The organism is Amycolatopsis sp. NBC_01307 (assembly GCF_035975215.1).
Classification (GTDB): Bacteria; Actinomycetota; Actinomycetes; order Mycobacteriales; family Pseudonocardiaceae; genus Amycolatopsis.
In genome coordinates this window covers 168,247-281,675 of the sequence record NZ_CP108403.1, presented here as the reverse complement: position 1 = coordinate 281,675, position 113,429 = coordinate 168,247, and the positions used below count along the sequence as shown (strand labels likewise).

Here is a 113,429-nt window from a genome sequence, read left to right as displayed (position 1 = left end):
ACCGGCACCGCCCGGTAGGCGCGGTCCCCCAGCAGCGTGCTGACCAGGCCGGACAGCCCGAACGACACGAGCGAGCCGAACGACGGGTCGTCCTGCAGCCCGATCACGCACGACAGGCCCTTCGGCGCCATCTGCTGCACGTACACGTCGTCTTCGCCGGAGATCTCGCGCAGCACCGCGTAGGCCGTGCGCACCGAGTCCTCCGACGCCAGGTCGAGCCGCACCCCGGCGAGGTCGGGCCGGCCGCGCAGCCGCTCGTCGACGGCCTTGAGCGTCACCGGGTAGCCTAGCTCGGCCGCCGCCGCGACCGCGTCGTCCACAGTGGACACCACGCGGAACGGGACGACGTCGATGCCGTAACACCCCAGCAGCCGCACGACATCGGGGTCCGTCAGGAGGATCGCCTTGCCGTCCTCCGCGGCCAGGAGCTCGCGCACGATCACCTGCGCCTGCTCGGTGTGGATCCCCGACGGCCGGACCAGTGTCCCTTGTGGACGTTGCCGCCAGGCCGCGTACCGCACGACCTTCGCCAGCGCGTTGACCGCGCGTTCCGGGCTCGGGTACGACGGGATCGAGCCGCGGCTGGCCACGCCGTCCTCGGAGAGCACAGCGAGCTCGTGCGGGACGCCTTCGGCGGCGAGGAACGTCGAGACGATCGGCTTGCGCTGCCCCAGTTCGACGACGGTCTCCCGCAGGGCGCGCGCGTACGCGGTGCCGGGGATCGCCACCGGCGGCGCGAAGACGACGACCAGCGCGTCGGTGTCCGGCGAGGTCAGCGCCTCCCCCACCGCCGCGGCGAACTCCTCCGGACCGGCCTGCGGGCCGACGTCCACCGGGTCCGACGCCAGCCGCAGCCCCTGCGCGCGGGCGGTGTCGGCGGCGAGCAGCCCGATCGCGCTGGAGTTGCCGACGATGGCGATCCGCGGCCCGGCGGGCAGCGGCTGGTGGGCGAACACGAGCGCGGTGTCGAACAGCTGCGCCAGCGACTCGACCCGCACGACGCCGGCCTGCTCGAACAGGGCCTGCACGCTGATCTCGTCGATCTCGGTGGACGTCGCGGCCAGCTGCGAGCGGACCGCGTGCCGCCCCGACTTCACCGCGACGATCGGCTTCGTCCGGCCCAGCCGCCGCGCCAGCCGCGCGAACTTGCGCGGGTTGCCGAAGGACTCCAGGTACAGCAGCACGAGATCGGTGTCCGGGTCGGTTTCCCAGTACTGCAGCAGGTCGTTGCCGGAGACGTCGGCGCGGTTGCCGGCCGAGACGAACGTCGACAGGCCGAGCCCGCGCGCCTCGGCGTCGGCCAGGATCGCCGTGCCCAGCGCGCCGGACTGGCAGAAGAAGCCGGTGCGGCCGCGGCCCGGCAGCCGCGGCGCGAGGGTGGCGTTGAGCCGGATGCCGGGCGCGGTGTTCAGCACGCCGAGCGCGTTCGGCCCGACGACGCGCATGCCGTGCGCCCGGGCCTCGCCGACCAGCCGCAGCTCGGCGTGCAGGCCGTGCGGGCCCGCCTCGCCGAACCCGCCGGACACGATCAGCAGCGTCTTCACGCCCTTGGCCAGGCAGGCGTCCAGCACGGACTCGACGGCCTCGGCCGGCACCGCGACGAGCGCCAGGTCGACGGAGTCCGGGATGTCGAGCACCGACGGGTAGGCCCGCACGCCGCGCACCGAGCGGTGCTCCGGGTTGACCGGGTAGACGGTGCCGGTGAACGCGGCGGCGAGGAGGTTCACGAAGGCGACGTGGCCGACCTTGCCCGGGTCGGTGGACGCGCCGATCACCGCGACGGATGCCGGGTGCAGCAGGTTGTGCACGCTGCGCGCCTCGGCGGCCTGCTCGCGGGACCGGGCGACGGCCAGCGACTCCTCGGTCGGGTCGATGTCGAACTCCAGGTGCAGCACGCCCTCCTCGATCTCGCGGCTGACCTGGTAACCGGCGTCGCGGAAGACGCGGACCATCGCGGCGTTCTCGGCGAGCACCTCGGCGACGAACCGGCGCAGCCCGCACTCGGACGCGGCCGCGGCGAGGTGTTCCAGCAGGATCGAGCCGAGGCCCCGGCCCTGGTGCACGTCGCTGACCACGAAGGCCACCTCGGCCGACGGCCCGCTGTCCAGCCGCTCGTACCGGCCGACCGCGACGATGTCGTCGCCGAGGAACGCGGCGAAGGCGACCCGGTCGTGGTGGTCGACGGTGGAGAACCGCTTCAGGTCCTTCTCCGGGATCCGCGGGTAGGCGCCGAAGTAGCGGAAGTACCGGGTGCGCTCGGAGAGCTTGCCGTGGAAGGAGACGAGGCCGTCGGCGTCGGTCGGGAGCACCGGGCGCAGGTGGACGGTGCCGCCGTCGGACAGCACGACGTCGGCCTCCCAGTCACGGGGGTAGTCGAAGGGATCCCGTCCGGCCATGGTCACTCAGTCCCTGGGGTCGTCGGGATCCAAGCCGTGCAAGGGGAAGACGGCGCGGCGCGTGTCCCGGACGGCGACGTCGACCGGGTCGTCCTCGCCGTCGCCCCACGGCTTGAACCCCGTGTCGCGATCGTCGGTCATGGCCCGCGGCAGCTCGGCGTTGGGCGCGGCCTTGGTGACGGTGGAAACCCACCCGGGCGGCAGCGGCGTCGCCGGGTCGACGTCCCGGTCGAGCACGGTGGCGATCAGGTGCGTCCAGGACCGCGGGACCACGCGGATCAGCTGGTAGCCGCCCCCACCGACGGCGATCCACTTGCCGCCCGCGTAGGTGTTGGCGAGGTCACGCAGGGTGGTGTAGATCGTGCGGTGCCCGTCAACGCTCAGCGAGAGATCCGCGAGCGGATCCTCTTCGTGGGAGTCGACGCCGCACTGGGTGAACAGCAGCTGCGGCTCGAAGTCGGCCAGCAGGGAGGGGACGACGGCGTTGAACGCCCGCAGCCACCCGGGATCCCGGGTACGCGGCGGCAGCGGCACGTTGACCGAGGTGCCGTCGGCCTTGCCCCGACCCGTCTCGGCCGAATAGCCGGTGCCCGGCCAGAGCGTGAACGGGTGCTGGTGCATCGAGATCGTCAGGACGCGGGGGTCGTCGTAGAACGCGGCCTGGACACCGTCGCCGTGGTGGACGTCGGTGTCGATGTAGGCGATCCGCTCGAAGCCGTGGTCGAGCAGCCACGAGATGGCGACCGCGCAGTCGTTGTAGACGCAGAACCCGGCCGCCTGGTCCCGCATCGCGTGGTGCAGCCCACCCGCGATGTTGACGGCGCGGGTGGCCTCGCCCTCGGCGATCTTGCGCGCGGCCAGCAGCGTCGAGCCGACCACCAGCGCGGAGGCGTCGTGCATGTCGCTGAACACGGGGTTGTCGGAGGTCCCGAGCCCATGCCCGACATCCCACCCGACGAGCGGCGCCTCCCGCACAGCGGCCAGGTACTCGGGCGCGTGCACCCGCAGGAGCTCCTCGTCCCCAGCGGCGGACGGGACGAGCAGCTCGACCCCGTCGAGCACGCCCAGTTCGGTGGCCAGCCGGACGGTCAGCTCCAGCCGGACGGGGTTGAACGGGTGATCCCCACCAAGGTCATAACCCAGCAGGGAGGAGTCCCACACGACAGCCGGCGCCATACGCCCGACTGTAGTGCCGATCGCAGCGGTCTGCGGCGCTGAAGAGCCGAGCTGGTTGTCTCCCCCGCTGGTCCGCGGCGTCGCGGACCCCGGCGGGGTTGGGGGCCGGCGCAGGTCGCGGACTCGCCACCACGCCTGGCGCGGCCGGTTCCCGCCGCCGGCCCCGACCTCACGAACCCCCGCCGCACGAACCCCGGTCGATCTACGGCCCGGCCGAGCCGTAGATCGAGGACACGAGCCGGTCGCGGTCGCAAAACCCGCTCGACCCGCGGCTGCCACAGATTCCAGACACGCGGAAGTTTCCGGCTCCGCCCGCCGGCCACCGCAGGTCGCGGACACTCGCAGGGCACAGCCGCGAAAGCCCACTTCGAGCGGCCGGCCGCTTCGGGTCGCGAACACGCGGAAGGACGCAGCCGCGAAAGCTCGGCCGGGCCGCTGCCGATGTGTGCCGGTAAAGCCGTGAAGGCCTCCTTACCGGCTCTTATGGCCGGTAAGGAGGCCTTCACGGCTTTTGGGGTGGGTCGCGGGGATCGGGGTCAGCCCGGGAGGTCGCCCGTTGCCGCGGGGCGGTTCGGGTTGCGGGACCAGTGGGACCACGAACCCGCGTACAGGCCCGCGCCCGGGTGGCCGGCGATCTCCAGGGCCAGCACGACCGAACTCGCCGTCACCCCCGAGCCGCAGTACGCGGCGACCGGTTCGCCGGGGCGCAGACCCAGGCCGGCGAAGCGGTCGGCCAGCTCCTCCGGCGTGCGCCAGCGGCCGTCGGCGGTCGTGTGGTCGCCGAACGGGGCGTTCACCGCGCCCGGGATGTGGCCCGCGCGCGGGTCGACCGGCTCCGTCTCGCCGCTGTAGCGCGCGGCGGCCCGGGCGTCGAGCAGCAGGCCGTCGCGGGCCAGCTCGGCCGCCTCGTCGGCGTCCAGAACCGGCATGCCGCCCGGCCGGACCTCGACATCACCCGGTTCCGGGTGCGCCGGCTCCGTGCTGACGGGGTGCCCGGCCGCGGTCCACGCCGCGTAACCGCCGTCGAGCACCGCGACCTCGTCGTGGCCCGCCCAGCGCAGCAGCCACCAGGCCCGCGCCGCCACCGAACCGTCGGCGTCGTCGTAGACCACCACCGGGCCGTCCGCCCGCACGCCGGCCGCGCGGAGGTCGCGCTGCAGGTCGGCGGGGTCGGGCAGCGGGTGCCGGCCGCCCTCGCCCGGCTCGCTCGCGAGCACGCGGTCGAGGTCGGTGAAGACCGCGCCGGGCAGGTGACCGTCCTGGTAGGACTCGGCCCCCGGCGGGCCGGCGAGCCGCCAGCGGACGTCGAGGACGACGGGCCGGCCGCCGGCCGGACCGGCCAGTGCGGCGGCGAGGTCGGTGGTGCTGATCAGCGAGCGCATACCCCCATCTTGCAGCGGTCCGCGGCCCGGATCCGCCCGGGCCGGACATTTCCACCGCCGGTGAGTTGTTATCCCCAGGCCCGCCGCCGCTGTCGGGGCCAACGACTACGATGAGCAACGCGGACGAAGGGGACAGCGTGAACGATCTCATCGACACCACCGAGATGTACTTGCGTACGATCTACGAGCTCGAAGAAGAGGGTGTCGTCCCGCTGCGCGCCCGGATCGCGGAGCGACTGCAGCAAAGCGGCCCGACCGTCAGCCAGACCGTCGCCCGGATGGAGCGCGACGGACTGGTCGTGGTCGCGGACGACCGGCACCTCCAGCTCACCGACCACGGCCGGGAACTGGCCATCGCCGTCATGCGCAAGCACCGCCTGGCCGAACGCCTCCTCGTCGACGTCATCGGGCTCGAGTGGGAGCACGTGCACAACGAGGCCTGCCGCTGGGAACACGTGATGAGCGAGGCCGTCGAGCGCAAGCTCGTCAAGCTCCTCGACCACCCGACCACCTCCCCCTACGGCAACCCGATCCCCGGTCTGGACAAGCTGGGCGACGGCGATCCCGCGCCGCCCGCGGAGGCCGACCTCGTCCGGCTCGACGAGTTCGCCCGCACCGGCGGCGGCCGGGTCGAGATCCGGCGCATCGCCGAGCACGTCCAGCTGGACGAGTCGCTGATGACCGAGCTCAAGTCCGTCGGGATCGTGCCGGGCGGCACGGTCGTCATCGGCAAGGCCAACGGCAGCACCATCGAGGTCACCGGCGGCGACAACACCGCGCAGGTCTCCACGTCCGCGTTGCACGCCGTCCTGGCGCAGGCCAGGTGAGCCCGGCCTCGGAGGCCGCGGCGGCGTTCCACACGGTGCACGGCTCCACGCCGGCCGGCGTGTGGTCGGCGCCCGGCCGGGTGAACCTGATCGGCGAGCACACCGACTACAACGACGGTTTCGTGCTGCCCTTCGCGTTGCCGCACCGCCTGGCCGCGGCGGCGTCGCCCCGGGAGGACGGCGTGGTGTCCGTGGCCACGCTCGGTGACGACGGGCAGCTCCAGCGTTCCGGCGAGCTCACGATCGCCGCTCTGGAGCCCGGCAGGGTCGACGGGTGGGCCGCGTACCCAGCGGGGGTCGCCTGGGTGCTGCGCGACCAAGGTTTCACGGCCGGGGCGAACCTGGTCATCGCCGGCGACGTGCCGTCGGGGGCCGGGCTGTCCTCCTCCCACGCGCTCGAGTGCGCGGTGTCGCTGGCGTTGCTGGGCCTGGCCGGCCTGGAGCTCGACGGAACCGACGAGCGCGTCCCGGCCCGGCCCGAGGTGGCCCGGTGGGTGCAGCGCTCGGAGAACGACTTCGTCGGCGCGCCGACCGGCCTGCTCGACCAGACGGCGTCGCTGTGCTGCACCGAGTCCCACGTGCTGTTCCTCGACGTGCGGTCCGGCGAGCAGGAGCAGGTGCCGTTCGGGCTGGCCGAGGCCGGTCTGCAGGTGCTGATCATGGACACCCGCACCAAGCACTCCCACGCCGAAGGCGGTTACGGCGAGCGGCGGCGGGGCACCGAACGGGCAGCTGAGCTGCTCGGGGTGAAGGCCCTGCGCGACGTCACCGCCGAAGGCCTCGCCGACGCGCTCGACCGGCTCCCGGCGGACCTGGCGCCGCTGGTGCGGCACGTGGTCACCGAGAACCAGCGGGTGCTCGACGTCGTCGCGCTGCTGCGCGAAGGCAAGATCGCCGAGATCGGCCCGTACCTGGACGCCTCGCACGTCAGCATGCGCGACGACTACCGGATCTCCACGGCCGAGCTGGACCTCGCGGTCGACTCGGCCCGCGCGGCCGGTGCGCTCGGCTCGCGGATGACCGGCGGTGGCTTCGGCGGTTCGGCGATCGCGCTGGTCCGCGACGCCGACCTGGCCGGGGTCAAGGCGGGCGTGGACGCGGCGTTCGAGAAGGCCGGCTACCGGCGGCCGCGGATGTTCACCGCGGTCCCGTCCCGCGGTGCCGGGCGCGACGAGGTCTGAGCCCGTGCGGGGACAACCCCCGCCCGGGCCCGCACGTCGGTGTGGGGGAAGACTGTGGCGCACAGTCACCCTCGGCAGGAAGGCTTGGACGTGTCGGAGCAGAGCAACGCCCTGAAACTGGTCGTGACGGGCGGAGCGGGGTACGTCGGCAGTGTCTGCGCCGCCCGGCTCGTCGAGGCCGGGCACCAGGTCACCGTCGTCGACGACCTGTCCACCGGGCACGCCGACGCCGTCCACCCGGACGCGCGGTTCATCGAGGGCGACGCCGCCGAGGTGGCGGGCAGCCTGCTTGGCGAGGGCTTCGACGGCGTGCTGCACTTCGCGGCGAAGTCGCTGGTGGGCGAGTCGATGACCGATCCGACGAAGTACTGGGAAGGCAACGTCGTCACGTCGTTGCGGCTGCTCGAGGCCATGCACGAGCACGGCACGCCGCGCCTGGTGTTCTCCTCGACCGCGGCGACCTACGGCGAGCCGGAGTCGTCGCCGATCGCGGAGTCCGCGCCGACCCGCCCGACCAACACCTACGGCGCCACCAAGCTGGCCATCGACCACGCGATCACCACCTTCGCCGGCGCGCACGGCCTGGCCGCGGTGAGCCTGCGGTACTTCAACGTCGCCGGCGCGTACGGCGCCCTCGGCGAGCGCCACGCCACGGAAACCCATCTCATCCCTCTCGTTCTGCAGGTCGCCACGGGCGACCGTGAGCGCATCCAGATCTTCGGCGACGACTACCCGACGCCGGACCACACCGCCGTCCGCGACTACATCCACGTCGTGGACCTCGCGGACGCCCACCTGCTGGCGCTGAAGCACGCGACGGCGGGTGAGCACCGCATCTACAACCTGGGCAACGGCACCGGTTTCTCCGTGCTCGAGGTGATCGAGGCCTGCCGCGAGGTCACCGGCCACCCGGTGCCGGCCGCGGTGGCGCCGCGCCGCGCGGGCGACCCGTCGGTGCTCGTCGCGGCCAGCGACCGCGCCCGCGAGGACCTCGGCTGGAAGCCGGAGCGCACCGACCTGACGGGCATCGTCCGCGACGCGTGGACGTTCACCCAGTCGCGACGCGCCAAGGCCTGAGTCGGCGACGCGGTGACCGGCCGGGATCCACTGTGGCTCAAGGTGAGTCGCGTCAGGACGGTGGTTCCAGGCCGAAGCCGGTGGCGTCTTCCGGGTCCGTGGCCATGGCCAGGCCCAGGAGGACGTCCGGGGGCGTTCCGTGGTCCAGGACCCTCCTCAGCAGGTTGGCCAGCACGTGGTCCGGGGCCGCCTCCAGGGCGTTGTCCAGGGCCATGCCCGCGAGGGTTCCGTCGCCGCGCATGAAGGCCGTGTAGCCCAGCAGGGCCGCCGCCTCGGCTCGTTCGGGGGCCGGGAGTTCCTGGACCAGCGTCAGCCAGAGGCGCTCGGCCTCGCGGGCCGCCGGGGCGCGGGGTGGGACCGCCATCGTCAGGCAGACGTCGCGGATGTCGGCGAGCGTCAGGGCGCAGGCCAGCCGGACCGCTTCGGCGTCCGTGGGTGGGCCTTCGCCGCGACGCTGGCGGTCGAACGCCGCGCGGACGTCCGCGGCCGCGTCGGCGACGCGGGTCGCTTCGGGCCACGGCAGTTCGGACAGCCGGGAAAGCTCCTCGGACCGGCGGGCCACCGCCTCCGGCGATCGCGGGGCGAGCAGCGCCAGCATTTCTTCGCGGCTGTCGAACACCACCGTGCCGCTCTCGGTGGCGGCCGCGGCCGCCACCGTCGAACGCGGGTCCGGGAGCTCGCCGACGCAGTCCTCGCCGGGGTAGCAGGACCACGGGGCGCCCGCCACGATGTCGGCGGCCCACAGCGCGTGCACCACCGGGAGGCCGTGCTCGGCGAAGGCGTCCGCCAGCTCGTCGACGAAGCCCGCGTGCGGCGGCGGGGCGCCGGGTCTTCGCTCACCGCCGATGATCGCCAGTGTCACGCCGATGTGCCGGGCGCCGGCGAACAGCGGCGCGAGCGCCTGGGCCTGGCGGGCGCGCTCGGCACCGGGCGGGAGGTCGGCGCGCATCACCAGGCCGACCTGGTGGCCGTCCGGTGGGCGGTGGCCGAGCAGGACGACGGAGGCGCCGGGCCGGAACCCAAGCAGGTACGGGAGCGCGGCCAGCAGCTGCGCGGGATCTCTGAGGCTGACCGGCGGCCGGCCGGCCGGAGTGGTGGTGGTCATGCCTCCACCGTGGGGCAGGACGGGGCCGGGTGGGGCGGTGGCGGCGAATCTGTGGATGGGCGGGACCGATGTGGACAACCGGGGGTCCGGGCCGGCCGGGGTGGCGGTTCCTGTCGGTGGGGCGGGCTAGAGTGCCCGGCCCCACCGACCGGGGCCGCTCAGCCGCAGTGTTCGAACGGGCTGGTGTAGGTGTTGCTGCCCACCGAACCGCCCCACTTCACGCAGGTGGCCGCCGCGGTCTTCTTCACCGGTCCGGCGTAGTAGGTGAAGCTGCCGGAGTCGGTGGTCCGCGCCGCCCCCTGGACCTCGAGGAACGCCGAGACCGGGCTGGCCGTGCCGAGCGACGTCGCCTTCAGCGTCGTCACGCAGTTCGCCTTGGTCGAGGAGTTGTACAGCAGGTACGTCGTGCCGGACGAGCCGGCGAGGGCCTGCTGGTCGACGACGGAGAAGCCGGAGCCGCAGACCTCTTCGGCGGAGTACGGGTTGCCGCCGCAGTTGTTCTTGCTGGTGAAGTTCGTGTGCCCGTAGTAGGGCACCGCGACGCCGTTCAGCTTGGCCTTCTGCACGACGCTGTCGAGCCGCTCTTCGAAGTGCAGGTGCGGCCCGGTGACGCCGCCGGTCGCGCCCGCCTTGCCGATCTCCTTGCCGCCGGCGACCGACTGCCCGACCGAGACCTCCTGGGCGGACAGGTGCGCGTAGCGCGTCCGCCAGCCGCCGCCGTGGTCGAGCTCGATCCACTTGCCGTAGCTGGTGTCGCCCTCGTTCGCCACCCGGGTCACGGTGCCCGACGCGGCCGCCAGCACCGGCATCCCGGTGATGCCCGACTTCTGGAAGTCGACCGAGTACTCCGGGCTGTGCCCGCTGAACGTCGCCGCGGTCACGGTGGTGCCGCACTTGAACGGCACCTGGAAGTTGGGCGCGGCCGACGCTGTCGCCTGGCCGGCGAGGGTGAGGCCGAGCGCGGGCAGCGCCGCGGCGGCGGCGAACACGGCGAGCCGTCGCAACCTGGACATGGGTGAACCTCCTGACAGGGGGGAGCTTGACACCGCACAGCGAAGCCCGCGTCGGTACATTTTCCGTACAAGCACCCCGCGGAGGACAGCGACGATGACCACCCGATGGGCCCGGTTCCACCGGATCCCCCAGGTCCAGGACTGGCTGCGCTGGGGGTTCATCGTGGTGCCGATGTTCGCCGCGATGCCGCAGGCGGACCTGCTCTCGTGGATCCTCATCGGGATCACCCTGGCCCTGTCGATCCCCCTGCTCTGGCTCTACACCGACGGCCGCCCGTTCCTGCCCGCGGCGCTGATGGTCACCGTGGTCGCCACGTCCGGCGCGCTCTGGGTGACCGTGCCGAACAGCTTCGCCTCGATCACGATGTTCAGCACCACGTTCTTCATCGTGCTCCGGCAGCCGGTCGTCCCGATCGTGGTGTCCCTCCTGTTCGACCTCGGTGCGATCACGGTCTGGGCCGCGGTGCACGACGCCTGGCGCGGCGCCCTGCCGACCTACACGATCGTGGCCGTGATCATCCTGCTCGGGCTGAACCGGCGGACCCGGCTCGCCAAGATCGAGCAGACCGAACTGGCCCTGGCCCGTGCGCAGACGGCGACCGAGGAGCACGCGCGCGCCGCCGCGCTCGCCGAACGCGCCCGCATCGCCCGTGAGCTGCACGACGTCCTGGCGCACTCGCTGGCCGGGCTCTCGCTGAACCTGCAGGGCGCCCGCCTGATGCTGGTGCGCGACAACGCGAGCCCGGACGCCGTCGCGCAGATCGAACGCGCCCAGAAACTGGCGTCCGAAGGCCTCGCCGAGGCCCGGAAGGCGGTCGCCGCGCTGCGCGAGGACGCCGTCCCGGTGGAGCGGACCATCGCGGACCTGCTCACCGCGTACCGGCTCGACAGCGGGGCCCGCGCGGACCTGCGCATCGACGGCGAACCGCGCGAACTGGACCCGGCGGTGGGCACCGCGCTGGTCCGCGCGGTGCAGGAAGCCCTGGCCAACACGCGCAAGCACGCGGCGAAGGCGGACGTCGACGTGCGCTTGGACTACTCGGGCGCCGAGGTGGCGCTGACCGTGGCCGACCGGCAGGGCAGGCGGCCGCCGGACGCGCCGGCGGCAGGTTACGGTTTGCGCGGGATGAGTGAACGGGTCGCGCTGCTCGACGGGCGGTTCGAGAGCGGGCCGGGGGAGGACGGATGGCGGATTCACCTGACGGTGCCGGCGTGAGCTTGCGCGTCGTGCTCGCCGACGACCAGGCGGTGGTGCGGGAAGGCCTGGTGACGCTGCTCGGGCTGCTGCCGGGCGTCGAGGTGGTCGGCGCGGCCGCCGACGGGCTCGCCGCGCTGGACCTGGTCGCGCAGCACAAACCGGACGTGCTGCTGGTGGACCTGCGGATGCCGCGCTGCGACGGCGTCGAGACCACCGAACGGGTCCGCGCCGAGCACCCGGGCACCGAGGTCGTCGTGCTCACGACGTACGCCGACGACGAGTCGCTGCTGGCCGCGTTGCGCGCCGGGGCCCGCGGGTTCCTCACCAAGGACGCCGACGCCGAGGCGATCGCCCGCGCCCTGCACTCGGCCGCCGACGGCCAGTCCACAGTGGACGGTGAGCTGCAGCGCCGGCTGGTCGAGGCGGCCACGCGCAGCGCGCCCCCGCGGGTGAAGGAGATCGAAGGGCTGACCGCCCGCGAGATCGAGGTGCTGCGGCTGATCGCGGCGGGCCTGTCGAACACGGAGATCGCGCGGACGCTCGTGGTGAGCGAAGCGACCGTGAAGACCCACGTGAACCACCTGTTCACCAAGGCGGGGTTGCGCGACCGCGCCCAGGCCGTGGCGTTCGCCTACCGCGCGGGCATCGCGGACTGATCCCCCGGCTTCAGCCGAACGCGGCTCGCAGTGCCGGCTTGCCGCCCGTGACCGGGAGTGTCACCGTCGTCTTCGTCAGGTCCAGCGCCAGGCCCGCGCCCGGCTTGGGCCGCAGCGTGTAGTCGTGGTCGCTGGAGGCCAGCAGGAACTCCAGCCGGTGCCCGGTGGCCAGGATGTAGTCCTTCGGCATCAGCTCGACACCGATGCGATAGCCCTGCCCCGGCGTGATCGGCTCGGTGACGGCCGGGTCGGTGCGGTTCTGCGGGTCGGTCCAGCCGCGGCTGATCACGTGGGACGTGCCGTCGGGGGCGCGGTCCAGCAGGATCGCCGAGACGTTCGCGGCGGGCCGGTCGAACGACAGCGCCAGGTCGGCCCGCGCCGTGCCGGAGAGGCGCACCGGCTGCTTCGCCGCGGAAGTCGCGTACAGCAGGCGGTTTCCGGACGACGTCGCGGCCGCCAGCTGCTCGATCGTCTTGCTCGCGTCGTCGGCGAGGGTTTCGACGGTCGCCTTGCCCGGCACCGGGGTGCGGGTGTCGATGGTGCCCTTCGACCGGCCGCCGGGCCACGGGTAGACGCGCACGTCGGAGGTCCCGGGCGCCGGCCAGTCGGCTTCGTCGGCCCACGACAGGTCTTCGCGCTGGATGGTCGCCTTCGGCTCGTTCTGGATGCCGTTGTCGACGCCGTAGAGGTAGTGCGACATCCACTTGTTGAGCGTCGCGAGCCAGACGTCGCGCCGGAGCGAGTACGGGTCGGCGTGGCCGGACTGGTGCAGCCAGATCTTGTGCTCGACGCCGTGCGCCTTCAGCGCTTCGTACCACTCGGCGACCTGGTCGGTCTTGACGTTCCAGTCGTTGAGGCCGTGCACCGCGAGCACCGACGCGTGCACCTTCGCGACGTCGTTGCGGTAGTTGCGGACGTCCCAGAACGGCGTGTAGTCGCCGGTCACCCGGTCCTGGTCGCGGGTCAGCCCGTCGATGACGGAACGGCAGACCTGCCGGTCGGCGCGGGTGTAGACGTACTCGGCGAGCACGTCGGCGTCCTCACCCTGGTAACCGCCGGCGGCGACGACCGCGCCGTCGTTGCGGTAGTACTGGTACCAGCTGGAGATCGCGGCGATCGGCACGATCGTCTCGAGGCCTGCGACGCCGGTGCTCGCGACGGCGTTGGGCAGCGTCCCGTTGTAGGACACGCCCATCATGCCGGTCTTGCCGGTGCTCCAGTCGGCCTTCGCCGCGACGCCGGCGGCGTCCTTGGCGGGCGTGCGGCCGTTGAGCCAGTCGACGACCGAGCGGGCGCCGATCGTCTCGTTGACGTCGCCGGTCGTCGGGCAACCGGTCGAGAGGCCGCTGCCGAGCGATTCGCCGTACACCACGGCGAAGCCGCGCGCGGTGAAGTAGTCCTGGTAGCGCCAGGTGATCGGGGCGGCCGGGCCGACGCCGTGCGCGGCGACGCGCGGGCCTTCGGCTTCGCGGGCGTACCCGGGCGCGGACAGCTCGACGTCGACGTCGTGGTTCGCGACGTCGTTGCCGCCCGCGTAGTACGGGCTGGCCTGGTAGACGACCGGGACCTTCAAACCCTGCAGCGTCGCGCGCGGGCGCACCACCTGGGCGTGCACGAGGTCGTCGGCGCCGTCGTGGTCGCTGTCGACCGGCGCGGTGACCCAGACGTCCTCGCGGATCACGTCGGCCGGGTCGAACACCGGCTGCGCCTGGCCGCCGGTGAACACCGGGGCGGGCGGTGCGGCGGCCTCGGCGGCGACCGCGGTCAACGGCAGCGCGAGCACGGCGGCGACCAGGATTGCGGCTTTCACTTAACCCCCCAAGCCGGGCGAAGCGGACGGTTCACCACACTTCCGTCCGGCCCGATCCGGCGTCAAGAGACTAACGTCGGAGGCATGCCGACCGTCGAAGCACCGATCGCCGCCGTGACCGTCTACCCGCAGCAGGCCCGGATCACCCGCCGGGGCAAGGCGCCCCTCGACGGCGGCTCGCGCCTGACGTTCGCCGGGCTGCCGCTGTCACTCGACCCGGGCTCGGTCCGCGTCACCGGCACCGGGCCGGCGCTGATCACCGGCGTCGACGTCCGCACCGAGCGGCACGCTTCGCCGGCCGACGCCGCGCTGCGGGCCCTGACCGAGCAGCGGCGCGCGGACCAGGCCACGCTCGACGGCGTCATCGACGACGAAGCGGCCGAAGCGATGAAGGTGGATCTGCTGACTTCGCTCGCGAAGCGCAGCGGCGGAAGCTTCGCGAAGGCGTTGGCCGCCGGCACGGCCGAGCCGTCCCGCGTCGGCGAAGTGACCGACGCGCTGAGCGAGCGGCTCGCCGCGGCGTTGAAGTCGCGGCGGCAGCTGTCCGACCGGATCACGAAGCTGCGCGACGACCTCGCCGCGCTCGACCGCCGGATCGGCGAGCACAGCGTCCAGTCCGAACAGGACAGTACGTCGGTGGTCGTGGAGCTGGAGATCTCGGACGCGGCGGGCTCGGCGGACCTGGAACTGTCCTATGTGGTCCCCGGCGCCAGCTGGGAACCGGGTTACGACATCCGCGTCCGCGGCGCCGAGGTCACCGTGACGTCGTACGGCTTGGTCAGCCAGTACACGGGCGAGGACTGGCCGGAGTGCGAGTTGGCGCTGTCGACCGCGCGGCCGGCGGTCTCGGTGGTCGTGCCGGAACTGCAGCCGTGGTACCTCGACCGCCGCGTCCTCCCGCCCCCGACCCCCGCGGCGGCGTACGGCGGCTCGGGCGGCGGCGTCCCGGAGGGCGCGCGGATGGCCCGCTTCGCGGCGTCGGCCCCGGCACCGGCGATGGCGCCGAAGTTCGCGGCGGTCGAGCAGGGCACGACGGCGGTCACCTACCGCCCGTCACGCCCGGTCGAGGTCCCTTCGGGCGCACAGGGTCACCGCACGACGCTGGCCCAGCTGGACCTCACGGCGTCGCTCGGCTACGTCACGGCGCCGGTGCTGGCGCAGGAGGCGTACCTGCGGGCGGTCGTCGTCAACACGTCGGAGCACGCGCTGCGCCCGGGCCGGGCATCGGTGTTCCACGATGCTGAGTTCGTCGGCACGACCCAGCTGGAGCCCTGGGCGCCGGGCGAGGAACTGGAGCTGGCCCTGGGCGTCGACGACCGGATCCGGGTGGAGCGCGAGCTGTCCCGCCGCACGGCGTCGAAGGCGACGCTGTCGGGCCAGAAGCGCCGGGAGGCGGAGTACCGCATTTCGGTGGCCAACCACGGTCCGCGCCCGGCGGAGGTGACGGTGCTGGACCAGGCGCCGGTGTCCCGGGACGACACGATCACAGTCCGGGACGTCAAGACGTCGCCGGAGCCGGTGGAGAGGTCGGAGCTGGGCGAGTTCACGTGGAAGCTGACGGTGGAGCCGGGGGCGACGCAGGTGGTGACGCTGTCGTACCGGGTGGACGTGGCGAAGGGCGTGGAACTGTCGGGCTGGCGGGAGTAGCAGCACATGGACGTCCGGGCCGATTGGGCACTCGAGCTACAGCTCGAGCAGACGGAAAAGCGAGCTGAGAGCGAAGACGTCAAAGCCGCCATCGCGGCGACACTGCGCTATCTGCGGAACGGCAAAGGCGGCCATCGCGGAGGTGGGCAGAAACTGGTCCATCACCTGGAAGTTGCGCGTCTTCGGGCCTCGGAGGACAACGAGTGGCACGTCGTCCGGCTGCTGCAGGACTCTGTGGACTACTGCGAAGGCCGCGCTCTCAAGCCGGAGTTCGAAGAACGGTTCCGCCTGTTCCAAGACGGCGAACGCAACGAAATCAACCTGCACTACATCAGGAGCATCCTCGGGACGTCGTCTCAGTACCTAGCAGAGCGAGGGCACGAGATCCTCGACAAGCAACCGGACATCAGCGCCACTGACCTCCTAGGCGAACTAGCCTCCCTGACCGCCGATGGCCAGTTCGCCGAGGCACCCGACGACCGGCCTGGTCGCTACCGGATCGTCCGAGGTCGAGCCGAGACAGCGCTCTGGCTCGAACGCGTTTTTCGCAACCGGATGGACATCGAAGACCCGGCCGAGGCCGCTCGGACGATCGTCACGTCCACAGATGCCCTTGCCGTACTCGCGGACGAGGATCACGCCCAGATGCTTCTTCGGGCCGCCGAGATGAAGCGACAGGCTGCCGGTCTCGTCGAGTTGAGGAAGACGGCTGAAGACTCCGCCGCGTCCGAGGCCGACCTGCAGCGCGTGCTCAAGGACAATATCTGGATCTTCGGTGGCCGCTACCTCGGTGCTGCGGCCGAGCGCCGCCTGACGGCGGGCAAGGAACTCGACATCCCTTTGATCAGGGCGGACGGGTCACTCCACGTCGTCGAGTTGAAGTGTTCGATGAGGGTGCGTTCTCTCGTCAAACGCCACCGCAACGCATGGGTGCCGACCGCGGAGGTGCACGACGCGGTCGGCCAGGCGATCAACTACTTGGTCGCGCTGGACGAAGACCGGAACTATATCCGGGACAAGTTCGGCATCGAAACCCGTCGCGCCGGCGCGACGGTCCTCATCGGGCATCCGAACGTGCAGCCCGAAGTCTCCGAAAACGAAATCAACGATGCACTCCGGACGTTGAACGCGCACACCGGCCGCGTCGAAGTGCTCACGTACAAGGACTTGATCGACAGCGCCGAGAGAACCCTCAGGGGATCCATCTGATCATGAAACGGTGTGGCTGGTCCGGTCCCGGACGAGCCACACCGTCCACGTCAGCCCTGGGAGATGTAGGCCTCCAGCTGCTCCTGGCTCTTCTCCAGCTCTTCCATCCGGTTCTTCACCACGTCGCCGATGGAGATGATTCCGGCCAGGCGGCCGTTGTCCAGGACCGGGACGTGGCGGATGCGGCGCTCGGTCATCAGGATCGACAGCTGGTCCACCGAGTCGTCCGGGCCGCAGCTGGCGACCAACGTCGTCATGATGTCGGCTACCGGGCCGTCCAGGAGGGTGGGGCCGTGGTCGTTGAGGCGGCGGACGACGTCGCGTTCGGAGACGATGCCGGCGATCGACCCGTCCGGTGCTACGACCACCATCGCACCGACGTTCTTGTCCGCCAGTCCGGCCAGCAGCGTGGTCACCGTGGTTTCCGGAGTGACCGTGGCCACGGCCGTCCCCTTCTTGCGCAGCAGATCCGCAATCCGCATGGCGATCCTTCCCGTCGGTGAACTGGGTCACAACAGGTTAGGGCCCGGCAGCACTGCGCGAAAGTCCGGCAAACGGGGCGTATCCGTGGTATTCGAACCGATTCAGCCGAGACGTTCGGCCAGGCCGTCCAGTGCGAGGCGGATTCCGGCGGCGTAGTCGTCGTCGCAGAGGGCGTCCAGGCGGGTTCGCGCGAGGTCCAGCTGCTCGCGGGCGGCCGTCAGATCACCCAGCTTGCGGTAGTCCTCACCCAGGTTGAGGTGTAGCGACGGATAGAACCCGCGCACGGCCAGCGACGAGTGGTACTCCTGCGCCCGCGAGTCGGTCAGCGAGTCCGCCGCGGCCAGCGCGCGCAGGTCCCACTCGAGCTCCTCGGCCGGGTCGTCGCAGACGTCGGCCATGTGGTGGGCGAGCGCGACGCGGTGCAGCGGGTCGCCGTCCGGGCCGACCGACGCCCACAACTGCGTGAAGGTCGCGTACGCGCCCGCGCGGTCGCCGCCCATGTGCTGCCGCAGACCGGCGTCGATCGCCACCATCACGTCGTCGGTCATGCCGTTCCTCCATCGGCGAGTGAGCGCAGCCGGGCCAGTCCCGGCTCGATCCGCTCGGCCGCGACCGCACCGTAACCGAACACGAGCCCGTGCCGCCGCTCGCCCACACCGAAGTCGCCCAGCGAATACAGCCGGACGCCGTGGTGCCGGGCGCGCCGGACCCACGAGCGCGTGTCGAAGACGGAAGCCGCGCTCAGGTGCAGGCCCGCGGTCGACGGCAGCGGCGTGAGGACGTCGGCGAAGTCCCGGACCAGCAGCCTCGACAGCAGCTCGTGCCGGTCGCGGTAGACCTTGCGCATCCGGCGGACGTGCCGGGCGAAGCCGCCTTCGGCCATGAACGCCGCCAGCGCGGCCTGCTCGACGTTCGGCGCGTGCCAGTCCGTCAGGTACCGGGCCTTCACGAGCGCGGGCACCAGCGCCGGCGGCGCGATCAGGAACCCGAGCCGCAGCGCCGGCGAAAGCACCTTCGAGAACGAGCCGACGTACACGACGCGGCCGCGGGAATCCAAGCTGTGCAACGGTTCCAGCGGCCGGCCGGTGTAGCGGAACTCGGTGTCGTAGTCGTCCTCGACGAGCACGGCGTCGTTGCGCTCGGCCCAGTCGAGCAGCTCGAGCCGGCGGTCCAGCGACATCGACAGGCCCAGCGGGTACTGGTGCGACGGCGTCACGTAGACCAGCCGCGTCCCGGCCGGGATGGCGGCCACGACGATGCCGGAATCGTCCACCGGCACCGGTGCGACGCGCACGCCGCGCGACTCGAGCACCAGCCGCGGCGGCGGGTACCCGGGGTCTTCGACGGCCGCCAGGTCGCCGGGCCGCAGCAGCACCCGCGCGACCAGGTCCGTCGTCTGCTGCGCGCCCGCGGTAACGACGACCTGCTCGGCGCTCGCCCGCACGTCCCGCGACACCCCGGCGTGCCGGGCGATCTCGGCGCGCAGCCCGGCGTGGCCCTGCGGGTCGCCGTAGGTCATCAGGTCCGCCTGGCCGGCGCGCAGCCGCTGCGTGACGAGCCTGCGCCAGGTGTCGAACGGGAACCGCGTCAGGTCCGGGACGCCCGGGCGGAAGTCGAACTCCGGCGCCGGGGCGAACGGCGCGGGCGGCGACGGCACGGCGTCCCACTCCGGCAGCGGTCGCACGCCGGAGACGTGGGACGGCTCGGGGCGCGCCGCCGGGGACGCCGTGACGAACGTGCCCGCGCCGACCCGCCCGGCCAGGAACCCCTCGGCGGTGAGCCGGTCGTAGGCCGCGCTGACCGTCGTACGGGAGACGGCGAGCCGCTGGGCCAGCTCCCGCGTCGGCGGCAGGGCTTCGCCGGGCCGGATCCGGCCGTCGAGGATCGCCGCGCGCAGCTGCCGGTAGATCGCGTCGCGGTGGCCGCGGGTCCCGGTCAGGTCGATGTGGACGTCCACCGGGCCGATCCTAGATCGGCCCACGAAGGTTGGGACGGATTTGGCACTGTGCGTGGTCCGCTTCCGCTCCTAGCGTCGGCCTCATGGACTTCCGCGAACTCGACCGCCGCACCCTGCTCGTCCTCGACAAGATCGTCGCCACGGCCACGCCCGCCGACCTGGCCCGGCCGACCCCGTGCGCGGGCTGGACGCTGGCCGACCTGCTCCGCCACCAGGTCGGCGAGAACCACGCCTTCGCGACGGCGGCCCGCGAGGGCTCGGCGCCGGACTGGGACGCCGGCGACCTCGGCGACGACCCGTACGCCGCGTACCGGGCGTCCGTCGACGACTACCTCGACGCCGTCGCCGACGACGCCGTGCTGACCCGCGAGCTCGCCGTCAACACCTTCGGCACGTTCCCGGGACCGATCGCCACGCTGATGCACCTGGTCGACACCGTCGCGCACGGCTGGGACCTCGCCCGCACGCTCGGCCTCCCCTACGAGCCGGACGCCGACGCCGTGTCGGCCGCGTTGAGGATGGCCGAGCGCATCCCCGACGAAGGCCGCGAGAAGAACGGTTCGTTCGCGCACAGCGTCGACGTCCCGGCGGACGCCAGCGACCTGGACCGGTTCTTGGCGCTGCTGGGCCGCGACCCCGCCTGGCGCGTCAGCTGACCTCGGTGACCGGCGCGCCCCACGTGTCGCACGACTTCGTGGTCTTGCCGTCGTACCCGGCCTTCGCCCAGGACAGCTGGTGCGCGCGCGAGCCGTGGGTGTCGCTGTCGTCGGCCCGGCCGTAGTCGGCGACGGCGGCGTTGGCCAGCGACCGGCTGATCGAGCCCGTGCCGGCGACCGCGGCGAGGAACAGCGAGCCGAAGCAGTTCGCCTGCAGCTCGATCCGGCGGACGACCTCCTTGTCGGCCGGGCTGTCCTCGTCCGGTGAGGTCATCTTGTCGGCCGCGGCGGACAGGATGCCGCTCTCACGCTGCACGTGGTGGCCGTACTCGTGGGCGATCGTCGCGATGTGGCGCGCCTTGTTGAGCCCGGCGTCCGACAGCATCCAGTCGGTCGGGGCGTAGATCGTGGTGTCGCCGCCGCAGTAGTACGCGACGGCTTCGTTCTCCGACGGCGCCGCGCCGCACGCGCTGTGCTCGGGCAGCACCACCGACACCTTCGCGGTCAGCGTCGGCTCGTTGGCCGTCGCCAGTGCCGGGCGCCACGACTGTTCGAGGCAGCCGGCCAGCGCGTCGTAGTACGCCTTGAGCTGCTCGGCGGCCCGGCCGAGGGCGGGCAGCGCGCATTGCGCCGGCCCGGGCGTGATGCCGGCGGCGAGCAGCGGGTTGGTGGACAGCTCCGGCACGGACTTCGGCGGCTTGCCGTCGGACGTGCCGCCGTACGCGCGACCGGTGTCGACACCCTCGGCGACGAGCGCGTGGCCGTCGACGCGGTGCGGGAAAGTGGCGGCGACCAGCGAGAAAGCGAGGACGATCACCAGGACCCCGCCGACGGCGCCCCACAGCCGGCTGCGCGGCGGCGCGATCGGGACGGGGGGTGCGGTCGCCCAGCCGGGTGACGCCCAGGGGTTGGGTTCCGGCGCCCACGCCGGTTCCGGAGGCCGCGCCGCCGGTGCCGGTGACGGCGGTGGCGGCCCGGGCGGACCGGCCCTTTCGGCCTCGTTCACGTTCTCCCCCTGCTCGGTGCGCCCAGCATATCGACCGCTGAAGAGGCCGGGATCACGAATCGAAAACGCCGTCCGGTGGCCAGCGGGCCCGTGATCGGGCGAGACTGTCGGCATGAGTGTCGAGGATCCCCACCTGTGGCTGGAAGACGTGACCGGCGAGGAAGCGCTGGACTGGGTGCGCGCCCGCAACGGCGAAACACTGGCCGAGCTGACCGAGGCCGCCCGGTTCGCCGAGCTGCGCGACGAGCTGCGCGAGGTGCTCGACGCCGACGACCGGATCCCGTACGTGCGCCGCCGCGGTGAGCTCCTCTACAACTTCTGGCAGGACGCGAGCCACCCCCGCGGCCTGTGGCGGCGGACGACGCTGGAGTCCTACCGGCGGGCCGAACCGGAGTGGGAGCTGCTGCTCGACGTCGACGCGCTGGCCGAGGCCGAGGGCGAGAACTGGGTCTGGCAGGGCGCGACCGTGCTGCGGCCGGGTTACCGCCGCGGCCTGGTCGAGCTGTCGCGCGGCGGCGCCGACGCCACGGTCGTGCGCGAGTTCGACCTCGACGCGCACGAGTTCGTCGACGGCGGCTTCACGCTGCCGGAGGCCAAGACGCGCATCGGCTGGATCGACGAGGACCGCGTCTACGTCGGCACCGACTTCGGCCCGGACTCGCTGACCAGCTCCGGCTACCCGCGGCTGAGCAAGGAGTGGCGGCGCGGCACGCCGATCGAGGCCGCGACGACGGTCTACGAGGGCAAGGCCGACGACGTCTCGATCGGCGCGTCCCACGACCCGACCGAGGGCTTCGAGCGCGACTTCGTCAGCCGCGCCATCGACTTCTACCGCTCGGAGCTGTTCCTGCGGACGCCCGACGGCCTGGTCAAGATCGACGTCCCGGACGACGCGAGCGCGTCCCTGCACCGCGAATGGCTGCTGGTCCGGCCGCGGACGGCGTGGACCGTCGGCGGCACCGAGCACCCGGCCGGCTCCCTGATCGCGATCCTGTTCGACGCCTTCATGGGCGGCGAGCGGACCTTCACGACGCTCTTCACGCCGGACGCGCACACCTCGCTCGACTACTGGGCCTGGACGCGCAACCACCTGCTGCTCGGCCTGCTGCGCGACGTCCGGTCCGAGCTGCGCATGCTCACGCCGGGCCCGGACGGCTGGGCGGAGGAGCCGCTTTCGGGTGGCCCGGAGTTCGGCAGCGCGGACATCTTCGACACCGATCCCGACGTCAGCGACGAGTACCTGATCAACTCCAGCGGTTTCCTCCAGCCGTCGACGCTGAGCTACGGCCACGTCGGCGAAGAAGTCGAAGTGCTGAAGCAGGCTCCGGCGTTCTTCGACGCTTCGGAGATGAGCGTCGCGCAGTACTTCGCGACGTCCGAAGACGGCACGAAGATCCCCTACTTCGTCGTCCGGCCCTCCGGTGCCGAAGGCGGCCCGACGCTGCTGACCGGCTACGGCGGCTTCGAGGTCTCGCTGACGCCGTCCTACAGCGGGATGATCGGCCGCGGCTGGCTCGCGCGCGGCGGCACGTACGTCGTCGCGAACATCCGCGGCGGCGGTGAGTACGGGCCGAGCTGGCACACGCAGGCGATCAAAGCGGAGCGGCACCGGGTGTACGAGGACTTCGCCGCCGTCGCCGCGGACCTCGCCGAGCGCGGCATCACGACGCCGGAGCGGCTCGGCATCCAGGGCGGCAGCAACGGCGGCCTGCTGATGGGCGTCATGCTGACGCGTTACCCGGAGCGGTTCGGCGCGATCGTCAGCCAGGTGCCGCTGCTGGACATGCGCCGCTACCACCTGCTGCTGGCCGGCGCGTCGTGGATGGCCGAGTACGGCGACCCGGACGAGGCGGCCGAGTGGGAGTTCATCTCGAAGTACTCGCCGTACCAGAACGTCCACAGCGGAGTGTCCTATCCGCCGTCGCTGTTCGTGACGTCCACGCGCGACGACCGCGTGCACCCCGCCCACGCCCGCAAGATGGTGGCGCGGATGCGTGAGCAGGGACACGACGTCCGCTACCACGAGAACATCGAAGGCGGCCACGGCGCCGCGGCGGACAACGAGCAGCTGGCGTTCAAGTGGGCGCTGGTCTTCGAGTTCCTGTGGGAGCAGCTCACGAAGTACTGAGCCGTTGGTTACTAATCCGACCACAGTCACGGCCGGATGGCTTTCGAGGCAACGGGTGCCTGCCGCTCAGGAGCCGGCCTACTTTAGGTCGGATTAGTAACGCGTGCGAGCACGACGCCGACGACGATCAGGGCCAGCGCGGCCACCCGGCCGAGGCTCAGCGGGTCCTTGGTCACGACGACGCCGAGCACGATCGCGCCGACGGCGCCGATCCCGGTGAACACCGCGTAGGCGGTGCCCACCGGGACGGTGTCCATCGCGCGCGAAAGCAGGTAGACCGCAGCCGCGCAGAGCACGAAGCACAGCAGCGTCGGCCACGGCTTCGTGAAGTTCTCCGTCGGCTTGATGCTCTGCGACCAGGCGATTTCGACGAGCCCGGCGCAGACCAGCGTCACCCAGCCCATCAGATGCTCTCGAGGGCCCGGTCGCGGGACGCCACCCGGTCGGCTTCGCGCGCGGCGAGGTGCGGGTCGACCAGGGCGTTGGTCAGTTCGGCGTGCACGAAGCGGACGTCGTCGACGTCGTAGTGCCCGGCGATGAAGTCCCGCAGGTAGGCCTCGTGGTGGTCGAACGGCGCGCGCGGCGTGCCCGGCGCGTACGTCCCGCCGCGCGCCCCAGCGATGACGAACGCCCTGCCCCGCAACGACATCCGCGGGAACGTCACCTGGTCGATCCACGTCTTGAGCGCGGCCGGGATCGAGAAGTTGTACATCGGCGCGCCGATGAGGACGACGTCGGCTTCGAGCAGCTCGGCCAGCAGCGGCTCGACGACCGCCCAGGCTCTCTTCTGCTCCGGCGTCCCGACGACGTCGGCGTAGTGCGCGGGGTCGGTGATCCCCGCGGTCAGGAGCGCGTCGCAGATCTCGGTCCAGGCCTCGCCGATCACCGGCACCGGGTCGGCGGCGAGGTCGCGGTGGGTGCGCGTGCCGGCCCAGGTCGCGGCGTAGCGCGCGGTCAGCTCGCGCGAGAACGACGTGCGGCGGGCGCTGGAGTCGAGGTGCAGCAGGTGGGTCACGGTTCCTCCTCAAGTGGACACGGTGTCCACTTGAGGCTAACTGGACGCCTCGTCCGGATATTCCCTAGGCTGGTGCCATGCCCGAACGCGCCGACGCCGCCCGCAACCGCGCGAAGGTCCTGGCGGCCGCGGAGGAGCTGTTCGCCGCCCATGGGCCGACGAACGTCACGATGGAGGACATCGCCCGCGCGGCCGGCGTCGGCCGGGGCACGCTCTACCGCCGTTACCCGGACCGCGCGGCGATCGCCGTGGCCCTGCTGGACGAGCACGAACGCCGGTTGCAGGAGTCGTTGCTGCGCGGGCCTCCCCCGCTGGGCCCGGGCGCACCCCCGGCCGAGAGGCTGGCGGCGTTCTACGCGGCGATGGTCGACCTGCTGACCCGCCACGCGCACCTGGTACTGGGCACGGAGGTGGGCCATTCCCGCTTCAAGACGGGCGCGTACGGCTTCTGGCACACGCACGTCCGCGTCCTGGCGGTCGCCGCGGGCGCCCCGGACCCCGGCGTCCTGGCCGACGTCCTCCTCGCGCCACTGGCGCCGGAGCTGTTCCTGCACCAGACCGGCCAGGGCGTAACGCCGGAGCGGATCACGGCGTCACTGCAGGCCCTCGCGGCCCGGGCGTTCTAAAAGAGCCCACGCGGCCTGGCCCGCTTCGGGACGTGACGCGGCTTCGGTTCTTCACCGCGAATCCGCGCGAGGGCGGCCTCGAAGGCGACGAGCACGTCGGCGACGAAAACGAGCCGTCCGACGCCGAGGCGGCGCAGCGCACGCCCGTGATCGGCGGTGACGGTGATCGTCACGCCCAGCAGGAGCAGCCGCCAAACCCCGAACACGGCCGCGCGGGCCGGCCGGCCGAGCGTCGCGAAGCCGATCCGGAGCCGGTGGCAGTGGAAGGGCACGTGCCGCTCCTCGTCGGCGAGGATCAGGCCCGCGACCCGCGTGACGAGCGGATCGGCGGTGCCGTCCCGCAGAGCGCGGTAGTACCGCAGCGCGACGACCTCGGCGATGAGCAGCACCATCAGTTCGAGCCGCAGCCCGAGTGCCCGCCGCAGCCGCACAAAAACGGCATCGGACCAGTGGCTCGCGATGGTCGGCACCCCGGCGGCCCGCAGGAGTTCTTCGAGCATCCGCGCGTGGTTCTGCTCCTCGGCCACGAACAGCCTGACCGCGGCCGCGTAGTCGTCACCGCCGGCTTTCGCGATGAGATTGGCGCCGTCGCCGGCTTCGCCGACCTGGAACCGCTGAATGCTCCGCGCGACGTCGGGATGCAGTTGCGCACCCCGGCCCCAGGGCGGATCGTCCCACAGCCGCCGGCGTTCGGCTTCGGCTTCGAAGTCCCGGAGCCAGTGTGCGTAGGTCATCGCGCCGATGATGCCGGACACTCGTGGACGCCGTGGGCGGCTTCGGTGGAGATCCGGTGGGGATGTCGCGCTCGGCCTATCATCGGCAGGATGCCGAGCACCCCGCGGTTCGAAGCCCGCATTCCGACGCAAGACTTGGCCCGCGCGCGGCGGTGGTACGCCGAGAAGCTCGGGCTCGAACCGGCCGAGGAGCGGCCCGGTGGCCTGCGGTACGAGAGCGAGTCCGGCGTCTTCTGCCTCTACACCTCGGCCGGGCGGTCCGACGGCTCGTTCACGCAGCTGGGTTTCTACGTCGACGACGTCGACGCGGCGGTCGCCGACCTGCGCGGCCGGGGTGTCGTGTTCGAGGAGTACGACGGCTGCGTCGGCGGGATCATGGACATCGCCGGCAACTACCCGAGCAAGGGCCGGGGCGAGCGGGCCGCGTGGTTCCGCGACAGCGAGGGCAACATGCTCGGCATCGCGGAGATCGTGCCCTAGCCCGGCACTCCGAGCACCACGGCCGGGGTCCAGAAGAACACCTTCGGGTCCCCGAGCCCGGACGCCGTCAGCCAGCGGGCGGCTTCGCGGGCGTCCGTCTCCGCCTCGATCAGGCCGTTGGCGGCCGGGCGGATGCCCGTCGCCGCATGGACGTCGTCGACCAGGCCGCCCAGGCAGGCCCAGGAATGCCAGGTCCCGTCGTCGAACCCGATCGGCTCGAAGCCGAGGATCTGCCCGCTCGGCACCGGGAGCCGGTGGCACAGGCGGTCCGGCAGGCCGCCGCTCCCCCGCACCCAGCCCGCCGCGGCCAGGTCGGCCAGCAGGGGCTGGACGTGCTCCACGGGGACGCCGACGGTGAGCACCGTTTCACCGCGAGCCGCTGCGGCCGCGAAGTCGCCGAACCAGTCGTCCCCGCCCGGCTCGGCCGGGACGAGGTCGACGAGGCAGTCGCTCACCGACAGCCGGTCCGCTCCGGCGGCGACCGCGGCGTGGCCCGCGAACACGTAGTCGTCGATCACGACTCCAGTGTCCCGGGCCACGCAACGGGAAAACGGCAGATCAGCTGCAACCGGAGGTCGCGCCGCAGCCTTCGCAGGCGTAGCACGAGCCTGCCGGGCGCATCTTCGTTCCGCACGTCATGCACAGCGGGGCGTCCGCGGCCTTGCCGAGGCGGAGCTCCATCAGCTCCGTCGTGGTCTGGGCTTCGCGGTGCGGGTGCGCGCTTTCCTCGGTGTGCGGCTCCGGCGAGGAGTCCACTGTGGACTGCAAAGCGCCGAGGTCCACGTTGCCGCCGTAGCCGGCTTCGACCTCGGCCGAACGCTCGTCCGCGGAGAGAATGCCCAGCTGCGACCGCTTGTCGGCCGGCAGGTAGTCCAGCGCCAGCCTCCGGAACAGGTAGTCCAGCACGCTGGTGGCGATCCGGATGTCCGGGTCGTCGGTCATGCCGGCCGGCTCGAAGCGCAGGTTGCAGAACTTCGAGACGTAGAACTCCAGTGGGATGCCGTACTGCAGGCCCACCGAGATCGACATCGAGAACGCGTCCATCACGCCGGCCAGCGTCGAACCCTGCTTGCCGAGCTTGACGAAGATCTCGCCGAGGCCGTCGTCCGGGTACGAACCCGCCGTCAGGTAGCCCTCCGCGCCGCCGACGGTGAACGACACCGTCTGGCTCGGGCGCTTCTTCGGCAGGCGCTTGCGCACCGGCCGGTACTCGACGACCTTCTCCGGCTCCGCCGCGACCTTGTCCTTCTTCGCCGTCGACAGCGGCTGGCCGACCTTGCAGTTGTCGCGGTAGATGGCCAGCGCCTTGAGCCCGAGCTTCCAGCCCTGGAAGTAGATCTCCTCGACCTCTTCGACCGTCGCCGTCTCCGGCATGTTGACGGTCTTCGAGATCGCGCCGGACAGGAACGGCTGCACCGCGGCCATCATCCGGACGTGCCCGATCGGCGCGATCGAGCGCTCGCCGACCGCGCAGTCGAACACCTCGTAGTGCTCCGGCCGCAGCCCCGGCGCGTCGACGACGTGGCCGTTCTGCGCCACGAACTCGACGATCGCCTCGACCTGCTCGGCCTGGTAACCGAGCGCCTCCAGCGCGCGCGGCACGGTCTGGTTGACGATCTGCATCGAGCCGCCGCCGACGAGCTTCTTGAACTTCACCAGCGAGAAGTCCGGCTCGATCCCGGTGGTGTCGCAGTCCATCATGAAGCCGATGGTGCCGGTGGGCGCGAGCACCGAGGCCTGCGCGTTGCGCCAGCCGTGCTTGGTGCCGATGTCGATGCCGCGCTTCCACTCCTCGGTCGCCAGCGCGCGGACCGCGCCGTCGTTCGCGTGGTAGGTGCGGACGAGCTCGTTCGCCGCGGCGTGCTTGCGCATGACGCGCTGGTGCGCCTCGGCGTTGCGGGCGTACCCCTCGTACGCGCCGACGGCCTGGGCCAGCTCCGCCGAGCGCCGGTAGGAGACGCCGGTCATCAGCGACGTGATCGCGGCGGCGAGCGCGCGGCCGCCGTCGGAGTCGTACGCGTGGCCCAGCGCCATCAGCAGCGCGCCGAGGTTGGCGTAGCCGATGCCGAGCTGGCGGAACTTCCGCGTGGTGTCGGCGATCGGCTCGGTCGGGAAGTCCGCGAAGCAGATCGAGACGTCCATCGCGGTGATCACGAACTCCACCGCGCGGGCGAACAGCGGCGCGTCGAACGTGCCCTCGGGGGTGACGAACTTGAGCAGGTTCAGCGAGGCCAGGTTGCAGCTCGAGTTGTCGAGGTGCATGTACTCGCTGCACGGGTTGGACGCGGTGATGCGGCCGGACTCCGGGCAGGTGTGCCAGTCGTTGATCGTGCCGTCGTACTGGATGCCGGGGTCGGCGCACTCCCACGCGGCCTGCGCCACGGTCCGGAACAGCTTCTTCGCGTCCGTGCGGGCGATCTCCTCGCCGGTGAGCCGGGCGCGCAGCGCGAAGTCCGTGTTGTTCTCGACCGCCTGCATGAACTCGTCGGACACGCGGACCGAGTTGTTCGCGTTCTGGTACTGCACCGAGGAGATGTCCGCGCCGGAGAGGTCCATGTCGAACCCGGCGTCGCGCAGGACCTTGATCTTCTCCTCTTCGCGCGCCTTGGTCTGGATGAACTCTTCGATGTCCGGGTGGTCGACGTCGAGCACGACCATCTTCGCCGCGCGCCGGGTGGCGCCGCCGGACTTGATGGTGCCCGCGGAGGCGTCGGCGCCGCGCATGAACGAGACCGGACCCGAGGCGGTGCCGCCGGAGGTGAGCAGTTCCTTGGAGGAGCGGATGCGCGAGAGGTTCAGCCCGGCGCCGGAGCCGCCCTTGAAGATCAGGCCTTCTTCGCGGTACCAGTTGAGGATCGACTCCATGGTGTCGTCGACGGCGAGGATGAAACACGCCGAGACCTGCTGCTTCGAGGCCGTGCCGACGTTGAACCAGACCGGGGAGTTGAAGCTGAAGACCTGGTGCAGCAGCATCCAGGTGAGCTCGTGCTCGAAGATCTCGAGGTCGCGTGGCGTTGCGAAGTAACCGTGGTCGCGCGCGCCCTTGACGTAGCTGCGCACGACGCGGTCGATGAGCTGCTTGAGGCTGCGCTCGCGCTGCGGGCTGCCGACGGCGCCGCGGAAGTACTTGCTGGTGACGATGTTCGTGGCGTTAACCGACCAGGACTCGGGGAACTCCACGCCGCGCTGCTCGAAGTTGACCGAGCCGTCGCGCCAGTTGGTCATGACGACGTCCCGTTGTTCCCAGGTGACCTGGTCGTACGGGTGCTCGCCCTCGGTGGTGAAGACACGCTTCACGCTCAGCCCGGCGGCCTTGCTCTTCTTGCCGGTGGCCGCCCCGGCCCCGGTCCCCACGGTCTCGGTCATGGTCGAACCCTCACTCCCGCAGCGGGACGGTCAATCGCCGTCGTCGCGCTGATCGCTCTCCTTCGGCGCAGCAGCATCCGCGATGGCCTCACGCAGGTCGGCGATCTCCTTCTCGAAGTCCTCGACCGAGGAGAACGAGCGGTAGACGCTGGCGAACCGGAGGTAAGCGACCCCGTCGAGCTCACGCAGCGGGCCCAGGATGGCCAGGCCGACCTCGTGACTCGGGATCTCGGCCAGCCCGGCGGAGCGGATCGACTCCTCCACGCGCTGCGCGAGCTGCTGCAGCGCGTCGTCGTCGACCGGCCTGCCCTGGCAGGCGCGCCGGACTCCGCTGACCACCTTGTCCCGGTTGAACTGCTCGGTGACCCCGGAACGCTTGACGACGGCGAGCACCATCGTCTCCGACGTCGTGAACCGCCTCCCGCAGGACGCGCACGAGCGCCGCCTGCGGATCGCCTGGCCTTCATCCACCTCTCGGGAGTCGACGACCCGAGAGTCCGCATGCCGGCAGAACGGGCACCTCATCCGCCGATCACCTTCCCCTCCGCGCCGGCCGCCCCGGTCGACGTCCAGGCCGCCACGCGCGGCCGTGCTGCGACCCCCGGGCACCCCTGCACCCTGGTGATCGACTTGTGGACATCCGGTGGGTAAGAGCCGGTCAACTGTGGACAACTGCTGTCCAGTCTACCCCAACCTGTGGACCAACTACAGCGGTGTAACTACTACATATAGCGGCAGAGAGTAGGACTCGGGAGGTGCGTGCGCAAGCGGCGCGACCGGGCGGGAACCCGCCCGGGTGAGAGTGGTTGACGGCCACGACAACCCGGCGCCGAATCAGGGAGCGGGCACGGCCGCCGGGTCGGCGACCGGGACCGTGAGCGCCAGCCCGGGCACCAGAACGGGCTGGTCCAGGCGATTGAGCTCTTCGATCCGGGCGACAACCGCGCCAGTGTCGCTGTCCGGCGCGAATCGGGCCGCCAGCGCGGACAGTGTGTCGCCTTGCTCGACCGACACCGTGGCGGTCGACTCGGGCACCGGAGCACTCGCGCCACCGCCGCCCAGAAGACCCAATCCGGTGACCACGAGGCAGCTCGCGCCGGCGAGCGCGACGAGCCACGGCCACCGCACCGGCACCCGCCGCGGCGCCGCGGAGGGCGCGCCGGCGGGACGACGGCCCGCGACGACCCGCGCGCGTGTCGGCGGGCGCTGCACCTCACCGCGCCGTCCGCGCAGCACGCGCACAGGACGGGGTTGCGCTGGAGCCGGGGTCGCCGGGCGAGCCGGACCGCGTTCGGCCAGAATGGACATCCGAACCTCCTCTGAACCCTGGTGTCCGCCTGATCCCGGAACCGGCTGCGATTCGTGGATCAAGGTCGAACAGACGTTCTATCGAACGTCAGTGCGAAGGTCTACCACCTACCACCGACAAAATCGAGCGGACACGGCGTGTCGATCGAACAGATGTTTGAAATCGTCGTGCCCGGGGGCTAACGTCGGTGACCAGGGCATCTGCCGGGCAGATGCCGCCGGCGAGGCTGCCCGCACCCAGCGGACGGCGGCCGGCGCGCATACGTGCAGCGAACGTCTGGGAGGCGACGCAGTGGCGAAGGAGAACAAGGCGGGCAGGACCAGTGGGTCCCCCGGGGGCACCGGAAAGGTGGCCTCCATGCCCGAGGTGTACGACGTGGACGACGCCCTCACCGTCCGCCAGCAGCAGGTCCTCGACGTGATCCGCTCGTGGGTGAGCCGGTTCGGCTACCCGCCGAGCGTCCGTGAGATCGGCGAAGCGGTGGGCCTGACGTCGACGTCGTCGGTCTCGCACCAGCTGCGGGCGTTGCAGCGCAAGGGGTACCTGCGCCGGGACGCGAACCGGCCGCGCGCGGTCGGCGTGCTCTCCGCGACCGACGACAACCCCATGGGCATCGAGATGGACCAGCAGCCGGTCATGCCGAAGGCGGCGTACGTGCCGCTGGTCGGCCGGATCGCCGCCGGTGGCCCGGTGCTGGCCGAGCAGTCCATCGAAGACGTCTTCCCGCTGCCGCGGGAGATCGTCGGCGAGGGTGAGCTGTTCCTGCTCAAGGTCACCGGCGACTCGATGATCGACGCGGCCATCACCGACGGCGACTGGGTCGTGGTCCGGCAGCAGCCGGACGCGGACAACGGCGAGATCGTCGCCGCGATGATCGACGGCGAGGCCACGGTCAAGACGTTCAAGCGCAAGGGCGGCCACATCTGGCTCATGCCGCACAACGAGGCGTACGAGCCGATCCCCGGCGACGACGCCACGGTGCTCGGCAAGGTCGTCGCGGTGCTCAGGCGGTTGTGACGAGGGGCGTGAAACGCGGGCGGAGTCTGCTCGCGGAGAGCGCTCGCCAAGCGTTTCCCGCCCGTGTCTTCCGGGGGTGCAACCCCCAGACCCCGCCCGGGGGGCGAGCCCCCGGACCCCCACCTCGGTCGCCCTGGTCTGTCGGCCAGGGTTTCGCACCGCCGAGGCTGGGGTTGAGTTTCACCGGATCGAGTGGTCTTGGCCGTGGGGAGCCAAGCCCGTGAGACTCGGCCCGCGATCGCTCGGCCCGTAAGAACTAGCGGCGACTTCGGCGGCGTAGCTTGCCGAACCCGAACCAGCCGATCCCGACCACCGCGAGCGTGATCCCCGCGGCGGGCAGGATGGGGAGCCCGGCCCCGTCCCCCGCCGAACCGGGCGTCGCGCCGGTGCCGGTCGAGGCTTTGCCCTCCGCCGGTGCGCCGGACTGCGCGGCCAGAGCGGCCGCGCCCCGCACCGCGCGGAGGGGCTGGCCGACCCCTTCGCTGCCCGAGAGCAGCGTGCCGTCGGGATCGAACGCGATCGCCTCGCCCTGCTTCTCCCCTGGCAACGGGATCCGGACCGGGGTGCGCTGCAGCGCGGCGAGGACATCGCCGTCGGGTGCGGCGTAGAGGTAGGCGTCGGTGTAGGTGCGCAGCGCGACGACGGTGCCATCGGCCGTGGACGCGCCGCCGGTGACCAGCACCGAGCCGATGGACCCGACCGGGCCACCCTGCGTGTCGGTGGTCTCGATCTTCACCGAGCCGACCTTCTCCAGGTTGGTCGGCCCGGGGCTGGCCAGCGGGCCGGACGGCCGGTAGACCTTCGCGTCGCCGAGGACGTCCTTGGTGATCAGGTACGGCGTCCCCGCCTTGTCCATGATCAGCGCTTCGGTGTCGTGCTGGCCGTCGGGGTAGGTGAGCCGGTGCAGCGTGAGCTTGCCCTGCGGGCTCAGCTCGAGCAGCGCGACGGTCAGCCGGCCCTTCAGGTTGTCGCCGGTGTCGGACAGCCAGAGCCGCCCGTCGGGCGTGCGGGCCAGGTCCTCGACGTCGAACGGGTCCGTCTTGTCGGTGAGGACCTTCTGCACCTTGCAGTCCCGGCCGAGCACGAACACCTGGACCTTGGTGCCGCCGTCGTTGATCGCGTAGAGGTGGTCGCCGTCGGACACGAGCCCGGACAGCTCACCGAGGCGCGAGTCCTTCACCGTGCACAGCGGCTGAGGCGTCTCCGCCGCCGACGCGGGCACCGGTCCGCTCAGTAGAGCCAAGAACCCCGCCGCAACCGCGACCGCCAACCGCACCCAGCCACCTCCGAAAACATTCCAGTGTGCGATCACCACGACCGCACACTGGAATGTAGACGTCTCAGGCCCTGGTCGAGTTGGTCTCGTACTCGCGCAAAGCCGCGGCGAAATCCGGGCGGACCCGCACCAGCAGGCGCGTGCCCTCCTCGACGTGCTCCTCTTCCAGCACTTCGCCGTCCGAGTGCGCCCGCGAGACCAGCTCGCCGTGCGCGTAGGGCACCAGCACCTCGACGGTGACCTCCGGCCGCGGCAGGCGTTCGGCGATCACGTCGACGAGCGCTTCGATGCCCGCCCCGGTCCGCGCCGAGACCTGCACCGAGCCGGACAGGGCGTGCCGCAGCCGGGCGAGGGTGACCTCGTCGGACGCGTCGGTCTTGTTGATCACCAGCAGCTCCGGCGGGAGCGGCTCCTTGCGCTTGCGCGTGATCTCGCCGAGCACCTCGCGCACGGCGCTGACCTGCTCCTCGGGCGCCGGGTCGGACCCGTCCACCACGTGCACCAGCAGGTCCGCGTCCGCGGCCTCTTCCAGCGTCGAGCGGAACGCGTCCACCAGCTGGTGCGGCAGGTGCCGCACGAACCCGACGGTGTCGGTCAGCGTGTAGGTGCGCCCGTCCGCGGTCTGCGTGCGCCGCGTAGTCGGGTCGAGGGTGGCGAACAGCGAGTCCTCCACCAGCACCCCGGCGCCGGTCAGCGCGTTGAGCAGGCTCGACTTGCCGGCGTTCGTGTAGCCGACGATCGCCACGCTGGGCACCTCGTTGGCCACCCGGCGGCCGCGCTTGGTCTCGCGGATGGTGTCCATGGCGGCGATCTCGCGGCGCAGCTTCGCCACGCGCTTGTTGATCCGCCGCCGGTCGGTCTCGAGCTTGGTCTCACCGGGACCACGCAGGCCCACGCCGCCGTTCGCGCCACCGGCCCGGCCACCGGCCTGCCGGGACAGCGACGCACCCCACCCGCGAAGCCGCGGGATCAGGTACTGCAGCTGGGCCAGCTCGACCTGGGCCTTGCCCTCCTTGGACCGGGCGTGCTGGGCGAAGATGTCGAGGATCAGCGCGGTCCGGTCGATGACCTTGACCTTCACCTTCTCCTCGAGCTGCCGCAGCTGGCCCGGCGAGAGCTCGCCGTCGCAGATCACGGTGTCGGCGCCGGTGGACCCGACGATGTCGCGCACTTCCCGCACCTTGCCCGAGCCGATGTAGGTGGCCGGGTCCGGCTTGGTCCGCCGCTGGATGAGACCTTCGAGGACTTCCGAACCCGCGGTCTCGGCCAGGCGCGCCAGCTCGGCCAGCGACGCCTCGGACTGCAGGGCGGTGCCCTCGGTCCACACGCCGACCAGCACGACCCGCTCGAGCCGCAGTTGCCGGTACTCGACTTCGGTGACGTCGTCGAGCTCGGTGGACAGCCCCGCGACCCGGCGCAGTGACGCCCGGTCCTCGAGCTCCATCTCGCCCGTGGACAGCTCGGCGTCGTACGGGTCTTCGTGGTCTTCGGTGTGTGTCAGATCTGTCATCGTGCCTCCATGGTCCCACGTTTCGACGCGGGAACCGAACTCTTCAGCTGCTCGGATAGGTGGCGAGGTAGATCGCGGTGCGTTCCGCGCCGGGACGGCGCGGTCGTGCGCGAAACTCCTCGAGGAGGGCGTTCAGCCGGTTGTCCAGCTCTTCGCGCTCCTCGGGGGCCACCTGGACGACCAGGCGTGACTGGTGCACGCCCTCGAACCCGGTTTCGGCGATCTCGGCCAGGTAGGCCTCGAGCACCGCCTCTTCAACGCCCCGATCACCGCATGAGTCGAGTGTCCACGAAAGTCCGGTGGAGAGGTAGGGAATTTCCCTGGCGCCCCGGGTGCCGCGCCGTGGCGGCTGCGCCGCCAGGAAGCCGGTTTCGACGAGCTTCCGCACGTGGTGCAGGGTGGTCGCCGGGTCGCGGCCGAGCCGTTCGGCGAGCTCCTTGTTCGTCAGGGCGTCCGAGAAGGTCAACCGGATGATGCGCAGCCGTATTCCGGACGCCAGCGCGGCGGCCTCGGCTTCGGTCGCGGTACGTCGTTTCGAAGGCTGCACCCGCACAGCCTAGAACGGCAGTGATTGACACTTTCCAATCACTCACGGCACACTCGGGCCCATGTCCAGGGGGTCACTCTTCTTCCACGCCGATTTCCGGCGGCTGTGGGCCGGCGACACGGCCAGCCAGTTCGGCACGTTCGTCGGCAACACGGCCATCCCGCTGCTCGCGGCCGTGACGCTGGCCGCGACGCCGTTCGAGATGGGCCTGCTCACCGCGGCCGAAACACTCGCGTTCCTGCTGATCGGGCTGCCCGCCGGCGTTTGGGTCGACCGGCTGCGGCGCCGCCGGGTCATGCTCACGGCCGACTTCACGCGGTTCGCCCTGCTGCTCAGCGTGCCGCTCGCCTGGTGGGCCGGGGTGCTGACGCTCGCGCAGCTGCTGGTCGTCGTGCTGCTCGTGGGCGTCGCGACGCTGTTCTTCGACATCGCCTACCAGTCGTACCTGCCTGCGCTCGTCGGCCGGGAGCACCTCCTGGAGGGCAACGCCAAGCTGCAGGCCGTCCAGTCGGTCGCGCAGATCGCCGGGCCGAGCGGCGCGGGCGTGCTGGTCCAGCTGGTCAGCGCCGCGAACACCGTGCTGATCACCGGCTTCGGCTACCTGACGTCGGCGCTGTGCCTGCTGCGCATCCGCGCGAGCGAACCCGAGCCGGAACCCCGCGGCCACACCCGGCTGCTCCCGCAGATCGCCGAAGGGCTGCGGTTCGTGTTCTCCGACAAGCCGTTGCGGGCGATGGTCGCGACCACGGCGACGGCGAACTTCTTCCACGGCGCGTTCAGCGCCGTGCAGGTGCTGTTCCTGACGCGGACCGTCGGGCTGGCGCCGGCCGCGGTCGGCGTGCTCCTGGCGGTCGGCGGCGCCGGCGGGATCCTCGGCGCGGTCTGCTCGGGCGCGGTGACCCGGCGGATCGGCCAGGCCCGGGCGATCTGGCTGGTCCCGCTGCTCACCATGCCGGCCAACCTCGTGTTCCCCCTCGCCGGGCCGGACTGGCGGCTCGGGCTCGCCGGGCTCGGCGCGGCGATCGGTGGGTTCGGGATCATCGTCTACAACGTCGCGCAGGTGTCCTACCGGCAGGCGATCTGCCCGGACCGGCTGCTCGGCCGGATGAACGCGAGCGTGCGGTTCGTCGTCTGGGGCGTGATCCCGCTGGGCGGGCTGCTGGGCGGCGCGCTCGGCGAGGGACTCGGGCTGCGCGGCGCGACGTGGGTGGGCGTGGCCGGCGAAGTGGCCGCGGTGCTGTGGGTGGTCTTCTCACCGCTGCGGCACATGCGCGATCTGCCGACCACGGCGAAAACGGGTTCCGGCGCCGCCTAGAGTTGCTTCATGAACACTCCTATCGAGCGCCCACAGGTTCCGGACAAGGTCGGTGTCGACGGTCTGGAGGCCAAGTGGGTACCCGTATGGGAGTCCACCGGTGCTTATCGGTTCGACCGCACCAAAACCCGTGCCGAGATCTACTCGATCGACACCCCGCCGCCGACGGTCAGCGGGTCGCTGCACATCGGGCACGTCTTCTCCTACACCCACACCGACGTCCTCGCGCGGTTCAAGCGGATGCGCGGGTTCGAGGTCTTCTACCCGATGGGCTGGGACGACAACGGCCTGCCGACCGAACGCCGGGTGCAGAACCACTTCGGCGTCCGCTGCGACCCGTCGCTGCCCTACGACCCGGACTTCCAGGCGCCGGAGAAGCCGGGCAAATACACCGTCTCGATCTCGCGGCGGAACTTCGTCGAGCTGTGCGAATCCCTGACGGTGACCGACGAAAAGGTCTTCGAAGCGCTGTGGCGGCAGCTCGGGCTGTCCGTCGACTGGACGATGACCTACCAGACGATCGGGCACGACTCGCGGCTGATCTCGCAGCGCGCGTTCCTGCGCAACCTCGCCCGCGGCGAGGCCTACCAGGCCGAAGCGCCGACGCTGTGGGACGTCACGTTCCGCACCGCCGTCGCCCAGGCCGAGCTGGAGGACCGCGAACGCCCCGGCGCGTTCCACGACCTCGCGTTCACCGCGCCCGACGGGTCCGACGTCGTCATCGCGACGACCCGGCCCGAGCTGCTGCCCGCGTGCGTCGCGCTGGTGGCGCATCCGGACGACGAACGCTTCAAGCCGCTCTTCGGGACCACCGTGCGAACGCCGGTGTTCGGCGTCGAGGTGCCCGTGGTGGCGCACCACCTGGCCGACCCGGAGAAGGGCCGCGGCATCGCGATGGTGTGCACCTTCGGCGACACCACGGACGTCACGTGGTGGCGTGAACTGCGCCTCGCGACGCGCGTGGTGCTCGGCCGTGACGGCCGGTTCCTGCCCGACGCGCCACACGGCGTGCCCGCGGAGACCTATGCGCCGCTGGTGGGCAAGACCGTCCACACGGGACGCGAGATCCTGGTCCGCCTGCTGCGCGAAGCCGGCGCCCTGCGCGGCGAACCGCGGCCGATCACGCACTCGGTGAAGTTCTACGAGAAGGGCGACAAGCCGCTGGAGATCGTCGCCAGCCGGCAGTGGTACCTGCGCAACGGCGGCAACGACCCGGCGTTCCGCGAGAAGATGCTGGCCCGGGGCGAGGAACTGACCTGGGTGCCGAAGCACATGAAGGTGCGCTACTCGTCGTGGGTGACGAACCTCGCCGGCGACTGGCTGGTCAGCCGCCAGCGGTTCTTCGGCGTGCCGATCCCGTTGTGGTACCGGCTCGACGCGAGTGGTGAGCCCGACTACGACGCGCGTCTCCTGCCCGACGATGGCGCGTTGCCGGTGGACCCGAGCAGCGACGTCCCGCCCGGCTTCACCGAGGACCGGCGGGGCGTGCCGGGTGGATTCGTCGCCGAGGCCGACGTGATGGACACGTGGGCGACGTCGTCGCTGACCCCGCAGATCGTCGGCCGCTGGAGCCTCGACGACGACCTGTTCGAGCGGGTCTTCCCGATGGACCTGCGGCCGCAGGCGCACGAGATCATCCGCACCTGGCTGTTCTCGACGGCGGTCCGCGCGGAGCTGGAGCACGGTGTGCTGCCGTGGCGGGCGGCGTCGATCGCCGGCTGGGTGCTCGACCCGGACCGCAAGAAGATGTCGAAGTCCAAGGGCAACGTCACGACGCCGGTGGACCTGCTGGAGCGGTTCGGCTCGGACGCGGTGCGCTACTGGGCGGCGAGCGCGCGCCCCGGCGTCGACACGGCGGTGGACGAAGGCCAGATGAAGGTCGGCCGGCGCCTGGCGACGAAGCTGCTCAACGCCAGCCGGTTCGTGCTCGGCCTCGGCGTGCCGTCCCCGTCCGCGGCGGTCACCGAACCGCTCGACCGGGCCCTGCTGGCTTCGCTGGCTGTCGTCGTGGAGCAGGCGACGGCGGCGTTGGAGGCGCTGGACTACGCGCGGGCGCTGCAGGTGACCGAGACGTTCTTCTGGACGTTCTGCGACGACTACGTCGAGCTGGTGAAGGGCCGCGCGTACGGCGACAGCGGCGCCTCGGGAGCCACGTCGGCCCAAGCGTCGCTGGTGACGGCGTTGTCGGCGGTGCTGCGGCTGCTGGCGCCGTTCCTGCCGTTCGCGGCCGAAGAGGTGTGGTCGTGGTGGCAGCCGGGCTCGGTGCACCGGTCGCCGTGGCCGGTCGCTGCGGCTGTCGACGGTGATCCCGCCCTGCTGACGCTGGCGGGCGAGGTGATCGCGGCGGTGCGCCGGGCGAAGACGGACGCGAAGGTCTCGATGCGCACGGCGGTGGAAACCCTGACGGTGACTGGGCCGGCCGACGTGCTGGAGCGGTTCGCGCGCATCGAGCCGGACATCCGGCTGGCGGGCGCGATCGCCGACGTCACGACCCGCGACGGTGAGCTGGCGCTGGACGTGACCGTCGGCTGACGCCGGGGGCCGCCGTCAGGAACCGGCGGCGGCCCACTGGTTCGCGTATCCGCCTCTTGGCTCAACTCGCGAGAAGGCGCGTTGCGAGCCACCACCGGGATACCCCGCCGGCGCTTGTTGATGCCGCCTGGGCCGGATGCCGCGGTCCACAGCGTTGCCCGGGCACCTACCCTCACACGAATACGACGAAGTCCTGATTGCGGACCCGAGGTCGTTCACGTCCGGGCGTTTGTCACGGATGCCTGTTTCCGCCTCCCGGCGCGGCAGATCGCCGCCGTCAGGAACCGGCGGCGGCCCACCAGGCGTCGTCGATCTCGCCGCGGGCCACGATCTCCGCCGGGCCCGACAGCGTCGACGCGCCGCGGGACACCGTCACGTCCACCCGGCCGCCCGGGATGTCCACTGTGGATGCTCCGGTGTCGGTGCCCGCCAGGTGGAAGGCCGCGGCCACCGCGGCGACCGTGCCCGTGCCGCAGGCGCGCGTCTCCCCCACCCCGCGCTCGTGCACGCGCATCCGCAGCGCGCCCTCGCCGAGGCGGTTGACGAACTCGAGGTTCACGCCGTTCGGGAAGACGTCGTGGTCGAAGTCGGGCTGGTCACGCAGGTCCAGGTCCCGGACGTCGGTGTCGTCGAGCACCGTGACCAGGTGCGGGTTGCCGACGTCGACGGCCACGCCGGAGAACGGCCGGCCCGCGACCACGGTGACCGACGTGCCGGTGATCGTCGCCGGGCCCATCCCGACGGTCACCGTGCGGTCCGGGTGCACCACCACCGGGCGCTCGCCCGCGCGGGTGCCGACGACGAACTCGCCCTCGGTCACGAGCCCGGCATCCACGAGGTAGCGGGCGAAGACGCGCACGCCGTTGCCGCACATCTCCGCGATCGAGCCGTCCGCGTTGCGGTAGTCCATGAACCACTCGCCCTCGGAGGCGATTTCGAGCGCGTCGGCCCGGACGATGCGGAGCACGCCGTCGGCCCCGAGGCCGCGGTGGCGGTCGCACAGCGCGGCGATCCGGGCCTCGGTCAGCTCGAGGCGGCCCGCCGCGTCGGGGAGCAGCACGAAGTCGTTCTGCGTGCCGTGCCCCTTGAGGAACTCGATTCCGCCCATGGGGCAAGGTTACCGGGCCAGGGTATCCAGGACGCGTGCGGCCAACCCGGCTTCGGCGCCGTCGAACCAGTGGATCCGCTGGTCGCGCCGGAACCAGGAACGTTGCTTCCGGACGAAGCGCCGGGTGGCCTGCGCCGTCGCCGCGGCGGCGGCCGCGAAGTCGCCCTCGCCGTCCAGCTCGGTGATCACCTGCTGGTAGCCGAGCGCGCGCGACGCCGTCTTCCCGTCGCGCAGGCCGCGCGCCAGCAACTCGCGGACCTCGTCGACGAGGCCGGCCTCGAACATCAGGCGGACGCGCTCGTTCACGCGCTCGTCGAGCTCCTCGGGCGCGCGGTCGACACCGATCACGACCGTGCCGTAGCGGGCCGGCCCCGGCTTCGGCAGGTTCGCGGAGAACGGCTCCCCGGTGATCTCGATGACTTCCAGCGCGCGCACGATCCGGCGGGTGTTGGTCGGCAGGATCGCGGCCGCGGCGACCGGATCGCGTTCACCCAACCGGGTGTAGAGGGTCGGCGTGCCCAGTTCGGCCGCCTCCGCGTCGAGGCGCGCGCGCACGGCCGGGTCGGTGCCCGGGAAGCGCAGGTCGTCGAGCACCGCCTGGACGTAGAGCCCGGACCCGCCGGTCAGCACCGGCACCCGGCCCGCGGCCAGGAGCCGTTCGACCGCGGCGCGGGCGTCGCGCTGGTAGGCCGCGACGGACGCCGTCTCGGTCACGTCCAGCACGTCGAGCAGGTGGTGCGGAACACCACGACGTTCCTGCTCAGTGGCTTTCGCGGTGCCGATGTCCATGCCGCGGTAGAGCTGCAGCGCGTCGGCGTTGACGACCTCCCCGCCGAGCTTCAGCGCCAGCTCCACGGCCAGCGCCGTCTTGCCGGTGGCCGTCGGCCCGACCACCGCGACCGGGCGGATCGGGAGCGGGGCGGCGGGGCTGGTCACGGCGGCTGACGATACCGGCGTCCCGACACGGAGCGTCCACCGGAAGTAGGATCACGAGCTTCGAGTAGCTCATCCGGTACCACGGTGCGCGCTGAGCTGCTTGAATGCCGCGTGGGGGCCGTAGCATCCGAGCACGGCCCGTGACGACCGCATTACCCGGCCCCGCCGCACCGGCGGGGCGCCCGCGCCAGCGGGCGTACAGGCGATAAGGAGCCTGCGATGGCCCAGGAGAACACTTCCACCGGTACCCCGGCCCCGCACCCGGTGCCGCACGCGCTGCACACCGGGCACGCCGCACCGCCCGTGCCGCCCGCCGAGCCCACCCCGTCCACCTGGGGCCGGGTCGACGAAGAGGGCACGGTCTACGTCACCACCGCCGAAGGCGAACGCGCCGTCGGCGTCTGGCAGGCAGGCAGCCCCGACGAGGGCCTGGTGCACTTCGCCCGCCGCTTCGACGACGTGCGGACCGAGGTCGAGCTGCTGGAGACGCGCCTGGTGTCGGGCGCCGGCGACCCGAAGCACGCGCTGTCGAGCGCCACGCAGCTGCGCGACGGGCTGGCCGAGTCCGCCCTGGTCGGTGACCTGGCCGCACTGGGCGCGCGCCTGGAGTACGTCATCGGGCACGCCGAGAAGGCCCTGGCCAGCGCCAAGCAGGAACGTGAGGAAGCCCGCGCCGCGGCCGTCACCCGCAAGCAGGAGCTGGCGGAGGAGGCCGAGAAGATCGCCGCCGACTCCACCCAGTGGAAGGCGGCCGGCGACCGGCTGCGCACGATCCTGGACGAGTGGAAGACGGTCAAGGGCGTCGACCGCAAGACCGACGACGAGCTGTGGAAGCGGTTCTCCAAGGCCCGCGAGGGCTTCAACCGGCGTCGTGGCTCCCACTTCGCCGAGCTGGACAAGCAGCGCGCCTCGGCCAAGACGCGCAAGGAAGAGCTCATCGCCGAGGCCGAGGCCATCAGCGAGTCCGACGACTGGGGCGACACCGCGGGCCGCTACAAGGACCTGATGACCGAGTGGAAGGCCGCCGGCCGGGCCCCGAAGGACAGCGACGAGGCCCTGTGGCAGCGCTTCCGCGCCGCGCAGGACAAGTTCTTCGCCCGCCGGTCCACGGTGTTCTCCGAGCGCGACGCCGAGTTCTCGACGAACGCGTCCCGCAAGGAAGAGCTGCTGGTCGAGGCCGAGAAGATCGACGCCGGCTCGAACCTCGAAGCGGCGAAGAACGCGCTGCGCAAGATCCAGGAGCAGTGGGACGAGATCGGGAAGGTCCCGCGCGAGCGCATCCGCGAGCTGGACGGCCGGCTGAAGGCGGTCCAGGACTCGGTGAAGTCGGCCGAGGACTCCCGCTGGCGCCGGACGGACCCGGAGGCGCAGGCCCGGGCCGCGCAGTTCCGCGAGCGCGTCGAGCAGTTCGAGAGCCAGGCCGAGAAGGCGCGCGCGGCGGGCGACGAGCGTCGCGCCAAGAAGGCCGACGACCAGGCCGCACAGTGGCGCGAGTGGCTGCAGGCCGCGGAGGCGGCCATCGCCGACCGCTGAGTCGTCCCTGGAAGTGCCGTGAAGGCCTCCTTACCGGCTCTTATGGCCGGTAAGGAGGCCTTCACGGCTTTCGGGTGTTTACGAGCGGGAGAAGGCCGTGCGCATCCACTGGACGGCGAGGCAGATCATCGCGATCCAGGCGATGATCAGGCCGGCGCCGGGTCCGCCACCGGCGGCGCCGGGGGCGTGGGACGACTGCTGGGACCAGATGGCCAGGAGGCCGTCGACCGAGGCGAACCAGCCGCCGGCGGCGCAGACCCAGGCCAGCCACCAGCGGCGCGTCACCAGCGCGAGCGCGGACGCGAGGACGCCGACGGCGGTCGACGTCGCGGCGAACAGCTGCGGGATGCCGCCGCCCTCGCCGGCCAGCACCTGCCAGCCGGCGTGGTCGCCGACCCAGGGCAGCAGCAGGCAGCCGAGCAGCACGAACGTGAACACCGCGATGGTGAACCCGCGCCGGCCGAGCTCGACCGTGCGGGACGCCTGCTGCCCGACCTCGTCGATCTCGGCGGCCAGCTCGTCCAGCTCGCCGGACTTCTGGGATTCGGTCACAACGCACACCCGCTCACCGGTTCGGGCCGGACCACCGGGGCACCGAAGCCCGGCAGGCCCAGCGTGACGCCGTTGGTCTTGGGCCGCAGCCCCGCCTCGGCGTTGTCGCCCGCACGCGTCCGCCGGTGCGAGACCAGGTCCCCGTCGGCGACCATGTGGTGCGGCGCGCCGTAGGTGATGACCGTCTCGACGACGTCGCCGGGCCGCACGCCGCGATCGACCGCCGGTCCGGTCGGCGCGAAGTGCACCAGCCGGCCGTCACGGCCGCGGCCGCTCATCCGGTGCGTCTCGGCGTCCTTGCGGCCCTCGCCGTCGGCGACGAGCAGCTCGACGCGGCGGCCGACGATCTTCTTGTTCTCGTCCCAGGAGATCGCGTTCTGCAGCTCGACCAGGCGCTCGTAGCGTTCCTGGACGACCTCCTTGGGCAGCTGGCCCGCCATCGTCGCGGCCGGCGTGCCGGGGCGCTTCGAGTACTGGAAGGTGAACGCGCTGGAGAAGCGGGCCTGCGCGACGACGTCCAGGGTCGCCTGGAAGTCCTCCTCGGTCTCGCCGGGGAAGCCGACGATGATGTCGGTGGTGATCGCCGCGTCGGGCATCGCCGCGCGGACCTCGTCGAGGATCTTCAGGTAGCGCGCGGAGCGGTAGGACCGCTTCATCTCGCGCAGCACCCGGTCGGACCCGGACTGCAGCGGCATGTGCAGCTGGTGGCAGACGTTCGGCGTCTCGGCCATCGCGTCGATGACGTCGGAGGTGAACGCGGCCGGGTGCGGCGAGGTGAACCGGACGCGCTCCAGGCCGTCGATGGCGCCGGTCGCGCGCAGCAGCTTGCCGAACGCCAGCCGGTCACCGAACTCGACGCCGTAGGAGTTCACGTTCTGGCCGAGCAGCGTGACTTCGAGCACGCCCTCGGCGACGAGCGCCTCGACCTCGGCGAGGATCTCGCCGGGCCGCCGGTCGCGTTCCTTGCCGCGCAGGGCGGGCACGATGCAGAAGGTGCAGGTGTTGTTGCAGCCGACCGAAACGGACACCCAGCTCGCGTAGGACGATTCGCGGCGCGCGGGCAGCGTCGACGGGAAGGTCTCGAGGGATTCGAGGATCTCGACCTGGGCCTCGGCGTTGTGCCGCGCCCGCTCCAGCAGCACCGGCAGCGACCCGATGTTGTGCGTCCCGAACACGACGTCCACCCAGGGAGCCCGCTTGACGATCTCCCCGCGGTCCTTCTGCGCCAGGCACCCGCCGACGGCGATCTGCAGGTCCGGGTTGGCGGTCTTGTCGGGCCGCAGGTGCCCGAGGGTGCCGTAGAGCTTGTTGTCCGCGTTCTCCCGGACGGCACAGGTGTTGAACACGATGAGGTCGGGCTTGGCCCCGCTGTCGACGGGCACGTAGCCGGCCTCTTCGAGCTGCCCGGCGAGGCGCTCGGAGTCGTGGACGTTCATCTGGCAGCCGAAGGTGCGGATCTGGTACGCCCTGGGTGCCTGTGTCTCGGTCATCGCTGACCAGGGTAACCCCGGGTTCGGGTGGGGTGGCCGCCCGGGCTTCCCGCCCCGGCTCTACGGGCCGAGCAGGCCGATCACCGCGGCCGACTTCGGTTCGTCGAGGAAGCGCAGGCCCATGAAGTTGTCGCCGGGCGTGAAGCCGGGCAGTGCCCAGATCGCCTCGTACGGCAGCTCGACGGGCCGGTAGTGGCGCAGGCTGTAGACGTTGCTCCACAAGCACTTGCCGGGGCCGGGGCGCCAGAGCCGCCGCGCGAAGGCGGGGTTCCGGAAACCGTGTCCCACCTCGGCGGTGGCGCGCACGTGCTTGCCGCCGGTGAACAGCACGACGTCGCCGGTGGTGACGGTGTCCATCCGGCGGTCGTACTTGTCCTTCGCGCCCCAGAACCGGGCGTGCCCGCCTGGGTGCAGTGCGTTCAGGCGGGCGAGGTCGGCCGGGTCCAGCAGCTCGGCGTACTCGCCGATGGAGACGGACCGCTCCAGGGTTTCCGCCCCGTACCGGCGGGCTTCCGGGGTGCCGTAGGACGGCTGGATGAACACCTGGGCCACGCTCGGCACGGTACCCGGGGACCCGCCCGGTTCGCGCGACACCACCCGCCGGCCCTGCGGCCACCGGTCAGATCCGGTGGTCGGGGTGACACCATCCGGTGAGCCGGTCCATCAGGTCCAGCACGTGGTCTTCAGCCGGGTCGTCGTAGTCCCGCGCGCGGCCCGCCGTGGTCCGGATCTCCAGCCGCGCCGCGCCGCAGGCGCGGAGGACGGCCTCGCGGTCGGTGCCGGCCGCGAGCGCCGACGTGGCGATGCCGACCAGCTGCGGATGGGGATCGCCGTCGGCGTAGGCCGCTGCCACCAGGGCAAGGGTCATTGCGCGGTCGGCTCCCGAGGCCGACTTCCGCAGTGGTTCCGCCAAGGGGTCTTCGTCGTGCATCGTCCGAGTGTGGCTCATGCGCACGCCGTAGTGCGCGGCCTTTTCGCGGCCGTGGCGCTGCGCCGGACGGTCAGTACTCGACGCGGGTGCCTGCTCCCGTCTCCTTTGCGCGGGCGTACACGAACCTCGCCGCCGCGAGGTCCTGGATGGCCAGGCCCACCGACTCGAACACCGTGATCTGCTCCTCCGACTCGCGGCCGGGTGCCCGGTCCAGCAGGATGTCGCCCAGGGGTGTCAGATCCACCGTTGCTCCCTCGCGGGCCGCGAGTACGTAGTCGCCTGCTTCGTGCGTTGCCGACTCCACGGAATCCACGAAGACCCGGGATGACGCCATCGTCGCGGTGTCCAGTTCGCGCGTGTGGGGGACGCAGGAGCCGATCGCGTTCACGTGGGTGCCTGGGCTCAACCACGAGTGCCGTAATAACGGTGAGACCGCGTTCGTCGCCGTGATCACGATGTCCGCCGTCCGGACGGCGTCTTCCGGGGAGGAGGCGACGACCACCGGTAGGTCCAGTTCCGCCGACAGGGCAGCGCATACGGCTCGCGCGTCCGAGCGGGTCACCACCTGGACCCGGCGCAGGGGGCGCACCGCCGCCAACGTGCGGATGTGGGCCGCTCCCTGGACGCCGATGCCGAAGATCGTCACGTCCGTCGCGTCCGGGCGGGCCAGGGTCTCCGTGGCCACCGCCGTTGTCGCCGGGGTGCGCAGTTCCGTCAGGACCGAGGCGTTCAGCAGTGCGAGGGCCTCTCCTGTCTCGCCGCTGAACAGCACCATCGCGCCCTGGTGGGCGTCCAGGCCGCGGGCTGTGTTGCCCTCGAACAGGCAGACGATCTTGACGCCGTAGCCGTCCGTGCCGGTGTACGCCGGCATCATCGCCAGGAGGCCCGCCGCGCCCTCCGGGGCTACTACCGGCCGCAGCGGCTGGTGCGCGTCGCCGCGGGAGAGGGCCTTGAGGGCCTCGCGCATCGGGGCGAGGCCCTCCTTCGGCGGGAACGACGCGCGGACGTCGGCCCCGGAGAGCACCAGCAGGGTCATCGGGCGCCGGCGCCGAACAGCTGCTCGTCCAAGCCCGCCGGGCGGACGGCTTCGGGGATCGAGCGGGTGTAGTAGTTCATCGTGACGACCGCGCGCAGGGTGTCGTCGGTCCGCAACGGCTGGACGTAGTGCGGGTGGAAGCGCGCGTCGAAGAAGAACAGCTGGCCGCGGCGCGGGTAGATGACGGCCGCGTCCGCGTCCACTTCGGACACGTCGCGGGCGTGGCGGTTGCGGGAGACGACCAGGCCGCCGCCGGTCTCCTCGGTGCAGTCGGTCAGGTACAGCAGGCCCTCCACCGGGTTGCTGTCCACGTGGCACGGGTAGCGCATGGTGATGCCGCGCTGCACGTTGAGGCTCAGCGCGCGGTTGGCCGTGCTCGTCAGTTCGAGGGGCTCGTCGGCGAGGCGCTCCCCCAGCTGCCGGAACCAGCCCGTGTACAGCTCGTTCACCCACGGCGCCTGCTCGACGAGCACCGCGCCGTCGACGGACTCCAGCGGGATGACGGCGTCGGCGGTCTCGCGCGCGGTGGTCATCGTCGGGCGGAAGCTGCGGCGGGCCGCCTGCCGGCGCGCGACGTCGAGCAGCTCGTCGATCCAGCCGGCGGGCAGCGCGCTGCCGACGTCGTAGATGTGCCAGTGGAACGGCAGGTCCCGCGGCGGGGTCCAGCCTGCGAACAGGCCGGCGGTGTGGTCGATCGTGGCCGACATGGGTTTCTCCTTCGGTCAATCGTCCTCAGTGGACGCTCACGTGCGCCCGCAGCAGCGCGGCCACCTCGGCCGGCCGATGGAACGGGAAGTGGTGGCCGCCGGGGAAGGCGGCCGTGCGGAACCGCGCGGCGGTGTAGCGGGCCCAGCCGCCCACCGCGGCCGCCGGGGCGGACAGGTCGTCGGCGCCGTGCCAGGCCAGCAGGTCGACCGGCAGCGGCTCGCCCGGCTCCGGCCGGTACTCCGCCACCAGGCGCAGGTCCGCGCGCAGGGTCGGCACGAACAGCGCGCGCATCGGCGACTGCCGCGCGCCGGGCTCGACGAACCCGGCGGTGGCGAGCGCGTCGAGGAACTCGTCGTCGTCCGCGATCGCGACGAGCCGGGCGAACTCGCCGGCCGAACTCAGGTGCGGCGGCCGGGCACCGGCGACGACGACGAACTCGGGACGCGGCCAGGCTTCCGTGGCACAGGCCAGACGGGCCATCTCGTAGGCGATCAGGCCGCCCATGCTGTGCCCGGCCAGTGCGTAGCGGCCGTCGCGCGGGATGCGCTCGGCGAGCCGGGCGGCCGTCTCGACGAGGGTCGACACCGGGGTGTCGCGGCCGCGCAGGTTGAGCGGGCGGACCGTGACGTCCGGGGCGAGCGCCTCGACCCACGGGCGGAAGGCCCGGGCCGAGCCGCCGGCGCCCGGCACGCAGAGCAGTTCCACGGGTCCCTCCCCTACTTGTGCAGGCTGCCGGCCGTGACCGGGTGCACGGTCAGCTCGCCGGGGCGCTCGTTGGGCGTCAGCAACGGGTACAGCGTCCGCCGGACGTCCTTTTCGGACAGCTCCCGGGTCTCGTCGACGTAGAGCGCGAGAGTCAGCGCGCCGGCGTGCTCGTCGGCGGGCGACGTGACGATCGCGCGCAGGACGCCGTCCAGCGACTCCGCCGCCTTGCGGACCGAGGACAGCGAGACCTTGTCGCCGCGCACGATCGCGAAGTCGGAGATCCGCCCGGTCAGCCACAGGTAGCCGTCGTCGTCGAGGCGGCCGACGTCGCCGGTGGCGATCGTGTCCGCCGCGACGAGCTTGCCGCGCGACACCCCGCCTTCGACGCCGACCTTGGCCCGGTACACCGTGTCCGCCGTGACCAGCACCTCCTGCTCGGCCGGGCCGCGGCCCGCGTCGCGCAGGCCCAGCCGGACGCCGTCGATCGGCGTCCCGGCCGAGGCGTACCGGGCCGGCGGCTCGCGGTGCGCGGCCAGCGTCGACACCCGCGGCCCGGCCTCGGTGAGCCCGTAGGTCAGGTACAGCTCCAGGTCCGGGTTCGCGGCCAGGAGCCGGCCGGTGCGGGCCGGGTCGAGCGCGTGGCCGCCGACGCCGAGCGCGCGCAGGCCGCGGGGCAGCCGGCCGCCGTCGGCCTGCAGGTCGGCGACGAGCAGCGGGGTCAGCGCGGACACGGTGACGTCGTGGGCCGCCACGACGTCGCGGTAGCCGGCCGGGGTGAACGGCGGGCCGGTGACGACCAGCGACGCGCCCGTGACGAGCCCGGCCAGCACCTGCGCGACGAGCGCGTACGAGTAGTGCATCGGCAGCGTGACCAGCATCCGGTCGGCCGGTCCGAGCCCGATGCTGCGGGCGTGGCGCGCGGCGTTGCGCCGCAGCGCCGTGATGTCGTGCAGGCAGCCGGTGGCCATCCCGGACGTGCCGGAGGTCAGCAGGATCGCCTGGCCCGGCCGGTGCGTCCGGACCGGCCCGTCGTCCAGGCGGGTGACCGTCACCTGGTCGGTCTCGGTGCCCGGGCGGACGAGGGCCGTGGCGCCGAGCCGCCGGGCGGTCGCGCGCAGCCGGGACGCCGGGGTCGACGCCGCGAGCAGCGTCGGCACCAGGCCGGCGAGGACCAGCGCGAAGAACACCCGGATCAGCCGGCTGCCGTTGGGCAGCGCGACCAGCACGACCGAGCCGGGGGCGAACCCGGCCGCGGTGAACCGGTCCGCGAGCTCGCCCACCCCGGCGCAGGCGCCGGTGGCGCCCGGCCAGGTCGTGCGGGCGAGCAGGTCTTCGACCTCGCGCGCCGTGACGCCGGTGTTCACGCCGCCTCCAGGAGTTCGCAGGTGCCGCGGTGGGTGCCCGACCGGTCGACCTCGTGCGTCACGAGCAGCACCGCGGGCGCCGCGCCGGTCAGCCACCGGCCGGCGAGCACCCGCGCGACGGGCACGCCGTCGACCGGCGGCATCGTGAGCAGCAGGCTCGGCCCGTGCAGGCCGAACTGCAGGCAGCTCAGGCCGATGAGGGTGCCGGGGCTGGCCGCGACGAACCGCAACGGCGAGACCACCTGCTTGACGACTTCGGCGGCGACGCGGCGCAGCGTGTCGCCGGTGGCGTACTCGCTCACGCCGAGGACGCCGACGGGCTCGTGCTCGCCGGGCCAGTCCCGCAGGACCTGGCCCACGAGGTCGCACACCAGCCAGGCGGCCGGGTCGGCGTAGCGGACCCGCGCCCCCGGTGGCCGGGGCGCGTCCGGGGCGCGGGTCCCGGTGGCGATCGGCTCAGGCATCGGCGTCGTCCCCCCGTTCGAACAGCACGCAGGTGTTGAACCCGCCGAACCCGAGGGTCAGGCTGATCCCGAAGTCGCCCTCGACCGCGTGCGGGACGTCCCGGGCGACCGGCAGCCGCAGCTCCGGCATCGGCCGGGTGAGGCCGAGGACGGGCGGAACAGTCTGGTCGCGCAGGGCCAGCAGCAGCGTGATGGCCTCGACGACGCCGGTCGCGCCCAGCGAGTGCCCCAGCGCGCCCTTCGTCGCGAACACCACCGGCGGCCGCGGCAGGTCGCCGAACAGCCCGGACAGGCAGGTGGCCTCGGCCTCGTCGTTCAGGACCGTCGCGGTGCCGTGGGCGTTGACCACGGCGACGTCGGCCAGGCTCAGCCCGGCGGCTTCGACGGACCGGCGGACGGCCCGCGCGGCGGCCTCGCCGTCCGGTTTCGGCGCGGTCATGCCGGCCGCGTCGTTGGTGGAACCCCAGCCGCGCAGGAACCCGAGCGGGCGGGCGCCGCGGCGCCGCGCGGACTCCAGCCGTTCGAGCACGACGCAGCCCGCGCCGTCGCCGGGCAGCATCCCGGACCGGTCGGCGTCGAACGCGCGGTGCGTCGAGGGGGACAGCGTGCCGAGCAGCGAATGCCCGAGCCGCTTGCCCTTGGTCAGCAGGTCGACGCCCCCGGCGACGACGACGTCGGCGTACCCGGCCTCCAGCAGGTCGCCCGCGACGGCGATCGCGTCGGAGCCCGACGAGCACGCCGTGGACAGCGACACCGGCGGCCGGCTCAGCCCCAGCCGCTTGCCGGCCTCGGCGACCCAGTCGTGCAGCGACCCGGGGTCCGCGTCGTCGATGTGCGGTCCCAGGCTGGTGCCGAGGACCAGGACCGGGTCGGCGGCCTCGGCGCGCAGCCCGGCGTCGCGCAACGCGGCTTCGGCCGTGGCCGTGGCGAGCTCGACGTGCCGCTCCCGCGGGCTCCCCGGCGCCGGGGAGCCCGGCAGCAGGCCGGCGACGAAGCTGCGCAGCACGTTCGCGCCGGGCACCACCCGCAGGCCGGACCGCCCGGCGAGCAGGCCGGACCACACCTCGTCCAGGCCGGCGCCGAGCGAGGTGTGCCAGGCGGCCCCGGTCACGCAGAGCGTCCCGGCCCGGCGGCGGTCCGACGTCAGCACGGGACCTGCTCGACGACCGCGAACGCGTTGGTGCCCCCGATCCCGGCCGACATGACCCCGGCGCGGCGCGGCCCGGCGGTCGCCCAGTCCCGGCCCTCGGGCAGGATCGAGAAGCGGTCGCCGCCCGCGGTCAGCTCCTCGATCGCCTCGGTGGTGTTCGGGGTGGCGGGCAGGAACCCGTGCTCCACGGCGAACGCCGTCTTGATCAGCGCGGCCAGCCCGGCGGCGGTGTCGGTGTGCCCGATGCTGGCCTTGACCGACCCGACGGCCAGGGGCTGCCCGGCGGACCCGAGCGCCTCGGTGAGCGCGGTGGCCTCGATCTGGTCGTTCACCGGGATGCCGACGCCGTGCGCCTCGACGTACCCGAGGTCCGCGCCGGTCACCCCCGCGCCCGCCAGGGCCTGGTCGACCACACGGATCTTGCCTTCGACGCCGGGGATCGTGAAGCCGGCCTTCTGCTTGCCGTCGTTGTCGACGGCGGTCGAGCGGATCACGGCGTGGATCGGGTCGCCGTCGGCCAGCGCGTCCTCGAGCCGGCGCAGCAGCACCGCGCCGACGCCGTCGCCGGGGACGGTGCCGGTGGACGCGCGGTCGAACGGCCGGCAGACGCCTTCGCTCGAGTAGATGCCGTTCGGGGTGTACCCGTAGGTGCCGTCGGTGTCCATCACGGCGACGCCGCCCGCGAACGCGTAGTCGCTGGCGCCGAGGCGCAGGCTCTGGCAGGCCAGGTGCACCACGACGAGCCCGGTCGCGCACGAGGCGTCCACCATGATGCTTTCGGCGCGCAGGTCGTGGAAGTAGGAGAAGTGCGGGCCCGCGAACGTGGCGTCACGGTCCACAGTGGACTCGAAACTGCCCCGCTCGACGTGCTTGGTGCGCGCCACCCCGGCGTAGACGGCGGTCGTGTCGCCGATGTCCGAGAGCCGCACACCGGCGTCCTCGGCCGCGGCCCACATCGCCTCGTAGAGCATGCCGTGCTGCGGGTCGCGCTCGGCCGTCTCGCTCGTGTAGCCGACCAGGCCGGCGTCGTAGAGGTCGCGGTCGGGGATGAAGCCCCACGCGGCGATGTCGCGCGGGCCGTCCCCCGGCGGCACGGGCGCGCCGCGGGTGAAGCGGTCGCGCCCGGCGCGCAGGTTGTTCCAGAACTGCGTGGCGCTCGCGGCCCCGGCGTAGCGGCAGCCCACCCCGACGATCGCGATCGCGTCGGATCCCTGTGTCCGGCTCATGCGGCGCTCTCCATTTCGTCGACGGTCTCGGGCGCGGGTGCCGCCTGCTGCGCGGGCAGCGTCCGGCGCAAGGTCAGCACCAGCAGCGTCGCGACGGCGCTGAGCACGATCATCACGACGACGAACACGGCCCCGGTCCCGAACGACAGCAGCGCGCCGGCCAGCGCCGGGCCGATCACGGCGCTGGTGGACAGCGTGATCGAGAACAGGGCGTTCGCCCGGCCGCGCAGGTCTTCGCTGACCGCGTTGTTCAGCAACGTCGTCAGCAGCGGGACGACCAGGGACTCGCCGATGGACAGCAGGATCACCGCGACCGTGGCCAGCACCAGCGCCGTCGTGCCGTCGTGGCGCCCGGCCAGCAGCACGAACACCCAGCAGGCCGCGAACATCACGCCGCTGGCGCCGACCAGCAGCGTCCGGGAGAACCGCTCGAGGTGCGGCATCACGGCGAACTGCACGACCGCGCAGAGGATGATGTTGACGGCGAAGGCGAACGACAGCCCGCTCGCGGTGATGGCGCCGGTCTGGGTCAGGTAACCCGGGAGGCCGGCGCGGAACTGGCCGAAGGACACCAGCGCGGACAGCAGCAGCACGGCCAGCAGCGCCAGCAGGCTCGGCGAGCGCAGGACGGCCCGGTAGGTGCCGCGGACGGCGCCGGCCAACTTGCGTTCGGCTTGGTGCGCGCGGTTCGGCAGCACCTTCACGGTCGCGACGGCCATCACGAAGAACGTCGCCGCGTCGATGGAGTACATCAGGAAGTACCGGCCGACCGGGCTGAGGAACGCCAGCGCGGCGAACACCCCGCCGAGGATCACGCCGATCCCCATCGCGACGTTCAGCACGCCGTAGTCCGCCGAGTACGCGGTTTCGCGCTGGTCGGTGCTCGTGGTCGCGCCGTACGCCGCGCGCACGGCGGTGCCGACGCCGCTGATGCCGAAGCCGAACACCACCGCGGCGGCGACGGCGACCCAGGCCTGCCCGGCGAAGGCGAACAGGAGTGTGCCGACGCCGGCGTTGACGTTGGCCAGCGGCACGACGACGTTGTAGGGCAGCCGGTCGAGCAGCGCGCCGTAGGCCAGGCCGCCGAACACCGCGGCGAACGCCTGGATGGCGAGCGTCGCGGCGGGCACCCAGGTGGGCAGGTGCCGGACCTCGGTGAGGTAGATCCAGAGGAACGGCATCACCATGCCCGCGCCGAGCGCGCTGATCCCGTTGGTGGCGATCAGCCAGCGCGCGGCCCGCGGCAACGCGGCGATCCGGCTCAGCCCCTTCATGCCGCGTTCGCCTCCAGCCGGGCGGCCAGCGCGGCGACCAGCGTCGACACCGTCTGGTGGTCGAAGAGCATCCGGACGGGCAGCCGGGTGCCGACCTCGCGGCCGAGCGCCGCCATGACCCTCGTCGCGCCCAGCGAGTTGCCGCCGACCGAGAAGTAGAAGTCGTCGTCGGTGAACCGGTCGTGGCCCAGCACGCGGACCCAGGTCCGGCGGACCAGGTCGGTGAGGTCGGGCTGCGGGTGCGGTGTGGTCACGGCTGGGCTTCCTTCTCTTCGGGCTCTTCGGACTTCTCGGCGAGGTGGGCGGCGAGACGGCGCGGAGTGGGGTGGCCGTAGAGGTCACGGATGCCGACCTTCAGACCGGCGTCCCGCAGCGCGGCCAGGGTCTTCGCGGCGAGCAGGGAGTTGCCGCCGGAGTCGAAGAAGTGGTCGTCGGGGCCGATCGCGGCCCCGAGCACCGCCCGCCACGCGCGCAGCACGACGTCTCCGTCTTCGGCCGGCGCCGCGGCCGGGATGCCGCCCAGGACGGGGGCGGGCAGCGCCGCTTCGTCGAGCTTTCCGTTGACCGTCAAGGGAAGCGCGGGCACGGCGGTGAACGTCGAGGGGACCATGTACTCGGGCAGCAGGGCGGCCGCCCGGGTCCGCAGGCCCGCCGGGGTGCCGTCGGTGAGGACGACGTAGGCGTCGAGACGGGCCTCGGCCGTGCCCGGGGCGGCGAGCACGACCGCGGCCGCGACGACGCCGGCTTCGGCCAGCAGGACCTTGCGGATCTCGTCCAGCTCGATCCGGTAGCCGCGCAGCTTGACCTGGCTGTCGAGGCGGCCGAGGTGCTCCAGACGCCCGTCCGGCAGCAGGCGGCCGAGGTCGCCGCTGAGGTAACGCCTACGTCCGCTGCCGGTGACGAACCGTTCGGCCGTCAGGTCTTCCCGGCCCAGGTAGCCATGGGCCAGCCCGGCGCCGCCGACGGCGATCTCACCCGGCACGCCCGGGGGCAGCGGCCGGTGGCGCGCGTCGACGACCTCGATCGCCCAGCCGGGGATGGCGTGCCCGACCGAGCGCGACCCGGCCAGCGCGGCCGCGCGGGTGACGGTCTGCGCGGTGACGTGCACCGTGGTTTCGGTGATGCCGAACATGTTCACCAGCCGGCAGCGCGTCTCCGGGTACCGGTCGAACCACGGCAGCAGCGCGAAGGCGTCGAGGGGCTCGCCGCCGAAGACGACCAGCCGCAGCGGGAGGTCGTCGAAGTGCCGCAGCTGCGTCTCGGTCACCTGCGCGAAGCTCGACGGCGTCTGGTTGAGGACGGTGACGCGCTCGTCCCGCAGCAGCGCGGCGAACTCGTCCGGCGAGCGCCGCGTCCACTCGGGCACGACGACCAGCCGGCCGCCGGTGAGCAGGCAGCCCCAGATCTCCCAGACGGAGAAGTCGAACGCCACGGAGTGGAACCACGTCCAGACGTCGGTGGCGCCCAGCCCGAACCCGGGCGCGGTGCCCGTGACCAGGTCCACGACGTTGCGGTGCGGGACGACGACGCCCTTGGGCCGCCCGGTCGAGCCGGAGGTGTAGATGACGTAGGCCGGGTCGTCGGGGCCGGCCAAGTCGGCCGGCCCCTCGCCGTCGGCGGGCAGGTCCGCCGCGGTCACCGCGGGCCGGCCGGGCAGGCGGGCCGCCGCGGCGTCGTCGGTGACGACCAGCGCGAGCCCGGCGTCGTCGGCGATGTAGGTCAGCCGGCCGTCGGGGTAGGCCGGGTCGAGCGGGACGTACACCGCGCCCGCCCGGAGCACGCCGAGCAGCAGCGCGACCAGGTCGGCGCCGCGCTCGTGCACGATCCCGACGCGGTCGCCGGGCCGGATCCCGCGGTCCCGCAGCCCGGCGGCGAACCGCCCGGCCCGCGCGGCCAGTTCCGCGTAGCCGAACCGGCCGTCCTCGCCGGACACGGCGGGCGCGTCACCGCGGCGCGCGACCTGCTCGGCGAAGACGTCCGTGATCGTGCGCGGGTGCCCGACGGTCGCCGGCGGCGGCGAGGCGACGGCTTCGAAAGCGATGTCGGCGAGCGGCCGATCCTGGTCCCCGCTGCGCAGCTCCGCGAGCACGGCGGTGAGCTGCCGCCCGAGCTGCGCGGCGGCCCACGGCGCGACGGCGTCCGCGGCGAACCAGGCCGTCGCGCGCCCGCCGGTGACCTCGACGGTCAGCGGGTACGGCGTGCCCGGCACCGAACGGATCCGGTGCGGCGCCGGCGTTTCCTCGACTGCGACGCCGACGGCGGGTACGGCACGCGTGGACCCGGCCGGTGAGGTGGCCGCGTGCTTGCGGAACACCGCCACCGGCTGGTCCTCGTCGACGGTGATGAGCGTGGCGCCGCCGGGCACGCCGATGGCCAGCGTCGCGGCACGCGCGTAGCGGCTGAACACGAGGCCGAGCGCGGCGATCACGTCGTCGGCACCGGCCGGGCCCAAGTCCACAGTGGACGGCTTCGACGGCCCCGTCAGGTGCGTCAGCGGATCCCGGACGGCCGTGACGTCCGGCAGCGCGCTCGCGAGCTGCGGTTCGACAGCGGGCGTGGTCACGACCAGCTCGCGCACGCCGTCCACATAGGACAGCACCACGAACCGGGGCCTGCCGGCGATCCCGCGGCACAGCTCCCGCTCGCGCCACGGGTCCGCGTCGGCCGAGGCCAGGGGGACGCGCTGGAACCACACGCTCGCGCCCGCTTCGGTGGCTTGGACGCGGACGGCTTCGTCGCCGAGCCCGGCCGGCAGCCGGTACAGACCGGCGGACGCGAGGATGTTCGACACAGCTCCTCCTTCAGCGGCTCGTGAAGCCGCCGTCGACGGTGACGACGCCGCCGGTGGCGTGCCGGGACTCGCCGGTGGCGAGCCACAGCACGGCCGCGGCGACGTCACCGGCCTCGACGAGCTCGTTGGTCGGCTGGTCGCGCACGAACGTCGTCTCGTGCTCGGCGACGTCCAGCCCGAGCGCGCGGGCGATCTCCGACAGCATCCGGCCTTCCAGGGCCGGGTCGTCGCGGACCGAGCCGGGGCACACGGCGTTGACGCGGACCTTGTGCGGGGCCAGGTCGAGCGCGGCGGCCCGGGTCAGCCCGAGCACGCCGTGCTTGGCCGAGACGTAACCGGCGAAGTTGCGGTACCCGACCAGCCCCGCGGTCGACGCGATGTTGACGATGCTCCCGGACCGCTGCGCGATCATCACCGGCGCCACGGCCTTGATCGCCCGCCACGGCCCGCTGAGGTCGACGTCGACCATCAGCGACCATTCGGCCTCGGTCATCTCGTGCACCGCCTTGCCCGAGGGCGCGGCGATGCCGGCGTTGTTGACCAGGACGTCGATGCGGCCGAAGCGGTCGACGGTCTTGCGCGCCACGGCTTCCAGCGCGCCGAGGTCGCGGACGTCGGCGGCGACGACGAGCGTCGCCGCCCCGTGCTCCGCGCACAACGCGGCGGTGTGGTCGAGCTGGCTGGCCGTGCCGGCCGGGTAGCCGAGGCCCTCGATCGGCGCGGCGACGTCGAGCAGCACCAGGTCCGCGCCCTCGGCGGCCAGCGCCGTCGCGCACGCCCGGCCGATCCCGCGCGCCGCGCCCGTGACGAGCGCGATCCGCCCCGCGAGCCGGCCGGTCACGACCGGGCCTGTTCGCCGACCAACGTCCGTTCCAGCAGCGTGACCAGCGGTGCCCAGTGCTCGATCAGGTACATGTGGCCGCCGGGGAACTCCCGCGTCGTGCAGCCCGCGGCCGTCACTTCGCGCCAGCGGGCGGCCGCCGCCGCGGATACCAGCTCGTCGGCGTCGCCGCGGACCGAGACGACCGGGAACGCCGCCGGGGCCTGCTCCGCGGGCCGGTAGGACTCGTCGACCGCGACGTCGCCGCGCAGCGCCGGCAGAAGCAGTTCCCGCAGGTCCGGGTCGTCCAACGCGGGGTGCTTGTACCCGGCCAGCTCGGCGACGGCGACGACGAACTCGTCGTCGGGCAGGCCGCCGATCGGCGAGGACCGCGGCACGCCCGGCCGCGGCGCGCCGCTGGCGAACAGCGTCAGGTCCACCGCCGGCCGCTCGTGCGCGACGAGCCGGGCGACCTCGTAGGCCACCAGAGCGCCGAAGGAGTGACCGAAGACACCGACGCGGCCGGCCGCGCCCACCTCCCGCAGCACGTCATCGGCGATCGCGTCGACCAGCTCGGTCATCGTGGTCGCCGGCTCCTCGGCGAAGCGCCGCTCCTTGCCCGGCAGCTCGACCGCGGCGAACCGGAGCGCGGGCGAGGCGTCCGGCCACGCCTGGAAGAAGCTCGGCCCCGCCCCCGCGGGCGGGAAGCACAGCACGGGCACTCGCTCCGTCATCGTCGTCCCCTCACTCGAACCGGTTGCCGTCGGCGACGAACGCGTCCGCGGTGACGAACGCGGCGTGCAGCTCGGCCCCCGTCGCGCCCTCGACCCAGACGTTCTGCAGCCGCCCGTTGGTGCCGGTGCGATAGTCGGGCGACTCGCCGACCGCGCTGCGGACGTCGACCCGCCACACGCCGGGCTCGCGGACGAGCTCGCCGGGGTCCGCCAGCGCGGTGATCCGCCCGCCGCCCAGCGGGACGTGGGTGAACACGCAGGCCGCGTAACCGGTCGGGACGACCGGACGGCGTCCGGCCTTGCCGACGGCCGCTTCCAGCGCCAGCCGCACCGGGTTCAGGTCGCTGACGTGCGGGACGATCGACGAGAGGAACCCGCCGAGCCGGCCGTTGACCTCGATCAGCCGCGGGCCGGTGGCGGTGAGCTTGAACTCCAGGTGCGTGATCCCGGTCGTGACGCCGAGCGTGGTCAGGATCGCGGCGGCGCGCTCGGAAGCCAGCCGCTGCACGTCCAGGGGCAGCAGCGACGGCCCGGTCATCCCGGTCTCGCGCAGCGGCGGGATCAGCGGGAACCGGTCGGACAGCCAGAACGGCCAGTGCTCGCCTTCGCCCAGCGACAGCACCTCGACGGAGAAGTGGTCGCTGAGCCAGTCGCCCTCCGGGTGCGGGATCCCGATCAGCCGTTCTTCGAGCAGCCACGTCCGCGCGCCCGCGGACCCGTGGCCCAGGTTGAAGTTCGCCCGGACCGACGGCGCGGTGCCGGTCGCCTCGATCAGCGCCGCCCGCAGGCCGGGCTCGTGGTCGACGGTGTAGACGTTGAGGCTTCCGTTGCCCCGCACGGGTTTGAGTACCGCGGGGAACCCGACGGCCTCGATCGCGGCCGCCAGCGACGGCTCGTCGGTGAAGGCCGCGGCCCGCACGCCGAGGTCGGTGCCGGCGAGCCGCGCGCGCTGGACGTCCTTGTGCGTCACGGCTTCGGCGGTCGCCTCGTCGTGGTAGGGCAGGTCCAGCCGGGCCGCCACCGCGGCGACGAGCGGGATCCACTCGTCCTCCAGCGTCAGCACGCCGTCGACGTCGAGTGCGGCCAGCCGCTCGGCGACGGTGGCGGCGTCCAGTCCGGCGGCCTCGACGACCTCGGCCAGGTCGGCGATCCCCTCCCGCTCGTCGGCGGACCACGGCTGCGGGCCCGCGTTGACGACGACCAGCTCGCACCAGTCCGCCGCCGCGTCGAGCAGATCCGGCAGCCCGGACGCGTCGGCCGATTCGAACACCGCCACCTTGGTCATGACCCGGGCTCCCGCCGCTTCGCGTAGTTGCGGGTTTCGCCGTCGGAACCGAGGAACGCGAACCCGTTCTTCTCCAGCACCCGCCGCGACGGCAGGTGGTCCTCGTCGGTCTCGGCGAGCACGGCGGTGACGCCGGGCTGCTCGAACGTCCAGGCCAGCAGCGCTTCGACGACCTCGGTGGCCAGCCCGCGGCCCCGGAACGCCTCGATCAGGCCGTAGCCGATCTCTACTTCCCCCGCCGCGTCGGGCGCGGCGTGGAAGCCGACGTCGCCGATCGCGAGCCCGGATTCGCCGTCGACGATCTGGTACAGGCCGAACCCCGGCCGGTAGGCGTCGGCGGTGACCATCCGCAGCACGAGCTTCGCGCCGCCGAGCGTGCCGTCGAACGGGTAGCCGGGCGCCCAGGCCCACTTCCCCGCGCCGGACTCGCCGGCGAGGATCGCGCGGACCTCGTCGAACGGGACCTCGCGCAGCGTGGTCCGCGCCGTCGCCAGGACCGTGAGCGGGGCCGGGGTTTTCGTTTCCTGCGTCATGCCGCCTCTTCTTCAGGGGCCACCGCGCTCGCCGCGCGGTAGACCGCGGTGTTCTGCAACCACAGCTTCGGGAACAGCGGGCGCACGGCCAGCCGTTCCAGATCGGAGATGGAGCGGCCGCGCATGCTCCGCGGCCGGTCGTCGGCGTCCTCGTCCTCGTCGGCGGCGCGGGGCTGGCCCCCGAGCATCTGCCACACGAGGTTGATGTGGACCTGCTTCCACTCGAGGACCTGCGTGTCGAACCGCTGGAGGCCGGTCATCACCTCGGCGAGCTGCATCGTGGCCGGGGCCGCCGACGTGTCCGGGCCGGTCGCCTCGACCAGGTCGGCCATCGTGACGCCGGCGGCGGTGACGGCGGCCTCGAACTCCGTCCAGACGGCGTGCGCGGCGCGGCGGACGTTGCGCGAGCCGGGCGACGCGAGACCCGAGGCCGCGCCGGCCAGGTCCTTGCGCATCTGCAGGAAGGACACCTGCGCGAGGGAGTTCGTCATCACGCGCAGGCATTCGACGGTCAGCCCGGCGGAGTCGGTGCAGCGGACGAGGTGCCGGGTCGCCGTGATCGGGTCGCCCTTCGCCAGCGCCGCGGTCAGGTCGCACAGGCTGTGGTGCACCGCGACCCAGCAGTACTCGGTCAGCAGGTGCACGATCTGGAAGAAGCGGTGGTCGGAGTGCAGGAGCTCGTCTTCGGGAATCAGCGCCGAGAGGGCAGCGGTCAGCCTCAGCTCGGTCTCGTAACCGCTGCCGCGGTCGAATTCGTACCGCAGGCGCGGATTCGATTGGGATGGATTGAGCGTCCGGACCTCACGATCGCCCTCTTCGCCTTCCCGCCGCACCACGAAACGACCCCCAGAGTGTGAATATGACGGGGCCGACCGCCCCTGATGCCTCACAGTGGCAGTCACCGAGCGATCACAGCAACCAAAATGAAAGGTGACTCAAATCACAGCATTTTCGAATATCTTCTCCGCCACGCCGAGCGCCCTTGCGAGAATACGCAGAAATGGAGAAGGGCGGTTCCGGCCGAGTCGCTAACGTCGAATCCGGCAGTGGTCCGGGGGCACCCGGACCCGACGTGCGGTGCGTAGTGGGGGCGAGCGAGAAGTGCCGGAGACGAACGAGGCCACGTACATCGCCGTGGTGAACGGCGAAGAGCAGTACTCGGTGTGGCCCGCCGGGCTCGCGCTCCCGGACGGCTGGGCGGCGGCCGGGTTCACCGGCACCGAAGAGGCCTGCCTCGACCACGTCGCCGGCACGTGGCACGACATCACGCCGCGCTCGGTCCGCCGGTCCGCATGAGCCGGCACGCGGTCCTCGGCGCGGGCGGGGTCGGGCTCGCGCTCGCCGCCGCCCTCGCCCGCGGCGGCGAAGACGTCACGCTCCTGCTGCGGCCCGCTTCCCTCGCGCGCTACGACGGCAGTGTCACGGTGCGGCAGGGCCTCCGCGAGGGCTTCACCGTCGCGGTCCCGGCCGCCGCGCACCTGACCGGGCCCATCGACGTGCTGTGGGTCTGCGTCAAGCACCCCGACCTGCCCGGCGCGTTGTCCACTGTGGCCGCCGACGTCGGCGTCGTCGTCCCGCTGCTCAACGGCACCGGGCACCTGCCACCCCTGCGGGAGCGCTTCGGCGACCGGGTGGTCGCGGCCTCGATCCGGATCGAGGCCACCCGCACCGCCGTCGGCGAGGTCCGCCAGGAGTCCCTCTTCACCGAGATCGAGCTGGCCGGACCGCCCGAGGTCGTCGCCGAAGCGCTGACCGCGGCCGGGATCGGCTGCACGGACGGCGGTTCCGAGGCCGACGTCCTCTGGCGCAAGCTCGCCCTGCTCGCACCGCTCGCGCTCGCCACGACGTGCGCCGGCGGCCCCCTCGACGCGGTCCGCGCCGACGAGGACCTGACCCGGCTGATGCTCGCCTGCGCCGACGAAGCGTGCGCGACCGGCCGGGCCGAAGGCGCCCGGCTCGACCGCGGCCGCGTCCTGCGCGCGCTCACCCGCGCCCCCGGCCGGACCCGCACGTCGCTGCAGCGCGACGTCGAACGCGGCGAGGCGGGTGAGCTCGACGCGATCGCCGGCCCGGTCCGCGAAGCCGGCGCCCGGCACGCCATCCCGACCCCGGCCACCGACGAGCTCGTGCACCGGGCCCGTCACGACGCGGGCACGCCGTTGCCCGCCGGAAACCGAGAGTGAGGACGCGATCATGTCCCCGGAAATCGCCCCGAAGAACACACTGGAAGACACACTGCGCGAGATCCTGGTCGCCGACCTGTACGTCGACGTCCCGGCCGACGGCATCCACGCCGACGACAGCCTGCAGGAGACGCTCGGGCTCGACTCGCTCGGCTTCGTCGAGCTGCGCGCCCGGTGCGAGCAGCAGTTCGGCGTCCCCATCTCCGACACCGACTTCACGCCGGTGAACTTCCGGTCCATCAGCACGATCGCCGACTTCGTCGTGCGGCGCCGGGCGAGCAACTGACCAGGCTTTCCCGACCGTGAAAGGAACCCCGTGACCGAGACGCGCAGGCCCGCGACGGCCGAGCAGACCGAGGTGTGGCTCGCCATGCAGCGGGAACCGGAGTCCGCCCGGTTCACCATCCCGCTCGACCTGGAGTTCACCCCCGGTGTCGACGTCTCGGCGTTGCGGAGCGCGCTCGGCGACCTCGTCGAGCGGCACCCGAACCTGCGCAGCGCGTTCCTCGCCGACAACGGCGAACTGGTGCAGGTGGTGCACCACCGCCCGCCCGTCCCGTTCGTCGAGCACCGGCGGCCCGGCCGCTACGACCGGGCCGCGGCGCTGGAGTGGGCCGCCGCGATCGCCGCCCAGCCGTTCGACCTCGGTTCCGCGCCGCTCGTGCGGGGCACGCTCCTGCACGCCGACGACGGCGCGTTGTTCGTGCTGGCCGTGCACCACGTCGTGTCCGACGGCTGGTCGCAGGGCATCATGGCACGGGACCTGGTGCACGCCTACCGGGAGCGCGTCGCCGGACGGCCGCCGTGGGACGCGCCGCTGCCGGCCGATGAGTCCACTGTGGACGTTCCCGACAGCGAGCTGACCGCGTACTGGTCGGGCCTGCTGGCCGACCAGCCGCCGTCGCTCGCGCCGATCGCGGACCGCAACCGCCCCGGCTCGGCGCCGGGCCCGGCCGGCTTCCACGAGACCCTGCTGACCGCGGACCTCCTCGAGCGCGTCCGCGCGGTGGCCCGGGAACGGCTGGCCTCGCCCGCGTCGGTCGTGCTGAGCGCGTGGCTGACGCTGCTGCACGCGTGGAGCGCCACCGCGGACGGCACCACCGGCATGCTGTTCGCCGCCCGCACGCCCGAGGACGAAGAGCGCGTCGACCTGCTGGCCCGCGTGCTCCCGGTGCGCAGCGCGCTCGACTTCACCGAGCCCTTCGAAGCGCTGGTCGACCGTGTGCGCGACCAGATGCTCGACTCGCTCGAGCACTCGGCCGTCCCGTCGGCCCGGCTGCGCGACATCCGCCGCGACGGCGGCGCGTCCCTCATCGACAACAGCGTGTTCATGTACTTCCCGGAGCAGGAGCTGTCCTGGACCGCCGGGGACACCACGATCGAGGTCGTCGAGCACGAGACCACCGCGGGCAAGTACGACCTGTCGCTGGCGGCGCTGGAAGGCGAGGCGCACATCCGGCTGCGCGTCGACCACGACACGCTGGTGTACCGCGACAGCACCGCCGAAGTGCTGCTCGCCCAGCTCGTCAAGCTCCTCACCGACGCCGTCGCCGACCCCGCCGCGACCTGCGGCGCGCTCGTCGCCGCCTGCGACCCGTTCGTGCCCGCCCGTCCGGCGACGGAGACCGAGCCGGTCAACCGGGTGCTGCTGCACGACATGGTGCGCCGGCAGGTCGAGCTGCGCCCGGACGCCGTCGCCGTCCGCTACCACGACGAAGTCCTCACCTACGCCGAGCTCGTCGCGCGCGCCGGCGCCGTCGCGAACTGGCTGCGTGCCGAAGGCCTCGGCGCCGAGTCGCTCGTGGCGCTGCTGCTGCCGCCGAGCCCGGCGTCGGTCGTGTTCTGGCTGGGCACGCTCATGGCGGGCGCCGCCTACCTGCCGCTCGACCCGGCCTACCCCGACGCCCAGCTGCAGATGGTGCTCGACGACGCCCGGCCGCGGCTGGTCGTCGGCGCGCCCGGGTTCGTCGAGCGCGTCCGGCTGCCCAAGTGCCCGATCTACCTCGTCGACGAGGCCCTCGCGGAAGCCGCGCGCCACCCGGGGACCCCGCCGGAAGTGGCGATCGACCCGGCGACGGCGTTCAACGTGCTCTACACGTCCGGGTCCACGGGCCGGCCGAAGGGCGTCATCTGGCCGCACGCCGGGTTCGTCCGGCTGCTCGACCGCCCCGACTTCGTGCCGCTGCACCACACCGACGTCGTCTCCCAGCTCTCACCGCTCAACTTCGACGGCGCGACCTACGAGGTCTGGGGCGCGCTGACCCACGGCGCCGAGCTGGTGATCTTCGACAAGGAGCTGACGCTGAGCCCGCCGGAGCTGCGGACGGCGTTCCGCGAGCGCGGGATCACCACGCTCATCGTGTCGTCGCCGCTGCTCAACCGGCTGGTCGAGGACGTGCCGGACCTGTTCACCGGCCTGCGCCGGGTGTACTTCGGCGGCGAGATCGTCTCGGTGCCGCACCTGGAGAAGGCGCTGCGCTGGAGCGCGCCGGGCACCATGCTGCACAGCTACGGGCCGACGGAGAACTCGTTCACCACGACCTGGACGCCGATCACGGAGATCGAGGAGAACACGCGGACGCTGTCGATCGGCCGGGTCGTCCCGGAGACCGACGGCTACGTGGTGTTCGACCACACCACGATGCGCCAGGCGCCGCGCGGCGTGCCGGGCGAGCTGCTGCTGGGCGGCACCGGCGTCACCCGCGGCTACCTCGGCAACCCGCGCGAGACGGCGCGCCGGTTCATCCCGGATCCCTATTCGGGGGTGCCCGGCGCGCGGCTGTACCGCACGGGCGACCGGGTGCGCTGGCTGCCGGACGGCCGGCTGGAGTTCATCGGCCGCAACGACAACCAGGTCAAGATCCGCAGCCAGCGCGTCGAGCTGGGCGAGGTCGAGTCGGCCCTCGCCGCGCACGCGTCGGTCGAGGCCGCGTTCGTGACGGTGTGCTTCAACAGCCGCAAGGAGAAGGAGATCGCGGCGTACGTGGTCCTCGGCGCGGGCGGCACGGTCGAGGAGCTGCGGCGGCACGCGCGTGAGGTGCTGCCGGTGTTCGCGGTGCCGCGGTACCTGGTTCCGTTGGACCGGATGCCGTTGACGCCCAACGGAAAGATCGACCGGCGCCGGTTGCCCGAGGCCGTCGACGCTCCTGTTCCGGCCGCTGCGCCCGTTCCCGCCGTGGTCGCTCCTGCCGCTCCTGTCTCTTCGGCCGAGTCCACTGTGGACCTGGTGCGGGCGGCGTGGGCGGAGCTGCTGGAACACGACACGTTCGCCATGGACGACAACTTCTTCGACGTCGGCGGCCACTCGCTGATCCTGGTGAAGCTGCAGGCGGGCTTGCGGTCGCGGTTCACGACGGCCCCGTCGATCGGCGAACTGCTGCGGCACACGACGGTGCGGGCGCAGGTGGCGCTGCTGGCGAACGTCACGCCGGTGGCTGCTTCCGTTGGGGCGCCGGTGACTGCTGGTCCTGCGGTCGCTTCCGCAGGGGCGCCGGTGGCCGCTGGTCCCGCAGTCGCCTCCGCTGGGGCGCCGGTGGCCGCTGGTCCCGCAGTCGCCTCCGCTGAGGCGCCGGTCGCTGGTCCCGCGGTCGCTTCCTCGGCTCCGGCAGCCGTGTCTCTCGGGTCGGGCGGCGCTCAGCCGGCCTCCTCGGCTGCACTCGTCACCACTCCCGCGGCCGGATCTTCGGCACCGGAGGCTCCGGCCGAGCCGGTGAGCGGTGGCAGCCAGGTCGTCGCGGTGTCGGCGGCGTCCGAGGCGGCGCTCGCCGCGGCGCGGCGGCGGCTGGCCGACCACCTCACCTCCTCCCCCGGCGTCGATCTCGCGCAGGTCGCGGCCACCCTGGAGCGCGGCCGCGAACGGTTCCCGCACCGGTTCGCCGTCGTGGCCGCCGATCCCGCCGGCGCGGCCGCCGCGCTGCGGGCCGGCGCGCTGAGCACCGGTCCGGTGGCCGCCGGCGTGGTGGACCGGACCCGGCCGGTGCGGCTGGTGTTCGCGTTCGGCGCCGGCGAGGGCTCCGCGGCACGGGCCTTCGCCGCCCAGCACGCGCTCCTCACGCAGCTCACCGGCCGCGGCGCCGTACCCGACGTCGTCACCGGCTCGGGCGTGGGCCACCTGGTCGCCGCTGTGGCCGCCGGCGTCCTGACGCACGCCGACGGCCTGCGCCTGGCCACCGCCCTCGACCACCCCGGCACGCTCCCCGAGGCCCTCGAAGCCGTCACGTTCACGACCCCCGCGGTCGCCGTGGCCGCCCCGGACGGCGTCACGCCGGCCGGCCGGCCCCTCGACGTCCGGTTGTGGGCCAAGCACCTCACCTACCCGGCCGACGCGCCGGAACTGCTGGCCACCGCGACGGCCGGGCGGCCGGCGGTGGTCGTCGACCTCGGCGGCGGCGAGTTCCTGGCCGCGGCGTCGACCCGCCCGGAGCTGACGGCGGTCCCGGGCACCGGCCCGCAGGCCGTGGCGCAGCTGTGGTGCAGCGGCGTCGAGGTCGAGCTGACCGACCGCCGGATCAGGCGAGTCCGCCTGCCCGGCTACCCGTTCGCGCGCCCCGGCACCACGGATCCCACGGCGGCCGCGTCCCCGGAGCGCATCCGCGCCACGCTGGCGGCGGCCTGGCAGAGTCTCGCCGGCGAGCGGGACACGTTCCCGGCGGACCGCGTGCCGCAGCTGCACCACCGCCTGCGGCTGGCCTTCGACCGGGTCCCGGACACAGCGACCCTGTCGGCGACCGCAAGCTTCGACGGTCTCGCGAGCCTGCTCACGGAAACCGTGACGGCGTTGTCCCCCACGGTGCTGCCCCTCGACTGAGCAGCGATCACTCCGCCGATTTACGCCGGTTGGCAGTGAAGCGCGCTTTCTTCTGACGATTCCCGCACGTGTTCATGTCACACCACTTGCGGGTGCGGCTCTGGCTGGTGTCGAAGAAGGCGGCTTGGCAGGTCGGTGAGGCGCACAACGCCAGTTTTCCGTCTCGTTCGCCGGCGAGGACGCTGATCGCGTCGGCGGCGATCACGCCGAGGGCGTCCTCCACGCGGGAAGCCGAGCCGAGCTGCCACCGCCGCTTGCCCTCGGGCGTCAGCACGGCCGCGGCCCGCCCCTGAGCGCTGCGGTCGTTGATGATCCGGACGGCGGACGCGGGGAGGGCGTCCTGCAGCGCGGCCGCGGTCGCGGCGGCGTGAATCGACTCCCGCAGTTCCCGGGCGAGGTCGAGCTGGGCGTCGGTGCACGAGTCCACGGCGAGGCCGCTCACCGCCAGCCAGTCGACGAGCCGGCGCGGCACGGGAATGCGCTCCACGGATTCGCCGTGACGCTCCGACAGAGTCCCCGTGAAGCTGGTCGCCAGCACATTACCTAGGCGAAAATCCGGGAACTCGACACGCATGGAACCACCTTAGCAGGTTGCCGGACGGCAAGAAGGCATGTTAGAACCGTCTTAGCCGGTTCCACGATGGCCAGGAGGTCTCATGCCCCGTCCCACCAGCGACGTCCACCCGTTCGAAGCCCACGCGACCGACGCCGACCTCGACGATCTGCGCGCGCGACTGGCCGCGGCGCGGCTGCCGGAAGCCGAGACGGTCCACCACGCCGCGCCCGGCCCCGGCCGGTGGGACCAGGGCGTTCCGCTCGCCGACCTCGTCGACGTCGTGGACTACTGGCGCACCGGGTACGACTGGCGGTCGTTCGAAGAGCGCCTCGACCGGATCGGCCAGTTCCGCACGACCATCGACGATCTGGGCATCCACTTCCTGCACCGCCGATCCGCGCGCGCGGACGCCACGCCGCTGATCCTGACGCACGGCTGGCCGGGCAGCATCGCCGAGTTCGTCGGCGTGGTGGACGAGCTGGCGGACCCGGCGGACGCGCACGCGCCGGCGTTCCACGTCGTGGTGCCCTCGCTGCCGGGCTTCGGTTTCAGCGACAAACCGGCCACCACCGGGTGGGGCACCGAAAAGATCGCGGCCGCGTGGGTGGAGCTGATGCGACGGCTCGGCTACCCCGGGTTCCTCGCCCACGGCGGCGACTGGGGCGGCAACATCACGACGGTGCTCGGCGGCCGGTTCCCGGCGCACGTGCTCGGCATCCACACGACGTTCGCGGAGGCACCGCCCGGGCTGACCACGGACGGGCTGACGGCGACCGAGCGCGCGTGGACCGTGGAGACCCGCGATTTCTGGCGCCACCGCGCGGCGTACGCGAAGCAGCAGGCGACCCGGCCGCAGACCATCGGCTACTCGCTCGTCGACTCACCGGTCGGGCTGCTCGCCTGGATCCTGGACAAGTTCGCCGAGTGGTCGGACACCGGCGACAGCCCGTTCGAGACGTTGTCCCGGGACCGCGTCCTCGACGACGTCACCCTGTACTGGCTGACGCGGACCGGCGCGTCGGCGGCCCGCATCTACTACGAAAGCCACAACTCGCTCGACCCCGCCCTGCGGGTCGACGTCCCGTCGGCCATCACCATGTACCCCCGCGACATCGAAAAGTGCCCACGCCCCTGGGCGCAGGAGCGGTACCGGCGGATCGTCCGCTGGCGGTCGCCCGAATCCGGGGGCCACTTCCCGTCGCTGGAGGTTCCCGGGTACTTCGTCCGAGATCTGCGCGAGGGTCTCGCGGCCGTGCTGGCCGCCTAGCTCTGCTCCGCACCGGGCAGAGCGAAGAGCGTCCGCTGGTCCGGGTCCTCCGGCTCCCCGCCCAGGCGGAGACACTTGCGGCAGCTGACCCCCAGGTGGGTCGGCGTGACCTCGCCGCCCGCGCCCAGGCCCGACCAGCCCTGGTGGCACGCCGGCGCCGGCAGGGTCAGGCTGTTCAGCCACGGCACCCAGCTGACCCGGTGGGCGACACCGGACCGGCCGATGTGCAGCCGCATGCCGGTGAACTGCCGGTGCTGCTCGGCCGCGAAGCGCGCCGGATCGATGGGCGGGACCGGGAACAGGGGAATCGGCTCGCTCATCCCCCCAGTATGCCGCCCGGCCGGACGCCACCCTGGACGACGGTCGCTGCCGCGTCAACGCGGTTCGACCACGCTCCGCACCGCTTCCAGCAACGCCGCCCGGTGCTCCTCCAGCCGATCCGGCTTCGCCGCCGCGGTCAGTGCGGGTGGTGCGCTCAGCCAGCTCTCCGTCATGCGCAGGACGATCGCGAACAGGTCCACCGCCGGGAGGTCCGCGCGGACCCGGCCGTCCTGCTGCGCCGCCGCCACCGCGTCGACGCGGGTGCGGAAGCGGTCGACTTCCGCGGGGGCCGGCTCGATCTGCTCCAGCGTGCGCCACGTGCTGATCCGCCGGGACGCCGCGTTCGCCAGCATGTGGTCGAACCGCGCGGCCGCGAAGGCGCGCAGGTCGCCGTCGGTCATCGGGGCGGCCTCGAAGACCGCCCGGGCCTCCTCCTCCACCACCGCGTCGAACAGCTGGTTCTTGTCGCCGAAGTACACGTAGATGAGCCGCTTGTTGGCGCCCGCGCGCTCGGCGATGCGGTCGATCCGGCCGCCGGCCAGCCCGTGTTCGGCGAACTCCGCCGTCGCCGCCCCGAGCAGCAGGGCCTTCGTGGCCGCGGCGTCGCGAGGACGGACGGTGGTCACCACGCCACCGGGCCCGCGGCGTCGAAGAAGCCGCCCGTCGGACCGTCCGGGCCGGCCTGGGCCAGCCGGACGGCGGCTTCGGCGCCCTGCTCGACGGTCTGCGTGCCGCTGTTGTGGTTGAGGTCGGTCTTCGTGTAGCCGGGGTCCACGGCGTTGATCCGGAAGCCGGGGAGCGCCTTGGCGTACTGCACGGTGACCATGTTCAGCGCGGCCTTGGACGCCGGGTACGAGATCCCCGGGTAGAAGGCCGTGAACGAGTCCGGGTTCGCCAGGTCCGCGGTCCGCGCCAGGCCGCTGCTCACGTTGACCACCACCGGCGCCGCCGACCGCCGCAGCAGCGGCAGGAACGCGCGGGTGACCCGGACGACCCCGAACACGTTGGTGTCGAACAGATCCCGCACCTGGTCGGCGGTCACGTCGGCGGCGCCGATCACGCCGCCGTCGGCCTGCCGGCCCTCGACGCCGGCGTTGTTCACGAGGACATCCAAGCCGCCGTCGGCCTCGATGGTCTTGACCGCCGTCGCCACGGACGCGTCGTCGGTGACGTCCAGCTGCACGAACCGCGCGCCCAGCCGGCCGGCCGCCGCCTGCCCGCGCTCGGCGTCCCGCGCGCCGACGTACACGGTGTGCCCGGCGGCGACGAGCTGACGTGCCGTTTCGTAGCCGATGCCCTTGTTCGCGCCGGTGACCAGCGTTGTCGTCATGCCTGTTGCTCCTCTCCGGTATCTAACTGGATAGTTATAAGCTAGGCTCGCCCGGCACCGTAAGTCAACAACCAGTTACCTCGCTCACCACGCGACAGCCCGACGCGAGCGAACCCGGATTTCCCCAGTCTTCCGCGGAAAAGCTTGACAAAGCACCATTCGCCGCATTCGAAATGCGTTTCACCTTTTCGCAATGGTGTGCACCTTGCACATTTCCCACCTGGCGAAACGCTGTGAGATACCTTACGGAAACATCGCCGAAACATCCTTCCCCGCTTATCGTTTCCCCATCCCGCAGAGAGCGCCGAAGAACGCCGAGGAAAGAACGAAAATGATGAGCACGCGGCAATCCGCACTGACCGTCCACGCCGTACACCTCGACGTGAAAGTGGCCTCACGCTGGGAAGCCGTGGCTCACCTGGGCGCCGAGCTCGAACGGACCGGCGCCGCCCACACCGGGTACGCCGACTCCCTCGTCGCGCGCGAACGCCGCTTTTCCACCTATCTCGGACACGGGATCGCCGTCCCTCACGCACTGCACACACACGACTACCTGCTCACCGGTGAAGGAATTGTGTTCGCCCGCTTCGCCACGCCCATTCCTTGGGACGACGAAGAGGTTTCGATCGCCGTCGCCGTCGCCGCTCCGGCGAGCGCCCAAGTGGAAATCCTCTGCCGGCTGACGGCCACGTTCCTCAACCCCGGGCACCTCGACACGCTCGCCACGTCGGCCGACCCCACGGCGATCGCGCGGATCCTGCAGCACACCTGATCCCGGCTTCGGGCGTGCGCGGGCCACGGCGTCTGGCACGATCAGGCCGTGGCCCGGACCCGGCGGAAACGCGCGCTCGCGATGGCGGCCGCCCTGCTCACGTTCGCCGCGCTGCTGACCGGGTGCTCCTCCGGCTTCGCAGGCCTCCGGCTGCGGATCGCCGCCGGCAACCCGGGCGGCGTCTACGACACGCTCGCGCAGACCCTCGCCACCGCCTGGCAGTCCGGCCTGGACATCGAGCGGCCGCAGGTGCTGCAGACCCAGGGCTCCCCCGACAACGTCGCCAAGGTCCTGTCGGGCGCCGCCGACGTCGGGTTCGTCGCCGCCGACGTCGCGGCCGACACCTACAAGAAGAACCCGGGGCTGCGGACGCTCGCCCGGATCCACGACGACTACCTGCACATCGTCGTGCGCACCGACTCCGCCATCCACTCCGTCACCGACCTGCGTGGCAAGCGGATCGCGATCGGCTTGCCCGCGTCCGGCGTCGAGTACATCGCCAGCCGGCTGCTGCAGGCCGCCGAGCTGAACGGCTCGGTCAGCACAACGACCACACGCGGGCTCGAGGACTCGGTCAAGGCGCTGCTGACCGGCGACGTCGACGCCTTCTTCTGGTCCGGCGGGCTGCCGACGCCGTTGATCGCCGGCCAGAACGACACGAAGTCGCTGCGCCTGCTCGACATCGCCGACCAGATGCCGCGGATGCAGACCCTCAACCAGGTGTACGGGACCGCGTCCATCCCGGCGAGCATGTACAACCAGGACGGCCCGGTCACGACGCTGCTGGTGCCGAACTTCCTGGTGGTGCCGGCCGCGATGTCCGACGACGTCGCCGAGGCACTGGTCCGCGGCCTGTTCGACGCCCGCGCGGAGCTCGCGCGGGCCAACCCGGCGGCGCTCTCGATCGACGTCCACCCGGGCATCGAGACGCAGCCGATCCCGCTGCACCCCGGCGCGCTCCGGTACTACCGCGCGCAGAAGGACTGACGCGCTCAGACCGCCGGGAACGTCATGGTGATCCGCAGGCCGCCGCCCTCGGGCAGGTCGAGGGCCAGCTTGCCGTAGGAGTGCGCGACGATCTCGCTGACGATCGCCAGGCCGAGCCCCGAACCCGGCACGTTCTGGTGCGCGCTGCTGCGCCAGAACCGGTCGAGCGCCCGGTCGAGCTCGTCGGGCCGCAGGCCGGGGCCGTGGTCGCGGACCGCCAGCCGGACCTCGTCGCCCTCGCGGGTGACGCCGATCCGGATCTCGGTGCCGGCGGCGGTGAACTTCAGCGCGTTGTCCAGCAGCGCGTCCAGGATCGTCTCGGCGCCGCGCGGGGGCATCCGTACCCGGACGCCGTCGCCGGAGACGTCCACCACGAGCCGCACGTCGCGCGCTTCGCCGACCACCGACCAGTCCGCGACGCGCTCGGCGACGGCCTCGCCGAGGTCGAGCGGGTCCAGTTCGCCACCGGAGGCCTCGGCGCGGGCCATCGACAGCAGGCCGTCGAGGATCTGGTGCAGCCGGCCGGCGTCGATCCGGGCGGCTTCGAGGTCCGCGGCCGCGGCCTCGTCGTCGACGCGGCCTTCGAGGTTGCCGAGCCGGATCTTGAGCGCGGTGAGCGGGTTGCGCAGCTGGTGCGACGCGTCGGCGACGAACACCCGCTGCGCCTCCAGCGCGCCGGACACGCTCTCGGCCATCCGGTCGAAGGACCGCCCGAGCTGCCGCAGCTCCGGCGGCCCGCCGCCCTCCCCCACCGGCTCGGCCGCCCGCCCGCCGACCACGGACGCGACCAGCGCGCCGGTCGCGTCGTCGAGCCGCTTCACCGGGCGCAGGATCCACCGGACCACCGGGATCGCCACCGCCAGGGCCAGCACGAACGCGAGCACCCCGCCCGCGGCCAGCAGCAGGAACCACCACAGCACGTCGGTGCGGGAGACGGTGGTGTCCGAGACCGTCACCACCGCGCCCCGCACCTCGCCGTCGGCCAGCACGGGTTCGGCCAGCACCAGCGGGTCGGTGTTCCACGGCAGCAGCATCCCGCCGGGCTGCGACCGGCGGCCGGCCAGGGCCTCGTGGACCGGGCCGGTGATCCGCGCGGTCTTGAGGTCGATCCGGGCGGCGCCGGAGCCGAGCGAGGAGCCGACCACGGTGCCGTCCTGGTTGAACACGACCACCTGCACGCCGTACACCTCGGTGTAGCGGCGCAGGTCGGGGTCGATCAGCTGGGGCTTGTTGTCCAGCAGCGGGCGTTGCGCGAGCGAGGCGAACCGCGCGGTGTCGGTCAGCCGGTCGAGGAACAGGTCCTGCTGGGCGCCCGCCGCGATCGTCGCGGCGAGCGGGATGCCGAGGCCGAACACGAGCAACGCCACCAGCGTCAGCACGATGCCCTGCAGCCGGACGCGCACCCGTCAGCTCCGGGCGGCCTGGCCGCCGAGGCGGTAGCCGACCCCGCGCACCGTCTCGATCAGCGCCGGGCGGCCGAGCTTGGTCCGCAGCGTCGCGACGTGGACGTCGAGCGACCGGCTCTCCGCCGGCCCGCGGTGCCCCCACACCTCGGTGAGCACGTGCTCACGCGAGCAGACGTTGCCGCGCGCGCCCGCCACCAGGGCGAGCACCTGGAACTCCTTGCGGGACAACGCGATCGCCTGCCCGTCGACCAGCACCTCGTGCCGGGACAGGTCGACGCTGACGTCGCCGGCCCGGATCACCACCGGCTCGGCGGACCCGCCGTGCTCGCCGCGGCGGCGGCGCACCGCCTCGACCCGGGCCATCAGCTCTTCGACGTCGTAGGGCTTGACGAGGTAGTCGTCGGCGCCCGCGCGCAGGCCCTGGATCCGGTCGTCGACCTCGCCGCGGGCCGAGACCACGATGATCGCGACGTCGCTGACCGCGCGGATCTGGCGGCACAGCGTCACGCCGTCGATGTCCGGCAGGCCGAGGTCGAGCAGGACGACGTCGACCTCGTGCACCCGCTCCAGCACCCCGGCGCCGGACGCGAGCCGGGCGATCGCCAGGCCGCGCCGGGTCAGCGCCGGGATGAGCGCACCCGCGACCCGGTCGTCGTCCTCCACCAGCAGCACCCGCACCCGTCCACCCTCCGCGTGACCGGCTTCACCCCAGCCGGTAGCGAAGAACTCTAGGACGTCGCCGCGGCGACCGCACCGGACACCCGGATGGTGACTCTCCGTGAGTTCGGCTCGACGGAAGTCACGAAGGCATCAATACTCGCCAAAAGGACATCGATACCCACTTGAAACCCTAAGTATTGGTCAAGCGGCCTTGCCAACCCGGAGGGCGGCGGTAGGTTTCCGCCATCGCGTGGTGACCCACACCCACTTGCCGGTACGAAACAGCTCTGGAGGCCAGATGACCGCGGAGGTGGCGGCGCCGATGATCAAGGCGTCCGCCGTGAACAAGTACTTCGGCGACCTGCACGTGCTCAGGGAGATCACGCTCGAGGTGCCTCGCGGCCAGGTCGTGGTGGTGCTGGGCCCCTCGGGGTCCGGCAAGTCGACGCTCTGCCGGGCCATCAACCGGCTCGAGCCCATCAACTCGGGCGAGATCGCCGTCGACGGCACGCCGCTGCCGGCGGAGGGCAAGGCGCTGGCCGCCCTGCGCGCCGACGTCGGCATGGTGTTCCAGTCGTTCAACCTGTTCGCGCACAAGACCATCGTCGAGAACGTGATGCTGGCGCCGACGAAGGTCCGCAAGGCCTCGAAGGACGAAGCCCGCAAGACGGCGATGGAGCTGCTGGAGCGCGTCGGGATCGCCAACCAGGCGGACAAGTACCCGGCGCAGCTCTCGGGTGGCCAGCAGCAGCGCGTCGCCATCGCGCGGGCGCTGGCGATGCGGCCGAAGGTCATGCTGTTCGACGAGCCGACCTCGGCCCTGGACCCGGAGATGGTCCAGGAGGTCCTGGACGTCATGACGGGCCTGGCCAAGGACGGCATGACCATGCTGGTCGTCACCCACGAGATGGGCTTCGCCCGCCGGGCAGCCGATCGGGTGATCTTCATGGCCGACGGCGAAATCGTCGAGGACACGACGCCGGAGGAGTTCTTCACCGCGCCCAAGAGCGAGCGCGCGAAGGACTTCCTCGGCAAGATCCTGACCCACTGACAAACCCCACTGAGCACTTTTCCTCCGGCCATCGCCGGACGAGATTCGGAAGGAAACCTGAGAGACGATGCGGTTGAGTCGAGTTCTGCAGACGGGTGCGGTCGTCATGGCCGCCGGTCTGGCCCTGACGGCCTGCGGCGGCGGGTCCGGCAGCAGCGGCGCGAGCGGCGACAAGAACCTGGTCCAGCGGGCCAAGGACAACAAGAAGCTGACCATCGGCATCAAGTTCGACCAGCCGGGCCTCGGCCTGAAGAAGCCGGACGGCTCCTACGCCGGCTTCGACGTCGACGTCGCGAAGTACATCGCGAAGCAGCTCGGCGTGGAAGAGTCGGGGATCACCTGGAAGGAAGCGCAGTCCGCGCAGCGCGAGGACCTGATCAAGAAGGGTGAGGTCGACTTCATCGTCGCCACCTACTCGATCACCGACAAGCGCAAGAACGACGTCTCCTTCGGCGGCCCGTACTTCATCGCGCACCAGGACCTGCTGGTGCGGACGGACAACACCGACATCACCGGCCCCGACTCGCTGACCGGCAACAAGAAGCTCTGCTCGGTCAAGGGCTCGACCCCGGCCCAGAACGTGAAGACGAAGTACGCCAAGGAGGTGCAGCTGCAGGAGGTGGGCAAGTACACCGACTGCGTGACCTCGCTCCTGAACGGCAGCGTCGACGCGATGACCACCGACGACGTCATCCTCGCCGGCTACGCCGCGCAGCAGCCCGGCAAGCTGAAGCTGGTCGGCAAGGGCTTCACCGACGAGAACTACGGCGTCGGCCTGAAGAAGGACGACGCCGACGGCAAGGCCGCCGTCAACAAGGCGATCCAGGCCATGGAGCAGGACGGGTCCTGGGAGAAGTCCCTGCAGGCCAACGTCGGCCCGTCGGGCTACAAGATCCCGGCCGTGCCGGCGATCGCGCCCTGACCCGCATCCGAAGTTGAACGGTGCGCCGCGAGCCGCGGCGCACCGTTCCCGTTCCGAGGCCAGGTTGGACAACAGTGTTCGATTTCCTCAACAATCCTGACTACAACCTCGTCGACGCGTTCTGGACGACGATCCAGCTGACGTTCTTCTCGGCGATCGGCGCGCTGATCTGGGGCACGATCCTGGTGGGCATGCGGGTCAGCCCGGTGCCGATCATGCGCGGGTTCGCCACGGTGTACGTCAACATCTTCCGGAACACCCCGCTGACGGTGATCATCATCTTCACCTCGCTGGGTCTTTCGTCCACCCTCGGCATCAACCTGGCTGCGTCCGACTCGCCCACCTCGCTGGCCGACAACGCGTTCCGGCTGGCTGTGCTGGGCTTCATCGTCTACACCGCGACCTTCGTGTGCGAATCGCTGCGCTCGGGCATCAACACCGTCCCGGTCGGCCAGGCCGAGGCGGCACGGGCCCTCGGGCTCAACTTCGTGCAGGTGCTGGGCCTGATCGTGCTGCCCCAGGCGTTCCGCGCGGTCATCGCGCCGCTGGCGAACGTCCTGATCGCGCTGCTGAAGAACACCACGGTCGCCTCGGTGATCGGCGTCGCGGAGGCGTCGCTGCTGATGTCGACGATGGTGGAGAACGAGTCCGACTCCCTGTTCTACGTCTTCATCCTGTTCGCACTGGTGTTCGTCGCGCTGGTACTGCCACTCGGCCTGCTGCTCGGCTGGGTCGCCAAGAAAGCCGAGGTCAAGCGATGAGCACGCAGGCCGTTCTCTACGACGCCCCCGGCCCGAAGGCCCGCACCCGCAACTGGCTCTACTCGGTGCTGTTCGTGCTGATCCTGCTGGCCGTGGCGTACTTCGTCTACGACCGCTTCGCCCAGAAGGGCCAGTGGGCGGGCGCCCTCTGGAAGCCGTTCGTCGAAGGGTCCACCTGGACCCAGTTCCTGCTGCCGGGCCTGGTGAAGACCCTCGAAGCGGCCGGGCTGTCGATCGTGATCGCGCTGCCGATCGGCGCCCTGCTGGGCATCGGCCGGCTGTCCGAGCACAAGTGGGTGCGGATCCCGGTCGGCGCCGTGGTCGAGTTCTTCCGGGCCATCCCGGTGCTGCTGCTGATGGTGTTCGGGGCGTCGCTGTACGCCTACTACACCGACATCAGCCCGGACACCCGCCCGCTGTTCGCCGCGGTCACCGGCCTGGTGCTCTACAACGGCTCGGTGATGGCGGAGGTGTTCCGGGCCGGCATCCTGTCGCTGCCGAAGGGGCAGACGGAGGCGTCGTCGGCGCTGGGCCTGCGCAAGACCCAGACGATGGTCAGCGTCCTGCTCCCCCAGGCCGTCACGCTGATGCTCCCGGCGCTGGTCAGCCAGCTGGTGGTCATCCTCAAGGACACGGCGCTGGCCGGCCAGCTGACGATCGGCTACGACGAGCTGATCCGCGGCTCCGGACCGATCACCGGCAACTTCAACAACACGATCCCGACGCTGATCGTCATCGCGCTCATCTTCATCGCGCTCAACCTGCTCCTCTCGTGGTTCGCCTCGTGGCTGGAGCGGAAGCTGTCGCGCCGGAAGAAGGCCCCGCGGGGCGCGAAGCCGCTGGAGGGACCGCCGTCCGTCGTGACGGCGACCGACTTCAACACCGGCCGCTCGCTCTGACGTCGGATCACCGGAAGCGGGCAGGTGCGGAACTCCGCGCCTGCCCGCTTCTTTCGTCCACCCCATCGAGGGTTGTCGTACTCGGGGGTCACCCCTAGCGTCGGACGCATGGGTGTCGCACTGGTGACCGGAAGTTCCCGTGGCCTCGGCCGGGTGATCGCGCGGCGCCTGGCCCGCGACGGGTTCGCGGTGGCGGTGAACGCGCCGCACGACGACCCCGGCCTGGAGACCGCCGCCGAGGACGTCCTCGCCGCGGGCGGCAAGGCCGCCGCGTTCGCCGCAGACGTCACCGACCGGCGTCAGGTCGGCGAGCTGATCGACGCGGTGACGGCGCTGCTGGGCCCGATCGAGGTCCTGGTCCTCAACGCGACCGGCCCGCAGCCGGACGGCCTGGTGTCCGAAGTGGACTGGCCGGATCACCTGGCCGAGCTGGACTTCTTCGTGCGCTCGCCGGTGCTGCTCGGCCACGCGGTGCTGCCCGGGATGCGCTCCCGCGGCCACGGCCGGATCGTGCACATCGATTCGGAGCAGGCGGACAAGGCACCGGTCGGCCGCTCGGCGTACGCGACGGCGAAGGCGGCCCAGGTCGGCCTGGCCCGCGCGTGGGCCCGCGAACTCGCACCGGACGGCATCACGGTCAACACGGTGGCCCCGGGCTTCGTCCCGGTGGAACGGCACGCGAACGTCCCGGAAGCCGAGCGTGAGGCCTACCGCGCCTCGGTCCCGGTGGGCCGCCTGGGCAAGCCGGAGGACGTGGCGGCGGCGGTGAGCTTCTTCGCCTCGAAGGACGCGGGCTTCATCACGGGCCAGCGCCTCCGGGTCGACGGCGGCCGCGCCCTCGGCTGACCGGCCGCGGTCTCGCGGTGCGTGGACCGCGAGCGCACCCGCCTTCGCCGCCCGGCAAGGCGGTTCGTCACCGGTCGGCGGTGGTCCTGTTACGCGGCCGGTCGAGCTGCAGCGCCGTCAGCACCGCGACCACCAGCACCAGGGCCAGCGTCAGCGCCGCCCACATCGCGACGTGCAGCTGCAGCATCCCGCCCGCGAAGGCGCCCGCCAGCATCGCCGCCACGGCGACCACCTTCCGCAGCGGGTGCGCACCTTCGCCGCCCGCGGCCTTGGAGTCCGCCGCGAAGCCCGTCAGCGTCATCGTCAGCACCGTGGTCGTCAGGTCGGGGGCGCCGATGCGGCGGACCGCCGCGTTCTGCAGGCCCATCGCCACGCCCAGCACCACGATCAGCAGCTCGCTGCCCAGCCGCGTGCCGCTGCCCAGCGTCGCCGACAGCACGACCGCCACCGCAACCAGCAGCGCCTGGACCGCGGTCGCCTTCCGCAGCGCGCCGTGGTCCTCCTCGACGCGCGCCAGCCGGCCGCCGGCGAGGGCGCCCGCCAGGAACGCCGCGACCGCCGTCAGCGACGCCACCACCGACAACGTCGTCTCGCCCGCCGCCGCGAACCCGAGGAACACGACGTTGCCGGTCATGTTCGCCACGAACACGCGGCCCAGCCCGAGGAAGCTGACCGCGTCGACCACCCCGGTCACGACGGTCAGCGTCAGCAGCAGCACCGCCAGGTCACGCGGTTTCGTCTCAGCCATCCGGGCAGTCAACCACCCGGCGCGTGAACGCGCGGTCGCCGAGCGCGTCGGTGCTGTCGACGAACTGGTCGATCGCCCCGACGGGTGACGCCGTCCCGGCGTACAGCGCCGCGGCGAACCGCTCGGCGTGGATCACCCGGAACGGCCGGTCGTGGAACGCGCTCGCCCGCGGCTCCAGCGGCTCGGTGAGCCCGAGGGCGTTGTGCGCCTCGGCGACGGTCTCGCCGGCCGTCACGAGGTGCCGTTCGCGCTCCCGCCAGTCCGTCGAGGCGAGGGCCGCGGTCAACGACGGCGTGAGCGCCCCGGCGATCGGCAGCCGCGCGAAGGCGCTGCCGAGCCACTTGCTGTACGGCGGGTACCGGCGCGCCATCAGCAGGCACAGCCGCATCAGGTCCCGCACGAGCCGCGCCGCGACGACGGCCGAGCCCAGCTCGTCCCCGACCTCCCCGCACCGCCCGGCGAACGGCTCCTCCTGCTCGATCCGCCGCCACTGGCACGCGAGGACGTACCGCCAGACGTCGTCCGGGTACCAGGCGACGTTGCGCCGCAGCACTTCCAGCCCGAGATCGTCGTGGAACACCGCGCCGCCGGTGAACTCCGCGAAGACCTGCGTCGGGGTGGCGAGCCAGTCACGCCGCTGCGGCCGGCGCGGGTCGAAGCCGAGCACGCCGCGCGGCCAGTCGTCGAGCGTCGCGACGATCAGCTTCGCCGGGTGACCGAGGAACGTCTCCGGCACCCGGACCTCGCGGACGCGCGGCAGGAACAGCTGGACGCGCGCGGTCCAGTCGTGGTCGGCCGAGCGTTCCGTGTCGAAGCCGAGGACCTCGGAACCGGGGCCGAGCAACGCGGCGGTGTGCTGCTCCCCGGCGAGCAGCGGACGCACTACGCCGCCGTAGAAGCGGCGCGCGAGTTCGATTCCGGAAATGAACGTCATACGGCCATTTTGGCTTACTAACGTGCGAAGCGCGCTTCATTATGCGAAGCTGCTTCGCAGCGCTTCGCGGGCTAAACCCGTTGTCACACAGGCAGAACACCCCACATCCCTTCCGGTGAATCCTCGCGCGGCACGCGGCATTTTGTCGGTGGTTGCCTTTAGCGTGCGAGCATGACCGAAAAGAGCACGGTGCGCACACGGGAGATGGGCATCGAGTTGAAGACCCAGCGCGAAGCGAAGCAGATGTCGCTGCGCGAGCTGGCCCGGCGCGCGGACTGGTCTGCGTCGAAGGTGTCCGGCTGGGAGAACGGCCGCCGCATCTCCCCGATCGACGCGGCGATCTACCTGGCCAACTGCGGAACCAAGGCCCCGGAACGGAACAGGTTGCTGGAACTGACAAAACCCCCGAGCGACCTCTACTGGGTGCGGCCGTACTTCAGCGCGCTCGTCGATCCCGCGAAGTCCCTCATCGTCCAGGAGAACCTGGCGACCCGGGTGATCTCGAACAGCCCGACGGCCCTGCCCGGCATGCTCCAGACCGAGGACTACGTCCGCACCCTCTACGAGATGTCCGGCCGGTACACCACGGACCGGCTCCAGCTCCTGATCCAGGCGAGAATGGACCGGCAACGGCTGCTGCAGCGGACGAACCCGCCGGACTGCCTGTACTTCGTCTACGAACACACCCTGCGCTCGATCGTGCGCGATCCGGCGCTGATGCACGAACAGCTGCAGTCCCTCGTGCTCGCCACCAACCTGCCCCACTGCACCATCCGCGTCGTGCCCGCCTCGGCGCCGCCCTACCACCTGGTCGGCAGCCGGTTCACGATCATGGAGTTCGCCGAACACCCCGCCGTGGCCTACGAGGAAACCTTCGCCGCGGGGCTGTTCGTCGACGACCGGGTCGCGGTCGAGGCCTTCTACGTCCTGCGCACCCGCCTGGAGCAAGTGGCGTTGTCCGAACGGGACTCGCGCGATTTCCTGATCCGCCTGACCGAGGAGTTCGAACTCATGACGGACTGAACGCACCCCCGCCCACGCCCCCTCCCCGTCATTCCCTTGTGCTGACGGCCTTTCCGTCGTGCCAGACCGCCCGGACCCGACCCGGCAGGTCGGTCACGTCGAGGTCAGTGCCGTCGAGCAGCACCAGGTCGGCCCGCAGGCCCGGCTCGACGCGGCCGCGGTCGTCGTCGAGGCGCAACAGCCTCGCCGCTTCGCTGGTGGCCGCCTTCAGGGCCGCCGCGTCGCCGAGGACCGCGGCCAGCAACCGCAGCTCGGTCGTCAAGTCGACATGGGGGCGTGGGGCGAGGTCCGAGCCCGCGGCGATCCGGACACCCGCCTCGGCGGCGAGGCGCACCGACCGCCGGTGGTCCGCGGCGAACTCGCTGTCGTCGATCGGCGCCAGCGTCGGCACGAACCAGGCGTTCCCCAGCGCCGCAACGGCTTCGTCGTCCAGGAAGGTGCCGTGCTCGACGCTCCGCACCCCCGCGCGGGCCGCCGAGACCACGGCGGCGGACGTGTGCGCGTGGGCCATGGCGTCCCGCCCGCACCGGCGGGCCTCGTCGACCAGCGCGACGAGCTCCTCGTCGGTCGGGCGGACGTCCACGCCCGCGCGGACCGCCCGCATCGCCCCGCTCGCCCCCACCTTGATCCAGTCCGCCCCGGCGCGCACCATCCGGCGGACTGCCGCGCGCGCCGCGTCCGGCCCGTCGAACAGCGGGTCCGGCAGCGACGGGTCACCGAAGCGGTCGACGGCGCCGGCGGGCGGCTCCCAGCTGTCCCCGAGGCCGCCGGTCGGGCCGAGCTGGCGCAGGCTGACCAGCAGGTCCGGCCCGGTGATCCAGCCTTCGCGCAAGGCGTGCCTGAGGCCGGCGTCGGCACCCCAGGCGTCGCGGACGGTGGTGATCCCGCACGCGAGCAGCTTCCGCAGCACCGGCACGGCTTCGAGCACCCGGGCGCTGCGCGGCAACGGCTCCGGCCGTGGGAACGCGACGTGCGCGTGGCAGTCGATGAGCCCGGGGATCAGCAGGCCACCCGCGCAGTCGACGCGCCCGGCACCGTCGAGCCCGGGGCCGACCTCGGTGATCCGGTCGCCGTCGAGCCGGACGTCCGCGCGGGTCGTCTCGCCGGTCTCGGGGTCGAGCACCCGCGCGCCGGCGAGCAGCGTCACGCCAGTTCCTTGCGGTAAATGAGAAAGTCGCACGGCGTGGCCAGCGACGGCGCGAGGTGCGGGTAGTCCTCGGCGAGGTCGGCGCGGTGGGTCACGCGGTAACCGAGCCGGTCGTACCACTCGGCGAGGAACTGCTTCGACGGGTGCGTCCACTCGCGCGGCACGAGCAGCTCCAGCTGCATCTCCCGGCAGCCCGCGTCCCGGCTCGCCTGCTCTGCGAACCGCACCAGCTCCCGGCCGACGCCGGCGCCCCGCCGGGCCGGATCGGCGGCGAGCATCCCGAACTCGCCGGTGTGGTCGTCGAGCCGCCGGAGTCGCACCGAACCGGCGAGGTCGCCCTCGACCCGCGCGACGGCGATCTCCCCGGCGCGCACGAACCCGGCCACCTCGCCGGCGGACGTCCGGTCGGTGCTCCCCCGCCACAGCCCCTTCTCGGACTCGGCGTAGAGCTGGTTGACCAGCGCGGTGATCCGGTCGATCAGCGGCCGGTCCTCCGCCGCGGCCGGCGGCAGCAGTGCGATCTCCATGGCCTCAGCCTGTCACGCCGACGCGACGATCTCCGCCGCGAACCCCGCCAGGCCCGGCTCCCGCCGCTCGCAGGCCCGCGCCAGCCGGGCGACGTCGGCGGCCCAGTCACCGGTGGCCCGGTCGGCCGAGCCGATCCGGGCGAACCCGCGGTCGAGCAGGCCCCGCGCGTCGTCGAACCGGCCGCGCGCGACAGCCTTCACCGCGCCGAGCGCGTTGGCCAGCGCGCTTTCCGGCCGGGACCACTCGTCGTCCGCGGCCGGCGCGGGAACGTCGTCGGCCGCCGCCGTCCGGACGTCGAGGTCGAGCCGCCAGAACAGCGGCACGCCGGCGAACCGGACGAAGACGAGGCGCTGCACCGGCGAGTGCAGGAAGTCGGGCGAGAACCGCACCGAAGCGACGGGCTGGACCGCCGCCAGTACCGGCACCACGTCGAGACACGAAGGGAACGCGGTGGCCGGCACCAGCCACTCGACGTCGATGTCGCTGTAGGCGTCCGCCGTCCCGTGGGCCAGCGACCCACGCAAAGACGCTCGCGAACCGGCTTCGGCCGCCGGAAGAGCGGCCAGCAGACGGTTCGCGAGCGTCGAACGAGAAAGCGTCACTTGTCCCGGCGGAAGAGCTTGTTGCCCAGCCAGACGATCGGGTCGTACTTGCGGTCCGCCACGCGCTCCTTCATCGGGATGAGCGCGTTGTCGGTGATGTGGATGCCCTCCGGGCAGACCTCGCTGCAGCACTTGGTGATGTTGCAGAGGCCGAGGCCGTGCTCCTCCTGGGCCGCGTCACGCCGGTCGGCGACGTCGAGCGGGTGCATCTCCAGCTCGGCGATCCGCATCAGGTACCGCGGCCCCGCGAAGGACTCCTTGTTCTCCTCGTGGTCGCGCACGACGTGACAGGTGTTCTGGCACAGGAAGCACTCGATGCACTTGCGGAACTCCTGCGAGCGCTCGACGTCCACCTGCTGCATCCGGTAGTCACCCGGCTTGAGGTCGGCGGGCGGGGTGAACGACGGGATCTCCCGCGCCTTCGTGTAGTTGAACGACACGTCGGTGACCAGGTCGCGGATCACCGGGAACGTCCGCATCGGCGTCACCGTGACGACCTCGTCCTCGGTGAACGTCGACATCCGCGTCATGCACAGCAGCCGCGGCTTGCCGTTGATCTCCGCCGAGCACGAACCGCACTTGCCCGCCTTGCAGTTCCAGCGCACCGCGAGGTCCGACGCCTGCGTGGCCTGCAGCCGGTGGATGATGTCGAGGACGACCTCACCCTCGTTCACCTCCACCGTGAAGTCCTGCAGCGCGCCGCCCGTGTCGTCGCCGCGCCAGACCCGGAAACTCGCTTTATAACTCATGGTTTGCTCCCACCGGGGTGCGTTTCGAGTTCTCCGTCGGTGTAGTACTTCCCGAGCTCGCCGAACTCGAACAGCTCCAGCAGGTCCTGGCGCAGCGGCACCTGCTCCTTGACCGTGACGCCGACGTCCGGCACCACCGGGTTCTCCCCCGGCGACGACGCGCACACGAGAAGCTTGTGCCGCCACTCGGGATCCATGCCCGGGTGGTCGTCGCGGGTGTGCCCGCCGCGGCTCTCCGTCCGGGTCAGGGCCGCCTTCGCGACGCACTCGCTGACCATCAGCATGTTGCGCAGGTCGATCGCGAGGTGCCAGCCGGGGTTGAACTGCCGGTGCCCCTCGACGGTGACGTGCAGGATCCGGTGCCGCAGCTCGGCCAGCTTCACCAGCGCCTGCTCGATCTCGCCGGCCTTGCGGATGATGCCGACCAGGTCGTTCATCGACTGCTGCAGCTCGGTGTGCAGGGTGTACGGGTTCTCGGCCGACGCGCCCGCCGGCGGGTCGAACGGCGCGAGCGCCATCTGCGCCGCGGCGTCCACATCGGACTGCGCGACCGCGGGCCGGTCGGTCAGCCCCAGCACGTACTCGGCGGCGCCGAGCCCGGCGCGGCGGCCGAACACCAGCAGGTCCGACAGCGAGTTGCCGCCGAGCCGGTTGGAGCCGTGCATGCCGCCCGAGCACTCGCCCGCGGCGAACAGCCCGGGCACGCTCGACGCGGCCGTGTCCGGGTCGACCTCGATGCCGCCCATCACGTAGTGGCAGGTCGGGCCGACCTCCATCGCCTCCGCCGTGATGTCGACGTCCGCCAGCTCCTTGAACTGGTGGTACATCGACGGCAGCCGCTTCTTGATCTCCTCGGTCGGCAGCCGGCTGGCGATGTCGAGGAACACGCCGCCGTGCGGGGAGCCGCGTCCCTCCTTGACCTCGGAGTTGATCGCCCGGGCCACCTCGTCGCGCGGCAGCAGGTCCGGCGTGCGCCGGTTGTTGTCCGCGTCGGCGTACCAGCGGTCGGCTTCTTCTTCGCTCTCCGCGTACTGGCCCTTGAACACCTCGGGCACGTACTCGAACATGAACCGCTTGCCCTCGGAGTTCTTGAGCACGCCGCCGTCACCGCGCACGCCCTCGGTGACGAGGATGCCCTTGACGCTCGGCGGCCAGACCATCCCGGTCGGGTGGAACTGGACGAACTCCATGTTGATCAGCTTCGCGCCCGCCCGCAGCGCCAGCGCGTGGCCGTCGCCGGTGTACTCCCACGAGTTCGACGTCACCTTGAACGACTTGCCGATGCCGCCGGTCGCGAGCACGACCGCCGGCGCGTCGAAGAGGATGAACCGGCCGCTCTCGCGCCAGTAGCCGAACGCGCCGGCGATGGCGCCGTCGCTGGTGAGCAGCTCGGTGACCGTGCACTCGGCGAAGACCTTGATCTTCGCCTCGTAGTCCCCGGTCTCGGCGAAGTCCTCCTGCTGCAGCGAAACGATCTTCTGCTGCATCGTGCGGATCAGCTCGAGCCCGGTCCGGTCACCGACGTGCGCCAGCCGCGGGTACGTGTGCCCGCCGAAGTTGCGCTGGCTGATCCGGCCGTCCGCGGTGCGGTCGAACAGGGCGCCGTAGGTCTCGAGCTCCCAGACGCGGTCCGGCGCCTCCTGGGCGTGCAGCTCGGCCATCCGCCAGTTGTTGAGGAACTTCCCGCCGCGCATGGTGTCGCGGAAGTGGACCTGCCAGTTGTCGTTCGAGTTCGCGTTGCCCATCGACGCGGCGCAGCCACCTTCGGCCATCACCGTGTGCGCCTTGCCGAACAGGGACTTGCACACGACCGCGACGCGGTAACCGCGTTCGCGCGCTTCGATCACCGCGCGCAGACCGGCACCACCGGCACCGATCACCACCACGTCGTAGCTGTGCCGTTCGACCTCGGTCATGTAGGGATTCCACCTCGGAAAATGGGGACGGTCTTGTCGGGAAGGACGGGTGTCAGTTCACGAATCTCAGGTCCGCGATGGCCCCGCTGGCCACGAGCATGACGTAGAAGTCGGTCAGCACCAGCGTGCCGAGCGTCGTCCAGGCCAGCGCCATGTGGCGGGTGTTGAGTTTCGTCACCTGCGTCCAGATCCAGTACCGCACCGGATGCTTGGAGAAGTGCTTCAGCCGGCCACCGGTCACGTGCCGGCACGAGTGGCAGGACAGGGTGTACGCCCAGAGCAGGACGACGTTGGCGAGCAGGACGACGTTGCCCAGCCCGAAGCCGAAGCCGCCGGTCTTCCCGTGGAACGCCATGATCGCGTCGTAGGTGTTGACCAGCGACACCACCAGCGCCACGTAGAAGAAGTAGCGGTGGACGTTCTGGATGATCAGCGGCAGCCGCGTCTCGCCGGTGTACTTCGCCTTCGGCTCCGCGACGGCGCACGCCGGCGGGGAGAACCACACCGCCCGGTAGTAGGCCTTGCGGTAGTAGTAGCAGGTCAGGCGGAACCCGAGCAGGAACGGCAGCACGACGAAGCCGAGCGGGATGAACCCGGGCAGATCGCCGAACCAGTGGCCGAAGTGGCTCGAGCCCTCGACGCAGGACGTGGACAGGCAGGGTGAGTAGAACGGCGTCAGGTAGTGGTAGTCGGGCACCCAGTAGGCGGTGCGCACGAACGACCGGACCGTCGCGTAGACGATGAAGGCGCCCAGCCCGAGCACGGTGAGCAGGGGCTGGAGCCACCATCGGTCGGTACGCAGGGTGCGTTCGGCGATCCTGGCCCGTTTCGGGGACCGGACGCCGGTGCCGACGCCGTTGTCAGCCGGAGCGCTCACCGCTGGTCGCGCTTGTAGCCGCCGACGCCTTCGTCGTCCGCGCCGTGCCACAGCGCCGGGTCGTACGGCGTGTCGGGAACTTGGACGCGCTCTGCGGCCTTCGCCTGCGTCGGTACCGCGAGCGGGGTGCCGTCGAGGTCGGCCGTGTCGATGTCGAGGCGCTCCACGTCGTTGGCGAGGCGGCGGACGGCCGAAGCGTCGCCGTAGCGTGAGCGCAGTGCGCCGACGCACTGCCTGAGCTGACCGATGGTTCGCCGCAGCTCGGCGATCTCGGAGGTGGACATCATGCCTCCCGTGTGGTGGGGCCGGCCGGGCCGGTTGGCGATCGCGTCGCCGGGACCGACTCTGCCGTTCGTCGTGCAGTGTGACAAGTAGCACATTAGCTAAGTAGGGGCGTGATCGGGGTCACTGGGGTTGATCTTCTGAATCGATTTTGATTCGGCGTTCGCGACAGGTAGTGTGGCCAGCGTCACGACCCAGAGGCGCCAGTGCAGCCGTCCCGCGGACCACCACGAACCAGTGATCCGGAGCCGGACATGAGCAACCCCGCCACCACACCCCTGCACGAGACCGTCGCCGGCGTCACCGCGCGGATCACCGCGCGCAGTGCGGCGACCCGCACCGCGTACCTCGGCCGCATGGCCGCCGCGCACGCCGAAGGCCCGGTCCGCCGCGGCCTCGCGTGCAGCAACCTCGCCCACGGCTTCGCCGCCATGGAGGGCGCCGACAAGGAGGCGCTGCGGGCCGCCCGCGCCCCCGGCGTCGCGATCGTCTCCTCCTACAACGACATGCTTTCGGCACACCAGCCGATGCAGGAGTACCCGGCCTGGCTGAAGAAGGCCGTGCGCGGCGCGGGCGGTGTCGCCCAGTTCGCCGGCGGCGTCCCCGCGATGTGCGACGGCATCACGCAGGGCCGCGCGGGCATGGAACTGTCCCTGTTCAGCCGCGAGGTCATCGCGATGTCGACGGCGATCGCGCTGTCGCACGACATGTTCGACGCGAGCCTGCTGCTGGGCGTCTGCGACAAGATCGTGCCCGGCCTGCTGATCGGCGCCCTGTCCTTCGGGCACCTGCCGGTGATCCTCGTACCCGCCGGGCCGATGAACTCCGGCCTGCCGAACAAGGAGAAGGCGCGGGTCAGGCAGCTGTACGCCGAGGGCCTCGCGACCCGCGAAGACCTGCTCGACGCCGAAGCGGCGTCGTACCACTCGGCCGGGACCTGCACGTTCTACGGCACCGCCAACTCCAATCAGATGGTCGTCGAGGTGATGGGCCTGCACCTGCCCGGCGCCAGCTTCGTCCAGCCCGGGTCCGCGCTGCGGCGCGCGCTGACCGAGGAAGCCGGGCGCCGCGTCGTCACGCTTTCGCGCGGCGAGGAGTACACGCCGGTCTCGCGGATCCTCGACGAGAAGGCGTTCGTCAACGGCGTCGTCGCGCTACTGGCCACGGGCGGGTCGACCAACCACACGATGCACCTGGTCACGATCGCCGCGGCCGCCGGCATCCAGCTGACCTGGGACGACTTCTCCGACCTCTCGGCCGTCGTGCCGCAGCTGGCGCGGGTCTACCCGAACGGCAGCGCCGACATCAACCACTTCCACGCCGCCGGCGGCATCCAGTTCCTCGTCGGCACGCTGCTCGACGCCGGGCTGCTGCACGAGGACGTCCACACCGTGGCCGGCTTCGGGCTGCACCGCTACCGGGCCGAGCCGATCCTGTCCGACGGCGAGCTGGTCTGGCGCGACGTGCCGACCCGCAGCCTCGACGAGGACGTGCTGCGCCCGGCGTGGCGCCCGTTCGCCGCGGACGGCGGGCTGCGGATGGTCGCGGGCAACCTCGGCCGCGCCGTGGTCAAGGTGTCCGCCGTGGCGCCCGAGCACCGGATCGTCCAGGCGCCGGCGCGGGTGTTCACCACGCAGGAGGCGTTCACGGCCGCGTTCGAGGCCGGCGAGCTGGACCGCGACGTCGTCGTGGTGATCCGGCAGCAGGGTCCGCAGGCCAACGGCATGCCGGAGCTGCACGGCCTCACCCCGGCGCTGGGTGTGCTGATGGACCGCGGGCACCAGGTGGCGCTGCTCACCGACGGCCGCATGTCGGGCGCGTCCGGCAAGATCCCGGCCGCGATCCAGGTGACGCCGGAAGCCGCGGCGGGCGGCCCGATCGCCCGCGTCGCCGACGGTGACGTCGTCCGGCTGGACGCCGCCGCGGGCACGCTCGACGTCTTCGTCGGTGACGAAGAACTCGCCCTCCGTGAACTTGTGGACGGGCCGCCGTCCGAAGCATCCTGGACCGGCACCGGCCGAGAGCTGTTCGCCGCGTTGCGCCGTGCCGTCGGACCCGCCGACCAGGGCGCTTCGGTGTTCGGCGGTTTGACGCCGGAGCACTTCGGCATTCCCACGCACTCGTTGGAAACCCAGGAGGTTGGTCAGTGACCACCGGTTCGGACCTGCTCGCGCTGTCCCCCGTGATGCCCGTCGTGGTGATCGACGACGCCGACGACGCGGTGCCCACGGCCCGGGCCCTGCTCGCCGGCGGGATCGGGGTCATCGAGCTGACCCTGCGCACGCCGGCGGCGCTGGCCGCGATCGAGCGCGTCGCGACCGAGGTCCCGGACATCGTGATCGGCGCCGGCACGGTCACCTCGCCGGACCAGGCGAAGCAGGCGGCGGACGCGGGAGCGAAGTTCCTCGTGACGCCGGGCTGCACGGACGCCGTCGTCGATGCGTGCTTCGAGTCCGGGCTGCCGTTCCTGCCCGGCGCGAGCACGGTGTCGGAGGCGATGAAGCTGGCCGAGCGCGGGCTCACGGCGTTGAAGTTCTTCCCGGCCGAGGCGTCCGGCGGGGTCGCGTACCTGAAGTCGATCGCGGGGCCGTTGCCGTCGCTGAAGTTCTGCCCGACGGGCGGGATCACGGTGGCCTCGGCACCGACGTACCTCGCGCTGCCGAACGTCGGCTGCATCGGCGGTTCGTGGCTGACGTCCTCACTCGATGTCTCCACGATCGAGAAGCTGGCCGCGGAAGCCGCGAAGCTGTAGCGCAGATCACCTGCAGGAAATCCCTCCCCGAACGGCGGAACCGGCGTCCGGATTCCGGGAGCACCGTTCCAGTGCGCTGGAACGGTGCTCCGAGAGAGTGTGGCGGCCGTCATGGGTTCCGCCATTTGTTCCAGTCACCGGGCCATTCGCGCCACAGTCGGTGATTCACCGCCTGTTAACGTCCCCCCTCGCAATTTCCAGCGAGGAGAACCGGTGTCCCTGACCAGCGTGGTCGCCCCCAGCACGTCCCCCGAGAACGTCGCCGCACTCGTCGGCGAACGGCTTTCCCTGTCCGCGCTCCACCAGCTGTGCGGCACCCTCGGCGGCTATTCCTTCGTCAAGGTCGTGGTCGATCGCGAACTGCGGACGATCCACTTCCTGAACGACGCGCGTCATTCCTTTCACGCGATCTATATCGGTGAGGAGATCCTCGGCGTCCCCGAAGCCCGGGTGCGCGCCGAGATCGACGGCTACAACGAACGCTTCTACCACGCACCGGACCGCCGGTTCCTGCTCGGCATCCTCGCCCTGCACACGCGGCAGGAGAAGAAGATCCTCTCGCTGGAGACGGTCGAGGTCGACACCATGCCGGCCGCGCTGATCCGCGAGTTCCACGCCTTCGTGGCGGAGCACGTCGACCCGGCACTGCCGCTGCTGTTCAAACCGGCGAACCAGCTGCAGGAACGGCTCGTCCGGGAGATCCCGGCGGCCGAGCTACCCCGCGTCTTCGCCCACGAGCTGTTCTCGACGGCACCGTTCGTGGCGCTGAACCCCGGCACGACGACCGGGCGGCTGCGCGCGTTCCGGACCGAAGCCGAGTACCGGGCCGCCACGGCCACAGGCGGGCTGGCCTGGTCGGACATCATCGTGATGGACCGGGTGCCCGACGACATCCCGCGGCTGTCCGGCATCGTCAACGCCCGGCACACGACGCCGTTGTCGCACACCAACGTGCTGGCCACCGGCTGGCAGATCCCGAATGCCGTCCAGCTCGGCGCGCTGGCCGAGATCGAGCGCCGCGGGCTCGACGGCAAGTGGGTCGAGTACACCGTGGACGAGCGGTCGCTCACGCTGCGGGAGGTCGACGAGCCGGCCGACGCGGCGCCGCCGTCCTGGTACGCCCAGCGCGTCACGCTCGAGGAGCCCGAGTCCGACCACAGCCCGATCGTGAACCTCGCGCGGCTGCGCGCGACCGACCGCTACCGCTACGGCACCAAGGCGGCGAACCTCGGCGAGCTGCACCACGTCCTGGCCTGCGGTTCGCAGCGGCTGCTGGGCTTCTACCAGGTCCCGCGGCCGCCGCGGGAGAACCTGCTGCCGCACCTGGCCCAGCTGCTGGGCATCCCCGCCGGCGCTTCGGTGGCCGACCTTTCCGACGCGGCCCGCCGGCTGCTGGACGAGCGCATCCGCGTGCCGCGCGGGATCGCCCTGCCGTTCTCGCTGCAACGGCGGTTCCTCGAGTCGTCGCCGCGGATCCAGCAGGCGATCGGCAAGCTGAAGATGGCGCTGGAACTGGACGCGCGGGAGATCGAGCCGTTGTGCGTCGAGCTGCAGAGCCTGATCCGCTCGGCGCGGATGCCGGGCGCGCTGGCCGGGGAGATCGACTCCGCGCTGGTGTCGCAGCTGGCCGGGGTGCGCACGTTCGTCGTCCGCAGCTCGTCGAACGCCGAGGACCTCGCCGGGTTCTCGGCCGCCGGGATCTACGAGTCGATCAACCACGTCACCACCGCCGAGCGGATCTTCGCCAGTGTCAAGGAAGTCTGGGCGTCGCTGGTGTCGGTGCGCAGCGTCCGGCTGCGCCACCAGGCCGGGATCTCACTCGACGAGTGCTACATGGGCGTGGTGATCCAGGAGCAGGTCGCGGCCGACTTCGGCGGCGTGCTGGTGACGACGAACCCGATGAACCGCGCGGACTTCCGCACGGTGTACGTCAACGTCTCGCCGAAGGTCACCGACGTCGTCGACGGCTCGACGCTGCCCATGCAGTACCTGTACTCGACGGTCGAGGGCGGCGGCCGCACGGTGTCCCTGGGCGACGCGGCAGCGGACCTCGACGAGCGCGCCCACGAGCAGCTGCAGCGCCTCGCGGTGGCCGGACGCCTGCTGCAGGCGCACTTCTCCCCCGACTACACGTTCGACTCGCCGGTGGACGTCGAGTGGCTCGCGGACCGCGACCACGTCCACATCGTCCAGCTGCGCCCCTATTCGGCCTGACTTTCCCGGAGACACACATCATGTTGGGCTTCCGCCTGCCCGCGAAGCCGGCCGTGCAGCGCGCCGTCCGGTTGACCTACGGGTTCCAGTTCTTCTTCGGCCTGTTGTTGTGGGTGCCGATCTTCTACCAGTACCAGAAGCTCGTCGGCCTCGACGACGGCCAGATCTTCGGCATCCAGAGCATCTACTACACCGTGTTCTGCCTGCTGGAGATCCCGACCGGGATGATCGCCGACCGGTTCGACTACCGGACGTCGCTGAAGGCCGGCGCCGCGGTGCTCGTGGCCGCGAACCTGGTGCCGGTGTTCTTCGGTTCCTACACCGGGTTCCTGATCCACTTCATCCTGATCGCGCTGGCCAGGTCCCTGGTGTCCGGCGCGCAGAGCGCGTACCTCTACGAGTACCTGCACGCTCAGGGCGAAGGTGAGCACTACCTTCGCGTGGAGGGCGTCGGCCGCGCGTACAGCCTGATCGGCAAGATCGTGTACTGGCCGGTGATCGGCCTGCTGATGGCGTGGAACCTCCCTTCCCCGTACTGGCTGACGGCGCTCAACGCGGCCATCGCCCTGGCGTTCGCCTTGAAGCTGCCCCCGATCCCGGGCGGCCGCCGCGCGGCCGGCAAGACGGCGTCCCTCCTCGCGGGCGTCGGCGGCGCGCTGTCGGCGCTGCGGTCGTCGCGGTGGTTGTTCTTGCTGATGGTGCAGGGCATCGCGATGTTCACGCTGGTGCGGATCTGCCAGGTGAACCTGTTCCAGCCGATCCTGGAGTCGAAGACACTCTCGGTGAACTGGTACGGCGCGGTACTGGCCGCCATGACGGTCTTCGAGGCCCTGGGCGCGGCCCGCCCCCACCGGCTGCGGCGCGCCATCGGCCCGGTCGCCTCGGTGTTCACCCTGACGATCGTGATGGCCCTGTGCCTGGGCTTCATCGTCCCGGCCGGCACGGTCCCGACGGTGCTCCTGCTGTGCGTCTTCGCCGTGGCGACGGGCATTTCGTTCCCGATCCAGAAGCAGCTCCTGAACGACTCCATCCCGGACTCCCGCTACCGCGCGACGCTCCTGTCGATAGAGTCCATTGTGGACCGAGCGGTGTGCGCGCTGGTGGCGGTAGCACTGGGCGCCTACCTGTCGGCCGGCCGCCTCGACGAGTTCCTGGTGCTCTCGGCAGCGGTCACGTGCGTGGCGATGGGCCTGCTGGCGGTGCTGCTGCTGGCAGTCCGCAAACACCGCTCCGACCGCCGGCCGCCAACAAAGCGAACGGCACCGGCGGAGCAGGAGGCGGTACCGGCGGCAGCACCGGCCACCTCGGCATGACGTGCGGCCGGTGCTCGCAACGCGGCAAGCACCGGTGCGCCCGGACGCCCGGCGGCACACCCACACTCCCGGCACAGCCCCACCGCATCCGCCGGGCGCAATGACCGGCCCGAACCGCAACGGCCTGGTCCGGCCACAGGGCAGCCCGGCGACGATCACATCCGAGTGCTCGATGGGTCGTGCTTAGCCCGTTCCAGGCAAAGCACCTTCACCCGCCGTGGCCTCACCGGGCCCGGTGGCTGTCAGTCGATGTAGGCGTCGTCCAGGAGGGTGGACTCCGCGCCGTACTCGCGGAGTTCCTCCTTGATCACCGTGTACGCCAGCCCTTGCGGGTAGCCCTTGCGCGCCAGGAAGCCGAGCAGGCGCCGCAGCGCCGTCTGCTCGTCGACGTTGCCCAGGGACCCGAGCCGCTTGCGGACCAGCTCCCGGGCCATCTGCTCCTCGGACTCGCGGTCGACCTCGCCCGCCGCCTGCGCCGCGACTTCGTCGTCGACGCCCTTGCGCCGCAGCTCGGCCAGCAGCGCGGTGCGGGACAGCCCCTGGGTCGTGTGCCGGGACTTCACCCACAGCTCCGCGAACTCCGCGTCGTTGACCAGCCCCGCCCGGTCGAGCTTGCCGAGCAGGTTTTCGCTGGTCTCCTCGTCGAAGCCCTTGCGGTGCAAGGCCTGCCGGAGCTCCTCTTGAGTACGCGCCCGCACGGCCAGGAGGTCGTAACAGACCTCCTTGGCCTTCTTGAAGCGCTCCTCCGGGGGCAGCTCCGACGGCGGGATCTTCGGTGCCCTCGCCACCTCGGTCACTCCTCGTCGTTCATGCGCGCCTCACCGTGAACCGCTGCCACGGTGAGGACCCAGGACCCTCTCCTAGAAGTCGACCGGCGCCGGCACAGCTTCGACGGCTTCGGCGTCGAGCTGCGGGCCGATGCCGAGCTTCTCCTTGATGCGCTTCTCGATCTCGTTGGCGATGTCCGGGTTCTCGCGCAGGAACTTCCGCGCGTTCTCCTTGCCCTGGCCGAGCTGGTCGCCCTCGTAGGTGTACCAGGCACCGGACTTGCGCACGATCGCCTGGTCGACACCCATGTCGATGAGCGAACCCTCGCGGGAGACGCCGTGGCCGTACAGGATGTCGAACTCGGCCTGCTTGAAGGGCGGGGCCATCTTGTTCTTCACGACCTTGACGCGGGTGCGGTTGCCGACCGCCTCGCCGCCGTCCTTGAGCGTCTCGATGCGGCGCACGTCGAGCCGGATCGAGGCGTAGAACTTCAGCGCCTTACCACCGGTCGTGGTCTCCGGGGAGCCGAACATGACGCCGATCTTCTCGCGCAGCTGGTTGATGAAGATCGCGGTGGTGCCGGAGTTGTTCATCGCACCGGTCATCTTGCGCAGCGCCTGGCTCATCAGGCGGGCCTGGAGACCCACGTGCGAGTCACCCATCTCGCCCTCGATCTCGGCGCGCGGCACGAGCGCGGCCACGGAGTCGATGACCAGGATGTCGAGCGCGCCGGAGCGGATCAGCATGTCCGCGATCTCCAGCGCCTGCTCACCGGTGTCCGGCTGGGAGACGAGCAGCGCGTCGGTGTCGACGCCGAGCTTCTTGGCGTACTCCGGGTCCAGCGCGTGCTCCGCGTCGATGAACGCCGCGATGCCGCCGGCCTTCTGCGCGTTCGCCACCGCGTGCAGGGCGACCGTGGTCTTACCGGAGGATTCCGGGCCGTAGACCTCGACGACACGGCCGCGGGGCAGCCCGCCGATGCCGAGTGCGACGTCGAGGGCGATCGAGCCGGTGGGGATCACGGCGATGGGCGCGCGGCCGTCGTCGCCGAGGCGCATGACCGAGCCCTTGCCGTACTGCTTGTCGATCTGCGCAAGGGCGAGTTCGAGCGCCTTGTCCTTGTCGGGTGCTGCAGGCATGGAAGTCCACCTCGCTGGTATGAGCCCGCCGGGGCTCTGTTCGGTTCTTCAGCTGTCCGGTCCGACGCTAGCGGCGGGGTCCGACAATTCCAGGCGCGGCGCCCCATCTGTGGATCGCTGGACCCGTATGTGGACAACACCATAGACGAACACCTGTTCGAGGTCGGCAGCGACACACCCCTGCGTTAGGATTTTCGCCCGCCCGGGTAGGGGCCGGCCGTATCCCCGCAGGTCAGCGCCGTTCCGCCGGGACGTCGAAGGCGTCGCAGACCTCTCGCCAGATCTCTTTCGCCGGGATTCCCGCGGTCAGCGCCTGGTCGACAGTACGGCCGCCGAGCGCGCTGAGCACGTGATCCCGTGCCAGCACCTGGGCCCGCCCGGGACCGAACTCGTCGGCCATCAGCCGCCGGAAAACCGTGATGCGCATCGGAGCCATGCTATCCGGGCGGTCGTGCCGGGCACGAACGGCCCGTTCGCGCCCTTTCCCGGGTCAGCTCCCCGGCTGGACGCTCGCCTCGAAGTAGTCGGCCAGCGTGCCCGGCGTGGTCGCCGCGGCCTGGTCGCTCGAGTTCAGCTGGTAGATGAAGCCGGTCAGCGGCCGGTCCGACACGGTGAACACGAGCACCGCCGACGTCTTGCCCGCGGCGGACGCGTAGTGGCCCTTGAGCCCGTTGCCGCCCCAGTCGGCCTCGGTGCGGTCGCCGCCGGCGGAGGTGAGCAGGCCGTCGGTGTACTGCTTCAGCGTGTCGGCGCTGTCGCCGTGGACGTAGGTCACCTGGGTGCCCGCCCGGCCCGGCGCGGAGCAGGTCGACGACGCACCGAGGTTCTCCGCCGGCGCCGCCGGGCCGTTGCCCATGCCCGGTTTGCAGTCGCCGGTGTCGGCGATCTTCCCGGCGAGCTGGCGCAGGCAGCCGGTGAAGCCCTTGTCGTCGGCCTGGCCCGGCGTCTTGCACTGGTCCGCGGTGTAGGTCGTCGCCGCGGACGACGATGTGAGGAAGAACGTCAGCCCCGCCGCGAGCACGACGACCACCGCGACCGCGATCCCGATGACCAGCTTCTTCCGGCCGCCGGGCTTCGGCTCGACCTGCTCGGCCGCGGGCGAGTACGCCGGGAAGTTCGACGGCGCGGGGGCCTGCACCCGCTGCGGCCCGCTGGGCGGGAAGTTCGAAGGCGCGTAACCCGGGTACTGCGGCGGAGGCGGCGGCGCGTACTGCGGGCGGTGCGGCGCGGTGCCGGCGGCCACGGCCCCCTCGACGTTCTGCGTCCGCGCGCCGAGCCCGTCGCGGGCGACGTGCTGGGCGCCGAGCGCGACGGCGGTCTCCGGCTGGTCGAGGCTGCCCGGCACGACGCCGAGCTTCTCCGCGATCATGGCGCCGACCAGCGGCAGCCGGCTCGACCCGCCGACGAGGTAGATGCCCGCGAGCCGGTCCGGCGTCAGCCCGGACGAGCGCAGCGTCCGCGCCAGCAGCTCCACGCTGCGCAGCATCGCCGGGCGGACCAGGCCTTCCAGCTCACCGCGCGTGACCAGGACGTCCTTGAAGGGCTCCGGCATCGGCACCTCGGTCTGCGGGTGCCGCGAAAGGGCCTCCTTGGCCGCCTTCACGTCCTCCTGCAGCGCGCGCCGGGTCCGGCGGTCCGCGGTCGACTCGGGCCGCAGCAGCCGCTGCCAGCGCTGCGGGTCGGAGTGCGAGACCTCGCGCCCGACGTGCACCATCAGCGCCTGGTCGACGTCGAGGCCGCCGAGGTCGGGCAGGCCGTCCTCGGCGAGCACGGTGAACCCGGTCTGCGTGGCGCCGACGACGGCGACGTCGAAGGTGCCCGCGCCGAGGTCGTAGACGGCCAGCGCCTGCCCGGGCGCGAGGGCCTTGCCGGGGAACGACGCGAAGTGCGCCGCCGCGGCGACCGGCTCGGGCACCAGCAGGATGTTCCCGCCGATCCCGGCGAGCCGGGCGGCGGACATCAGGACGTTGCGGCGGGTCGGCCCCCACTGCGCGGGGTGGGTCAGCCGGACCTCGTCGGGCTGTTCGCCGCCGAGCTGGCGCGACGTCTCTTCGAGGACGCGGCGGAGGATGGCGGCGAGCGCCTCGTTCACCGGCACGACGTCGGTGCCCAGCAACAGGGTCTGCTCGTCGATGCGGCGCTTGGGGTTCGGCTCGAAGCGGGTCGGGTCGAGGCGGGCGCGGCGTTCGGCGTCGCGGCCGACCATGATCGTGCCCTCTTCGGTGGCGAACACGGCCGACGGCATGTTGGCCGAACCGTCCACTTCGACGACCCTCGGCGGCATGCCGTGCGCCGACAGCACGGCGACGGTGTTGGACGTCCCGAGGTCCACCGACAGGATCCGCACAGCACTCCCCTTCGCGAAAACACGCCTTGACGACGCTGGCCGTGATGCTGCCACGTGCGCGGTCACCGTGCGTGCGGACCCGCGAAAGTCACTGCCGCTCGGCCGAGCTGCGCACTTCGCGCAACCCAGTTGCACACTCCGCGCAAGTCGGCGTACTCTCTACTCCATGACACGCGGCGTGAGTCGCACCCGTTCGACGGACGACCCCGTACCGCAGTGCCGACCAGAAGGAAGCGCCCGTGAACGACCTCCCGATCCTCGCCGTCACCCTCGGCGACCCCGTGGGCATCGGCCCGGAGATCACCCTGAAGACCCTCGCCGAGCCCGAGTCCCTGCAGATGGCGCGCGGGGTCGCGGTCGGTGACGCGATCGTGCTGGAACGCCTGGTCCGGCACCTGGGCCTGCACCTGGAGATCAACCCGATCGCCACGGTCGCCGACGCGCGCTTCACCACCGGCGTGATCGACATCCTCAACCTCGGCGTGGTCCGCGAGGACCTGCCGTGGGGCGAGGTGAACGCGACCGCGGGCGCGGCGGCGGTCGGCGCGATCGAGGTGGCCACCCGGCTCGCGCTGGCCGGCGAGGTCGACGCGGTCGTGACCGCGCCGATCAACAAGGAGGCGATCTGGGCGGCGGGCTCGCAGCACCTCGGGCACACCGAGATGCTCGGCGAGCTGACCGGCTCGACCCGGTTCAACACGATGTTCTGGGTGTCGGGACTGAAGATCTTCTTCGCCACCCGGCACCTTTCGCTGCGCGAAGCGATCGACCGGATCACCCGGGAGAACATCGAGTACGCGATCCGCGAGGCGTACACCGCGCTGGAGGTGTTCGGCACGGAGAAACCGCGGCTCGCCGTGGCGGCGCTGAACCCGCACGGCGGCGAGGGCGGCAAGTTCGGCGACGAGGAGATCGTCGCCATCGCCCCCGCAGTGGCCGCCGCGCGCGCCGCGGGCCTCGACGTGGTCGGCCCGCTCCCCGCGGACTCCGTGTTCCACCAAGGGATCCAGGGCCACTTCGACGGCGTGCTCTCGCTGTACCACGACCAAGGGCACATCGCGTCGAAGACCTACGACTTCGACGGCACCGTGTCGGTCACCGTCGGGCTGCCGATCCTGCGCACGTCGGTGGACCACGGCACGGCGTTCGACATCGCCGGCACCGGCCGGGCCTCGCACGGCACGATGGTCGCGGCGTTCAAGGCGGCGGCGGCACTGGCGCCGTACGCGCGGAAGCTGCCCTCGATCTACCCGCCCGGCCGATGACGTCCCAGCCGCGACCGGGCACCCGTGACCGGCGCGCGATGCTGCTGGAAGCCGTCCGCGACGGCTCGGGCGGCATCACGCGGCTGGCCGAGGAGTTCGGCGTCTCCGAGTCGACGATCCGCCGTGACCTCGCTTCGCTCGCCGGGGCCGGGCACGTCGTACGCACCTACGGCGGCGCGCTCGACACCGGGCCCGGGGACCGCGGTCCCCGGGAGAAGGATCAGGAGCACGCAGCGGCGCGGGACTCCATCGCCCGCGAAGCCGCAGCCTTGGTGCGGGACGGCGAAATCGTGCTGCTCGACGCCGGGACGATCACCGGGCGGCTTGCCCGTTACCTCGCCCACCGCGAGGGGCTGACGGTGGTCACCAACAGCGTCACCGCGATCCGCGAGCTGGCCGGCTTCCCCGGGATCGACCTGATCGTGCTCGGCGGGCGGCTGCGGCACCCCGGCGAGGCGATCCTCGGCGAGAGCGTCCTCGCGCAACTGCGGCACGTCTCACCCGACCGGGTGTTCCTCGGCACCGACGGCCTGGTGTCCGGACGGGGTCTGTGCTGCCCGTCACTCGAGCAGTCGGTGGTCCGGCACGCGATGCTGCACGCGGGCGCCGAGGCGTACGTGCTGGCCGACCATTCCCAGCTGGGCCAGGCGCCTTTCCCCTACTGGACCCCACTGGACCGGGAGTTCCGCCTGGTCACCGACCGCACGAAGGTCGACATCCAGTATTCGCCGTTCGCCGAGAGCGGAGGCGTCCTGCTCGCCGGCGGAACCGAAACTGTCGGAGGGGGCGCGCATCATGGACCACGTGGCAGCTGACGTGCTCGACCTCTTCTCCCCCGCGACCCGGGACTGGTTCGCGGGTGCCTTCGCCGCGCCCACCGCGGCCCAGGAGGGAGCCTGGCGGGCCGCGCACGCGGGCGAACACGCCCTCGTCGTCGCGCCGACCGGGTCCGGCAAGACCCTGTCCGCGTTCCTCTGGGCGCTGGACCGGCTCTCGGTGGAACCGCCGCCGGCCGAAGCCACGAAACGCTGCCGGATCCTCTACGTCTCGCCGTTGAAGGCCCTGGCGGTCGACGTCCAGCGGAACCTGCGGGCCCCGCTCGCCGGGATCTCGCAGGCGACCCGGCGGCTCGGGCTGCCGGTGCCCGACATCACGGTCGGCATGCGCACCGGCGACACCACCGCGGCCGAGCGCCGCTCGTTCGGCAAGACCCCGCCGGACGTGCTGGTGACCACACCCGAGTCGCTGTTCCTGATCCTGACCTCGTCGGCGCGGGAGTCCCTGCGCGGCGTCGAGACGGTGATCGTCGACGAGGTGCACGCGGTCGCCGGCGGCAAGCGCGGCGCGCACCTGGCCCTGTCGCTGGAGCGGCTGGACTCGCTGCTGGCGAAGCCCGCGCAGCGGATCGGCCTGTCGGCGACGGTCCGCCCGGTCGACGAGGTGAGCGCGTTCCTGGCCGGCGGCCGTCCGGTGCGGGTGGTGCAGCCGAAGCTGGCGAAGACCATCGAGGTGCGGGTCGAGGTCCCCGTCGACGACATGAGCAACCTCGACGCGCCGCGCGGTCCGGCACCGAGCCCGTTCGACGAGCTGGAGTCGATGACCACCGCGTTCCCGCCGGGTGAGGTCGCCCCCGGCGGGCTGGGCACGCTGGAGGAGATCTCCGGCAACCCGGTGCAGCGGCCGTCGATCTGGCCCGCGGTCGAGGAACGGGTGCTGAGCCTGATCCAGTCCCACCGCTCGACCATCGTGTTCGCCAACTCCCGGCGGCTCACCGAGCGGATGACCGCACGGCTCAACGAACTCGCCGCCGAACAGACCGAGCTCACCGCCGGCGACACCTTCCCGGCGGAGGCCGTCGGGCAGTCGGGCGTGAGCACCGGCGCGCCGCCGGTGATCGCGCGGGCGCACCACGGGTCGATGTCGCGGGAGCAGCGCACGCACGTCGAAGAGGCGCTCAAGTCCGGGCAGCTGCCGTGCGTGGTGGCGACGTCATCGCTGGAGCTGGGCATCGACATGGGCGCGGTCGACCTGGTGGTGCAGATCGAGGCGCCGCCGACGGTGGCGTCCGGGCTGCAGCGCGTCGGCCGCGCCGGGCACCAGGTCGGCGCGGTGTCCTCCGGGGTGATGTTCCCGAAGTTCCGCGGGGACCTCGTGTCCTGCGCGGTCGTCGCGGAACGGATGGCGAGCGGGGCGATCGAAGCGGTCCGGTACCCGCGCAACCCGCTCGACGTCCTGGCGCAGCACGTCGTGGCCATGGTGGCGCTCGAGCCGTGGTCGGTCACGGACCTCGCGACACTGGTGCGGCGGGCGGCGCCGTTCGCCGCGCTGCCGGACGACGCACTGCACGCGGTGCTCGACATGCTCGCCGGCCGGTACCCGAGCGAGGAGTTCGGCGAGCTGCGGGCGCGGATCACCTGGGACCGCATCGCCGGCGAGCTGCGCGGGCGGCCGGGCTCGCAACGGCTGGCCGTCACCTCGGGTGGCACCATCCCGGACCGCGGCCTGTTCACCGTCATGACCCCGGGCGGCGACGACAAACCGGGCTCGCGGGTCGGCGAGTTCGACGAAGAGATGGTGTACGAGTCGCGCGTCGGCGACACCATCCTGCTGGGCACGTCGTCATGGCGGATCACCGACATCACGCACGACCGCGTCATCGTGGTGCCCGCGCCGGGCGAGCCGGCGCGGATGCCGTTCTGGAAGGGCGACGCACCAGGGCGTCCGCTGGAACTGGGCCGGGCGCTGGGGAAGTTCGTCCGCGAACTGTCCACATCGGACGACGAGAAGGCGCGGGAGCGGGCCACCGCGGCGGGCCTGGACCAGCGGGCGTGCGACAACCTGCTCGCCTACCTGGCCGAGCAGAAGGCCGCGACCCGGCACGTCCCGAACGACCGCACGATCCTGCTGGAGCGCTACCGCGACGAGCTGGGCGACTGGCGGATCGTCGTGCACTCGCCGTTCGGCGCGCAGGTCAACGCGCCGTGGGCGCTGGCGATCGCCGCGCGGCTGCGGGAGAACCGCGGGGTCGACGCCCAGATCGCGCACTCCGACGACGGCATCGTGCTGCGCCTGCCCGACGCGCTGGACGCCGAGGGCGCGGACGTCACGATCGGCGCGGACGACATCCTGCTCGACCCCGAAGAGGTCGAGCAGCTGATCGTCGCCGAGGTGGGCGGCTCGGCGGTGTTCGCGGCCCGGTTCCGGGAGTGCGCGGCGCGGTCGTTGCTGCTGCCGCGCCGGGACCCGCGGCGCCGGACCCCGTTGTGGCAGCAGCGGCAGCGGGCGTCGCAGCTGCTGTCGGTCGCGGCGAAGTACGAACGCTTCCCGGTCGTGCTCGAGGCGATGCGCGAGGTCCTGCAGGACGTCTACGACGTGGGCGGGCTGCGCGAGCTGATGGCCGACGTCCGGGCCCGCAAGGTCCGGCTGGTGGAGGTCGAGACGCCGGCCGCGTCACCGTTCGCGCGCAGCCTGCTCTTCGGCTACATCGGCATGTTCCTCTACGAGACCGACGCGCCGCTGGCGGAGCGGCGCGCGGCGGCGCTGTCGCTGGATTCGGGGCTGCTGGCCGAACTCCTGGGCACCGAGGCGATCCGGGAACTGCTCGATCCCGAAGCCGTCTCCGAGGTCACGCGGTCGTTGCAGCGCCTCGACCCCGACCGGCACGCGCGTTCGGCCGAGGACGCCGCCGACCTGCTGCGGTTCATCGGCGACCTGACCGTCGCGGAGGCCGGGGAGCGCGGGATCCAGCCGGAGTGGCTCACCGAGCTGGAAGGGGCGCGGCGCGCGCTCCGGGTGCGGATCGGTGGCGAGGAACGGTTCATCGCGATCGAGGACGCGGGCCGGGTGCGGGACGCGCTGGGCACCGCGCTGCCGGTCGGCGTGCCCGAGGCGTTCACCGAACCGGTCGCGGACCCGCTCGGGGACCTGCTGTCGCGCTACGCCCGGAGCCGGGGTCCGTTCGCCGCGGCGGCCGTGGCCGCGCGGTTCGGGCTCGGCACGGCCGTCGTCACCGGCGTCCTCGACCGGCTGACCGGGGAAGGCCGCCTGGTCCGGGGCGAGCTGAGTCCTGTCGGGCACCCGGACACCCACGGTGCCGGGGTCGAGTACTGCGATTCGGCGGTGCTGCGCCGGCTGCGGCGAGCGTCGCTGGCGAAGCTGCGAGCGGAGGTGGAGCCGGTCGAACCGGCGGCGCTGGGGCGGTTCCTGCCGTCGTGGCACGGGTTCGGCGGTCGTGTCCGGGCGGCGCCGACGGCGGACGACGTGCTCTCGGTGGTCGAGCAGCTCGCCGGGGCGCCGTTGCCGGCGAGCGCGGTGGAGTCGCTGATCCTGCCGGGGCGGCTGCCGGGCTACTCCCCCGCGTTGCTGGACGAGCTGACGACCGCGGGCGAAGTCACCTGGGCGGGCTGCGGCGCGCTGTCGGGCGGCGACGGCTGGATCGCCCTCGCACCCACCGACGTCGCCGACCTGCTGCTGCCCGAGGTCGTCGAAGACATCCCGACCGGCCCGCTGCACGACGCCATCGTGTCCACTTTGGAGGGTGGCGCGCTGTTCTTCCGGCAGCTGGTGGACCGCGCGACGGTGCTGGTGGACAAGGCGCCGAGCGACGCCGAAGCCGTGGCCGCGCTGTGGGATCTGGTGTGGGCCGGGCTGGTCACCGGCGACACGCTGGGGCCGTTGCGCGCCCAGGTCGCCGGGCACGGCGCACACAAACCCCGCCGGCAGGCCCCACGCGGCCGGTACGCGCGGCTGCGGGCGGGGCGGCCGCAGATGCCGTCGCGCTCCGGCCCACCGACCGTCGCCGGCCGGTGGGCACTGACCCCCGCTCGCGAGACCGACGCCACCCGGCGGGCCCACGCGCGCACCGAAGCGTTCCTGGAGCGCCACGGCGTCCTGACCCGCGGCGCGCTCGACACCGAACGCGTCACCGGCGGGTTTTCCGGGATCTACAAGGTGTTGCGCGGCATGGAGGACACCGGCCAGGTGATCCGCGGGTACGTCGTGGAAGGCCTCGGCGCGGCCCAGTTCGCGGCCAAGGGCGCGGTGGACCGGCTGCGCGCGCTGTCCGGCCCGGGCCGGCCCGCTCCCGGGCGCGCGGTGGTCCTGGCGGCGGCGGATCCGGCCCAGCCGTACGGCGCGGCGCTGCCTTGGCCCGCCGCGACCGGCGACACGAAGCATCGTCCGGCTCGCAAGGCGGGTGCACTGGCGGTGCTGGTGGACGGGGTGCCGGCGCTGTACGTCGAGCGCGGCGGCCGATCGCTGCTGAGCTTCACGGAGGAACGGCAACCGCTCACGGACGCGGCCCAGGCGTTGTCGGCGGCGGTCCGCGAAGGCTGGCTGGGCCAGTTGTCGGTCCAGCGCGCGGACGGCGAGCAAGCCCTGACCTCCGAACTCGCGCAAGTGCTGACGGAGGCGGGTTTCCGCGCGACACCCTCGGGACTCCGGCTCCGCGCCTGATCCTCCCGGCCACCCGCCGGGTTCGTGGTGATTCCCCGGCGGGGCGATTCACCGCTGGCCTAAGCTGCCAGTCCGACACCGCACGAAGGATGTTCTGCTCATGGCCATGCGCGAGCTGCGCTATTTCGGGGACCCGATCCTCAAGTCCGCCTGCGATCCGGTCACGGTTTTCGACGAGAAGCTCGAGGCGCTCGTGCGGGACCTGGTCGACTCCGTGAAACCCGACGGGCGGGCCGGGCTGGCCGCGCCGCAGATCGGCGTCGGGCTGCGGATCTTCAGCTACGACGTCGCCGGGCTCACCGGGTACGTCATCAACCCCGAGATCGTCGAGCTGTCCGAAGAGACGCACGAGATCAACGAGGGCTGCCTTTCGGTGCCGGAACTGTGGTTCCCCACCGAGCGGGCGGTGCACGCCAAGGTTCGCGGCGTGGACGTGCACAACGAGCCGATCGAGGTGGAGGGCGAAGAAGTGCTGGCGCAGTGCCTGCAGCACGAGACCGACCATCTCGACGGCGTGCTCTACCTCGACCGGCTCACGACCGAGCGCAAGAAGACCGCTCTGCGCGAAGCGCGGGACAAGGACTGGTTCTGGAAGCGCTGACCGCGCTCAAGCCGGCAGGAACAACCTGAGCTTGGCCCCGTCCTCCGAGCCGCGCTCGGTGCGCAGTCCGGCTCGGGCGGCGGTGCGGGGCAGGACGTCGTCGCCGGCGAGGCAGTCGGCGGTCAGCTCCGTGATGCCCTGGGCCTCGGCCATGACCGCGAGCCGGGCCAGCAGGGCCGTGCCGATGCCCTGGCGCTGCCAGTCGTCCTCGACCAGCAGGGAGATCTCGGCACCGCCCGCCGCGGACGGGATGAGCTGGGCCAGGCCGATCACCTCCCGGCCGAAGACGGCCAGCACGCTCGTGCCGCGCGGGGGCATCAGCAGGCGGTGCAGCCAGCGGCGCGGCACCGTCCGCACCCCCGTGTGGTAGCGGCGGAACAGCGTCGCCATCGAGCAGCGACGGTGCAGTTCGGACACCGCGTCGGCGTCGCCGGGGAGGCCCTTGCGCAGGACGATCGCCGCGCCGTCCGGGCGGTCGAGGACCACCGGGCCCGCGACGTTCCGGGCCGCCGCGGTGAGCAGAGTGACGAGCGACTCGGCGCGGGTGAGCTCGAGCTGCACGAACGGCGCCCACTGGCGGCGCGCGACCAGCGCGGTGTCGGCGCCGAGCGCGAACACCGCGCGGTGCCCGCTCTCGGTGCGGGCCGGGTTGGTCTCGGTCGCGGGGACGAGCGTGACGACGTCGGCGGCCAGGACCTCCTTCAGCACCTCGGCGAGGCGGGCCGGATCGTCGATCGCGCGCCGGGCCGCGGCCAGTGTCGAGGACGCCGAGTCGACCAGCTCGTGGACGTCGGCGTCGATGATCGCGGTGCACTCGCAGCCCTCGTCGCGGATGGCGTCGACCAGGAGCCGCCGGGGCAGGCCGATCGCCGGACGCAGCACGATCTCGTCCAGCACGCCGCCCGGAACCGGCAGTACGGTCAGGCCGAGGATGTTGCACTCGAGGTCGGCGAGCCGGATGGCGATGCGGGCCAGGGTGCCCGGGTGGTCGTGCATCCGGACCCGCACCCGCCACGCGGACGGCACGGCCGGCTCCTCGACGGCGGCCGGCTGACCGTGCTGGGGCAACGCTCGAGAGGTCTCCATGCCCACCACGGTCCCCCGCGGTTGTTGCCTCACCGGGACGCGAGTGTTTCGCGCAGGTCAGCGTTCGACGCGACCCGGCAACTCCGGCGAAACACGCAAGCCCCACACCCCGCCGGCGCAACCACCGACACGACGCCGGACCCAGGCCGGGCACGGCCCCGACCGGCCCGCCGACCTGGGAGAAACCCCGGTCCCGGAGGTACGCACCGACCCACGGCGGCTTACTTCCGGCTCGGCAACGGTCAGCCCGCTGCACGCCGACCGGGGAACACGTACGGCCGGCGGCAACTCCGCCGCCAACCGGGGATGGGACGACCTGCCGACCGCTTGTGCCACCGGTCGAGCACAAGCCAGTCCAGCGGCAGCCCACCGCCAACCTGGGGACAGGCACGGCCTACCGACCATTGCGCCACCAGCTGAGGACAAGCCAGCCCAGCGGCCGCCCGACCGCCGATCCGAGGACCGGCTCGCTCGCACCACGAACCAGCCTGCTCGGCCGTCAGCGCGGGAACCGGCCGCCGCCAACCTGGGGACGGGCACGGCCTACCAACCGCTGGGCCGTCGGCTGAGGACAAGCCCGTCCGGCGTCAGCCCGACCGCCGTTCCGGGGACCGGCTCAGCTCGCACCAGCCGGCTCGGTCGGCAGCGCGGGAACCGACCGCTGGGCCACCAGCTGACGACAAACCTGTCCAGCGGCGGCCCGGCTGTCGAGCCGAGCACCGGCTCAGCTCGCACCAGCCAACTCGGCCGTCGGCGCGGGAGCCGGCCGCGGCCAGGCGACACAGGGCTCAGGCCGTCACCTGTGTCAACCAGGTTCGCAGCTCGGTGGCCACCCTGACCGGGGCGTCCAGCTGGATGAGGTGGCCCGCCCCTTCGACCGGGGTCAACGTTGCGCCCGGGATGGCCGCCGCGAGGCGCTCGCCCAGGGAAATCGGGATCCACGTGTCCTCCGTGCCCCACAGCACCCGCACCGGGAGGTTCAGCCGGTTCAGTCGCTGCTCGTTCTCCGCCAGGTAGCTCTCGTCGTACGCGGCGATCTGGCGGTAGAGCGCCGGCTGGCCCTCGTCGCCCAGCCATGGGGCTACCAGTGCGGCCAGGTCCGCCTCTCGCAGCTGGTGGAACGCCGCGTTGCCGATGTACGCCCTGACCAGCGCCTCGTGGATGTACGGCGGCACCTGGGCCAGCACGTCCGGGTGCTGCTTGACCAGCTGGAAGAACGGCGAACCCGACGGCGGGATCGCCACCGCGTCGGCCAGCAGCAGCGACGCGTACGGGACGTCGTGGAACAGGTGGGCGCGCAGCGACACCGCGCCGCCGTAGTCGTGGGCCACGACGTGCGGACGCTCCAGGCCCCAGTGGGTGAGCAGGGCGGTGAACGCCTCCGTCTGGACGCCGAAGTCGACGGCGTGGGACGGGTCCTTCGACGACCGGCCGTAGCCCGGCATGTCCCAGAGGTACACCGTGAAGTCGCCGCTCAAGGCTTCGGCGAAGGGCCGCCACAGCCAGGACGACCAGGGCGTTCCGTGGCAGAACACCACCGCGGGCCCGGAACCCGCGCGCTCCCAGGCGATCCGGCGCCCCTGCCAGTCGAAGTTCTCCATGCCTCCCAAGCTAAGTCAGTGCGGGGTCAGCACGCAGAACTCGTTGCCCTCCGGGTCGGTCAGCACGCGCCACGGCACCCGGACGCCTTCGCGGTCCGCCGGGGCCGCGCCCGCCACCAGGACCTCCGACACCGCCGCCGCGTGGTCGGTGCCCGCTGGGGGTGCGATGTCCAGGTGCACCCGGTTCTTCACGCGCTTCGCGTCCTCGTTGCGCAGGAACTCCAGCCACGGCCCGCGGCCCGACGGCGCGCGCAGGCCCACGATGACGTCACCCTGGCCGGCCCGGACCTCCCAGCCCGTGATGCCCGCCCAGAAGTCCGCCAGCCGCGGCGGGGACCAGGCGTCGACCAGGATCGACGCCACCGCGCCGGTGTCCGCGTACTGCTCGCGCGGCTCCAGGACGCAGAACTCGTTGCCCTCCGGATCCGCCAGCACCACCCACGGCACCGCGCCCTGCCCGATGTCGACGCGCCGGGCACCCAGCTCCAGGGCGCGCGCGACCAGCTCCTCCTGGTGCGCGGGCGTCCGGCTCGCCAGGTCGAGGTGGATGCGGTTCTTGACCACCTTGGCTTCCGGCACCGGGACGAACACCAGGTCCAGGTCCCAGCCGTCGGTCTCCGGGGCGCGGACGTCGACCTCGTCCGGCAGTTCCCCGGCGACGCGCCAGCCGAGCAGCGCGGCCCAGAAGTCCGCCAGGACCCTCGGCCGCGCCGCGTCGATCACCAGGTTGACCAGGCGAGTGCTCATGCGCCGCACGCTAGCCCGCACCACCGACAGTTCCGGTTCGGCTTCCCCACCGGCCGGGTCATCGGGTCGCGAGCCGCAGCAACGCCCAGAGCTGCGCCGCCTGGTCGTGCACTCCTCGCACGGTCACCGAGGTCAAGGACGCCCGGCCCCAGAGCCACAGGTAGATCCGCTCCGGTTCGGCCGTGACGACGTCGTCCGCGGCCTCGGCCTCCTCGGCCGGGCAGTGCCAGGCCTGCGTCACCTCCGGACCGGCCCGGGCGATCCAGCTGTGGCCGCCCGCCAGCACTCCGACCGAGCCCGCTTTCGTGCCGGTGAGCCCGAGCAGCGGCAGCTTCTGCCCGAACCAGAGGAGCAACGCTTCGTCGATGCCGTCGAGCGCGAGGTCTTCGGGCACCTCACGCGGCTCCACACCCGCGGACTGTTCGACGTCGACGCGGTGCACCAGGGTCTCGTGCACCATCCGCCGCCGCCAGAAGCCGTACGTCGGGTCGGCGGGCCACCACGTGTCGGCGCGCTCCCCAGGGTCGTGCGCCGCCAGCTCGTCGAGCAGTTCGGCCAGCCCGGTCTCCAGGTAGTCCGCCAGGCCCTGGCCGGGCGCGGGGTCCCGCGGCCACTCGTCCGGGACGCGCCCTTCGGCCAGCCGGCGCCGGACCATCCGGTAGCGGCTGCCGACGTGCCGGGCCACCTCGCCGAGCGACCAGCCCGGGCACGCGGGCACCGGCGCCTCGAGCGGCGCCGCGCGCACCGTGTCGACCAGTATTCCGCCTTCGATCCCCAACGCCGTGAGCAGCCGCCCTTGGTCGATCAGGCCGTGCTCACGCGACATGGGCGTCCTCCGCGATCGGCAGGCCGTGCACGAGACGGCGGACCAGCTCCAGGAACGGCTCGGCGGCGCGCACCAGGGCCGCGGCCGCCTCCGCGGTGACCCGGCCGGTGATGCCGGCCTGAGCGTCGGCGCGCATGGCCGAATTGCTCGCGAAGAAGGCAGACCACTCCCGCAGCTCGGGGGCGTCGGCGTCGAGCAGGACCCACGTGCTGGCCGGGCGCGACCGGCCCCGGTGCGGGCGGCCGTGGGCGGCGAGCACCGCCGCGGCGCCGCGCAGCGCGGCGAGGTAGGCGCCGATGAACCGCTCCGCGGGATCGGCTTCCCGCTCGGCTTCGGCGAGGCCGCGCCGCGCCTGGGCGAGCAGGCCGGCCGCCGCCGGCGAGGCGGGCGGGCGCAGCGACAGGGGCAGCTGGGGCTGCCCGGGATCCGCGGGGGACACGACCGAGACGGACATGACGACCCTCCTCCTGCGCGTTGTGAGCCCGGGCGGTGCCCGGCGCGGGACGCTTCCCCCGCCCCGCGCCGGTCACCTGACCGGTGCGCGCTCACCAGATGTCGAACGTCTGTTCGAACGATTTCCAGAGTAACCCCGGACGTGGCGTTCGCTCAACCCCGAGGCGGAATCCCCCGGACGTGGTGCGGGACACCTCGCCGCCGGCGTGATCTCATAGGTTCATGAGTTCGCTGGACCACCCCGCCGTCGCCAAGGTGGCGGCCGCACTGTCCGAAGCCGGGCAGCACGCCGCCGCCGAAGGCATCCGCGTCCTGCCCGCCGAGGTCCGGACCGCCGCCCAGGCGGCCGAGGCACTCGGCGTGCCGGTGGGGGCCATCGCCAACAGCCTCATCTTCCGCGTGGGGTACGACAAAAACGCGCACGCGCTGCTCGCGCTGACCTCCGGCGCCCACCGCGCGGACCCGGAAACGCTCGCCGGCCTGGCCGGCGTCGAGGCCGTCGGGAAGGCCGACGCCGACTTCGTGCGGGCCCACACCGGGCAGCCGATCGGTGGCGTCGCCCCGGTCGGGCACCCGACGCGGCTGACCACGCTCGTCGACACCGCGCTGGCCGCCCACGACGTCGTCTGGGCCGCCGCCGGGCACCCGAAGACCGTCTTCCCGACGACGTTCGCCGATCTGGTCACCCTGACCGGGGGGACCACTGGCGCGCTCGCGGGCGCGGAGGAGAATGGCCAGCTGTGACCGCGATGCGCTCCCGTTACGTCCAGCTCTCCGCGGACGAGTTCCGCGCGCGCCTGCCCGAGGCGCTGGACATCTACGTCCGGGCGATGCGCTACCCGGCGGGCACCGCCGAGCAGCGGGCGCCGATGTGGCTGACCCACGCGCTGCGCGAGGGCTGGCGCTGCATGGCCGCCTTCGACGCCGACGACGTCCTGCTCGGCCTGGCCTACGGCTACCGCGGCCGACCGGGGCAGTGGTGGCACGAGCAGGTGCGCCACGGCCTGAGCCGCCGGTCCGGGCCCGCCGAGGCCGACCGCTGGCTGATGGACTACTTCGAGCTGACCGAGATCCACGTCCGGCCGGAGAACCAGGGCCACCGGATCGGCGAGGACCTGCTGCACGGCCTGCTCGACGGCGTGCCGAGTGCGAACGTGCTGCTGTCGACGCCGGAGGGCACGAGCCGGGCGTGGAAGCTCTACCGCCGCACCGGGTTCGTCGACGTCCTGCGCGACTACCACTTCGCCGGCGACCCGCGGCCGTTCGCGATCCTGGGCCGGACGCTGCCCCTCGATCCCCTCGAGCCGCGCTGAGGGGCAGCGCCGAAACTCACCTCGGTTCGGGCCGCCAGTAGCCGACGGCCAGCGCCGCGACCAGCACGGCCGCGCCGCACCACGCCGTGCCGGCGAGCCGTTCGCCGAGCAGGACCGCGGACAGGATCGCCGCCGTCAGCGGTTCGAGCACGGCCGACAACGCGCCCAGCACGGGATGCGCGTCCGCGAGGCCGCGCAGGTACGCGGCGTACGCGAGGGCCGTCGGCACCACACCGAGGTACAGGGCGACCGCGAGGACGTCCGGGTGCAGCGGCAACGCCATGCCGGACCAGCTCGCCAGCGGCGCGAGCAGCAGACCGCCGAGCAGGCAGCCGAACGCCGTCGTGGACAGCGGGTCGAGACCTTCGACCGGCTTCGCGGTGAGCAGGGTGAGCGTCGCGAATCCGGCCGCCGCGAGCAGCGCGAACGCGAGCCCGCCGAGGGACGCCGAAACGTCCGGCGACCAGCGGAGCAGCACCAGGCCGGCGAGCGTGCCGGCCAGGGAGACCAGCGTCCAGCGGCCGGGACGGCGCCACCTGGCCACGGTGACCACGACGGGCGCCGCGCCGATGGTGGTCATCGTCGCGACGCTCACCGAGCTGAGTGCGACGGCGGCGAAGTAGCTCGCTTGGAACAACGCGAACAGGCCGCCGACGGCGAGCAGCCGCCGGATCGCGGCGCGGCCTCGTGGCCGGGTCTTGACGAACAGGCACGCGACGCCGCCGCCGATGAGCAGCCGCCAAGCGGCGACGGCGAGCGGGTGGAGGCCGGCGAGCGCGCCGAGCAGCGAACCGGCGAGACCGCCGGTGCCCCACAGGACACCGGCGAGGACGAGCGCGGCCGACGAACGGGCGCGCACGGGTATGGCGAGGGACATCGGAAAACGCTCCTGCGTCGAAGGAATCGGAATCGACGACGCGGGGCGATCTGCTTCAGAGCACCACGAAGAAGCCGCGGGTCACGCGGCGAAGACCACCCCGCTCAGGCGCGGGGCGGCGGGGTGGCGAACAGGATCCGATGCACAGAGCCGACATTAGCGGGGACGTCGTGGCGGACGCGACGGGTTTTAGGGCCCGCTTGTCCACAGGGGTGCCTTGTTGTGGACAAGCGGGCCCGGGAAGGGCTTTCCGGGCGGGATCGTCAGCCAGGCCCGATAAACTGGACGTGGGACGCCCCCCAGGGATGGGCGGGGGCTCGGTTCCGGAGGGGCGGGGGCTCGGTTCCGGATGGGCGGGGGCTCGGTTCCGGAGGGGGCGGTCGGCCGTCAGTCCAGCTGGGCCAGCTGGTCCCGCAGTGTGTCCAGGCCCATGCCGCCCATGTCCAAGGCCTGGGTGTGGAAGCGCTTGATGTCGAACGACGCTCCCGCGCGGGCCCGGGCGTCCTCGCGGGCCGCCAGCCAGAGGCGCTCGCCGATCTTGTACGACGGGGCCTGGCCCGGCCAGCCCAGGTAGCGGTCGATCTCGTCGCGGACGTGGGCCGGGTCGGTGATCGTGCGGGTCAGCATGAACTCCAGGCCCAGGTCCGGGGTCCAGCGCTCCCCCTCGTGGAAGCCGGTGCCCGCCGGGATCTCCAGCTCCAGGTGCATGCCCAGGTCGATGATCACGCGCGCGGCGCGGAACAGCTGCTCGGACAGCATGCCCAGCAGGTCGCCGTCGTCGGAGAGGTAGCCGAGGTCCTGCATCAGGCGCTCGGAGTACAGCGCCCAGCCCTCCGCGTGGCCCGACGTGAACGCCATCATCCGCTGGTACTTGTTCAGCGCGTCCGACTTGTCGACCGCCGTCGCGATCTGGAGGTGGTGGCCCGGCGCGCCCTCGTGGTAGACCGTGCTCGTCTCGCGCCAGGTGATGAACTCGTCGCGGCCCGGCGGCAGTGACCACCACATGCGGCCCGGCCGACCGAAGTCCTCGCTCGGGCCGGTGTAGTACGCGCCGACGCCGCCACCCGGCGGGGCGATCAGGCACTCCAGCGCCATCACCCGGTCCGAGATGTCGAAGTGCTTGCCGCGCAACGACTTCAGCGCGTCGTCCGAGAGCCGCTGCATCCACGCCTCGAACTCGGCGCGCCCCTGGACGCGGTAGCGCGGGTCGGCGTCGAGCTGCGCCGCCGCCTCCGCCGGGGTGGCGCCGGCCTTGACGCGGTTCGCGACGGTGCGCATCTCGGCCTCGATGCGGGCGAACTCCGCCCAGCCCCACTCGTAGGCCTCGCGCAGGTCGAGCGCCGCGCCGACGAAGTACCGCGACCACAGGCGGTAGACGTCCTCGCCGACGGCGTCCTTGCCCGGGGCCTTGGGCGCCAGCTCGGCGCGCAGGAACCCGGCGAACTCCGCGAACGCCTCTTCGGCGGCCCGCGCACCGCGCGTGAGGTCGGTCTTGAGCGCGTCGCCCTGCTTCTCCGCGCCGCCGACGAGCTCGCTGAAGAAGCCCTTCTCTTCCTTCAGTCCGGCCCACGTCTCGCACTGCTCCGCGACCTTCGCGACCTGACGCAGCGCCGCGACGTGGCCCGCGTCGGACCCGGCCAGCAGGCCCGTGCGGATCCCGGCCAGCGCCTTCGGCACCTCGCCGATCCGCGTCGCGACGACCGACCAGTCGGCCTCGGTGTCCACCGGCATCAGGTCGAAGGCCATCCGCAGTTCCTGGACGGGGCTGGAGATCACGTTGAGCTGCGCGACGTCGAGGCCGGCTTCGTGGATCTCCAGCTCGAGC

General features: G+C 72.2%; 105 protein-coding genes (2 of these 105 only partly in view). 38 read left to right on the top strand and 67 right to left on the bottom strand.

The annotated features are described in order from the left end of the window. The 3 genes from OG439_RS01375 to OG439_RS01365 all read right to left on the bottom strand — a co-directional run. Positions 1–2,396: the 5' portion of a bifunctional acetate--CoA ligase family protein/GNAT family N-acetyltransferase gene (locus tag OG439_RS01375; protein ID WP_326947527.1), read on the bottom strand. 286 nt of this gene lie to the left of the window's left edge; the window shows 2,396 of its 2,682 coding nt (coding positions 1–2,396); it begins with the start codon at positions 2,394–2,396; its stop codon lies off the left edge, out of view. A gap of 6 nt (positions 2,397–2,402) precedes the next feature. Further along, the gene (locus OG439_RS01370; RefSeq protein ID WP_326947526.1) at positions 2,403–3,572 is read right to left on the bottom strand and encodes an acetoin utilization protein AcuC; all 1,170 of its coding nucleotides are present in this window, start codon (positions 3,570–3,572) and stop codon (positions 2,403–2,405) included. Positions 3,573–4,108: 536 nt separating this feature from the next. Further along, positions 4,109–4,954, bottom strand: a complete 846-nt coding sequence (locus OG439_RS01365) for a sulfurtransferase (protein WP_326947525.1) — start codon at positions 4,952–4,954, stop codon at positions 4,109–4,111. A 110-nt stretch (positions 4,955–5,064) separates the two neighbouring features. Here OG439_RS01365 and OG439_RS01360 point away from each other — a divergent pair, with 110 nt between their 5' ends. From OG439_RS01360 to galE, 3 genes are all read left to right on the top strand, one after another. Further along, positions 5,065–5,781, top strand: a complete 717-nt coding sequence (locus OG439_RS01360) for a metal-dependent transcriptional regulator (protein ID WP_305879379.1) — start codon at positions 5,065–5,067, stop codon at positions 5,779–5,781. Next, the gene (galK, locus tag OG439_RS01355; RefSeq protein WP_326947524.1) at positions 5,778–6,962 is read left to right on the top strand and encodes a galactokinase; all 1,185 of its coding nucleotides are present in this window, start codon (positions 5,778–5,780) and stop codon (positions 6,960–6,962) included. Before OG439_RS01360 ends, galK begins: the two co-directional genes overlap by 4 nt. 90 nt (positions 6,963–7,052) lie before the next feature. Then, positions 7,053–8,039: a UDP-glucose 4-epimerase GalE gene (gene galE, locus OG439_RS01350; RefSeq protein WP_326947523.1), complete on the top strand. Its 987-nt coding sequence runs from the start codon at positions 7,053–7,055 to the stop codon at positions 8,037–8,039. A gap of 52 nt (positions 8,040–8,091) precedes the next feature. On the opposite strand, the gene OG439_RS01345 is transcribed toward galE, so the two are convergent. Both OG439_RS01345 and OG439_RS01340 read right to left on the bottom strand, forming a co-directional pair. After that, on the bottom strand, positions 8,092–9,144 hold the full coding sequence (locus tag OG439_RS01345) for a DUF4192 domain-containing protein (protein WP_326947522.1): 1,053 nt from the start codon (positions 9,142–9,144) through the stop codon (positions 8,092–8,094). A gap of 158 nt (positions 9,145–9,302) precedes the next feature. After that, the gene (locus OG439_RS01340; RefSeq protein ID WP_326947521.1) at positions 9,303–10,157 is read right to left on the bottom strand and encodes a M23 family metallopeptidase; all 855 of its coding nucleotides are present in this window, start codon (positions 10,155–10,157) and stop codon (positions 9,303–9,305) included. Between the two features lie 94 nt (positions 10,158–10,251). Here OG439_RS01340 and OG439_RS01335 point away from each other — a divergent pair, with 94 nt between their 5' ends. After that, positions 10,252–11,373, top strand: coding sequence for a sensor histidine kinase (locus OG439_RS01335; protein WP_326947520.1), 1,122 nt, complete (start codon positions 10,252–10,254; stop codon positions 11,371–11,373). Continuing rightward, positions 11,370–12,011: a response regulator transcription factor gene (locus tag OG439_RS01330; RefSeq protein ID WP_326947518.1), complete on the top strand. Its 642-nt coding sequence runs from the start codon at positions 11,370–11,372 to the stop codon at positions 12,009–12,011. The genes OG439_RS01335 and OG439_RS01330 overlap by 4 nt, the downstream gene beginning before the upstream one ends. A gap of 10 nt (positions 12,012–12,021) precedes the next feature. Here the strand turns inward: OG439_RS01330 and OG439_RS01325 are convergent, their stop codons facing one another. After that, a complete protein-coding gene (locus tag OG439_RS01325) occupies positions 12,022–13,821 on the bottom strand; it encodes a Xaa-Pro dipeptidyl-peptidase (RefSeq protein WP_326947517.1) in 1,800 nt (599 codons plus the stop codon). A gap of 84 nt (positions 13,822–13,905) precedes the next feature. On the opposite strand from OG439_RS01325, the gene OG439_RS01320 reads away from it, so the two are divergent. Continuing rightward, complete coding sequence (locus tag OG439_RS01320; RefSeq protein ID WP_326947516.1) at positions 13,906–15,468, top strand: DUF4139 domain-containing protein; 1,563 nt, start codon at positions 13,906–13,908, stop codon at positions 15,466–15,468. 6 nt (positions 15,469–15,474) lie between these two features. Next, on the top strand, positions 15,475–16,677 hold the full coding sequence (locus OG439_RS01315; RefSeq protein ID WP_326947514.1) for a Shedu anti-phage system protein SduA domain-containing protein: 1,203 nt from the start codon (positions 15,475–15,477) through the stop codon (positions 16,675–16,677). Positions 16,678–16,727: 50 nt separating this feature from the next. Here OG439_RS01315 and OG439_RS01310 read toward each other — a convergent pair whose 3' ends face one another. The 3 genes from OG439_RS01310 to pdxR all read right to left on the bottom strand — a co-directional run bounded on the left by OG439_RS01310 (position 16,728) and on the right by pdxR (position 19,117). Further along, positions 16,728–17,159 carry a CBS domain-containing protein gene (locus OG439_RS01310; protein WP_247063162.1) on the bottom strand — a complete coding sequence of 144 codons (432 nt, stop codon included), beginning with the start codon at positions 17,157–17,159 and terminating at the stop codon, positions 16,728–16,730. A 102-nt stretch (positions 17,160–17,261) separates the two neighbouring features. After that, positions 17,262–17,708 (bottom strand): hypothetical protein, encoded by a 447-nt coding sequence (locus OG439_RS01305; RefSeq protein ID WP_326947513.1) that lies wholly within the window; start codon positions 17,706–17,708, stop codon positions 17,262–17,264. Continuing rightward, entirely contained in the window at positions 17,705–19,117 is a 1,413-nt protein-coding gene (gene pdxR / locus OG439_RS01300; protein ID WP_326947512.1) for a MocR-like pyridoxine biosynthesis transcription factor PdxR, read from the bottom strand. Before pdxR ends, OG439_RS01305 begins: the two co-directional genes overlap by 4 nt. Positions 19,118–19,200: 83 nt before the next feature. Here pdxR and OG439_RS01295 point away from each other — a divergent pair, with 83 nt between their 5' ends. Then, positions 19,201–19,773: a TIGR03086 family metal-binding protein gene (locus OG439_RS01295; RefSeq protein WP_326947511.1), complete on the top strand. Its 573-nt coding sequence runs from the start codon at positions 19,201–19,203 to the stop codon at positions 19,771–19,773. Here OG439_RS01295 and OG439_RS01290 read toward each other — a convergent pair. Further along, positions 19,766–20,779 (bottom strand): neutral zinc metallopeptidase, encoded by a 1,014-nt coding sequence (locus OG439_RS01290; RefSeq protein WP_326947510.1) that lies wholly within the window; start codon positions 20,777–20,779, stop codon positions 19,766–19,768. The genes OG439_RS01295 and OG439_RS01290 overlap by 8 nt on opposite strands. 112 nt (positions 20,780–20,891) lie before the next feature. Here OG439_RS01290 and OG439_RS01285 point away from each other — a divergent pair, with 112 nt between their 5' ends. Then, the gene (locus OG439_RS01285) at positions 20,892–22,907 is read left to right on the top strand and encodes a prolyl oligopeptidase family serine peptidase (RefSeq protein ID WP_326947509.1); all 2,016 of its coding nucleotides are present in this window, start codon (positions 20,892–20,894) and stop codon (positions 22,905–22,907) included. Between the two features lie 83 nt (positions 22,908–22,990). Here OG439_RS01285 and OG439_RS01280 read toward each other — a convergent pair whose 3' ends face one another. After that, on the bottom strand, positions 22,991–23,311 hold the full coding sequence (locus OG439_RS01280; protein WP_326947508.1) for a DMT family transporter: 321 nt from the start codon (positions 23,309–23,311) through the stop codon (positions 22,991–22,993). Next, positions 23,311–23,922: an FMN-dependent NADH-azoreductase gene (locus OG439_RS01275; protein WP_326947507.1), complete on the bottom strand. Its 612-nt coding sequence runs from the start codon at positions 23,920–23,922 to the stop codon at positions 23,311–23,313. The genes OG439_RS01280 and OG439_RS01275 overlap by 1 nt, the downstream gene beginning before the upstream one ends. Positions 23,923–23,999: 77 nt before the next feature. Here OG439_RS01275 and OG439_RS01270 point away from each other — a divergent pair, with 77 nt between their 5' ends. Then, entirely contained in the window at positions 24,000–24,548 is a 549-nt protein-coding gene (locus OG439_RS01270) for a TetR/AcrR family transcriptional regulator (protein ID WP_326947506.1), read from the top strand. Here the strand turns inward: OG439_RS01270 and OG439_RS01265 are convergent. Further along, positions 24,545–25,282, bottom strand: coding sequence for a ferritin-like domain-containing protein (locus OG439_RS01265; RefSeq protein WP_326947505.1), 738 nt, complete (start codon positions 25,280–25,282; stop codon positions 24,545–24,547). The two genes, OG439_RS01270 and OG439_RS01265, sit on opposite strands and share 4 nt — an antisense overlap. Before the next feature lie 90 nt (positions 25,283–25,372). Between OG439_RS01265 and OG439_RS01260 the strand changes: the two genes are divergently transcribed. Continuing rightward, positions 25,373–25,762, top strand: a complete 390-nt coding sequence (locus tag OG439_RS01260) for a VOC family protein (RefSeq protein ID WP_326947504.1) — start codon at positions 25,373–25,375, stop codon at positions 25,760–25,762. Here OG439_RS01260 and OG439_RS01255 read toward each other — a convergent pair. The 4 genes from OG439_RS01255 to OG439_RS01240 form a co-directional block, all read right to left on the bottom strand. Continuing rightward, positions 25,759–26,280: a hypothetical protein gene (locus OG439_RS01255; RefSeq protein ID WP_326947503.1), complete on the bottom strand. Its 522-nt coding sequence runs from the start codon at positions 26,278–26,280 to the stop codon at positions 25,759–25,761. The genes OG439_RS01260 and OG439_RS01255 overlap by 4 nt on opposite strands. 40 nt (positions 26,281–26,320) lie before the next feature. Continuing rightward, positions 26,321–29,128 carry a vitamin B12-dependent ribonucleotide reductase gene (locus tag OG439_RS01250; protein WP_326947502.1) on the bottom strand — a complete coding sequence of 936 codons (2,808 nt, stop codon included), beginning with the start codon at positions 29,126–29,128 and terminating at the stop codon, positions 26,321–26,323. A gap of 30 nt (positions 29,129–29,158) precedes the next feature. Then, positions 29,159–29,653: a transcriptional regulator NrdR gene (nrdR, locus tag OG439_RS01245; RefSeq protein WP_247063145.1), complete on the bottom strand. Its 495-nt coding sequence runs from the start codon at positions 29,651–29,653 to the stop codon at positions 29,159–29,161. A 309-nt stretch (positions 29,654–29,962) separates the two neighbouring features. Beyond that, positions 29,963–30,436, bottom strand: coding sequence for a LysM peptidoglycan-binding domain-containing protein (locus OG439_RS01240; protein ID WP_326947501.1), 474 nt, complete (start codon positions 30,434–30,436; stop codon positions 29,963–29,965). A gap of 358 nt (positions 30,437–30,794) precedes the next feature. Between OG439_RS01240 and lexA the strand changes: the two genes are divergently transcribed. Beyond that, complete coding sequence (lexA, locus tag OG439_RS01235) at positions 30,795–31,454, top strand: transcriptional repressor LexA (RefSeq protein ID WP_247063137.1); 660 nt, start codon at positions 30,795–30,797, stop codon at positions 31,452–31,454. Positions 31,455–31,710: 256 nt separating this feature from the next. On the opposite strand, the gene OG439_RS01230 is transcribed toward lexA, so the two are convergent. The 3 genes from OG439_RS01230 to OG439_RS01220 form a co-directional block, all read right to left on the bottom strand. Beyond that, positions 31,711–32,730 (bottom strand): hypothetical protein, encoded by a 1,020-nt coding sequence (locus tag OG439_RS01230; RefSeq protein WP_442792275.1) that lies wholly within the window; start codon positions 32,728–32,730, stop codon positions 31,711–31,713. A gap of 64 nt (positions 32,731–32,794) precedes the next feature. Further along, a complete protein-coding gene (hflX, locus tag OG439_RS01225; RefSeq protein WP_326947500.1) occupies positions 32,795–34,240 on the bottom strand; it encodes a GTPase HflX in 1,446 nt (481 codons plus the stop codon). Between the two features lie 43 nt (positions 34,241–34,283). After that, positions 34,284–34,787: an ArsR/SmtB family transcription factor gene (locus OG439_RS01220; protein WP_326947499.1), complete on the bottom strand. Its 504-nt coding sequence runs from the start codon at positions 34,785–34,787 to the stop codon at positions 34,284–34,286. A 61-nt stretch (positions 34,788–34,848) separates the two neighbouring features. Between OG439_RS01220 and OG439_RS01215 the strand changes: the two genes are divergently transcribed. Continuing rightward, positions 34,849–36,102, top strand: a complete 1,254-nt coding sequence (locus tag OG439_RS01215; protein ID WP_326947497.1) for an MFS transporter — start codon at positions 34,849–34,851, stop codon at positions 36,100–36,102. Between the two features lie 9 nt (positions 36,103–36,111). After that, positions 36,112–38,634, top strand: a complete 2,523-nt coding sequence (gene valS / locus OG439_RS01210) for a valine--tRNA ligase (RefSeq protein ID WP_326947496.1) — start codon at positions 36,112–36,114, stop codon at positions 38,632–38,634. Between the two features lie 277 nt (positions 38,635–38,911). Here valS and dapF read toward each other — a convergent pair whose 3' ends face one another. Together dapF and miaA are read right to left on the bottom strand one after the other, a co-directional pair. Beyond that, positions 38,912–39,742 carry a diaminopimelate epimerase gene (gene dapF / locus OG439_RS01205; RefSeq protein ID WP_326947495.1) on the bottom strand — a complete coding sequence of 277 codons (831 nt, stop codon included), beginning with the start codon at positions 39,740–39,742 and terminating at the stop codon, positions 38,912–38,914. Between the two features lie 9 nt (positions 39,743–39,751). Continuing rightward, positions 39,752–40,651 (bottom strand): tRNA (adenosine(37)-N6)-dimethylallyltransferase MiaA, encoded by a 900-nt coding sequence (gene miaA / locus OG439_RS01200; RefSeq protein ID WP_326951460.1) that lies wholly within the window; start codon positions 40,649–40,651, stop codon positions 39,752–39,754. A 246-nt stretch (positions 40,652–40,897) separates the two neighbouring features. Between miaA and OG439_RS01195 the strand changes: the two genes are divergently transcribed. After that, positions 40,898–42,211, top strand: coding sequence for a DUF349 domain-containing protein (locus tag OG439_RS01195; protein WP_326947493.1), 1,314 nt, complete (start codon positions 40,898–40,900; stop codon positions 42,209–42,211). A 78-nt stretch (positions 42,212–42,289) separates the two neighbouring features. Here OG439_RS01195 and OG439_RS01190 read toward each other — a convergent pair whose 3' ends face one another. The 19 genes from OG439_RS01190 to OG439_RS01100 form a co-directional block, all read right to left on the bottom strand. After that, complete coding sequence (locus OG439_RS01190; RefSeq protein ID WP_326947492.1) at positions 42,290–42,763, bottom strand: Rv2732c family membrane protein; 474 nt, start codon at positions 42,761–42,763, stop codon at positions 42,290–42,292. Then, on the bottom strand, positions 42,760–44,253 hold the full coding sequence (miaB, locus tag OG439_RS01185; protein WP_326947491.1) for a tRNA (N6-isopentenyl adenosine(37)-C2)-methylthiotransferase MiaB: 1,494 nt from the start codon (positions 44,251–44,253) through the stop codon (positions 42,760–42,762). Before miaB ends, OG439_RS01190 begins: the two co-directional genes overlap by 4 nt. A gap of 60 nt (positions 44,254–44,313) precedes the next feature. Continuing rightward, complete coding sequence (locus tag OG439_RS01180) at positions 44,314–44,805, bottom strand: hypothetical protein (RefSeq protein WP_326947488.1); 492 nt, start codon at positions 44,803–44,805, stop codon at positions 44,314–44,316. 67 nt (positions 44,806–44,872) lie between these two features. Beyond that, entirely contained in the window at positions 44,873–45,121 is a 249-nt protein-coding gene (locus OG439_RS01175) for a hypothetical protein (protein WP_326947487.1), read from the bottom strand. 133 nt (positions 45,122–45,254) lie between these two features. Further along, complete coding sequence (locus OG439_RS01170; protein ID WP_326947486.1) at positions 45,255–46,220, bottom strand: ornithine cyclodeaminase family protein; 966 nt, start codon at positions 46,218–46,220, stop codon at positions 45,255–45,257. Further along, positions 46,217–46,927, bottom strand: coding sequence for a 2OG-Fe(II) oxygenase family protein (locus OG439_RS01165; protein WP_326947484.1), 711 nt, complete (start codon positions 46,925–46,927; stop codon positions 46,217–46,219). Before OG439_RS01165 ends, OG439_RS01170 begins: the two co-directional genes overlap by 4 nt. A gap of 25 nt (positions 46,928–46,952) precedes the next feature. Continuing rightward, on the bottom strand, positions 46,953–47,633 hold the full coding sequence (locus OG439_RS01160) for a thioesterase II family protein (protein WP_326947483.1): 681 nt from the start codon (positions 47,631–47,633) through the stop codon (positions 46,953–46,955). Between the two features lie 11 nt (positions 47,634–47,644). Next, positions 47,645–48,997 (bottom strand): class I adenylate-forming enzyme family protein, encoded by a 1,353-nt coding sequence (locus OG439_RS01155; RefSeq protein ID WP_326947482.1) that lies wholly within the window; start codon positions 48,995–48,997, stop codon positions 47,645–47,647. Further along, a complete protein-coding gene (locus OG439_RS01150; RefSeq protein WP_247063069.1) occupies positions 48,994–49,461 on the bottom strand; it encodes a hypothetical protein in 468 nt (155 codons plus the stop codon). Before OG439_RS01150 ends, OG439_RS01155 begins: the two co-directional genes overlap by 4 nt. Continuing rightward, positions 49,454–50,611, bottom strand: a complete 1,158-nt coding sequence (locus OG439_RS01145) for a beta-ketoacyl-[acyl-carrier-protein] synthase family protein (RefSeq protein WP_326947481.1) — start codon at positions 50,609–50,611, stop codon at positions 49,454–49,456. The genes OG439_RS01150 and OG439_RS01145 overlap by 8 nt, the downstream gene beginning before the upstream one ends. Beyond that, positions 50,605–51,837: a beta-ketoacyl [acyl carrier protein] synthase domain-containing protein gene (locus OG439_RS01140; protein WP_326947480.1), complete on the bottom strand. Its 1,233-nt coding sequence runs from the start codon at positions 51,835–51,837 to the stop codon at positions 50,605–50,607. Before OG439_RS01140 ends, OG439_RS01145 begins: the two co-directional genes overlap by 7 nt. Then, positions 51,834–53,111: an MFS transporter gene (locus tag OG439_RS01135; protein ID WP_326947479.1), complete on the bottom strand. Its 1,278-nt coding sequence runs from the start codon at positions 53,109–53,111 to the stop codon at positions 51,834–51,836. Before OG439_RS01135 ends, OG439_RS01140 begins: the two co-directional genes overlap by 4 nt. Beyond that, positions 53,108–53,365, bottom strand: a complete 258-nt coding sequence (locus OG439_RS01130; protein WP_247063063.1) for an acyl carrier protein — start codon at positions 53,363–53,365, stop codon at positions 53,108–53,110. Before OG439_RS01130 ends, OG439_RS01135 begins: the two co-directional genes overlap by 4 nt. Continuing rightward, positions 53,362–55,902, bottom strand: a complete 2,541-nt coding sequence (locus OG439_RS01125; RefSeq protein ID WP_326947478.1) for a non-ribosomal peptide synthetase — start codon at positions 55,900–55,902, stop codon at positions 53,362–53,364. The genes OG439_RS01130 and OG439_RS01125 overlap by 4 nt, the downstream gene beginning before the upstream one ends. A gap of 10 nt (positions 55,903–55,912) precedes the next feature. Continuing rightward, positions 55,913–56,743 (bottom strand): SDR family oxidoreductase, encoded by an 831-nt coding sequence (locus OG439_RS01120; protein WP_326947477.1) that lies wholly within the window; start codon positions 56,741–56,743, stop codon positions 55,913–55,915. Beyond that, positions 56,740–57,456, bottom strand: coding sequence for a thioesterase II family protein (locus tag OG439_RS01115; RefSeq protein ID WP_326947476.1), 717 nt, complete (start codon positions 57,454–57,456; stop codon positions 56,740–56,742). Before OG439_RS01115 ends, OG439_RS01120 begins: the two co-directional genes overlap by 4 nt. A gap of 10 nt (positions 57,457–57,466) precedes the next feature. After that, positions 57,467–58,741, bottom strand: a complete 1,275-nt coding sequence (locus OG439_RS01110) for an ATP-grasp domain-containing protein (protein ID WP_326947474.1) — start codon at positions 58,739–58,741, stop codon at positions 57,467–57,469. Beyond that, positions 58,738–59,274: a GNAT family N-acetyltransferase gene (locus OG439_RS01105; protein ID WP_326947473.1), complete on the bottom strand. Its 537-nt coding sequence runs from the start codon at positions 59,272–59,274 to the stop codon at positions 58,738–58,740. The genes OG439_RS01110 and OG439_RS01105 overlap by 4 nt, the downstream gene beginning before the upstream one ends. Continuing rightward, positions 59,271–60,110 (bottom strand): hypothetical protein, encoded by an 840-nt coding sequence (locus tag OG439_RS01100; RefSeq protein ID WP_247063050.1) that lies wholly within the window; start codon positions 60,108–60,110, stop codon positions 59,271–59,273. Before OG439_RS01100 ends, OG439_RS01105 begins: the two co-directional genes overlap by 4 nt. 265 nt (positions 60,111–60,375) lie before the next feature. Between OG439_RS01100 and OG439_RS01095 the strand changes: the two genes are divergently transcribed. Genes OG439_RS01095 through OG439_RS01080 form a run of 4 tightly spaced genes read left to right on the top strand, consistent with a single transcriptional unit; the run spans position 60,376 to position 66,264 of the window. Then, positions 60,376–60,570 (top strand): MbtH family protein, encoded by a 195-nt coding sequence (locus OG439_RS01095; RefSeq protein WP_326947472.1) that lies wholly within the window; start codon positions 60,376–60,378, stop codon positions 60,568–60,570. Next, complete coding sequence (locus OG439_RS01090; protein WP_326947471.1) at positions 60,567–61,457, top strand: ketopantoate reductase family protein; 891 nt, start codon at positions 60,567–60,569, stop codon at positions 61,455–61,457. The genes OG439_RS01095 and OG439_RS01090 overlap by 4 nt, the downstream gene beginning before the upstream one ends. 10 nt (positions 61,458–61,467) lie before the next feature. Then, a complete protein-coding gene (locus OG439_RS01085; protein WP_326947470.1) occupies positions 61,468–61,743 on the top strand; it encodes an acyl carrier protein in 276 nt (91 codons plus the stop codon). 30 nt (positions 61,744–61,773) lie between these two features. After that, positions 61,774–66,264, top strand: a complete 4,491-nt coding sequence (locus OG439_RS01080) for an amino acid adenylation domain-containing protein (protein WP_326947469.1) — start codon at positions 61,774–61,776, stop codon at positions 66,262–66,264. 7 nt (positions 66,265–66,271) lie between these two features. On the opposite strand, the gene OG439_RS01075 is transcribed toward OG439_RS01080, so the two are convergent. Beyond that, positions 66,272–66,838 carry a CGNR zinc finger domain-containing protein gene (locus OG439_RS01075; RefSeq protein ID WP_326947468.1) on the bottom strand — a complete coding sequence of 189 codons (567 nt, stop codon included), beginning with the start codon at positions 66,836–66,838 and terminating at the stop codon, positions 66,272–66,274. An 82-nt stretch (positions 66,839–66,920) separates the two neighbouring features. Here OG439_RS01075 and OG439_RS01070 point away from each other — a divergent pair, with 82 nt between their 5' ends. Next, complete coding sequence (locus OG439_RS01070) at positions 66,921–68,087, top strand: epoxide hydrolase family protein (RefSeq protein ID WP_326947467.1); 1,167 nt, start codon at positions 66,921–66,923, stop codon at positions 68,085–68,087. Here the strand turns inward: OG439_RS01070 and OG439_RS01065 are convergent. Genes OG439_RS01065 through OG439_RS01055 form a run of 3 tightly spaced genes read right to left on the bottom strand, consistent with a single transcriptional unit; the run spans position 68,084 to position 69,738 of the window. Further along, positions 68,084–68,407: a hypothetical protein gene (locus tag OG439_RS01065; protein ID WP_326947466.1), complete on the bottom strand. Its 324-nt coding sequence runs from the start codon at positions 68,405–68,407 to the stop codon at positions 68,084–68,086. The two genes, OG439_RS01070 and OG439_RS01065, sit on opposite strands and share 4 nt — an antisense overlap. Positions 68,408–68,461: 54 nt before the next feature. Beyond that, positions 68,462–69,034, bottom strand: a complete 573-nt coding sequence (locus tag OG439_RS01060) for a TetR family transcriptional regulator (protein WP_326947465.1) — start codon at positions 69,032–69,034, stop codon at positions 68,462–68,464. Next, a complete protein-coding gene (locus OG439_RS01055; RefSeq protein ID WP_326947464.1) occupies positions 69,031–69,738 on the bottom strand; it encodes an SDR family oxidoreductase in 708 nt (235 codons plus the stop codon). Before OG439_RS01055 ends, OG439_RS01060 begins: the two co-directional genes overlap by 4 nt. 205 nt (positions 69,739–69,943) lie before the next feature. Between OG439_RS01055 and OG439_RS01050 the strand changes: the two genes are divergently transcribed. Together OG439_RS01050 and OG439_RS01045 are read left to right on the top strand one after the other, a co-directional pair. After that, positions 69,944–70,510 (top strand): PTS sugar transporter subunit IIA, encoded by a 567-nt coding sequence (locus tag OG439_RS01050; protein WP_326947463.1) that lies wholly within the window; start codon positions 69,944–69,946, stop codon positions 70,508–70,510. Positions 70,511–70,558: 48 nt separating this feature from the next. Continuing rightward, positions 70,559–71,497, top strand: a complete 939-nt coding sequence (locus tag OG439_RS01045) for a TAXI family TRAP transporter solute-binding subunit (RefSeq protein WP_326947462.1) — start codon at positions 70,559–70,561, stop codon at positions 71,495–71,497. A 5-nt stretch (positions 71,498–71,502) separates the two neighbouring features. On the opposite strand, the gene OG439_RS01040 is transcribed toward OG439_RS01045, so the two are convergent. Together OG439_RS01040 and OG439_RS01035 are read right to left on the bottom strand one after the other, a co-directional pair. Then, positions 71,503–72,900 carry a sensor histidine kinase gene (locus tag OG439_RS01040; protein WP_326947461.1) on the bottom strand — a complete coding sequence of 466 codons (1,398 nt, stop codon included), beginning with the start codon at positions 72,898–72,900 and terminating at the stop codon, positions 71,503–71,505. Between the two features lie 3 nt (positions 72,901–72,903). After that, positions 72,904–73,581 carry a response regulator transcription factor gene (locus tag OG439_RS01035; RefSeq protein WP_247063026.1) on the bottom strand — a complete coding sequence of 226 codons (678 nt, stop codon included), beginning with the start codon at positions 73,579–73,581 and terminating at the stop codon, positions 72,904–72,906. Positions 73,582–73,885: 304 nt separating this feature from the next. On the opposite strand from OG439_RS01035, the gene OG439_RS01030 reads away from it, so the two are divergent. The 5 genes from OG439_RS01030 (at position 73,886) to OG439_RS01010 (ending at position 78,042) form a co-directional block, all read left to right on the top strand. Continuing rightward, positions 73,886–74,614, top strand: a complete 729-nt coding sequence (locus tag OG439_RS01030; protein ID WP_247064103.1) for an amino acid ABC transporter ATP-binding protein — start codon at positions 73,886–73,888, stop codon at positions 74,612–74,614. A gap of 67 nt (positions 74,615–74,681) precedes the next feature. Then, a complete protein-coding gene (locus OG439_RS01025) occupies positions 74,682–75,536 on the top strand; it encodes a glutamate ABC transporter substrate-binding protein (RefSeq protein ID WP_326947460.1) in 855 nt (284 codons plus the stop codon). A gap of 74 nt (positions 75,537–75,610) precedes the next feature. After that, the gene (locus OG439_RS01020; protein WP_247063020.1) at positions 75,611–76,297 is read left to right on the top strand and encodes an amino acid ABC transporter permease; all 687 of its coding nucleotides are present in this window, start codon (positions 75,611–75,613) and stop codon (positions 76,295–76,297) included. After that, positions 76,294–77,196: an amino acid ABC transporter permease gene (locus OG439_RS01015; protein ID WP_326947459.1), complete on the top strand. Its 903-nt coding sequence runs from the start codon at positions 76,294–76,296 to the stop codon at positions 77,194–77,196. Before OG439_RS01020 ends, OG439_RS01015 begins: the two co-directional genes overlap by 4 nt. A gap of 108 nt (positions 77,197–77,304) precedes the next feature. After that, positions 77,305–78,042, top strand: coding sequence for an SDR family NAD(P)-dependent oxidoreductase (locus OG439_RS01010; protein ID WP_326947458.1), 738 nt, complete (start codon positions 77,305–77,307; stop codon positions 78,040–78,042). A gap of 67 nt (positions 78,043–78,109) precedes the next feature. Here OG439_RS01010 and OG439_RS01005 read toward each other — a convergent pair whose 3' ends face one another. Further along, positions 78,110–78,790: a YoaK family protein gene (locus tag OG439_RS01005; RefSeq protein WP_326947457.1), complete on the bottom strand. Its 681-nt coding sequence runs from the start codon at positions 78,788–78,790 to the stop codon at positions 78,110–78,112. Continuing rightward, positions 78,783–79,724: a DUF4037 domain-containing protein gene (locus OG439_RS01000; RefSeq protein ID WP_326947456.1), complete on the bottom strand. Its 942-nt coding sequence runs from the start codon at positions 79,722–79,724 to the stop codon at positions 78,783–78,785. Before OG439_RS01000 ends, OG439_RS01005 begins: the two co-directional genes overlap by 8 nt. A 171-nt stretch (positions 79,725–79,895) precedes the next feature. On the opposite strand from OG439_RS01000, the gene OG439_RS00995 reads away from it, so the two are divergent. Further along, positions 79,896–80,747 (top strand): helix-turn-helix domain-containing protein, encoded by an 852-nt coding sequence (locus OG439_RS00995; RefSeq protein WP_326947455.1) that lies wholly within the window; start codon positions 79,896–79,898, stop codon positions 80,745–80,747. 28 nt (positions 80,748–80,775) lie between these two features. Here the strand turns inward: OG439_RS00995 and OG439_RS00990 are convergent, their stop codons facing one another. Genes OG439_RS00990 through OG439_RS00960 form a run of 7 tightly spaced genes read right to left on the bottom strand, consistent with a single transcriptional unit; the run spans position 80,776 to position 86,850 of the window. Then, positions 80,776–81,894: an amidohydrolase family protein gene (locus OG439_RS00990; RefSeq protein ID WP_326947454.1), complete on the bottom strand. Its 1,119-nt coding sequence runs from the start codon at positions 81,892–81,894 to the stop codon at positions 80,776–80,778. Then, positions 81,891–82,421 (bottom strand): GNAT family N-acetyltransferase, encoded by a 531-nt coding sequence (locus OG439_RS00985; RefSeq protein ID WP_326947453.1) that lies wholly within the window; start codon positions 82,419–82,421, stop codon positions 81,891–81,893. The genes OG439_RS00990 and OG439_RS00985 overlap by 4 nt, the downstream gene beginning before the upstream one ends. A 12-nt stretch (positions 82,422–82,433) precedes the next feature. After that, complete coding sequence (locus OG439_RS00980; RefSeq protein ID WP_326947452.1) at positions 82,434–83,024, bottom strand: hypothetical protein; 591 nt, start codon at positions 83,022–83,024, stop codon at positions 82,434–82,436. After that, positions 83,021–83,773: a succinate dehydrogenase/fumarate reductase iron-sulfur subunit gene (locus OG439_RS00975; protein WP_247063007.1), complete on the bottom strand. Its 753-nt coding sequence runs from the start codon at positions 83,771–83,773 to the stop codon at positions 83,021–83,023. The genes OG439_RS00980 and OG439_RS00975 overlap by 4 nt, the downstream gene beginning before the upstream one ends. Next, positions 83,770–85,689 carry a fumarate reductase/succinate dehydrogenase flavoprotein subunit gene (locus OG439_RS00970; RefSeq protein ID WP_326947451.1) on the bottom strand — a complete coding sequence of 640 codons (1,920 nt, stop codon included), beginning with the start codon at positions 85,687–85,689 and terminating at the stop codon, positions 83,770–83,772. The genes OG439_RS00975 and OG439_RS00970 overlap by 4 nt, the downstream gene beginning before the upstream one ends. Before the next feature lie 52 nt (positions 85,690–85,741). Next, positions 85,742–86,566 (bottom strand): hypothetical protein, encoded by an 825-nt coding sequence (locus tag OG439_RS00965; RefSeq protein ID WP_247063003.1) that lies wholly within the window; start codon positions 86,564–86,566, stop codon positions 85,742–85,744. Further along, positions 86,563–86,850, bottom strand: a complete 288-nt coding sequence (locus OG439_RS00960; protein WP_247063001.1) for a hypothetical protein — start codon at positions 86,848–86,850, stop codon at positions 86,563–86,565. The genes OG439_RS00965 and OG439_RS00960 overlap by 4 nt, the downstream gene beginning before the upstream one ends. A gap of 252 nt (positions 86,851–87,102) precedes the next feature. Here OG439_RS00960 and edd point away from each other — a divergent pair, with 252 nt between their 5' ends. The 4 genes from edd (at position 87,103) to OG439_RS00940 (ending at position 93,127) form a co-directional block, all read left to right on the top strand. After that, the gene (gene edd, locus OG439_RS00955; RefSeq protein ID WP_326947450.1) at positions 87,103–88,998 is read left to right on the top strand and encodes a phosphogluconate dehydratase; all 1,896 of its coding nucleotides are present in this window, start codon (positions 87,103–87,105) and stop codon (positions 88,996–88,998) included. Beyond that, complete coding sequence (eda, locus tag OG439_RS00950; protein WP_326947448.1) at positions 88,995–89,600, top strand: bifunctional 4-hydroxy-2-oxoglutarate aldolase/2-dehydro-3-deoxy-phosphogluconate aldolase; 606 nt, start codon at positions 88,995–88,997, stop codon at positions 89,598–89,600. The genes edd and eda overlap by 4 nt, the downstream gene beginning before the upstream one ends. Positions 89,601–89,813: 213 nt before the next feature. After that, entirely contained in the window at positions 89,814–91,814 is a 2,001-nt protein-coding gene (locus OG439_RS00945; RefSeq protein WP_326947446.1) for a PEP/pyruvate-binding domain-containing protein, read from the top strand. A gap of 20 nt (positions 91,815–91,834) precedes the next feature. Beyond that, the gene (locus OG439_RS00940) at positions 91,835–93,127 is read left to right on the top strand and encodes an MFS transporter (RefSeq protein ID WP_326947445.1); all 1,293 of its coding nucleotides are present in this window, start codon (positions 91,835–91,837) and stop codon (positions 93,125–93,127) included. A 242-nt stretch (positions 93,128–93,369) separates the two neighbouring features. Here the strand turns inward: OG439_RS00940 and OG439_RS00935 are convergent, their stop codons facing one another. From OG439_RS00935 to OG439_RS00920, 4 genes are all read right to left on the bottom strand, one after another. Then, positions 93,370–93,897 (bottom strand): regulatory protein RecX, encoded by a 528-nt coding sequence (locus OG439_RS00935; RefSeq protein ID WP_247064101.1) that lies wholly within the window; start codon positions 93,895–93,897, stop codon positions 93,370–93,372. Between the two features lie 90 nt (positions 93,898–93,987). Continuing rightward, the gene (gene recA, locus OG439_RS00930; RefSeq protein WP_247062979.1) at positions 93,988–95,034 is read right to left on the bottom strand and encodes a recombinase RecA; all 1,047 of its coding nucleotides are present in this window, start codon (positions 95,032–95,034) and stop codon (positions 93,988–93,990) included. A 232-nt stretch (positions 95,035–95,266) separates the two neighbouring features. Then, positions 95,267–95,461, bottom strand: a complete 195-nt coding sequence (locus OG439_RS00925) for a DUF3046 domain-containing protein (protein ID WP_247062976.1) — start codon at positions 95,459–95,461, stop codon at positions 95,267–95,269. Between the two features lie 63 nt (positions 95,462–95,524). Then, positions 95,525–97,381 (bottom strand): Hsp70 family protein, encoded by a 1,857-nt coding sequence (locus OG439_RS00920; RefSeq protein WP_326947442.1) that lies wholly within the window; start codon positions 97,379–97,381, stop codon positions 95,525–95,527. A gap of 239 nt (positions 97,382–97,620) precedes the next feature. Between OG439_RS00920 and pdxA the strand changes: the two genes are divergently transcribed. The 4 genes from pdxA to def all read left to right on the top strand — a co-directional run bounded on the left by pdxA (position 97,621) and on the right by def (position 104,701). Further along, on the top strand, positions 97,621–98,646 hold the full coding sequence (pdxA, locus tag OG439_RS00915; protein ID WP_326947441.1) for a 4-hydroxythreonine-4-phosphate dehydrogenase PdxA: 1,026 nt from the start codon (positions 97,621–97,623) through the stop codon (positions 98,644–98,646). Beyond that, positions 98,643–99,461, top strand: a complete 819-nt coding sequence (locus OG439_RS00910; RefSeq protein WP_326947440.1) for a DeoR/GlpR family DNA-binding transcription regulator — start codon at positions 98,643–98,645, stop codon at positions 99,459–99,461. Before pdxA ends, OG439_RS00910 begins: the two co-directional genes overlap by 4 nt. Further along, positions 99,442–104,100 (top strand): DEAD/DEAH box helicase, encoded by a 4,659-nt coding sequence (locus OG439_RS00905; RefSeq protein WP_326947439.1) that lies wholly within the window; start codon positions 99,442–99,444, stop codon positions 104,098–104,100. Before OG439_RS00910 ends, OG439_RS00905 begins: the two co-directional genes overlap by 20 nt. A 100-nt stretch (positions 104,101–104,200) precedes the next feature. Continuing rightward, positions 104,201–104,701, top strand: a complete 501-nt coding sequence (gene def, locus OG439_RS00900) for a peptide deformylase (protein ID WP_247062962.1) — start codon at positions 104,201–104,203, stop codon at positions 104,699–104,701. Between the two features lie 6 nt (positions 104,702–104,707). Here def and OG439_RS00895 read toward each other — a convergent pair whose 3' ends face one another. The 5 genes from OG439_RS00895 to OG439_RS00875 form a co-directional block, all read right to left on the bottom strand. Further along, positions 104,708–105,787: a GNAT family N-acetyltransferase gene (locus tag OG439_RS00895; RefSeq protein WP_371827640.1), complete on the bottom strand. Its 1,080-nt coding sequence runs from the start codon at positions 105,785–105,787 to the stop codon at positions 104,708–104,710. Between the two features lie 788 nt (positions 105,788–106,575). Continuing rightward, the gene (locus OG439_RS00890; protein ID WP_326947438.1) at positions 106,576–107,388 is read right to left on the bottom strand and encodes an alpha/beta fold hydrolase; all 813 of its coding nucleotides are present in this window, start codon (positions 107,386–107,388) and stop codon (positions 106,576–106,578) included. 15 nt (positions 107,389–107,403) lie between these two features. Then, the gene (locus OG439_RS00885) at positions 107,404–108,135 is read right to left on the bottom strand and encodes a VOC family protein (RefSeq protein ID WP_326947436.1); all 732 of its coding nucleotides are present in this window, start codon (positions 108,133–108,135) and stop codon (positions 107,404–107,406) included. 58 nt (positions 108,136–108,193) lie between these two features. Beyond that, complete coding sequence (locus OG439_RS00880; protein ID WP_326947435.1) at positions 108,194–108,961, bottom strand: maleylpyruvate isomerase family mycothiol-dependent enzyme; 768 nt, start codon at positions 108,959–108,961, stop codon at positions 108,194–108,196. Then, positions 108,951–109,415 carry an SAV_6107 family HEPN domain-containing protein gene (locus OG439_RS00875; RefSeq protein ID WP_247062955.1) on the bottom strand — a complete coding sequence of 155 codons (465 nt, stop codon included), beginning with the start codon at positions 109,413–109,415 and terminating at the stop codon, positions 108,951–108,953. The genes OG439_RS00880 and OG439_RS00875 overlap by 11 nt, the downstream gene beginning before the upstream one ends. Positions 109,416–109,636: 221 nt before the next feature. Here OG439_RS00875 and OG439_RS00870 point away from each other — a divergent pair, with 221 nt between their 5' ends. Both OG439_RS00870 and OG439_RS00865 read left to right on the top strand, forming a co-directional pair. After that, a complete protein-coding gene (locus OG439_RS00870) occupies positions 109,637–110,158 on the top strand; it encodes a YbaK/EbsC family protein (RefSeq protein WP_326947434.1) in 522 nt (173 codons plus the stop codon). A 5-nt stretch (positions 110,159–110,163) separates the two neighbouring features. Next, on the top strand, positions 110,164–110,727 hold the full coding sequence (locus OG439_RS00865) for a GNAT family N-acetyltransferase (protein WP_326951459.1): 564 nt from the start codon (positions 110,164–110,166) through the stop codon (positions 110,725–110,727). 16 nt (positions 110,728–110,743) lie between these two features. On the opposite strand, the gene OG439_RS00860 is transcribed toward OG439_RS00865, so the two are convergent. Together OG439_RS00860 and OG439_RS00855 are read right to left on the bottom strand one after the other, a co-directional pair. Then, a complete protein-coding gene (locus OG439_RS00860) occupies positions 110,744–111,604 on the bottom strand; it encodes a DMT family transporter (RefSeq protein WP_326947433.1) in 861 nt (286 codons plus the stop codon). 387 nt (positions 111,605–111,991) lie between these two features. Further along, positions 111,992–113,429, bottom strand: partial view of a DUF885 domain-containing protein gene (locus tag OG439_RS00855; RefSeq protein ID WP_326947432.1) — the 3' portion only. The gene runs 248 nt beyond the window's last position; 1,438 of the gene's 1,686 nt are visible here — the last part of the coding sequence; its start codon lies off the right edge, out of view; its stop codon occupies positions 111,992–111,994.

Bases quoted from the DNA above. Each gene is read 5' to 3' on its own strand.
- OG439_RS01135 (WP_326947479.1), bottom strand. From the start codon at position 53,111: ATGAAGGGGCTGAGCCGGATCGCCGCGTTGCCGCGGGCCGCGCGCTGG.
- OG439_RS01215 (WP_326947497.1), top strand. From the start codon at position 34,849: ATGTCCAGGGGGTCACTCTTCTTCCACGCCGATTTCCGGCGGCTGTGG.
- OG439_RS01110 (WP_326947474.1), bottom strand. From the start codon at position 58,741: ATGACCAAGGTGGCGGTGTTCGAATCGGCCGACGCGTCCGGGCTGCCG.
- OG439_RS01025 (WP_326947460.1), top strand. From the start codon at position 74,682: ATGCGGTTGAGTCGAGTTCTGCAGACGGGTGCGGTCGTCATGGCCGCC.
- OG439_RS01165 (WP_326947484.1), bottom strand. From the start codon at position 46,927: ATGTCGGCCACGATCGACCACACCGCCGGCCTGTTCGCAGGCTGGACC.
- def (WP_247062962.1), top strand. From the start codon at position 104,201: ATGGCCATGCGCGAGCTGCGCTATTTCGGGGACCCGATCCTCAAGTCC.
- OG439_RS01175 (WP_326947487.1), bottom strand. From the start codon at position 45,121: ATGACCCTTGCCCTGGTGGCAGCGGCCTACGCCGACGGCGATCCCCAT.
- nrdR (WP_247063145.1), bottom strand. From the start codon at position 29,653: ATGAGGTGCCCGTTCTGCCGGCATGCGGACTCTCGGGTCGTCGACTCC.
- OG439_RS01150 (WP_247063069.1), bottom strand. From the start codon at position 49,461: ATGCCTGAGCCGATCGCCACCGGGACCCGCGCCCCGGACGCGCCCCGG.
- OG439_RS01285 (WP_326947509.1), top strand. From the start codon at position 20,892: ATGAGTGTCGAGGATCCCCACCTGTGGCTGGAAGACGTGACCGGCGAG.
- OG439_RS00890 (WP_326947438.1), bottom strand. From the start codon at position 107,388: ATGGAGAACTTCGACTGGCAGGGGCGCCGGATCGCCTGGGAGCGCGCG.
- OG439_RS01365 (WP_326947525.1), bottom strand. From the start codon at position 4,954: ATGCGCTCGCTGATCAGCACCACCGACCTCGCCGCCGCACTGGCCGGT.
- miaB (WP_326947491.1), bottom strand. From the start codon at position 44,253: ATGACCGAGACACAGGCACCCAGGGCGTACCAGATCCGCACCTTCGGC.
- OG439_RS01320 (WP_326947516.1), top strand. From the start codon at position 13,906: ATGCCGACCGTCGAAGCACCGATCGCCGCCGTGACCGTCTACCCGCAG.
- OG439_RS01315 (WP_326947514.1), top strand. From the start codon at position 15,475: ATGGACGTCCGGGCCGATTGGGCACTCGAGCTACAGCTCGAGCAGACG.
- OG439_RS01280 (WP_326947508.1), bottom strand. From the start codon at position 23,311: ATGGGCTGGGTGACGCTGGTCTGCGCCGGGCTCGTCGAAATCGCCTGG.
- dapF (WP_326947495.1), bottom strand. From the start codon at position 39,742: ATGGGCGGAATCGAGTTCCTCAAGGGGCACGGCACGCAGAACGACTTC.
- OG439_RS01265 (WP_326947505.1), bottom strand. From the start codon at position 25,282: ATGACCTACGCACACTGGCTCCGGGACTTCGAAGCCGAAGCCGAACGC.
- OG439_RS00875 (WP_247062955.1), bottom strand. From the start codon at position 109,415: ATGTCCGTCTCGGTCGTGTCCCCCGCGGATCCCGGGCAGCCCCAGCTG.
- OG439_RS00970 (WP_326947451.1), bottom strand. From the start codon at position 85,689: ATGACCGAGGTCGAACGGCACAGCTACGACGTGGTGGTGATCGGTGCC.
- OG439_RS00860 (WP_326947433.1), bottom strand. From the start codon at position 111,604: ATGTCCCTCGCCATACCCGTGCGCGCCCGTTCGTCGGCCGCGCTCGTC.
- OG439_RS01195 (WP_326947493.1), top strand. From the start codon at position 40,898: ATGGCCCAGGAGAACACTTCCACCGGTACCCCGGCCCCGCACCCGGTG.
- OG439_RS01270 (WP_326947506.1), top strand. From the start codon at position 24,000: ATGCCCGAACGCGCCGACGCCGCCCGCAACCGCGCGAAGGTCCTGGCG.
- OG439_RS01030 (WP_247064103.1), top strand. From the start codon at position 73,886: ATGATCAAGGCGTCCGCCGTGAACAAGTACTTCGGCGACCTGCACGTG.
- OG439_RS01140 (WP_326947480.1), bottom strand. From the start codon at position 51,837: ATGAGCCGGACACAGGGATCCGACGCGATCGCGATCGTCGGGGTGGGC.
- OG439_RS01360 (WP_305879379.1), top strand. From the start codon at position 5,065: ATGAGCAACGCGGACGAAGGGGACAGCGTGAACGATCTCATCGACACC.
- OG439_RS01345 (WP_326947522.1), bottom strand. From the start codon at position 9,144: ATGACCACCACCACTCCGGCCGGCCGGCCGCCGGTCAGCCTCAGAGAT.
- valS (WP_326947496.1), top strand. From the start codon at position 36,112: ATGAACACTCCTATCGAGCGCCCACAGGTTCCGGACAAGGTCGGTGTC.
- OG439_RS01010 (WP_326947458.1), top strand. From the start codon at position 77,305: ATGGGTGTCGCACTGGTGACCGGAAGTTCCCGTGGCCTCGGCCGGGTG.
- OG439_RS00870 (WP_326947434.1), top strand. From the start codon at position 109,637: ATGAGTTCGCTGGACCACCCCGCCGTCGCCAAGGTGGCGGCCGCACTG.
- recA (WP_247062979.1), bottom strand. From the start codon at position 95,034: ATGCCTGCAGCACCCGACAAGGACAAGGCGCTCGAACTCGCCCTTGCG.
- OG439_RS01295 (WP_326947511.1), top strand. From the start codon at position 19,201: ATGGACTTCCGCGAACTCGACCGCCGCACCCTGCTCGTCCTCGACAAG.
- OG439_RS00895 (WP_371827640.1), bottom strand. From the start codon at position 105,787: ATGGAGACCTCTCGAGCGTTGCCCCAGCACGGTCAGCCGGCCGCCGTC.
- OG439_RS01340 (WP_326947521.1), bottom strand. From the start codon at position 10,157: ATGTCCAGGTTGCGACGGCTCGCCGTGTTCGCCGCCGCCGCGGCGCTG.
- OG439_RS00925 (WP_247062976.1), bottom strand. From the start codon at position 95,461: ATGCGCATCACGGTTTTCCGGCGGCTGATGGCCGACGAGTTCGGTCCC.
- OG439_RS01065 (WP_326947466.1), bottom strand. From the start codon at position 68,407: ATGAGCGAGCCGATTCCCCTGTTCCCGGTCCCGCCCATCGATCCGGCG.
- OG439_RS01000 (WP_326947456.1), bottom strand. From the start codon at position 79,724: ATGACGTTCATTTCCGGAATCGAACTCGCGCGCCGCTTCTACGGCGGC.
- OG439_RS01005 (WP_326947457.1), bottom strand. From the start codon at position 78,790: ATGGCTGAGACGAAACCGCGTGACCTGGCGGTGCTGCTGCTGACGCTG.
- OG439_RS01090 (WP_326947471.1), top strand. From the start codon at position 60,567: ATGAGCCGGCACGCGGTCCTCGGCGCGGGCGGGGTCGGGCTCGCGCTC.
- OG439_RS01115 (WP_326947476.1), bottom strand. From the start codon at position 57,456: ATGACGGAGCGAGTGCCCGTGCTGTGCTTCCCGCCCGCGGGGGCGGGG.
- OG439_RS00905 (WP_326947439.1), top strand. From the start codon at position 99,442: ATGGACCACGTGGCAGCTGACGTGCTCGACCTCTTCTCCCCCGCGACC.
- OG439_RS00985 (WP_326947453.1), bottom strand. From the start codon at position 82,421: ATGGAGATCGCACTGCTGCCGCCGGCCGCGGCGGAGGACCGGCCGCTG.
- OG439_RS01310 (WP_247063162.1), bottom strand. From the start codon at position 17,159: ATGCGGATTGCGGATCTGCTGCGCAAGAAGGGGACGGCCGTGGCCACG.
- OG439_RS01260 (WP_326947504.1), top strand. From the start codon at position 25,373: ATGCCGAGCACCCCGCGGTTCGAAGCCCGCATTCCGACGCAAGACTTG.
- OG439_RS00865 (WP_326951459.1), top strand. From the start codon at position 110,164: ATGCGCTCCCGTTACGTCCAGCTCTCCGCGGACGAGTTCCGCGCGCGC.
- OG439_RS01070 (WP_326947467.1), top strand. From the start codon at position 66,921: ATGCCCCGTCCCACCAGCGACGTCCACCCGTTCGAAGCCCACGCGACC.
- OG439_RS00975 (WP_247063007.1), bottom strand. From the start codon at position 83,773: ATGAGTTATAAAGCGAGTTTCCGGGTCTGGCGCGGCGACGACACGGGC.
- OG439_RS01055 (WP_326947464.1), bottom strand. From the start codon at position 69,738: ATGACGACAACGCTGGTCACCGGCGCGAACAAGGGCATCGGCTACGAA.
- OG439_RS01105 (WP_326947473.1), bottom strand. From the start codon at position 59,274: ATGACGCAGGAAACGAAAACCCCGGCCCCGCTCACGGTCCTGGCGACG.
- OG439_RS01075 (WP_326947468.1), bottom strand. From the start codon at position 66,838: ATGCGTGTCGAGTTCCCGGATTTTCGCCTAGGTAATGTGCTGGCGACC.
- OG439_RS00910 (WP_326947440.1), top strand. From the start codon at position 98,643: ATGACGTCCCAGCCGCGACCGGGCACCCGTGACCGGCGCGCGATGCTG.
- lexA (WP_247063137.1), top strand. From the start codon at position 30,795: ATGCCCGAGGTGTACGACGTGGACGACGCCCTCACCGTCCGCCAGCAG.
- edd (WP_326947450.1), top strand. From the start codon at position 87,103: ATGAGCAACCCCGCCACCACACCCCTGCACGAGACCGTCGCCGGCGTC.
- OG439_RS01240 (WP_326947501.1), bottom strand. From the start codon at position 30,436: ATGTCCATTCTGGCCGAACGCGGTCCGGCTCGCCCGGCGACCCCGGCT.
- OG439_RS01305 (WP_326947513.1), bottom strand. From the start codon at position 17,708: ATGACCGACGACGTGATGGTGGCGATCGACGCCGGTCTGCGGCAGCAC.
- OG439_RS00880 (WP_326947435.1), bottom strand. From the start codon at position 108,961: ATGTCGCGTGAGCACGGCCTGATCGACCAAGGGCGGCTGCTCACGGCG.
- OG439_RS01250 (WP_326947502.1), bottom strand. From the start codon at position 29,128: ATGACCGAGACCGTGGGGACCGGGGCCGGGGCGGCCACCGGCAAGAAG.
- hflX (WP_326947500.1), bottom strand. From the start codon at position 34,240: ATGACAGATCTGACACACACCGAAGACCACGAAGACCCGTACGACGCC.
- OG439_RS01170 (WP_326947486.1), bottom strand. From the start codon at position 46,220: ATGACCCTGCTGGTGCTCTCCGGGGCCGACGTCCGCGCGTCGTTCCCG.
- OG439_RS01085 (WP_326947470.1), top strand. From the start codon at position 61,468: ATGTCCCCGGAAATCGCCCCGAAGAACACACTGGAAGACACACTGCGC.
- OG439_RS01015 (WP_326947459.1), top strand. From the start codon at position 76,294: ATGAGCACGCAGGCCGTTCTCTACGACGCCCCCGGCCCGAAGGCCCGC.
- OG439_RS00960 (WP_247063001.1), bottom strand. From the start codon at position 86,850: ATGTCCACCTCCGAGATCGCCGAGCTGCGGCGAACCATCGGTCAGCTC.
- OG439_RS00995 (WP_326947455.1), top strand. From the start codon at position 79,896: ATGACCGAAAAGAGCACGGTGCGCACACGGGAGATGGGCATCGAGTTG.
- OG439_RS01370 (WP_326947526.1), bottom strand. From the start codon at position 3,572: ATGGCGCCGGCTGTCGTGTGGGACTCCTCCCTGCTGGGTTATGACCTT.
- OG439_RS00885 (WP_326947436.1), bottom strand. From the start codon at position 108,135: ATGAGCACTCGCCTGGTCAACCTGGTGATCGACGCGGCGCGGCCGAGG.
- OG439_RS00940 (WP_326947445.1), top strand. From the start codon at position 91,835: ATGTTGGGCTTCCGCCTGCCCGCGAAGCCGGCCGTGCAGCGCGCCGTC.
- OG439_RS01335 (WP_326947520.1), top strand. From the start codon at position 10,252: ATGACCACCCGATGGGCCCGGTTCCACCGGATCCCCCAGGTCCAGGAC.